Origin of the sequence: Sphingosinicella terrae, assembly GCF_003347635.1 — a bacterium.
Classification (GTDB): domain Bacteria; phylum Pseudomonadota; class Alphaproteobacteria; order Sphingomonadales; family Sphingomonadaceae; genus Allosphingosinicella; species Allosphingosinicella terrae.
In genome coordinates, this window is record NZ_QDFY01000003.1 from 1 (window position 1) to 113,455 (window position 113,455).

At 68.8% G+C, this 113,455-nt stretch carries 99 protein-coding genes and 1 tRNA gene (1 of these 100 cut by a window edge); 64 read left to right on the forward strand and 36 right to left on the reverse strand.

The features are described 5' to 3' along the window. Positions 1-210 precede the first annotated feature (210 nt). The 3 genes from DDE10_RS08355 to DDE10_RS08365 all read left to right on the forward strand — a co-directional run bounded on the left by DDE10_RS08355 (position 211) and on the right by DDE10_RS08365 (position 1,678). A complete protein-coding gene (locus DDE10_RS08355) occupies positions 211-531 on the forward strand; it encodes a type II toxin-antitoxin system RelB/DinJ family antitoxin (protein ID WP_284734523.1) in 321 nt (106 codons plus the stop codon). Beyond that, a complete protein-coding gene (locus tag DDE10_RS08360) occupies positions 528-818 on the forward strand; it encodes a type II toxin-antitoxin system RelE/ParE family toxin (RefSeq protein WP_114952322.1) in 291 nt (96 codons plus the stop codon). The genes DDE10_RS08355 and DDE10_RS08360 overlap by 4 nt, the downstream gene beginning before the upstream one ends. A 539-nt stretch (positions 819-1,357) precedes the next feature. Next, positions 1,358-1,678, forward strand: coding sequence for a DUF1905 domain-containing protein (locus tag DDE10_RS08365; protein ID WP_114952323.1), 321 nt, complete (start codon positions 1,358-1,360; stop codon positions 1,676-1,678). A 204-nt stretch (positions 1,679-1,882) separates the two neighbouring features. Here DDE10_RS08365 and DDE10_RS08370 read toward each other — a convergent pair whose 3' ends face one another. Both DDE10_RS08370 and DDE10_RS08375 read right to left on the reverse strand, forming a co-directional pair. Then, positions 1,883-3,916 carry a response regulator gene (locus DDE10_RS08370; RefSeq protein ID WP_349356534.1) on the reverse strand — a complete coding sequence of 678 codons (2,034 nt, stop codon included), beginning with the start codon at positions 3,914-3,916 and terminating at the stop codon, positions 1,883-1,885. Next, the gene (locus DDE10_RS08375; protein ID WP_114952324.1) at positions 3,913-5,400 is read right to left on the reverse strand and encodes a DUF7125 family protein; all 1,488 of its coding nucleotides are present in this window, start codon (positions 5,398-5,400) and stop codon (positions 3,913-3,915) included. Before DDE10_RS08375 ends, DDE10_RS08370 begins: the two co-directional genes overlap by 4 nt. A gap of 324 nt (positions 5,401-5,724) precedes the next feature. Between DDE10_RS08375 and DDE10_RS08380 the strand changes: the two genes are divergently transcribed. After that, positions 5,725-6,687 carry a serine hydrolase gene (locus DDE10_RS08380; RefSeq protein ID WP_284734524.1) on the forward strand — a complete coding sequence of 321 codons (963 nt, stop codon included), beginning with the start codon at positions 5,725-5,727 and terminating at the stop codon, positions 6,685-6,687. 77 nt (positions 6,688-6,764) lie between these two features. Here DDE10_RS08380 and DDE10_RS08385 read toward each other — a convergent pair whose 3' ends face one another. The 3 genes from DDE10_RS08385 to DDE10_RS08395 form a co-directional block, all read right to left on the reverse strand. Next, positions 6,765-7,067, reverse strand: coding sequence for an ASCH domain-containing protein (locus DDE10_RS08385; RefSeq protein ID WP_284734525.1), 303 nt, complete (start codon positions 7,065-7,067; stop codon positions 6,765-6,767). A gap of 51 nt (positions 7,068-7,118) precedes the next feature. After that, positions 7,119-7,457 (reverse strand): hypothetical protein, encoded by a 339-nt coding sequence (locus tag DDE10_RS08390; RefSeq protein WP_114952326.1) that lies wholly within the window; start codon positions 7,455-7,457, stop codon positions 7,119-7,121. A 374-nt stretch (positions 7,458-7,831) separates the two neighbouring features. After that, positions 7,832-8,485, reverse strand: coding sequence for a glutathione S-transferase family protein (locus tag DDE10_RS08395; protein WP_114952327.1), 654 nt, complete (start codon positions 8,483-8,485; stop codon positions 7,832-7,834). Positions 8,486-8,678: 193 nt separating this feature from the next. On the opposite strand from DDE10_RS08395, the gene DDE10_RS08400 reads away from it, so the two are divergent. Beyond that, entirely contained in the window at positions 8,679-9,164 is a 486-nt protein-coding gene (locus DDE10_RS08400) for a hypothetical protein (RefSeq protein ID WP_114952328.1), read from the forward strand. Positions 9,165-9,953: 789 nt separating this feature from the next. Here DDE10_RS08400 and DDE10_RS08405 read toward each other — a convergent pair. After that, positions 9,954-11,048: a GlxA family transcriptional regulator gene (locus DDE10_RS08405; protein WP_284734526.1), complete on the reverse strand. Its 1,095-nt coding sequence runs from the start codon at positions 11,046-11,048 to the stop codon at positions 9,954-9,956. A gap of 71 nt (positions 11,049-11,119) precedes the next feature. Here DDE10_RS08405 and DDE10_RS08410 point away from each other — a divergent pair, with 71 nt between their 5' ends. Further along, positions 11,120-12,211: a class I SAM-dependent methyltransferase gene (locus tag DDE10_RS08410; protein ID WP_284734527.1), complete on the forward strand. Its 1,092-nt coding sequence runs from the start codon at positions 11,120-11,122 to the stop codon at positions 12,209-12,211. A 380-nt stretch (positions 12,212-12,591) separates the two neighbouring features. On the opposite strand, the gene DDE10_RS08415 is transcribed toward DDE10_RS08410, so the two are convergent. Together DDE10_RS08415 and DDE10_RS08420 are read right to left on the reverse strand one after the other, a co-directional pair. After that, complete coding sequence (locus DDE10_RS08415; RefSeq protein WP_114952329.1) at positions 12,592-12,849, reverse strand: GlsB/YeaQ/YmgE family stress response membrane protein; 258 nt, start codon at positions 12,847-12,849, stop codon at positions 12,592-12,594. 76 nt (positions 12,850-12,925) lie between these two features. After that, positions 12,926-13,303, reverse strand: a complete 378-nt coding sequence (locus DDE10_RS08420) for a hypothetical protein (protein ID WP_114952330.1) — start codon at positions 13,301-13,303, stop codon at positions 12,926-12,928. 251 nt (positions 13,304-13,554) lie between these two features. Here DDE10_RS08420 and DDE10_RS08425 point away from each other — a divergent pair, with 251 nt between their 5' ends. Further along, the gene (locus DDE10_RS08425; protein WP_114952331.1) at positions 13,555-13,950 is read left to right on the forward strand and encodes a cupin domain-containing protein; all 396 of its coding nucleotides are present in this window, start codon (positions 13,555-13,557) and stop codon (positions 13,948-13,950) included. A 43-nt stretch (positions 13,951-13,993) separates the two neighbouring features. Here the strand turns inward: DDE10_RS08425 and DDE10_RS08430 are convergent, their stop codons facing one another. After that, on the reverse strand, positions 13,994-14,806 hold the full coding sequence (locus tag DDE10_RS08430; protein WP_162806489.1) for a hypothetical protein: 813 nt from the start codon (positions 14,804-14,806) through the stop codon (positions 13,994-13,996). A 311-nt stretch (positions 14,807-15,117) separates the two neighbouring features. Between DDE10_RS08430 and DDE10_RS08435 the strand changes: the two genes are divergently transcribed. Continuing rightward, complete coding sequence (locus DDE10_RS08435; RefSeq protein ID WP_162806491.1) at positions 15,118-16,227, forward strand: endonuclease/exonuclease/phosphatase family protein; 1,110 nt, start codon at positions 15,118-15,120, stop codon at positions 16,225-16,227. A gap of 23 nt (positions 16,228-16,250) precedes the next feature. Then, positions 16,251-17,729: a metal-dependent hydrolase family protein gene (locus DDE10_RS08440; RefSeq protein WP_114952334.1), complete on the forward strand. Its 1,479-nt coding sequence runs from the start codon at positions 16,251-16,253 to the stop codon at positions 17,727-17,729. A 10-nt stretch (positions 17,730-17,739) separates the two neighbouring features. Here the strand turns inward: DDE10_RS08440 and DDE10_RS08445 are convergent, their stop codons facing one another. After that, a complete protein-coding gene (locus DDE10_RS08445; protein ID WP_114952335.1) occupies positions 17,740-18,162 on the reverse strand; it encodes a VOC family protein in 423 nt (140 codons plus the stop codon). Between the two features lie 272 nt (positions 18,163-18,434). Between DDE10_RS08445 and DDE10_RS08450 the strand changes: the two genes are divergently transcribed. Further along, positions 18,435-18,938, forward strand: coding sequence for a DUF4440 domain-containing protein (locus DDE10_RS08450; RefSeq protein ID WP_114952336.1), 504 nt, complete (start codon positions 18,435-18,437; stop codon positions 18,936-18,938). Between the two features lie 73 nt (positions 18,939-19,011). Here DDE10_RS08450 and DDE10_RS08455 read toward each other — a convergent pair whose 3' ends face one another. After that, on the reverse strand, positions 19,012-20,934 hold the full coding sequence (locus DDE10_RS08455; protein WP_114952337.1) for a TonB-dependent receptor: 1,923 nt from the start codon (positions 20,932-20,934) through the stop codon (positions 19,012-19,014). A gap of 132 nt (positions 20,935-21,066) precedes the next feature. Between DDE10_RS08455 and DDE10_RS08460 the strand changes: the two genes are divergently transcribed. From DDE10_RS08460 to DDE10_RS08475, 5 genes are all read left to right on the forward strand, one after another. Next, positions 21,067-22,164 carry a sensor histidine kinase gene (locus DDE10_RS08460; RefSeq protein ID WP_114952338.1) on the forward strand — a complete coding sequence of 366 codons (1,098 nt, stop codon included), beginning with the start codon at positions 21,067-21,069 and terminating at the stop codon, positions 22,162-22,164. Then, on the forward strand, positions 22,161-22,892 hold the full coding sequence (locus tag DDE10_RS08465) for a LytR/AlgR family response regulator transcription factor (protein WP_114952339.1): 732 nt from the start codon (positions 22,161-22,163) through the stop codon (positions 22,890-22,892). Before DDE10_RS08460 ends, DDE10_RS08465 begins: the two co-directional genes overlap by 4 nt. Positions 22,893-22,906: 14 nt before the next feature. After that, entirely contained in the window at positions 22,907-23,464 is a 558-nt protein-coding gene (locus DDE10_RS08470; RefSeq protein WP_284734528.1) for a GNAT family N-acetyltransferase, read from the forward strand. Further along, positions 23,461-23,604, forward strand: coding sequence for a hypothetical protein (locus tag DDE10_RS23405; protein WP_162806493.1), 144 nt, complete (start codon positions 23,461-23,463; stop codon positions 23,602-23,604). Before DDE10_RS08470 ends, DDE10_RS23405 begins: the two co-directional genes overlap by 4 nt. Before the next feature lie 553 nt (positions 23,605-24,157). After that, on the forward strand, positions 24,158-25,207 hold the full coding sequence (locus DDE10_RS08475; RefSeq protein WP_114952341.1) for a type I restriction endonuclease: 1,050 nt from the start codon (positions 24,158-24,160) through the stop codon (positions 25,205-25,207). Positions 25,208-25,556: 349 nt separating this feature from the next. Here DDE10_RS08475 and ilvD read toward each other — a convergent pair whose 3' ends face one another. Further along, positions 25,557-27,236: a dihydroxy-acid dehydratase gene (gene ilvD, locus DDE10_RS08480; protein WP_114952342.1), complete on the reverse strand. Its 1,680-nt coding sequence runs from the start codon at positions 27,234-27,236 to the stop codon at positions 25,557-25,559. 319 nt (positions 27,237-27,555) lie between these two features. On the opposite strand from ilvD, the gene DDE10_RS23410 reads away from it, so the two are divergent. The 14 genes from DDE10_RS23410 to DDE10_RS23415 all read left to right on the forward strand — a co-directional run bounded on the left by DDE10_RS23410 (position 27,556) and on the right by DDE10_RS23415 (position 43,803). After that, the gene (locus DDE10_RS23410) at positions 27,556-27,726 is read left to right on the forward strand and encodes a hypothetical protein (RefSeq protein WP_162806494.1); all 171 of its coding nucleotides are present in this window, start codon (positions 27,556-27,558) and stop codon (positions 27,724-27,726) included. 91 nt (positions 27,727-27,817) lie between these two features. Then, entirely contained in the window at positions 27,818-28,828 is a 1,011-nt protein-coding gene (ilvC, locus tag DDE10_RS08485) for a ketol-acid reductoisomerase (RefSeq protein WP_114952343.1), read from the forward strand. Between the two features lie 145 nt (positions 28,829-28,973). Beyond that, complete coding sequence (gene ilvG, locus DDE10_RS08490; protein ID WP_114952344.1) at positions 28,974-30,680, forward strand: acetolactate synthase 2 catalytic subunit; 1,707 nt, start codon at positions 28,974-28,976, stop codon at positions 30,678-30,680. Then, the gene (locus DDE10_RS08495) at positions 30,677-30,940 is read left to right on the forward strand and encodes an ACT domain-containing protein (protein WP_114952345.1); all 264 of its coding nucleotides are present in this window, start codon (positions 30,677-30,679) and stop codon (positions 30,938-30,940) included. The genes ilvG and DDE10_RS08495 overlap by 4 nt, the downstream gene beginning before the upstream one ends. Next, positions 30,937-32,523 carry a 2-isopropylmalate synthase gene (locus DDE10_RS08500; protein ID WP_114952346.1) on the forward strand — a complete coding sequence of 529 codons (1,587 nt, stop codon included), beginning with the start codon at positions 30,937-30,939 and terminating at the stop codon, positions 32,521-32,523. Before DDE10_RS08495 ends, DDE10_RS08500 begins: the two co-directional genes overlap by 4 nt. Positions 32,524-32,616: 93 nt before the next feature. Continuing rightward, complete coding sequence (gene leuB, locus DDE10_RS08505; protein ID WP_114952347.1) at positions 32,617-33,714, forward strand: 3-isopropylmalate dehydrogenase; 1,098 nt, start codon at positions 32,617-32,619, stop codon at positions 33,712-33,714. Beyond that, positions 33,711-35,147: a 3-isopropylmalate dehydratase large subunit gene (gene leuC / locus DDE10_RS08510; RefSeq protein WP_432653720.1), complete on the forward strand. Its 1,437-nt coding sequence runs from the start codon at positions 33,711-33,713 to the stop codon at positions 35,145-35,147. The genes leuB and leuC overlap by 4 nt, the downstream gene beginning before the upstream one ends. Continuing rightward, on the forward strand, positions 35,144-35,761 hold the full coding sequence (gene leuD / locus DDE10_RS08515) for a 3-isopropylmalate dehydratase small subunit (RefSeq protein WP_114952349.1): 618 nt from the start codon (positions 35,144-35,146) through the stop codon (positions 35,759-35,761). Before leuC ends, leuD begins: the two co-directional genes overlap by 4 nt. 33 nt (positions 35,762-35,794) lie before the next feature. Next, positions 35,795-40,348: a glutamate synthase large subunit gene (gene gltB, locus DDE10_RS08520; RefSeq protein ID WP_114952350.1), complete on the forward strand. Its 4,554-nt coding sequence runs from the start codon at positions 35,795-35,797 to the stop codon at positions 40,346-40,348. A 16-nt stretch (positions 40,349-40,364) separates the two neighbouring features. Continuing rightward, positions 40,365-41,729 (forward strand): glutamate synthase subunit beta, encoded by a 1,365-nt coding sequence (locus DDE10_RS08525; RefSeq protein WP_114952351.1) that lies wholly within the window; start codon positions 40,365-40,367, stop codon positions 41,727-41,729. Between the two features lie 74 nt (positions 41,730-41,803). Further along, complete coding sequence (locus DDE10_RS08530; RefSeq protein WP_114952352.1) at positions 41,804-42,235, forward strand: Xre family toxin-antitoxin system antitoxin; 432 nt, start codon at positions 41,804-41,806, stop codon at positions 42,233-42,235. After that, the gene (locus tag DDE10_RS08535) at positions 42,219-42,719 is read left to right on the forward strand and encodes an RES family NAD+ phosphorylase (protein ID WP_114952353.1); all 501 of its coding nucleotides are present in this window, start codon (positions 42,219-42,221) and stop codon (positions 42,717-42,719) included. Before DDE10_RS08530 ends, DDE10_RS08535 begins: the two co-directional genes overlap by 17 nt. Positions 42,720-42,829: 110 nt before the next feature. Beyond that, positions 42,830-43,633, forward strand: coding sequence for a hypothetical protein (locus DDE10_RS08540; RefSeq protein WP_114952354.1), 804 nt, complete (start codon positions 42,830-42,832; stop codon positions 43,631-43,633). Continuing rightward, positions 43,630-43,803, forward strand: coding sequence for a hypothetical protein (locus DDE10_RS23415; RefSeq protein WP_162806496.1), 174 nt, complete (start codon positions 43,630-43,632; stop codon positions 43,801-43,803). Before DDE10_RS08540 ends, DDE10_RS23415 begins: the two co-directional genes overlap by 4 nt. Positions 43,804-43,878: 75 nt before the next feature. Here the strand turns inward: DDE10_RS23415 and DDE10_RS08545 are convergent, their stop codons facing one another. The 4 genes from DDE10_RS08545 to DDE10_RS08560 all read right to left on the reverse strand — a co-directional run bounded on the left by DDE10_RS08545 (position 43,879) and on the right by DDE10_RS08560 (position 47,892). After that, on the reverse strand, positions 43,879-45,087 hold the full coding sequence (locus tag DDE10_RS08545; protein ID WP_114952355.1) for a glycosyltransferase: 1,209 nt from the start codon (positions 45,085-45,087) through the stop codon (positions 43,879-43,881). Positions 45,088-45,263: 176 nt separating this feature from the next. Then, positions 45,264-45,869: a hypothetical protein gene (locus DDE10_RS08550; RefSeq protein ID WP_114952356.1), complete on the reverse strand. Its 606-nt coding sequence runs from the start codon at positions 45,867-45,869 to the stop codon at positions 45,264-45,266. Continuing rightward, the gene (locus tag DDE10_RS08555) at positions 45,866-47,212 is read right to left on the reverse strand and encodes a sensor histidine kinase (protein ID WP_114952357.1); all 1,347 of its coding nucleotides are present in this window, start codon (positions 47,210-47,212) and stop codon (positions 45,866-45,868) included. Before DDE10_RS08555 ends, DDE10_RS08550 begins: the two co-directional genes overlap by 4 nt. Then, positions 47,209-47,892: a response regulator transcription factor gene (locus DDE10_RS08560; RefSeq protein ID WP_114952358.1), complete on the reverse strand. Its 684-nt coding sequence runs from the start codon at positions 47,890-47,892 to the stop codon at positions 47,209-47,211. The genes DDE10_RS08555 and DDE10_RS08560 overlap by 4 nt, the downstream gene beginning before the upstream one ends. 174 nt (positions 47,893-48,066) lie before the next feature. Between DDE10_RS08560 and DDE10_RS08565 the strand changes: the two genes are divergently transcribed. The 5 genes from DDE10_RS08565 (at position 48,067) to katG (ending at position 56,792) form a co-directional block, all read left to right on the forward strand. Further along, positions 48,067-50,973, forward strand: a complete 2,907-nt coding sequence (locus DDE10_RS08565; protein ID WP_162806498.1) for a CHAT domain-containing protein — start codon at positions 48,067-48,069, stop codon at positions 50,971-50,973. A 207-nt stretch (positions 50,974-51,180) separates the two neighbouring features. Beyond that, a complete protein-coding gene (locus DDE10_RS08570; protein ID WP_162806500.1) occupies positions 51,181-52,713 on the forward strand; it encodes a tannase/feruloyl esterase family alpha/beta hydrolase in 1,533 nt (510 codons plus the stop codon). Between the two features lie 225 nt (positions 52,714-52,938). Continuing rightward, positions 52,939-53,838, forward strand: a complete 900-nt coding sequence (locus DDE10_RS08575) for an iron-containing redox enzyme family protein (RefSeq protein WP_114952361.1) — start codon at positions 52,939-52,941, stop codon at positions 53,836-53,838. Next, positions 53,795-54,436: an isochorismatase family protein gene (locus tag DDE10_RS08580; protein WP_284734529.1), complete on the forward strand. Its 642-nt coding sequence runs from the start codon at positions 53,795-53,797 to the stop codon at positions 54,434-54,436. The genes DDE10_RS08575 and DDE10_RS08580 overlap by 44 nt, the downstream gene beginning before the upstream one ends. A gap of 124 nt (positions 54,437-54,560) precedes the next feature. Further along, positions 54,561-56,792 (forward strand): catalase/peroxidase HPI, encoded by a 2,232-nt coding sequence (gene katG, locus DDE10_RS08585; RefSeq protein ID WP_114952362.1) that lies wholly within the window; start codon positions 54,561-54,563, stop codon positions 56,790-56,792. Positions 56,793-56,837: 45 nt separating this feature from the next. Here katG and DDE10_RS08590 read toward each other — a convergent pair whose 3' ends face one another. From DDE10_RS08590 to DDE10_RS08600, 3 genes are all read right to left on the reverse strand, one after another. After that, positions 56,838-57,773 (reverse strand): alpha/beta hydrolase family protein, encoded by a 936-nt coding sequence (locus tag DDE10_RS08590; RefSeq protein WP_114952363.1) that lies wholly within the window; start codon positions 57,771-57,773, stop codon positions 56,838-56,840. Continuing rightward, a complete protein-coding gene (locus DDE10_RS08595) occupies positions 57,773-58,186 on the reverse strand; it encodes an EF-hand domain-containing protein (RefSeq protein WP_114952364.1) in 414 nt (137 codons plus the stop codon). Before DDE10_RS08595 ends, DDE10_RS08590 begins: the two co-directional genes overlap by 1 nt. A gap of 85 nt (positions 58,187-58,271) precedes the next feature. Continuing rightward, a complete protein-coding gene (locus DDE10_RS08600; protein ID WP_162806502.1) occupies positions 58,272-58,676 on the reverse strand; it encodes a hypothetical protein in 405 nt (134 codons plus the stop codon). A gap of 159 nt (positions 58,677-58,835) precedes the next feature. Here DDE10_RS08600 and DDE10_RS08605 point away from each other — a divergent pair, with 159 nt between their 5' ends. Together DDE10_RS08605 and DDE10_RS08610 are read left to right on the forward strand one after the other, a co-directional pair. Then, positions 58,836-59,555, forward strand: a complete 720-nt coding sequence (locus DDE10_RS08605) for a response regulator (RefSeq protein ID WP_114952366.1) — start codon at positions 58,836-58,838, stop codon at positions 59,553-59,555. Next, positions 59,552-60,880, forward strand: coding sequence for an ATP-binding protein (locus tag DDE10_RS08610; protein ID WP_114952367.1), 1,329 nt, complete (start codon positions 59,552-59,554; stop codon positions 60,878-60,880). The genes DDE10_RS08605 and DDE10_RS08610 overlap by 4 nt, the downstream gene beginning before the upstream one ends. 3 nt (positions 60,881-60,883) lie before the next feature. Here the strand turns inward: DDE10_RS08610 and DDE10_RS08615 are convergent, their stop codons facing one another. Further along, positions 60,884-61,168, reverse strand: a complete 285-nt coding sequence (locus tag DDE10_RS08615) for a hypothetical protein (protein WP_114952368.1) — start codon at positions 61,166-61,168, stop codon at positions 60,884-60,886. Positions 61,169-61,312: 144 nt separating this feature from the next. Between DDE10_RS08615 and DDE10_RS23760 the strand changes: the two genes are divergently transcribed. The 4 genes from DDE10_RS23760 to DDE10_RS08635 all read left to right on the forward strand — a co-directional run bounded on the left by DDE10_RS23760 (position 61,313) and on the right by DDE10_RS08635 (position 65,408). Continuing rightward, a complete protein-coding gene (locus DDE10_RS23760; RefSeq protein ID WP_114952369.1) occupies positions 61,313-62,731 on the forward strand; it encodes a sugar transferase in 1,419 nt (472 codons plus the stop codon). An 82-nt stretch (positions 62,732-62,813) separates the two neighbouring features. Next, positions 62,814-64,034, forward strand: a complete 1,221-nt coding sequence (locus DDE10_RS08625) for an O-antigen ligase family protein (protein ID WP_162806504.1) — start codon at positions 62,814-62,816, stop codon at positions 64,032-64,034. An 88-nt stretch (positions 64,035-64,122) separates the two neighbouring features. Continuing rightward, a complete protein-coding gene (locus tag DDE10_RS08630; protein WP_162806506.1) occupies positions 64,123-64,758 on the forward strand; it encodes a class I SAM-dependent methyltransferase in 636 nt (211 codons plus the stop codon). Next, positions 64,755-65,408 carry an FkbM family methyltransferase gene (locus DDE10_RS08635; RefSeq protein WP_114952372.1) on the forward strand — a complete coding sequence of 218 codons (654 nt, stop codon included), beginning with the start codon at positions 64,755-64,757 and terminating at the stop codon, positions 65,406-65,408. Before DDE10_RS08630 ends, DDE10_RS08635 begins: the two co-directional genes overlap by 4 nt. Here the strand turns inward: DDE10_RS08635 and DDE10_RS08640 are convergent. From DDE10_RS08640 to DDE10_RS08655, 4 genes are all read right to left on the reverse strand, one after another. Then, on the reverse strand, positions 65,405-66,766 hold the full coding sequence (locus DDE10_RS08640; RefSeq protein WP_114952373.1) for a hypothetical protein: 1,362 nt from the start codon (positions 66,764-66,766) through the stop codon (positions 65,405-65,407). The two genes, DDE10_RS08635 and DDE10_RS08640, sit on opposite strands and share 4 nt — an antisense overlap. 6 nt (positions 66,767-66,772) lie before the next feature. Continuing rightward, positions 66,773-67,543, reverse strand: coding sequence for a WecB/TagA/CpsF family glycosyltransferase (locus DDE10_RS08645; protein ID WP_284734530.1), 771 nt, complete (start codon positions 67,541-67,543; stop codon positions 66,773-66,775). A 198-nt stretch (positions 67,544-67,741) separates the two neighbouring features. Next, positions 67,742-69,151 carry an alpha/beta fold hydrolase gene (locus DDE10_RS08650; protein ID WP_114952374.1) on the reverse strand — a complete coding sequence of 470 codons (1,410 nt, stop codon included), beginning with the start codon at positions 69,149-69,151 and terminating at the stop codon, positions 67,742-67,744. 64 nt (positions 69,152-69,215) lie between these two features. Further along, entirely contained in the window at positions 69,216-69,668 is a 453-nt protein-coding gene (locus tag DDE10_RS08655) for a MarR family winged helix-turn-helix transcriptional regulator (protein ID WP_114952375.1), read from the reverse strand. 69 nt (positions 69,669-69,737) lie between these two features. Between DDE10_RS08655 and DDE10_RS08660 the strand changes: the two genes are divergently transcribed. From DDE10_RS08660 to DDE10_RS08675, 4 genes are all read left to right on the forward strand, one after another. Continuing rightward, positions 69,738-70,148, forward strand: a complete 411-nt coding sequence (locus DDE10_RS08660) for a VOC family protein (RefSeq protein ID WP_114952376.1) — start codon at positions 69,738-69,740, stop codon at positions 70,146-70,148. Between the two features lie 37 nt (positions 70,149-70,185). Then, positions 70,186-70,866, forward strand: a complete 681-nt coding sequence (locus DDE10_RS08665; RefSeq protein WP_114952377.1) for a glutathione S-transferase family protein — start codon at positions 70,186-70,188, stop codon at positions 70,864-70,866. Between the two features lie 232 nt (positions 70,867-71,098). Then, a complete protein-coding gene (locus DDE10_RS08670; protein ID WP_432653721.1) occupies positions 71,099-71,617 on the forward strand; it encodes a thermonuclease family protein in 519 nt (172 codons plus the stop codon). A gap of 11 nt (positions 71,618-71,628) precedes the next feature. Continuing rightward, positions 71,629-72,717: a sensor histidine kinase gene (locus DDE10_RS08675; RefSeq protein ID WP_114952378.1), complete on the forward strand. Its 1,089-nt coding sequence runs from the start codon at positions 71,629-71,631 to the stop codon at positions 72,715-72,717. A gap of 32 nt (positions 72,718-72,749) precedes the next feature. Here the strand turns inward: DDE10_RS08675 and DDE10_RS08680 are convergent, their stop codons facing one another. After that, positions 72,750-73,712 (reverse strand): helix-turn-helix transcriptional regulator, encoded by a 963-nt coding sequence (locus DDE10_RS08680; RefSeq protein ID WP_114952379.1) that lies wholly within the window; start codon positions 73,710-73,712, stop codon positions 72,750-72,752. 88 nt (positions 73,713-73,800) lie between these two features. Between DDE10_RS08680 and DDE10_RS08685 the strand changes: the two genes are divergently transcribed. Both DDE10_RS08685 and DDE10_RS08690 read left to right on the forward strand, forming a co-directional pair. After that, positions 73,801-74,286 (forward strand): DUF1579 domain-containing protein, encoded by a 486-nt coding sequence (locus DDE10_RS08685; RefSeq protein WP_114952380.1) that lies wholly within the window; start codon positions 73,801-73,803, stop codon positions 74,284-74,286. Beyond that, positions 74,286-75,080, forward strand: coding sequence for an NIPSNAP family protein (locus tag DDE10_RS08690; RefSeq protein WP_284734531.1), 795 nt, complete (start codon positions 74,286-74,288; stop codon positions 75,078-75,080). The genes DDE10_RS08685 and DDE10_RS08690 overlap by 1 nt, the downstream gene beginning before the upstream one ends. 3 nt (positions 75,081-75,083) lie before the next feature. Here DDE10_RS08690 and DDE10_RS08695 read toward each other — a convergent pair whose 3' ends face one another. Next, positions 75,084-76,328, reverse strand: coding sequence for a flavin monoamine oxidase family protein (locus DDE10_RS08695; RefSeq protein ID WP_114952381.1), 1,245 nt, complete (start codon positions 76,326-76,328; stop codon positions 75,084-75,086). A 424-nt stretch (positions 76,329-76,752) separates the two neighbouring features. Here DDE10_RS08695 and DDE10_RS08700 point away from each other — a divergent pair, with 424 nt between their 5' ends. The 11 genes from DDE10_RS08700 to DDE10_RS08750 all read left to right on the forward strand — a co-directional run bounded on the left by DDE10_RS08700 (position 76,753) and on the right by DDE10_RS08750 (position 91,439). Then, on the forward strand, positions 76,753-79,065 hold the full coding sequence (locus DDE10_RS08700; protein WP_114952382.1) for a TonB-dependent receptor: 2,313 nt from the start codon (positions 76,753-76,755) through the stop codon (positions 79,063-79,065). Between the two features lie 51 nt (positions 79,066-79,116). Next, a complete protein-coding gene (locus DDE10_RS08705; RefSeq protein ID WP_349356535.1) occupies positions 79,117-80,751 on the forward strand; it encodes a carboxylesterase/lipase family protein in 1,635 nt (544 codons plus the stop codon). Continuing rightward, positions 80,748-82,334 carry an AMP-binding protein gene (locus tag DDE10_RS08710; protein ID WP_114952383.1) on the forward strand — a complete coding sequence of 529 codons (1,587 nt, stop codon included), beginning with the start codon at positions 80,748-80,750 and terminating at the stop codon, positions 82,332-82,334. The genes DDE10_RS08705 and DDE10_RS08710 overlap by 4 nt, the downstream gene beginning before the upstream one ends. Positions 82,335-82,390: 56 nt before the next feature. Next, positions 82,391-83,095 (forward strand): TetR/AcrR family transcriptional regulator, encoded by a 705-nt coding sequence (locus DDE10_RS08715; protein WP_114952384.1) that lies wholly within the window; start codon positions 82,391-82,393, stop codon positions 83,093-83,095. After that, positions 83,071-84,795 (forward strand): carboxylesterase/lipase family protein, encoded by a 1,725-nt coding sequence (locus DDE10_RS08720; RefSeq protein WP_284734532.1) that lies wholly within the window; start codon positions 83,071-83,073, stop codon positions 84,793-84,795. Before DDE10_RS08715 ends, DDE10_RS08720 begins: the two co-directional genes overlap by 25 nt. An 83-nt stretch (positions 84,796-84,878) precedes the next feature. Next, the gene (locus DDE10_RS08725) at positions 84,879-85,763 is read left to right on the forward strand and encodes a LysR family transcriptional regulator (RefSeq protein WP_114952386.1); all 885 of its coding nucleotides are present in this window, start codon (positions 84,879-84,881) and stop codon (positions 85,761-85,763) included. A 71-nt stretch (positions 85,764-85,834) separates the two neighbouring features. Continuing rightward, positions 85,835-86,866 (forward strand): N-acetyltransferase DgcN, encoded by a 1,032-nt coding sequence (gene dgcN, locus DDE10_RS08730; protein WP_114952387.1) that lies wholly within the window; start codon positions 85,835-85,837, stop codon positions 86,864-86,866. Then, complete coding sequence (gene dgcA / locus DDE10_RS08735) at positions 86,824-87,819, forward strand: N-acetyl-D-Glu racemase DgcA (protein WP_114952388.1); 996 nt, start codon at positions 86,824-86,826, stop codon at positions 87,817-87,819. The genes dgcN and dgcA overlap by 43 nt, the downstream gene beginning before the upstream one ends. Then, on the forward strand, positions 87,816-89,369 hold the full coding sequence (locus DDE10_RS08740; protein ID WP_349356536.1) for an N-acyl-D-amino-acid deacylase family protein: 1,554 nt from the start codon (positions 87,816-87,818) through the stop codon (positions 89,367-89,369). The genes dgcA and DDE10_RS08740 overlap by 4 nt, the downstream gene beginning before the upstream one ends. Then, positions 89,366-90,616, forward strand: coding sequence for a dicarboxylate/amino acid:cation symporter (locus DDE10_RS08745; RefSeq protein ID WP_114952389.1), 1,251 nt, complete (start codon positions 89,366-89,368; stop codon positions 90,614-90,616). The genes DDE10_RS08740 and DDE10_RS08745 overlap by 4 nt, the downstream gene beginning before the upstream one ends. Next, the gene (locus DDE10_RS08750; protein WP_114952390.1) at positions 90,609-91,439 is read left to right on the forward strand and encodes a phytanoyl-CoA dioxygenase family protein; all 831 of its coding nucleotides are present in this window, start codon (positions 90,609-90,611) and stop codon (positions 91,437-91,439) included. The genes DDE10_RS08745 and DDE10_RS08750 overlap by 8 nt, the downstream gene beginning before the upstream one ends. A 17-nt stretch (positions 91,440-91,456) precedes the next feature. On the opposite strand, the gene DDE10_RS08755 is transcribed toward DDE10_RS08750, so the two are convergent. Beyond that, positions 91,457-93,295: an amidohydrolase family protein gene (locus DDE10_RS08755; protein ID WP_114952391.1), complete on the reverse strand. Its 1,839-nt coding sequence runs from the start codon at positions 93,293-93,295 to the stop codon at positions 91,457-91,459. After that, entirely contained in the window at positions 93,292-95,343 is a 2,052-nt protein-coding gene (locus DDE10_RS08760; protein WP_114952392.1) for a S9 family peptidase, read from the reverse strand. Before DDE10_RS08760 ends, DDE10_RS08755 begins: the two co-directional genes overlap by 4 nt. 137 nt (positions 95,344-95,480) lie before the next feature. On the opposite strand from DDE10_RS08760, the gene dacB reads away from it, so the two are divergent. Further along, positions 95,481-96,950, forward strand: a complete 1,470-nt coding sequence (gene dacB / locus DDE10_RS08765; protein WP_114952393.1) for a D-alanyl-D-alanine carboxypeptidase/D-alanyl-D-alanine endopeptidase — start codon at positions 95,481-95,483, stop codon at positions 96,948-96,950. Here the strand turns inward: dacB and DDE10_RS08770 are convergent. Then, positions 96,947-97,984: a serine hydrolase domain-containing protein gene (locus tag DDE10_RS08770; protein ID WP_114952394.1), complete on the reverse strand. Its 1,038-nt coding sequence runs from the start codon at positions 97,982-97,984 to the stop codon at positions 96,947-96,949. The two genes, dacB and DDE10_RS08770, sit on opposite strands and share 4 nt — an antisense overlap. Further along, positions 97,981-99,510 (reverse strand): MFS transporter, encoded by a 1,530-nt coding sequence (locus tag DDE10_RS08775; protein WP_284734533.1) that lies wholly within the window; start codon positions 99,508-99,510, stop codon positions 97,981-97,983. Before DDE10_RS08775 ends, DDE10_RS08770 begins: the two co-directional genes overlap by 4 nt. Between DDE10_RS08775 and DDE10_RS08780 the strand changes: the two genes are divergently transcribed. Further along, positions 99,485-102,796, forward strand: coding sequence for a TonB-dependent receptor plug domain-containing protein (locus tag DDE10_RS08780; RefSeq protein ID WP_284734534.1), 3,312 nt, complete (start codon positions 99,485-99,487; stop codon positions 102,794-102,796). The genes DDE10_RS08775 and DDE10_RS08780 overlap by 26 nt on opposite strands. Positions 102,797-102,886: 90 nt before the next feature. Continuing rightward, complete coding sequence (gene lysA / locus DDE10_RS08785; protein WP_114952396.1) at positions 102,887-104,161, forward strand: diaminopimelate decarboxylase; 1,275 nt, start codon at positions 102,887-102,889, stop codon at positions 104,159-104,161. A 265-nt stretch (positions 104,162-104,426) separates the two neighbouring features. Here lysA and DDE10_RS08790 read toward each other — a convergent pair. After that, a tRNA-Arg gene (locus DDE10_RS08790) sits at positions 104,427-104,503 on the reverse strand. Positions 104,504-104,561: 58 nt separating this feature from the next. On the opposite strand from DDE10_RS08790, the gene DDE10_RS08795 reads away from it, so the two are divergent. Together DDE10_RS08795 and DDE10_RS08800 are read left to right on the forward strand one after the other, a co-directional pair. Further along, on the forward strand, positions 104,562-105,308 hold the full coding sequence (locus tag DDE10_RS08795; RefSeq protein ID WP_114952397.1) for a queuosine precursor transporter: 747 nt from the start codon (positions 104,562-104,564) through the stop codon (positions 105,306-105,308). After that, positions 105,305-105,616 (forward strand): hypothetical protein, encoded by a 312-nt coding sequence (locus DDE10_RS08800; protein ID WP_114952398.1) that lies wholly within the window; start codon positions 105,305-105,307, stop codon positions 105,614-105,616. The genes DDE10_RS08795 and DDE10_RS08800 overlap by 4 nt, the downstream gene beginning before the upstream one ends. Here DDE10_RS08800 and DDE10_RS08805 read toward each other — a convergent pair whose 3' ends face one another. From DDE10_RS08805 to DDE10_RS08825, 5 genes are all read right to left on the reverse strand, one after another. Next, positions 105,617-106,009 (reverse strand): YkvA family protein, encoded by a 393-nt coding sequence (locus DDE10_RS08805; RefSeq protein ID WP_114952399.1) that lies wholly within the window; start codon positions 106,007-106,009, stop codon positions 105,617-105,619. A gap of 32 nt (positions 106,010-106,041) precedes the next feature. Continuing rightward, positions 106,042-107,487 (reverse strand): MFS transporter, encoded by a 1,446-nt coding sequence (locus tag DDE10_RS08810; protein ID WP_284734535.1) that lies wholly within the window; start codon positions 107,485-107,487, stop codon positions 106,042-106,044. Positions 107,488-107,555: 68 nt separating this feature from the next. Beyond that, on the reverse strand, positions 107,556-108,737 hold the full coding sequence (locus tag DDE10_RS08815; RefSeq protein ID WP_114952400.1) for an acetyl-CoA C-acyltransferase: 1,182 nt from the start codon (positions 108,735-108,737) through the stop codon (positions 107,556-107,558). Between the two features lie 45 nt (positions 108,738-108,782). Further along, positions 108,783-109,238 (reverse strand): MaoC family dehydratase, encoded by a 456-nt coding sequence (locus tag DDE10_RS08820; RefSeq protein ID WP_114952401.1) that lies wholly within the window; start codon positions 109,236-109,238, stop codon positions 108,783-108,785. A gap of 173 nt (positions 109,239-109,411) precedes the next feature. Next, positions 109,412-109,867 carry an Lrp/AsnC ligand binding domain-containing protein gene (locus DDE10_RS08825; protein WP_284734536.1) on the reverse strand — a complete coding sequence of 152 codons (456 nt, stop codon included), beginning with the start codon at positions 109,865-109,867 and terminating at the stop codon, positions 109,412-109,414. 105 nt (positions 109,868-109,972) lie between these two features. Between DDE10_RS08825 and putA the strand changes: the two genes are divergently transcribed. Both putA and DDE10_RS08835 read left to right on the forward strand, forming a co-directional pair. Further along, positions 109,973-112,984, forward strand: a complete 3,012-nt coding sequence (gene putA / locus DDE10_RS08830; RefSeq protein ID WP_114952403.1) for a bifunctional proline dehydrogenase/L-glutamate gamma-semialdehyde dehydrogenase PutA — start codon at positions 109,973-109,975, stop codon at positions 112,982-112,984. A gap of 202 nt (positions 112,985-113,186) precedes the next feature. Next, positions 113,187-113,455, forward strand: partial view of a hypothetical protein gene (locus tag DDE10_RS08835; RefSeq protein WP_114952404.1) — the 5' portion only. It continues 211 nt past the right edge of the window; only the first 269 of its 480 coding nucleotides appear in the window; it begins with the start codon at positions 113,187-113,189; the stop codon falls past the right edge of the window.

The window sequence follows — 113,455 nt, forward strand, 5'->3', positions numbered from 1 at the left end:
GATCGGAACCCTCCTCGACCACTTCCAACCTGCCGAATGCGCGAACTACCTCGCAAACAGCGGATATGCTTCAGTCTAAGATGATCATGCTCTAGGGTGCGGTCGAAGCGCCTGGGCGAGGCATAAAGGTGACGAAGGTGACGGGTGCCATCGGCGCCGTTCGCGCCTCACCTCCTCTGGCTAATGTCATTCAAATGCAGTACAAGACAAGTGGAGGCGTTCATGGCTGAAAATTCGCTCGTCCAGACGAGGATCGACAAAAAGGTGAAGGAGCGTGCCAGCCAGGTTCTGGCGGAGGTGGGCATGACCGTTTCCGACGCGGTCCGGATATTGCTCACGCGCACGGCGCGGGAGGGGGTCCTGCCGATCGAGCTGATCGCGGATTCCGAGGCCTATGATGCGTGGTTCCGTCGGAAGGTGCAGGCAGCGCTGGACGATCTCCGGCCGGCAACGTCCGATGAAGATGTGGAAGCCCATTTCGCTCGGCGTCGCGCCGCTGCGAGAAGGGCAGGGTCCGGCGATCCCAGATGAGGATCGAATGGTCGCCGCTCGCTCTGCGGGACCGTGAGGCGATCTTCGATCATATCATGAAAGCGGACCCCATCGCAGCGGCGGGCGTCGACGAGCGCATCTCGCTCGCGGTGCGGCGCTTGTCCGACTTCCCCGAGAGCGGCCGACCAGGCCGCGTGGAGGGAACAGGCGAAATCCCGGTGAGCGGGGCGCCTTATGTGATGCCGTACCGAATCCTGGAGGATGTGGTTCGTATCTTGCGGGTGATCCATGCCGCGCGGCTGTGGCCGGACGATCTTGAGGCGTAAGCGCCAGGCGTCCTCGGCCTGCCTCTCCCTCGTCGCCCCTGCAAAAGCAGGCGCCCAAGCGGCGTTGATGAAGGGCGTGACGATGGTCCACCGTGCGATGATGAGCCTACGGGGGACACCACCGGTCGTCGTGACGAGGTCGAACTCTGCTTGGCCCCCTGCCTTCGCAGGGGCGACGGACGGGGGGGCGCTCCGGCCGGCCGTCGTGACGATGTCGGGCACCGCTTGGACCCCTGCGTTCGCGGGGGCGACGGACGGGGGGCGCTCGACCGCCTCATTTCCTCACCCTGCGGCTTCGCCGCTTTCCCTCTCCCGCAAGGGGAGAGGGAGGAGGCATGGCGCGTTGGCCGCGGCCGTGGATAGCGGCGCGGGGTGTTGCGGATCTTCACGATGCGAACGGGCGGTGGAGCTCCCGCGCGGGCGGGTGGGGTCCGCGGCATGCTTGGCACGAAGGGGCTTGAAAGTCAAGATCAAAAGGGGAACAAGCATTCGGCGATCGATGCTGGGGCCGCTTTGGCTCCGGCTCGCCGGGAGGTCGTATGGACGCCGTCACCGTGCATTTCACTGCGCCTCTGCTCGTCTGGCGGACCGAGCAATATGGCGACATCGGCTATGTCGGGATCGATGGGGAGGCGGCGGAGACGATCGCCGGGCACGAGCTCGAGCGGCGGCTCGAGCTGGGGCGGCGGCGGGGCTTCGGATCGGTGAAGGTGGAGGTCCGGGTCGGAGCGAGCCGGTGGTCGACCTCGGTCTTCCCGCAGAAAGCCGGCGGCTGGTTCCTGCCGGTCAAGAAGGCGATCTGCCGGGCCGAGGGGCTGGAGGAAGGGGATCCGGTCGAGGTCGAGCTGGGGCTGCTTTAGACTCTCGATGCCGGCCGGCGTCGGCCGGCATCGCACTCGGTGCCTTCCGCCCAGGTGCAAGGGAGGGAAGGACTTCGACAGGCTCAGCCCGAACGGGTGGGGCTGGGCGCCGCCGCATACAGGATGGGGAGGGCTTCGACAGGCTAAGCCCGAACGGATGGGGCGGCTCGGCCCGGACGATGCCGGTGGGTGAGGCCGGGGGTCTTATCCGCGCCGGCGCGGCATCGGCACGACATTGTCGCCGAGGACATTGCGCAGGGCGGCGGCAAGGTCGGCCTGGCGGAAGGGCTTGCCGAGCTGGGGAAAGGGCAGCTCGAGATCGCCGCCGGCATAGCCGGTCACCACCAGGACGGCGACGTGGCCGAAGCGCTCGCGCACCGTCTCGGCCAGCGCCGCGCCGTCCATCCGCGGCATCATATAGTCGGTGACCAGCACCTCGATGTCGGGATTGCGCTCGAGCAGGGCCAGCGCCTGGACGCCGCCGGTCGCCTCGTAGACGCGGTGGCCCATGTCGCGGAGCATCTCCGCGGTGCCCGCGCGGACCAGGTCCTCGTCGTCGACGAGGAGGATGGTGAGCGCCTCGCCGATCGCCTCGACCTCCTGAGGCGCGGGCCGCAGGCGGGCGACGCCGCTCCCGGCTTCGGCGGCTCGGAGGTAGAGGTCGCCGCGCGTGCCCCTGCCGAGGACGCTGGTCAGGCGGAAGGTGCCGCCGAGCTGGGCGGCGAGGCCGTGGACCATGGAGAGGCCGAGGCCGGTGCCCTTGCCGAGCTCCTTGGTCGAGAAGAAGGGCTCGACGGCGCGGGCGAGCGTCGCCTCGTCCATCCCGGTCCCGTTGTCGACCACCGAAAGCCGCAGATAAGCACCGGGCGCGAGCTCGAGCTCGCTGCCCGGACCGATCACCACCGGCTCTGCCGCGATGGTGAGGAGGCCGCCCTTCGGCATCGCGTCGCGTGCATTGACGCACAGATTGAGAATGGCGAGCTCGAGCTGGCTCGGATCCGCCATCGCCGGCGGCAGATCGTCGGGCGCGACGATCCTGAGCTCGATCCCCGAACCGACCGAGCTGGCGATGAGATCTCGCATGCCGTCGATCAGGTCGGCGAGATCGACCGGCCGGGTGGTGAGCAGCTGACGGCGGGCGAAGCCCAGCAGCCGCTGAACGAGGATCTTCGCGCGCTCGGCCGATTCGAGCGCGCCCGCGATCAGCCGCGCGGAGCGCGGGTCGTCCCGGTAGCGCTTGCCCAGCAGGTCGAGAATGCCGGTGATCGGCGTCAGCAGGTTGTTGAAGTCGTGGGCGACGCCGCCGGTGAGCTGGCCGATCGTCTCGAGTTTCTGCGCCTGGTGAAGCTGGGCGATCGCCGCCTCGCGCTCGGCCAAGGCCGCGTCGACCCGCCGCTCGAGCGTATCGTTCAGCTCGCGAAGCGCCCTTTCGGCGCGGCGGCGCTCGGTGATGTCCTGAAAGATGACGGCGACCTCGCGCCGACTCGCGGGCTCCACCCGGAAGGCGGCGAGCTCGAGATGCTTGGCGGTCGCCACCAGCTCGCGCTCGAACCGCATCGGCTCACCGGTGACGAGCACGTTGCGGTAGAGCTCGATCCAGCCGCCGGCCTCGTCCGGCACCAGCTCGCGCACCGACTTTCCGACCACGTTCCGCAGCCCGGCGTGGCGTTCATAGGCGGGATTGGCCTGGACATGGACATAATCGGAAAGCGGGCCTTCGGGCCCATCGACGAAGCGGATGACGCAGAAGCCCTCGTCCATCGTGTCGAACAGGGTGCGAAACCGCGTCTCGCTGTCGCGCAGCGCGATCAGGCGGGCGCGGGCGTCATATTGGCGCCGCCGCCCGCGCAAGGCGGAGCGGGCGAGGCTGACCAGGGTGGTCGGATGGAAGGGGCGCTCGAGGAAGGTGACGTTGCCGAGCAGGTCGAGGTGCCGGACCGCGGCGGGATTGCGCTCGAGCCCGCCGCCGCGGCTGGTGATCAGGATGATCGGCAGGTCCGACCATTCCTCCTGGCTGCCGATCCACTGGGCCAGCGGCCGGACGTCGGCCGTGGCGATCGCTTCCTCGGTGACCACGATGAAGGCCGCGCCCCTGTCGAGCTCGTCGATGAGCGAGGCCAGCGAGGGACAGGCATCCGCCTCGATCCCGCTCTCGCGCAGCATGGCGGCCGCGATCGCGGCGTCGCGTCCGCGCGGCGCGAGAACGAGCGCCCGCTCCGAAATGGTCGTCCGCTTCACGCGTTGCGACGGTCGAGCAGCGCGGTGTCGCCGACCAGGACGGGAACGCCCCTCAGCACGCCCTGGAAGGCGTCGAGCGGCTGACCGAGCGTGATGCCTCGTGCACCGATCTGATATTCGCGGATCGTGTCCTCGTGCGCGCCGCTTCGCTTCTTGACGACGGAGATGGCGCGGCGGACGCGGCCGGTCGCCTCGAAATAGCGAAGCAGCACCACCGTGTCGGCGAGATAGGTCACATCGACCGGAGATTTCATGTCGCCGACAAGTCCATGCTGCGCCACTGTCAAGAACGTGGTCGCGCCCTGCCGGTTCAAATATTGCAGCAGCTCGTGCAGATGGAGGACGAGGGCGCTCTCGCCGGGCATGGCCGCCTGGTAGCCATTGAGGCTGTCGACGACGACGGTCCTGGCGCCATGCTGCTCGACGCAGCGCCGCACCCGTTCGGACAATTCGCCTGGGCTGAGCTCGGCGGCGTCGACCTGCTCCAGCACGAGCAGCTCCTTGTCCACCATCTTCTGGAGATCGATTCCGAGACCGACCGCTCGATCCTTCAGGAGCCCCAGCTCTTCGTCGAAGACGAACATGGCCGCGCGCTCGCCGCGGTCGACCGCCGCCTGGACGAAGGTGAGCGCCAGCAGCGACTTGCCGGTGCCGGCGGGGCCGAGGATGAGGACGCTCGAGCCGCGCTCGACGCCGCCGCCGAGCAAGGCGTCGAGCTCCGGAGACCGGCTCGGCAGCAGATCCCGCGTGAAGCTCTTCTTGTGCTCGGCGGCGACGAGGCGGGGGAAGACGCGAACGCCGCCCTCCAGGATGGAGAAATCGTGAAAGCCGCCGCGGAACCGGCGGCCGCGATACTTGATCACCCGCAGCCGCCGCCGCTCGGAGCCATATTCGGGCGCCAGTTCCTCGAGGCGAACCACGCCGTGGGCGACGCTGTGGACGGTCTTGTCGAGCGTTTCGGTGGTGAGATCATCGAGCATCAGGACGGTGGTCGTCTGGCGCGAGAAATAGTGTTTCAGCGCGAGGATCTGGCGCCGGTAGCGAAGCGAACTCTGCGCCAGCAGCCTGATCTCGGACAGGCTGTCGAGCACGACCCGGTCCGGCTTCACCCGTTCGAAGGCCTCGAAGATCCGCTTTGTGGTCTCGCCCAGCTCGAGGTCGGAAGAATAAAGCAGGCTCTGCTGCTGGTCATCGTCGAGCAGGCTCTCCGGTGGGACCAGCTCGAACAGGTCGACACCGTCCAGCGACCAGCCATGAGAAGCCGCGCTGGCGCGCAGCTCGTCCTCGGTCTCCGATAGGGTGATGTAGAGCGTCCGCTCGCCCGCCGCGGCGCCGGCGATGAGGAACTGGGAGGCGACCGTCGTCTTGCCGGTGCCCGGATTGCCCTCGAGGAGGAAGACCCGGCCGCGCGCGAGCCCGCCGCCGAGAATGCGATCCAAACCTTCGATGCCGGTGCCTGCGTCGCCCGTATCCGTTTGAAACAAGAACGATCTCCTTCAGGTGCCGCAGCATCGGGCACGCTCGTTTCCGCCACTCCATTGCCCGGGCAGCACGACGTGCAGCCGGTCGAACCGGCACCTCTCCTTCGGGGACGAGGGAGCAGCCGGTCGTGCGGTTGCCGAAACGACGGGAACGGTAAAATGGGTCCATGCGACGCTGCACGCGGCGAACCGAGACGAAATCGGGGCGAATCCGTCTGAACATGAAGATGAATTCATGACGGACGTAAACCAATGCACCTATGATGCAGTGATGGCGGGGAATTCCGGAGACGGGACCGCCCAGGATCAATGGCGGGAGGGTTTCGGATGCGGTTCGTGGGATTGCTGGCCTGGCTTGTTGCTTTCTCGGCCCAGCCGGCACTGGCCCAATACGCCCCCCCGATCCAATCGCTCGAGCAGCGCCTTGCCGCGCTCGCGACCGAGAATCCGGGCGAATATGGCATTGCGGCGCTGGACCTCCAGACCGGGGCCATGGTCAGCTTCAACGGCAACGAGCCCTTCCCGATGGCGAGCACGATGAAGATCGCCGTCGCCGCCGCCTATCTGGAGGAAGTGGATGCCGGCCGCCGCAGCCTCGCCGACGAGATCGGAGGCGTCACCGTCCACAGCCTGATGGACTCGATGATCACGCGCAGCAACAATCGCGCGACCGACATCCTCATGAACGCGCTCGGCGGGCCGGCGGCGATCGACGGCTGGCTGCGCCGCCACCGCCTCACGGGCATTCGGGTCGACCGCACCATCGCCCAACTGCTCGCCGACCGCCGCGACCTTCGCGACATCCGGGATTCGAGCACCCCCGAGGCGATGCTCGGGCTGCTCCGGCTGATCGCCTCCGGCGACGCGCTGAGCACCAACAGCCGGGCGCTGCTGCTCGACATGATGCGGCGCTGCGCGACCGGATCGAACCGGATCCGCGGCCTGCTGCCGCCGGGCGCCCAGGTCGCGCACAAGACCGGTACCCTCAACGGCTATACCGGCGACGTCGGCTATTTCACGACACCGGAAGGCCGGCGCATCGCCGTGGTCTTCTTCGCCCGCTATGGGGAGAACCGGCCGGCGGTGATCTCGACCGCCGCGCGGGCGATCTACGACGCCTTCGATCCGCGCCGGCAGGCCGGAGGGCTCCAGGGGCTTCAGGGATTGCAAGGACTGGGCGGGCGCCTGACCCAGGCTTCGTCCGGCGGAGAGGCCGGCGCCGCAAGCCAGCCCAGCCAGCCGTCCGGCGCCTGCTCGCTCGGCGGGAGGCCCGTCGCCGCGCAATGCTGAGCCGAGGCTGACCTTCATCGCTCCCCGGCTTGCCCGGGACCTGCACGACACAACAGAGCCTCGGGAGCGAGCGCAGGTCAGCCTGACGCGGGAATGAACTCGAATTCGACGAGGTAGACGTTCCGGCCGCTGCCGTGCTTCGCCACCTTGAGCAGGTCGATGACGCCGTCGAAGCCCGAACGGCGGGCGAGATCGCCGTCTAGGTCCGACAAGGCGATCTGGCGGATCGACTCGACCAGGATGTGGCCGCCCTCCATCGGATAGAGGCCGCCGGCACGCACGCGCGGGCTTTGCCAGATCCGGACGCTGCAGGTGATACGGCCCTCGCGGACGCCCTGGCGCAGGCGCTTGGTGAACTGCATAAGGCGAGTGGCTATCATGAAAGCCGCCGCACGGGCACGCGGCGCCGCGCAGGATGCTTCAGCAGCTTGCTAGAAGGGCACCCTGATCGTCACGAGCGCGCGCTTGCTGATCTGCCCTGCGGGAAACTCGACGCTCTGGACCTGGACGACGGCGGTCGCGCCGCCGCCGAGGCCCATCCCGGCGCGGACCGGCGCTTCCGCATAGGGGTTCGCGGGCATCCGCACGCGGTAGCGTTCATCGTCGCGCCGCCGGCCGCAGACGAGGATTTCGTCTCCCTCCGTCTCGCCGCAGGTCTCCGGGCCGCCGCGGCCCTGATCGGAGGGGATCGTCCGCAGGTCGAAGGGCAGGGGCATGATCGGTGGCGGCGCGGAGGCCGCCTGAAGTGCCAGAGCGAACAGCGCCGCCATCGCCATCTCCACGAGGGACGGGGCAGAGTCGTCGTCGAATGCGGCGAAGTCATGACCGGCCTGCCCAGCCAGGCGCGCCGGCTCCGCAAATCCGCCATCGAGGCGAAAGCCGAGACACTCACTTCGCCCCTGCGCAGGCAGGGGCCCAATCTGTGCGCGATATCGTCACCAGGAGCGTCGAATGGTCCCCTCGGCAACCGATGTGGTTCGCCGGTGGAACAGCGGTATAGCCTCTCATCGACCCCGCTTGGGCCCCTGCCTTCGCAGGGGCGACGAGGGGGAGGCCCGGGCCGCCTGTCCCGGCCCGGGATGACGATCTCGGCGATCTGGTCGACCCAGGGTGGACCGGCGGGCGGCCTATCCTCGAACCCGGGTCAGCCCGCCGCCTGGGCCCGCGCGAACACCGCGAGCTGGTCGGCGAAGGCGCGCTGATAGGCGGGGCGGGCCTCGCCGCGAGCGATGTAGGCGGGGAGGCTCGGATGCGCCTCGAGCAGGCCCGAGCCATCGAGCCGGCGCAGCACCGTGACCATCATGATGTCGGCGGCGCTGAAGGCGCCGTCCAACCAGTCCGAATCGCCGAGCCGGTCGGAGAGCTGGCCCAGGCGGGCGCGGATGCGTTCGTCGAGCATCGGCAGGCGTGCCTCGTACCAGGGCTCGTCGCGCTCCAGGACGCCGGCCATCGATCGCTCGACGATCGGTGGCTCGACCGTGTTCACCGCGGCGAACATCCATCCGATCGCGCGCGAGCGGGCATCCGGATCCTCGGGAAGCAGGCCGGGATGGCGCTCGGCGATGTGCAGCACGATCGCGCCGGATTCGAACAGAGCGAGGCCGCCTTCCTCGTAGGTCGGGATCTGGCCGAACGGATGGACGGCGAGATGCGCGGGCTGCTTCATCTGCGCGAAGGAGACCAGGCGCACGTCGTAGCGCTGCCCCACTTCCTCGAAGGCCCAGCGCACCCGCATGTCGCGGGCGAGGCCGCGGCCGCGGTCGGGGGAGCTTTCGAAGGCGGTGATGGTGGGGGTCATGGTGAGCTCCGGGTTGTGCGCTGGGCCTCTTGAGCCCCTGTCGGCCTGCAAGCTTGCCCGATCCACCAACCATCCGAAAGTCTGTCAGCGTCGGCTTTCGGCCGTTGAACGGCCGGACCGGCAGAGAGGCGGATCGGCCTAGGCCGTGATGGAACCCGTTGCAGGCTGCTTCCGGCCGTGGGAAATCGGCTCCATGATCGCCGTGCTGGCTGCCTTTCTCGCCGCTCATCAGGCCGCCCCTTCGCAAGGGCCGGCGGATTCCGGCGGGACGGCCTGGATCGTCGCCACGCTGGGGCATTCGGAATGGTGTCCCGCCGGAAACGTGCGGCTGGATCTGGAGGCCGGGGAATATGCCTTCACGCCGCGCGCGGCCCGCCGCCTGTGCGAGCAAAGAGCCCTGGACCGGCCGGTGAGCAGGGGGAGGCTTGACGCCGAGCGTCTCGCCGCGGTTCGCCAGGCCTATAGCCGCGCCGTTGCCGAAGGGCTCGAGGTGCCGGGATGCCGCTTCGGCGGGCCGCGGGAAACGGTCATCATCAGCAATGGCGGAACGCCGGTCCTGATCGTCACGAACGGCGCCGGAACTGGCGCGGCTCCCGACGATCTCACCTGCTGGAGCGAAGCGGCTCATGCACTCCACGACGTGCTGGAAAGCGCCTTCGACGCTGACGATCGTCCCTAGCGGTGACGCGGGCCTAGCCTCCCACTTGAGCCGGCCTCGCTCTCGCTCCTTTGGGAGGCACCGGCCGAGGCGCTCTGTAGAATGAAGGGAGCGGGTTGTCGGACGACGAGAATCTCAGCCGCGCCCACAAGCGTCGTCTCGACCCGCTGTCCGCCAGAGTTCCTGCTCGACGCGGAAAGCTTCCCTTACGCTCTGATCTTCGGGGTTGATCTTGGTAACGCGAGGACTGGGCCTCCGTCGCCTGGACTAGATTGCCATCCCGATCGATCACATAGAAGCGGATGAGCGGCGACTGCGAATGTCCTGTGGTGCGGATTAGAGCCGCACGTGTCCAGTCCGGCCCCGCTATCGCGAAATAGTGCATGGCCCCGTCAGGCGTTGCGAATTCCAGCTGCTTCGTCTCCAGCGGTGGCGCCTCCAGATCTGCGGGCGGGCCTAGCCCTATGCGCCCGGCCAGATTTGCGCCTATCGTTGGCGTCGCCGGATTAGACAGAGCATGATGAGCGAGGCTTTCGGCGCAAGCGCGGCCAAAATCCGGTTCAACCGACACGCTGCAGGCGGACAATACCAGCGCGATAATGGCTGTGGTGGCCCAACTTGCACCCGCAACCGAACGCGACATTGCTACCCCCGTTCTATCGACTGTGGAATACGGCGCCATCGTCGGCCGAGCGGAATCAAATGTCGACTCGTCGCCAGCCAGGGTTGCGACAACCAGGCAGTCGGTGCGCCCCTCGACTTCGCTCGGGACGATCGAACCAATGTGACGCGATGGCCGAGGGCTTGGCCCTACGCGAGCTGCGCCATCACATTGTGCGGGACCTGGAATTTGCGGCGATAGTCGCCCGGGCCCATCCCCACCAGCCGGCGGAACAGCCGCCGGAACGAGGCGGGATCCTCGTAGCCGACCTGGCGGCCGATCTCCTCGACCGGATCGTTGCCGGTCTCCAGCATCTGCTTGGCTTCCTCGACGCGCAGGGACTGGACGTAGGCCAGAGGCGCGTAGCCGGTGGCGGCGCGGAAGCGGCGGTCGAAGGAGCGCTTGGGCAGGCCTGAGAGGCGCGACGCCTCGCGGATCGCGTCGGCGCGGGGATAATGGTCGGCGAGCCAGGACTGGCACTGGCGGATCGCCGGATCGTCATGGCCGACATTGGCGACCATCGAGGCATAAGGCTGTTGGCCATCGCGGTGCCACTGATAGAGGAAGAGGCGCGAGACGCGCAGCGCTTCGGCGATACCGCCGTGGCGGGCGATGAGGTAGAGGCAGAGATCCTGCCAGGAGGAGGAGCCGCCCGAGCATACCAGGCCGTGGCCGGCGCCGCTCTGGGTCAGGATGCGGTTGGGCTGGACGTCGACTTTGGGGAAATGGTCGCGCAGCAGCTTGACGTAGCTCCAGTGGGTGGTGGCGCAATGGCCGTCGAGCAGCCCCGCCTCGGCGAGGACGAGCGGGCCGCCGCAGGAGGCGCAGAACTGCGCGCCCTTGCCGTGCTGCTCGCGGATCCAGCCGATCAGCCGCCGGTCGAGCCGGCCCAGGCAGTCAGCGGTATAGACCATGACGTTGGGCACGAAGACGATGTCGGTGCGCTCGACCTCGTCGATGCCGTGATGAGGCACGACGGTGACGTCGGTGTAGAGCCGGAGGGGTTCGGCGGTGGCGGCGACGAGCCGCGGCCTGAACAGCGGCCGCGACGGCGCGCCCTGCATCGCGTTCCAGAAGGTGCCGGCGGCCCAGAGCGTGTCGTAGATGCCGTAGATGATGCAGGGGTCGCTTTCGGGGAAGACGAGGATGCTGACCTGGATCGGCGGGCGATCGGCGGCGCCGGATGCGGCGCCTTGCGGCCCCGGGCGGCCGCCCTGTGGCTGGATCGGCTCCATCGTGGCCATATTGCCACTGATCGGATGGCCGCGCCACGCCTATCCGGTCCGCCATTCCATACCCCCTGGAAGGATGAGAGATGCAGACGGAGATGATGACGAGTGCGCAGCCGCAGCCGGCGACCGCGATCGACGAAGGCAGGCTCCAGGCCCTGATGGGGCTGATGGTGAACGAGCTCGGCGCCGCCCAGAATGCGGCCCTGGTGATCATCGGCGACGAGCTCGGCCTTTACGACGCGCTGGCGAAAGGCGGAGCGATGACCTCGCGGCAACTGGCGGACGCGACCGGCACCCACGAGCGCTACGTGCGCGAATGGCTGTCGGCGCAGGCGGCTTCGGGCTATGTCAGCTACGACGCGGCCGCGGGTCGCTTCCACCTCAGCCCGGAGCAGGCGGCGGTGCTCGCCGACGCCGACAGCCCGGTCAACATGGCAGGCGGTTTCCTCGCCCTGGTCTCGACCTATGCCGACCGGCCCAAGCTCACGGAGGCGTTCCGGACCGGCTCCGGCGTGTGCTGGACCGAGCACTGCAACTGCCTGTTCTGCGGCACCGACCGCTTCTTCCGGCCCGGCTACAAGAGCCATCTCCTGCAGGAATGGCTGCCGGCACTGGACGGGGTGGTCGAGAAGCTCGAGCGGGGCGCGCGTGTGGCCGATATCGGCTGCGGCTTCGGCTCCTCGACCCTGATCATGGCCGAGGCTTTCCCCAACTCGCAATTCGTCGGCTACGACTTCCACGCGGGCTCGGTCGACGCGGCGCGCGAGAAGGCCGGCGGCCAGCCCAATGTCCGCTTCGAGGTGGCGCGGGCGCAGGACTATGCGGAGGCGGAGTTCGACCTCGTGACGCTGTTCGACGCGCTCCACGACATGGGCGATCCGGTCGGCGCGGCCCGGCACATCGCCGGCACGCTGGCACCGGGCGGCAAGGTGATGCTGGTCGAGCCGATGGCCGGCGACGCGCTCGAGGACAATCTCCACCCGGTGGGGCGGATCTTCTACGCCGCCTCGACGAACTTCTGCGTGCCGGCCTCACTGGGCCAGGAAGTCGGCGCTGCTTTGGGCGCGCAGGCGGGGCAGAAGAGGCTCGAGGCGGTGCTGCGCGAAGGCGGCCTCACCCAGGTCCGCCGGGCGGCGACGACGCCGTTCAACATGGTGCTGGAAGCGGGCGTGTGAGATCCGGCGGCGCCTTGCCACGGCGCTGACGGGAGGTAGTTTCCGGCGGCGGCGCGTGTTGCGGCGCGCGGAGATCGGGCACGCGAAGCCGCGAAGACGCGAAGCGGCCCCGGTGCCACTGCCTGGGGCGACGGGCGGCTGCTCGCGGAAATTCTCGGGAGACGCGGAGAGGTTTGCGAAGCTCGTACAAGCGATCCGGGGCAGGCGGCATCGCCGTCCACTCTGCCGAAGACCATGGAGATTCCAGCTTGCGCCGGAATGACGGGGAGTGGGGCGGGTGCGGGGCCTTCGCGTCTTCGCGGCTTCACGTGCCCAAGATGGACGACGAAATCGGGCGCCGACTTCGGGTAGGCGCCCGGTTTCGTCGGGGAGGGACCGGCCTAGAGGCGGCGGCTCCCCCGGGTGAAGAGCTTGTAGATGGCGAGCAGGATGATCGCGCCGATCAGCGAGTAGAGGATCGACATGACGTTGAGCGGGGCGTTGAGGATCGACGCGCCGCCGCCGAACAGGAAGCCCGCGATCAGGGCGCCGACGATACCGACGACGATGTCGAAGATGATGCCGCCGCCGGTGCGCATGATCATGCCGGCGAGCCAGCCGACGAGCGCTCCAATAACCAGGATGATGATCAGGCTCATGACAGTCTCCTCGAGGCGCCGGCGGCTAGCCGGTAGGGAGAAGACTCTTTCGAGGGCGAAACGTTCCGGGGGCGAGTCAATCGACGGTCGTCGTCGCCTGCACGATCGCGCTCTCCACGGCGCGGGCGCGGGATTCGATCTCCGTCCGTTCCGACGCGGACAGGCCGTCGCGGCCGTAGGTGTAGGAGCGTGCGGCGATGCGGTCGGTCTGGCGGTTCAGCCGCCGCGCCTCGCGCCGCGTGATCAGGCCGGCCTCGCGTGCCTGGTCGATGCGGTCGCGCAGATGGCCGACTTCCTGCCAAAGGGAGGGCCCGGGCAGGCGGCTGTCGGGAAGGAACGGGTTCGCCGCACCGACGGAGGGATAGGTGCGCGGGGCGGCGATCTGGGCGGCAGCGGGGGCGGCGAAGGCGGCAAGTCCGAACGAGAGGATGAGGAGGGGGTGGCTTCGGATCATCTCTGCCTCCTGTGGGTCGTGGCGCCCAACCAGGCTCGTCGATCCGCGCTGAACCGGAGCCGAACGGAGCGCGGAGATCGACGCGCGCACATCCGGGGGTCAAGCCGAAGGAGTCGCCCATCCGCTCGTCATCCAACTCTTCCTTGCGGGCGCCGTAGGAGCGAAGGCGTTTGGCACGATCGTACAAGCCAAGGCCAGAACGGCAGGATAGCGCCAGGCCCCGACGTAGATTCACCAAGGAGAAAGAGAACATGCCCCAGCTCGCGACCCATCCGATCCATCTCGGTCTCGGCGCCACGGCCGTGATCGAGCCGCCCATGGGCGGGATGGAATGGTACGACGCTTATGGCGAGCGGCATGCCGGCGACGGCGCCGAAGGCCGGCTGGTGTCCCAGTACAGCTTCTCGGAGAGCTGGAGCCATTGGGAGATGCACCCGAACGGCGCGGAGGTGGTGATCTGCATCGCGGGCCGCACCACGCTGGTCCAGCAGGCGGCGGACGGGGCGGAAAAGCGGGTGACGCTCGGCCCCGGCGACTATACGATCAATCCGCCTGGCGTGTGGCATCGTGCCGATGCCGAGCCGGGGGTCGAGGCGACCTGCATCTTCATCACCGCCGGGGAGGGCACCGAGCACCGGCCGCGGTGAGCGGCGGGAGGGCTGGGGATCGGCCACGGGCATTGGGCTCACGTCAGCCGAGATCGATCCGGCACGCCGCGTGCAGGGAGGATCTGATCTCGAAGCCCTTGATCAGCCAATAGGCGGCGAAGACGAAGACCCCGGCGACCTCGACCAGGATTATGCTGTGGCCGCTTCGGGTCGCCGGCCACAGCTGGAGCGCGGCGATCGACGCCGGCGTCGCCAGCATCGCGATGCCGATGACGAGATAGAGCCGCTCGAAGCGCCGGCGGCGCCCGGCATTGCCCATGATGCACAAGGTGTCGCGCCCGCGGAAGACGCAGACATAGGCGACCATGACGAAGAAGGCGGTCGCGGAGAGGGAATGGAGCTTCGTCGTGCGCGTCATCGCCGGAAGCGCGCCGGCCGGCCAATCCATCGGGAACAAGGCGACGAGGATGGCGGCGATGCCGGCGACATTGAGGGCGAAATCCTCCTGGAGGGAGTGGCCGCGGTAGAAGAAGAGGAAGGCGCCGATCGCGCACAGCATCCCGACGAAGGCATCGCGCAGCGTTCCCGCGCCATAGTCGCCCGGACGCGCCTCGGAGAAATGATAATAAGCGCTGAGCGAGGGCTGGACGTGATCGAGCCCGCCGCCGACGATCAGGACGATCGGAAGCGCGAGGCCGAGGGCGCCGATCCCGTTGCGCATGATCACATAGCTGGTCGAGACGCTCAGGGGGTCGCTGCGCCGCGCGAGGATCTGCCTCTCGGCGGACACGAGGAGCCGGGGGAGGGCGGAGACGGCTTGCGCCGTGACTTGCTGCGGGGCGGGCGCCGATGGTGGCTGATCGGGCCGGCCTGATCCCTGCAAGAAACTGGTCACGCGCTCCACCTGCGTTCCGAGCGACGATAAGTGTCCCGTGCGAGGATAGAGGCGGCGCAAGCGTGGGCAACCTAGGCGCAGGTGCAGGTCAGCGTCGCGCAAGGTCCGGGTTGCCCTCGCCGTGCTATCGAACTGTGCCCGGTGGGCGCCCGTGACACGAGCCATAGGTCAAGGTGGATCATTGAGCGGCACCGACCATCCCACGCCTAAAGAGAGCATTAGCACCGATGAGGGGGAGGGCGGGAGGTCAGTTTGCCGGCCTCGGGGTTTGTCCCGATGTCAGCGCCAGGGGGCAGGCGTATCGTCGATGGATGGCGAGACTTCTGTTCCTCGCAACCGTACTCGCCCTCGCGGCCGGCTGCACGGCGCTCCCACGAGAGAGCAACGTCGCCTGCCTCGACGCGAGCCGGCCCACGATACGATACTCGGCCGACGGAGCCACCGCGTTCACCGAGATCGATGTGCTGACCTACAATATCGAGGGGCTGCCCTTCCCTGCGCGGATGAATCGTGGACCCAAGCTCAGGGAGATCGGCCGCCGCCTCGCAGAATTCCGCGCCACGGAGGAAGGCCCCGACATCGTCCTGTTCCAGGAAGTCTTCAGCAAGGATGCGGCGAAAGCGGTGACCGACACCGGCTACCGGAGCGTGGTCACCGGTCCCGGGAGACGGGCTCAGCAGGCGCCCAATAGCGAGGGCCGCCTCCCCGGCCGGCGCAATCTCTTCCGCGGCGAGATCCGCCCCAATTTCACGTCCGGCGGCCTCGCCATCGCCACCGACTTCCCGATCATGGCCTCCGCCTTCATTCCCTACGCCCGGGGGAGCTGCGCCGGGTTCGACTGCCTGTCGAACAAGGGCGTGCTGTTCGCCGAGATCGCCATCCCCGGCGTGCCCGGCCTCGTCGACGTGTTCACCACGCACATGCAATCGCAGCGCGCCTCGCGCGTGCCCGAGGACCGCCACGCCGAAGCACACCGGCGCCAGATGAACGAGCTGGCGGCCTTCATCCGCACCAGCAGTCCGCTGACCGATCCGGTGCTCATCGGCGGCGACTTCAACATGCGCAATTCCGACGTCCGCCACAGCTCGTTCAACCGGGTGACGCCGGAAATCTACCCGGCAGCCGGCGAAGCCGCGCCGTTCGGCAACGTACACCGCTATTGCAGCGAGAATCGCGGCACCTGCGACGTCCGCCAGGATTGGGAACATGAGGACCAATGGCTGCGCGTGCAGAACCTGCACCTGTTCCAGTCGGGCAATGTAGTGCGCGTGCGCCCGATCCGCGTCGAAGGGATGTTCGACGGCGGCCCGAGCGGACCCGTTCTGTCCGACCACAATGGGCTCCGGGTGGTCTACGAGCTCAGTTGGCCCGCCGCGGGCGTCACGCCAGCCACCTGTCCCCTACGCCCGGGAGCGCATTGACGGGCCAACCCAAGGAGAGCGGCATGTCCCACCTCAAGGCATCCTCGTCCGCAAGCATCGTCCGCCCGGATGCGACCCGCGACGGAATCGCGCCTCGGGACCGACGCCTCGTCTGGCGGGACCTTATCGGAGCGAACCGGCTCGTGAAGATCGGCGGCACCTTGGCGCTGCTGACGCTCGCCTTGATTTCGCTGGCCATTGGGGGATCCGGCCTCGCACAGGATGCTCCGGCGCCGGCATCCGAAAGGACGCTCTTCCAGAATGTCCGCATCTTCGACGGCACGCGGCCCAGCCTCTCGGCGCCGTCGAGCGTGATCGTCCGGGGCAATCTGATCGAGCGCATCGCGGCCGGCCCGGTCGAGGTCGAGCCGGGGATGAATGTGATCGACGGCGGCGGACGGACGCTGATGCCCGGGCTGATCGACAATCACTGGCACGCGATGCTGATCCGCGGCACCCCCGCGCAGATGATGAGCGATCACGTCGGCTACAGCAATCTGGTGGCCGCCGACGAAGCGACCGACACGTTGATGCGCGGGTTCACCACCGTGCGCGACGTCGGCGGGCCGGTGTTCGCGCTCAAGCGGGCGATCGACGCGGGACTGGTCGCCGGGCCGCGCATCTATCCCTCGGGCGCGATGATCACGGTGACCAGCGGGCACGGCGACTTTCGCCAGATCTCCGATCTCCCCCGCGTGCCCGGCCGGCTGACGCGCATCGAGGAAATCGGTGGCGCGGCGATCGCGGACAGCCCCGACGAGATGCGCATGCGCGTGCGCGAGCAGCTGATGCAAGGTGCGTCGCAGATCAAGCTTACCGCAGGCGGCGGCGTGTCGTCGCCGTTCAGCCCGGTCGACGTCTCGACCTTCACCGAGGCCGAGCTGCGCGCCGCGACCGAGGCGGCCGAGAATTGGGGGACCTACGTCACCGCGCATGCGTTCACCGACGCGGCGATCCGCCGATCGATCGACGCCGGCGCCAAGGTCATCGAGCACGGCTTCCTGATGAGCGAGGACACGGCGCGCCTGATGGCCCAGAGAGGCGTCTGGCTGAGCCTGCAGCCGCTCCCCGAGGCGCTGCGCGAGGGGTTCCCGGTGGGCTCGGTCCAGCGCGAAGGCGCGGATGAGGTCTGGCCGGGGATCGAGCGCACCTACCAGCTGGCGAGGCGCTTCAACATCAGGACCGCCTGGGGCACCGACGTGCTGTTCTCGCAGGCGCTGGCGCAGCAGCAGGGGGCGATCCTCGCCTCGCTGACGCGCTGGTACACGCCGGCCGAAGCACTCGTCATGGCGACGGGGACCAACGGCGAGCTGCTGCGGCTGTCGGGCCGGCGCAATCCCTATCCGGGCCGGCTCGGGGTGGTCGAGGAAGGCGCCTATGCCGACCTGCTGCTGGTCGACGGCAACCCGCTCGAGAACATCGCCCTCGTGGCCGACCCCGAGCGCAACTTCCTGATCATCATGAAGGACGGAAGGATCTACAAGAATATACTGCAGCGTTGATGCGGCCCGGCTATTCCTCGCGAAATACAACTTCGACGTTGTTGCCGTCGGGATCGAGGAGGAAAGCAGCATAATAGCCGGGGGGATATCCACCCGATCTCAGTCCGGGAGCACCGTTATCGGTTCCGCCAGCAGCCAGGCCTGCTTGATGAAAAGCCGCGACTTGGTCGCGGCTCGTAGCCCGAAACGCGGTGTGTTGGGCGACGCTGTGCGGATGGAAGATGTCTATCCAGAAAACCGGATAATCGATGCCAAACGCAACGCCACCCAAGTCCGCGTCTCCGTCGTCGACAGGTTCGAAATGGGGTGAAATACGCATGATGATCGCAGCGCCCAACGGCTTCAGCGCGGCCTCGTAGAACGCTGCCGATCGCTTGATGTCCGAAACGCCGATACCGGTATGATCGAGGAGCCAATTGCGGACCGTGTTCATGCGAGACTCCCAACGGATGCATTTTCTCGATCCGGGTATTGATCGCAGGACCGCTGATCAAGAGTCGGATGCCCCTCGCCCGATCGGAGGCGCCAGCGACCCGCTTCTCAGCTGGGAACCGCCGGCGAAGGGACCGATCACCGGCCGCGGTGAGCGGCAGGGAGGGCCGAGAGCATCTGTCTAAGGCGATCGTCGGGCGCGTCGAGTTCCTGACGAGCGAGTTCTTTCTGGTCCTGATTGACTGTATTAGTGACATATGACACATCGGCGGCATGACGATCGCACTTCTTCTTGCCGCCGCCCAGGCCGCCTCCCTCCCGCCGATGCCGGAACTCGAACGCGCCATCGCGGCGGCGGATGCGAGGCTCTTCCGCGCCGCCTTCGAAGACTGCGCGCCGGCGGTACTGGCGGAGGTGCTGGCGCCGGAATTCGCCATGTATCACGACCGCGGCGGCAAGGTGACGGGCAGCCGGGACGCGTTCGTCGCCCGGGTCGCCGAGCAATGCGCGGCGCGGGCGCCGGGCGGCGCCAATGCGGGCTATCGCAACCGGCGCGCGCTGGTGCCGGGCAGCCGCACGATCCGGCCGATGGGCGACTGGGGCGCGCTCGAGGAAGCGAGCCACGTCTTCTACGAATGGGATTCCGGCGGCGAAGGGGAGAGCCCCCAATGGCAGCTGGTCGGCGGCGCCCGCTACATGCATTTGTGGCAGTGGACGGCAGCCGGCCCCCGGCTGCTCACCAGCTACAGCTACGACCATGCCGGGGTGGAGGAGTAGGGGGCGTCCGGGGTCCGGCCGAATTGAGTATTGTGTCCCCGAAATAAGTTCTCCGGAATCGGCGCGCTGGACCCTAGTCGCTTGCGCGAAATGCGACAGTGAGGATCGCGCGTACGGTGCGCGGCGCGACCGGGGACAACAGACCCGAGGACGCGGCGAAATAGCCCGCCTCGCCGAGCAGATTAGAGGCGAGCATGCGCAGCTCCGCCGGGCGGCCGGCGAGCGTGAAGCGCCCGCGCGCGCCGAGGCTCAGCGTCGTCACAGCGGGCGCGCGGAAGCTGTTCGCGGTATCGGCCCAGCGCGCGCCGAGATGGCTGAGCCCGGCATCGGCCGACCAGCCCTCCCACAGCCGCCGCTCGACATTGGCGTTGATCACAAGCTGCGAGATGCCCGCCGCGCGCGGACCGACGATGCCGGCATCGACGAGCGGCCCGCTCACCTCCGCGCGAAAGGCCACGAAGCCCGCGACGATCCGCGTCGCCGCGTCCAGCTGTCCTGCGATCGAGGTCTCGACACCGCGGTGGCGGACCTCGCCGACCAGCCCGAACGAGCCGTCGCTGCGAAAGCCCTGGGTCGGCTTCCCAACCTGGAAAACCGCGCCGATCGCGGTCAGCCCCGGCGCGATCGCGTGTCGGATGCCGAGCTCGAACTGCTCGGCCTCGACCGGCGGCAGCACTTCCTCGCGGTTGGTCGCGGAGGCCGGCGCCGAGCCGCTTTCCTCCAGCCCCGTCACCCAGCTGGCGAACAAGGCGGTGCGGCCAGTGACGTTGCCGACGAGCGAGACATTGAAGTTGGTCGTCTTGCTGACGCGCTCGCTGGTCAGGCCGGACGTCGCGCGCACCGTCTTGTCGTAGCGTGTCCGGTGCGCGGCCAGGCGCAGCTGGATGCGATCGCGCCAGGCGAGGCCGTAGCCCGCTGACGCGGTATGCTGGCGGACGACGTCTTCGCCGCGCGTGCCGGACCAGGGACGTTCGGGCACGTCGGACGGGTCGCCGGTGGCGAGATCGAAGCTGCCGAGCGGAATGGCAAGGCTGGTGGCGAGCTCCGTAACGGTGCGCCGGCCGCGCAGCGAAAGCGAGAGCTGGTGGTCGAGCGCGCCCGTCGCGAATCCCCGTCCCAGCCGGATTTCGCCGGTATTCGCGATCCGGTAATCGCGCGCCGGGGTGCGCAGCGTGACGGCGGTGGCGTTTCCTTGTGCGTCCGCCGAGATCAAGGTGTTGTCCGCATTGGCGAGCGAGAAGATCGAGCGGAAGGCTGAGGCGTCGACGGTGAAGCCGTGGAGTTCGCCGCGGTAGAGGAGGCCGAGGTTGGTGGTCGTGCCGACGGTGCGCGCCCAGTCCGGCGAATATTGGTGCAGCGGCCTCAGGTTCGGCGGGATCGCCCCGCCGATCGGGATCACCGCATAGTCGCCATCATATTCGCGGTCGTTGATCGATCCGAACGCGCGCAGACGGTGGCCGGGCGCGACGTTCCAGCCGATCACTGCACCGCCGTTGCGGGCCGCGCCGCGATAGCCTTGCGCCAGCCGCCACACCGGACGCCAGACGAGACCGCCGGCGAGATCGAAAGCTCCCGCCCGCAGCGAGAAATCGCCCTGCACCACGCGGGTGCCGAAGTCGCGCAGCCCCGCGCTCAGTCGCAGCTCGTTCGTCGGCCCGGCCTCCCGCAGGCGGTAGTTCACGACGCCCGAAGGCGCGGGATAGGGAAGGCGCGCGGCGTTGACGCCTACGCGGACGCTCACCCCCGCCAGGATCGTGTCGTCCAGCCCCTGGGCGCGGCTGAAATAGGCGTCGTCGATGCGATAGGCACCGCTGTCGTTGAGGTCGAAGCCGCGCACCTGGTTCTCGGTATAAAGACCCGATTGCTCGATCCCGGCGCGCTCCCCGAACGCGTCGGCGGCGTTGCGGACGGCATTGTCCTGCGCGGCCGCCGGCACGGCGGCGGCACAAGTCAGGACGACCCCGCCAAAGCGGGTCAAGGGCGCGATGCCGTTCATCCGGTTTCCTCTAGCCGTCGAGTGCCAAGCCTAGGGGCGGCGGCCGGAGCGACGAAGGCGGTTCGCTGCAGCCAGCCGGCGGTTCGCTGCATCGATGCGGCGTTTGGCGCGCATTGAGCTAGGATCGCGGGCATGAGCCACTCCGCCGCCCCGCGCGTGCCGATGATCAGCTGGCGATGGATCGCCCTCTTCTGGTTCGCCGCCGCCTTGTTCGAGGCGACCCAGTCGCTCTTCATGCAGCACGCGATGGGGCGCCGCGGCGGCGAGGCGCTGCTGTTCGCGATCGAGCTGACGGGCTGGCTGCCCTGGGCGCTGGCCACGCCCTTCGTCATCGAGCTGGCGCGGCGCCATCCACTTGTCCCCTCGCCGACGGCGCGGGGCATCGCTGCGCACCTCACGGCGCTCTTTGGAATCACGATGATCGCGGAGGGGTGGTCCGCGGCCCTCCACATGCTGTTCAATCCCTGGGCGCATCGTCAGGCGCCGACCTTCTTGGACACGCTCGGCGCGACGCTGATCTTCCACGGGCTGATCTGCCTGTTCGCCTACATGCTGATCCTCGCCATCACCTATCTCGTGGACTCGCGGGACAAGGTAGCGCGCAAGGTGGCCGAGACCGCTCGGCTGGGCGAGGAGCTCTCCAAGGCCCAGCTCGCCGCGCTGCTCCGTCAGATGGAGCCGCACTTCCTGTTCAACACGCTCAACTCGATCGTCGGACTGATCCGCGACGATCGCAAGGCGGCGGCGGTCGACATGATCGTGGGGCTCAGCGAAATCCTCCGCCGCGCCTCCCAAGATCACAAGCCGGTGGTGTTCCTCGCCGAGGAGCTCGAATATGTTCAGCGCTACGTCGACATCCAGAAGGTCCGCTTCGGCGAGCGCCTCACCTACCGCGTGGACGTAGCGGAGGCGCTGACGAACGCGCAGGTGCCGAGCCTGCTGCTCCAGCCGCTCGTCGAGAATGCCATCAAGCACGGCCTTGCCGAGCGCGTCGCCGGCGGCGAGATCCGCGTCGCCGCGGTTCAGAACGGCGCGGTGCTATCCCTCAGCGTCTATAATGACCGCCCGGCCCTGGCCGCCGATTGGGAGACCGACGGCGCGGGCGTCGGCCTCGCCAATCTGCGCACGCGGCTGGGGATCATGCACGGCGACGCGGCCGATCTCGCCGTCAGGAACCTGGACGGCGGCGTCGAGGTGGTCGTGACATTGCCGCTGGTGGTGGCCCCATGACGCTGCCCCCGCCCATCCGCGCGCTCGTCGTCGACGACGAGCCACTCGCCCGGCGCAATCTCGTCGTCCTGCTGAAGGGCGATCCCGAGATCGGCGTGATCGGGGAATGTGCCTCCGGCGCGGAGGCCGTCGCGGCGATCCGGCAGCGCAAGCCTGACCTGCTGTTCCTCGACGTGCAGATGCCCGAATGCGACGGTTTCGACGTGCTCGAGCTGCTCGGCAGCGATTGCCCGCAAACGACGATATTCGTCACCGCCCATGATGAATATGCGCTGCGCGCCTTCGAGGCGGGGGCGCTCGACTATCTGCTGAAGCCGTTCGACGACGCGCGCTTCGCGCGGGCGCTGGCCCGCGCCAAGGAACGGATCGCTCTCCATGCGACGCACCGCCACGCGCCCCGACGCCTGGCCGTGAAGACGCCTCGTCAATTGCTCTTCATCGATATGTCCGACGTGGATTGGGTGGAGGCCGCAAGCTACTATGCCTGCCTTCACGTCGGGCCGAACACGCACCTGATCCGCCGGACCATGGCGGAGCTCGAGCGCGATCTTGGCGACGCCTTCGTCCGCATTCACCGCTCGACGATCGTCAACCTCCGACGCGTCGCCGGGCTGGAGCTGCAAAGCTCCGGCGACTATGCGGTCGTCCTGCTGAGCGGCATCCGGCTGCGATTGAGCCGGGGCTGCCGGCAAGCGCTGGAGATGCGTTTGAGGCAGGAATCTCGGTAGAAAGGGCGCAGAAGATGCCGCGCGAAGCCACTTCGTCGAGAGGTTTGCCGATGAAGTTCGGCCTAAGGGCTGCCACGACAGGCGACGTGCCTCATCTGCCGGGCATCGAGCGCTCCGCCGCCAAAGCCTTTCTGAGCCTGCCTGATCTGGCCTGGATCGCCGACGATGCGGTGCAGAGCGAAGAGCGTCACAGGGCGCTCATCGAGAACCGCACCGCCTGGGTAGCGACCGACGAAGGAGGCTCGCCGATCGGCTTTCTGAACGGGGAAGTCTTCGAAGGCTGTTTTCACATCCTCGAAGTGGCCGTGCGGCTCGACGCTCAGGGCCAGGGAATTGGCCGCGCGCTGATCGACCTCGCCGGCCAGTTCGCCGCGGCGAACGAGTTGGCCGGATTGACGCTCACTACGTTTCGCGACGTTCCCTGGAACGAGCCTCTTTATCGCCGCCTGGGTTTTAGAATCGTCGAGAATAGCGACCTGACACCGAAGCTTGCGAGAATTCTCGAGGACGAGGCGGGGACCGGCCTTCCTGCAGAACGGCGCTGCGCGATGAAATTGACCGGAGCTCGATGAGTGGCCGCACGTCTCTTCCTGCTGCCATCGCTCTTGTCGGCGACGACGGGGAGAGCCCCCACTGGCAGCTGGTCGGCGGCGCCCGCTACATGCATCTGTGGCAGTGGACGGCGGCCGGCCCCCGGCTGCTCACCAGCTAGAGCTACGACCATGCCGAGGTGGAGGAGTAGAGGGGAGTTCGACACGGCTTGGGCGCGCCAATTAAGTATTATGTCCTGGAACTCACCGGAATTCGCGTGAGGCGGTTATCGAGGCACGCAGACTATCGACATGCGTGCAGGATCGTGGATCAGCGCTTGAGTGTTCGCTGGAGGCGCAACTTGGCGCCGAGCCCAGTCCCGGGCACTCTGACACTCGGAGCCACTACGGTAGTCGACTCTCGTGATGAAGCCCCCGTCGGAAACAATAAGTATGTGTGGCCCCTCGCCCAACTGGTCTTCCGGCCGGCTCGCAACCAGAGAACCATTCGCCCATGTTCGTTCCCAAGGAGAACATTCGAGGCGGCCAGCAGGACAGGGCGCGACAGGCTCATCCGAGGACGGAGGCACAGGATCACCAGGAGAATGTCGATCAGCCTGCCAAAGAATAAGCAGAGCGAGAATTCGTACTATCACGACAGCCTTCCCGCCCTTTCTAGAAGGTATAGCACTCTCGGCGTATTCGGGTAAGATTGGCACTGGGGAGGGTGCAATCATGGATCTGGCGACACGACTTACCGAGCTGGCGGCACGAACAGAGAAGCATCGGGAAATCCTGCTTACCGAGGAAGCGGCCAAGACGGCACTCGTTATGCCATTCTTGCAGGCGCTGGGATATGACGTTTTCAACCCTGCGGAGGTCGTGCCAGAATTCACCTGCGACGTCGGCACGAAGAAGGGCGAGAAGGTCGATTACGCCATATGCGAGGAAGGAAAGGTCAAGATCCTCGTGGAGTGCAAGCCTTCGACTGCGGAACTGAGCATCAATCATGCCTCGCAGCTCTTCCGCTATTTCATGGTCACCGATGCGCGCCTTGCGATCCTCACGAACGGAGCTGTGTACAGATTCTACTCGGACATCGACCAACCCAACAAGATGGACAGCGAGCCCTTCTTCACCTTCACGATGGATGCCATCAAGCGTCAGGATCTCCGGATCCTTGAGAAGTTTAGCAAGGCCAATTTCAATATCGACGCGATTGTCGAGGCGGCTGGTAACCTGAAGCTGGAATCTCTCATCCGAAAGGAAGTCGAAAAGGAGGTGGCTGAGCCGTCGGAGGAGTTCACCCGCCTCATTGCCGGCCGGATCCACGGGGGCCGAGTGACCTCTACCGTGAAAGAGAATTTCCAGCGCCTGATCGCGAACGCCTTCAACTCGATCGTGCGGGATGTGGTCAACGACCGTCTCACCAATGCTCTCAATGCAACCACGCTGCCGGAAGAGGATGAAGCCGAACCTGCGACTGATGACGTGATCATCACCACGCAGGAGGAGATCTCCGGTTACCACATAGTCCAAGCGATTGCCGCGAAGCACGTGGACCCCAAGCGGGTAGTGATGCGGGATGCGAAATCCTATTGCGCTATTCTGCTCGACGACAACAATCGGAAGTCACTCGCTCGGCTGCATTTCAACGGCATTGCAGTCAAGTATGTGGGAACGTTCTCAGGAAAGGGTGAGGAGCGTCACCAGATCCAAGATCTGACGGATATCTATAAGCTGTCCGACAGGATTGAAGCGAGGATCAAGGAGTTGGATGGCTGAGCATGTGCAGCCCTAACTGTGTACTGTCAGCGATATTCACTGGAGCGCCAGCCAGGACTAAATGACGGTCAGGGCTGGGCTTCGCCATAGGGGCTTCCGTAACAATAGCCCCCCGCCGGACCATGTTCGGACCAATCGCCATTCACGCTCTGACACGATTCGATCGCCCGTTGCTCTCGCAGCCACCAGCCGGCGCAGAACGCCAAAACAGCCACGACGACGGCTACAAAGGTGACTCGCCACACCCTCACATCCTTGCGACGACAACCGGGCGCCTGCAATGGCGGGAACCACGCAGGCGGATTAAGAGCAGATCCCCAGCGCCTCCCTCACTTGGTTACGGTCTCGTTCACTCCCCAGCCCCGCTCGTCACCGCGCCATGCGAGGCACTCCCCACCAGCCGCGCATATTTGGCATAGGCGCCGATCACGTCCGGCCGCCGCGGCAGCGCCACCGGTTCCCGCGCGTTCAAGTCGGCGTCGGTCTCGATCACCCGCGCGTCGACGTCGATGACGATGCGGTCGCCGGTCCTCAGGCGGCCGATCGGGCCGCCGCGGGCGGCCTCGGGGCTGACGTGGCCGACCATGAAGCCGTAGGTGGCGCCGGAGAAGCGGCCGTCGGTGACCAAGGCGACGTCGTTGCCGAGGCCGCGGCCCTGGATGGCGGCGGTGATGGCGAGCATCTCGCGCATGCCGGGGCCGCCGACCGGGCCCTCGCCGCGGATGACGACGATGTCGCCGGGCTCGATCTGGCCGTGGGTGAGGGCGTCGAAGCAGGCCTCCTCGCCGTCATAGACCTTGGCGGGGCCGTCGAAGCGCAGCTTGCCGTGCCCGGCCAGTTTCACGACGCAGCCTTCGGGGGCGATGTTGCCGTAGAGTATGCCGTAGCCGCCGCGCGCCTTGATCGGCTGCTCGGGGGTGACGATCACCTCCTGGCCGGGAGTCTCCTCGGCGCCTTCGAAGGCGGCGAAGAGCGAGCCGCCGGTGACGGTCGGCGCGTCGGTGATGAGTCCGGCCTCCATCAGCCGCCGGCCGAGCAAGGCGGAGCCGCCGGCGGCGGCCATGTCGGGGGCCATGAAGCGGCCGCCGGGCTTCAGGTCGGCGATGACCGGGGTGGCGCGCGAGATCTCGTCGAACAGGTCGATGTTGAAGTCGTGCTCGGCGATCCCGGCCTCGCGGGCGATGGCGAGGAGATGGAGGACGAGGTTGGTCGAGCCGGCGGTGGCGGTGCCGGCGACGACGGCGTTCCTGAGGCTCGCCGGGGTGATCAGGCTGCGGGCGTTGCGGCCGGCGCGGACGGCGTCGACCAGGATCCGGCCCGCTTCCTCGGCGGCCTTGGGCTTGCCCGGATGGGTGGCGGGGATGTCGTTGAGGCCGACCGGGGAGAGGCCGAGGAAAGTCATGGCGAGCGCCATCGTGTTGGCGGTGAACTGGCCGCCGCAGGCGCCGGCGCCGGGGCAGGCGGCCTTCTCGACCTCGAGCAGCTCGCCGTCGCCGATCGTGCCGGCGCTGTGGGCGCCGACCGCCTCGAACACGTCCTGGATGGTGAGGGCCTTGTCGCCCAGCCGGCCGGGCATGATCGAGCCGCCGTAGAGGACGACGCTCGGCAGATCGAGCCGCGCCGCCGCCATCGCCGCGGCGGGGATGGTCTTGTCGCAGCCGACCAGGAAGAGGACCGCATCGAGCATGTGGCCGCGCACCGCCAATTCGGCGGAATCGGCGATCACCTCGCGGCTCATCAGCGAGGCGCGCATGCCGGGCGTGCCCATCGAGATGCCGTCGGTGACGACGATGGTGTTGAAGTCGACCGCAGTGCCGCCGGCCTGCTCGATGCCGCGCCGGGCATGCTCGGCGAGGCCGCGCAGGTGCATGTTGCACGGGGTGACGGTCGACCAGGTGTTGACGATGGCGATCATCGGCTTCGCCATGGCCTCCTCGTCATAGCCGGCGGCGCGGAGCATGGCGCGGGCCGGGGCGCGGGCGGGGCCCTCGACGAGATCGTGGGAGGGGAGGGTGGGGGATTTGGTCATGACTTGGGGGACCTCGTCTTCTGGTTCCCCTCCCTGCACGCAGGGAGGGGCTAGGGGTGGGTGCGTTCGCCTCGGTCTCGTCGTTCGAGGGTCGGGTCGTCGGCGCCGGCGCTGGGCTTCGGGCCTACCCACCCCCGGCCCCTCCCTGCGTGCAGGGAGGGGAGATTAGAGGGCGATTACTCGCAAGTACTTGCAAATCATGGACTCTTTCCCATTGCCCTTCGGCTTCACCATTTTGTTAAGGTTCTTGTCCCACAAAGGGCAAGGTTTTTTGCAGTGCGGCAAATGAGGGGGTTGCGCTCCCGGCGCCGCCCTGTCTATGCTTTGGATCGATCGCGGCCTCGTGCCGCTGGCTTGGGAATTGGACGTGCTGCTGAACGCGAATATCAGCGCCGACATCCAGACGGTGACGCTCCGCGCCGCCGACGCCCTCCTTATTACCCTCGTACTTATTAGCGCCCCATCGGGAGCGGTGCCCGGCTCTGGCTGAAGGTCTAGATAGAAAAGACCCTTAAACAGAACCCCCCGCTCCCACCGGAGCGGGGGGTTTTTCTTTGTGACTTCGCGAAGGAGAACCTCAAGTGGAACGAATCTACACAGACCAGGATGCCGACCCGGCGGCGCTCGCCGGAACCATCGCCGTCATCGGCTATGGCAGCCAGGGGCGCGCCCATGCCCGCAACTTGCGTGACAGCGGCTTCGACGTCGTCGTCGGCGCTCGCGCCGGCGGCCCGGCCGAGAAGAAGGCGAAGGCCGACGGCTTCAAGGTGACGAGCCCCGCCGAGGCGGCGAAGGGCGCCGCCTTGGTGGCGATGCTCACCCCGGACATGACCCATCGTTCGGTCTATGCCGAGGCGATCGCGCCCAACCTGGCGCCTGAAGCGGCCCTGCTCGTCGCCCACGGCTTCTCGGTCCATTACGGCGAGGTCGATCCGCGCGCCGACATCGACGTCGTGCTGGTCGCGCCCAAGGGGCCGGGCGACCTCGTCCGCCGCGAATATGAGATCGGCCGCGGCGTGCCGTCGCTGTTCGCGGTCCAGCAGGATGCGAGCGGCGGCGCCCGCGCCAAGGCGCTGGCTTATTGCCAGGGGATCGGCGGCACCAAGGGCGGCGCGATCGAGACCAGCTTCGCCGAGGAGACCGAGACCGACCTGTTCGGCGAGCAGGCGGTGCTGTGCGGCGGCGCCAGCGAGCTGGTCGTCTCCGGTTTCACGACCCTGGTCGAGGCCGGATACAAGCCGGAAATCGCCTATTTCGAGTGCCTGCACGAGCTCAAGCTGATCGTCGACCTGCTCTACGAGGGCGGTCTCGCCAAGATGCACCAGTTCGTGTCCGAGACCGCCAAATATGGCGACCTCGTCTCCGGCCCCAGGGTGATCAACAGCGACACGCGCGAGCGGATGCGCGAGATCCTGCGCGACATCCGCACCGGCAAGTTCGCCCGCGAGTGGATCGAGGAGAATGCGGCGGGCAAGCCCAATTACAAGGCGATGCTCGAGGCCGACCTCGACCAGCCGATCGAGAAGGTCGGCGCGCGCCTGCGCAACCAGATGGCGTGGCTGCAGTCGCAGCCCGAGAGCGAGGCGGCGTGATGTCGGGCGCCCATTTCGTCGCCCCTGCGCAGGCAGGGGCCCAAGCGGCGTTCGCGCCGGGTGGTGAGTCCGCTTGGACCCCTGCTTTCGCAGGGGTGACGAGTGGGGCTCTCCGGCCCGCCGCTTACGGCCGGGGAGCCTGATCATGCGTGGGAACGCCTCCGCCGTTCAGCCCCTTCGTCCCCAGGCCGAGCCGGTCAGCGGCGCGCGCCTGGTCGTAGAGGCGCTGGAGCGCGAGGGCGTGACCCATGTCTTCGGCTATCCGGGCGGCGCGATCATGCCCGTCTATGACGCGCTGCCCGGTTCGGGCCTGACCCACATCCTGGTCCGGCACGAGCAGGCGGCGGCCCTGGCCGCCGACGCCTATGGCCGGGTGACCGGCAAGCCGGGCGTGTGCATCGCCACGTCCGGCCCTGGCGCCACCAACCTGGTCACCGGCATCGCCAACGCCTTCATGGACAGCGTGCCGATGGTCGCGATCACCGGCCAGGTCGCCTCGCCTTTGATGGGGACCGACGCGTTCCAGGAAGTCGACATCTTCGGGATCACCCTGCCGATCGTGAAGCACAGCTACCTGATCCGGCGGACCGAGGACATTCCGGTGGTGTTCGCCGAGGCCTTCGCCTTGGCGCAGTCGGGGCGGCCCGGGCCGGTGCTGATCGACCTGCCCAAGGATATGGGCCAGCAGAAGGTCCACCTCTCCGGCAATTTCGAGCCGCCGGCGGTGGCCGGAGTGCCGGCACCGGACGCGGCGGCGATCGCCTTGGCCAACCAGTGGATCGCCGAGGCGAAGACGCCGATCCTCTATTTCGGCGGCGGCATCGCCATCGCCCGCGCCGAGCGGGCGCTGCGCGAGTTCGCGGCACGAAGCGGCATCCCCTCAGTCGCGACCCTGAAGGGGCTGGGCGCACTGCCGACCGACGCGCCGGGCTTCCTCGGCATGCTCGGCATGCACGGCACCCGCGCCGCCAATACGGCGATCGACGGCGCCGACCTCCTGATCTGCGTCGGTGCCCGGTTCGACGACCGCGCCACCGGCAAGCTCGACACCTTCGCGCCGCGGGCGCGGGTGATCCATGTCGACGGCGACCCGGCCGAGATCGGCAAGCTGAGAGCGGCCGATATCGGCATCGCCGGCGACCTCAACGCCGTGCTCGACCGGCTGACCGCGCGGCCGGCCGATATCGGCGAATGGCAGCGGACCTGCGCCGACAATCGGGAGGCCTGGCAGTTCCGCTACGATGCCCCCGGCACCGGCATCTACGCGCCGGCCCTGCTCAAGCAATTGTCGGAAGCGGCCGGCGACAAGCTGATCATGACCTGCGACGTCGGCCAGCACCAGATGTGGGTGGCGCAGCATTGCCGCTTCACCCGGCCGCAGGCGCACCTGACCAGCGCCGGGCTGGGGACGATGGGCTACGGCATCCCGGCCGGAATCGGCGCCCTGCTGGCGGAGCCGGAGGCGACCGTGATCACCGTCAGCGGCGACGGATCGATCATGATGAACATCCACGAGCTGGCGACGATCCGGCGCTACCGGCTGCCGCTCAAGATCCTGCTGCTCGACAACAGCGCACTGGGCATGGTCCGGCAGTGGCAGGAACTGTTCTTCGAGGGCAATTTCTCCGAGGTCGACCTGTACGACAATCCCGACTTCGCCGAGGTCGCCCGCGCCTTCGGGATCGAGGCGTTCACGATCGACTATCGGTCCGAGGTTCCCGGCGCGATCGAGCGCCTGCTGCGCACCGAGGGACCGATCCTCTGCCACGCGCGGATCGATCCGCGCGAGAATGTGTGGCCGCTGGTGCCGCCCAACAGCTCGAACATGAACATGATGGAGAAGAGGCCATGAACGAACGGCTCGTCGTCGAATTCGCCCCGGCGGAAGGGGCGGTCCTTCGCATGCTCGGCCTCGTCGAGCGGCGCGGCTTCCGGGTCAGCGGCCTGGGCATGAGCGAGCAGCCCTGCGGCAGCCAGGCGAGCCTGTCGCTCGAGCTGGTCGCGCGCGATGCCGGCCGGCGGGTCGAGGTGCTGGGGCTGCAGCTGCAGCGCCTGCACGGCGTCTCCCGGGTCACCCATGCGAGCGCGGTCGCGCGGGAGCGGGCGGCATGAGCGAGGACCGAGTACGCATCTTCGACACCACCCTGCGCGACGGCGAGCAGGCGCCCGGCTTCTCGATGATGGAGGAGGGCAAGCTCCGCGTCGCCCGCGCGCTGGCGGCGCTGCGGGTGGACGTGATCGAGGCCGGCTTCGCCGCCGCCTCGCCCGGCGATTCACGCGCGGTGAGCGCGGTCGCCAGGGCGATCGAGGGGCCGGTGGTCTGCTCGCTGGCGCGGGCGATCAGGGGCGATATCGATGCCGCCGCTTCGGCGCTGGCGCCGGCGGCGCGCAAGCGCATCCACGTCTTCCTCGGGACCAGCCCGATCCACCGCGAAGCCAAGCTCCACATGAGCCGGGAGCAGGTGCTCGAGGCGATCCGCGCCCAGGTCGCCTATGCGCGCGAGCTGGTCGACGATGTCGAATTCTCGGCCGAGGACGCGATCCGCACCGAGCGCGACTATCTCGTCGAGTGCCTGAGCGCGGCCGCCGCGGCCGGGGCGACGACGCTGAACGTGCCCGACACGGTCGGCTACACCACCCCGGACGAGATATACGAGCTGTTCCGCCATCTCGCCGACCATGTCGACCGGACGCCGGACGTGATCTTCTCGGCCCATTGCCACGACGATCTCGGCATGGCGGTCGCCAATTCGCTGGCGGCGGTGCGGGCCGGGGCGCGGCAGGTGGAATGCGCGGTCAACGGCATCGGCGAGCGGGCGGGAAACTGCGCGCTCGAGGACGTCGTCATGGCGCTGAAGACCCGGGCCGACCATTTCGGCGTCGGCACCGGCGTCGACACGACCAAGATCATGGCGGCGAGCCGGGCGCTCGCCCAGGTGACCAGCGTGTCGCCGCCGCGCAACAAGTCGATCGTTGGCGCAAACGCGTTCGCGCACGAGGCCGGCATCCACCAGCATGGCGTGCTCCAGAACCGGCAGACCTACGAGATCATGAAGCCCGAGGATATCGGGCTCGACACGGACGGCATCGTGCTCGGCAAGCATAGCGGCCGCCACGCTTTGACGGCGCGGGCGCGCGAGCTCGGCTATTTCCTGGAAGGGGAGAAGCTCGACGAGGCGTTCGCCGCGTTCAAGGAGCTGGCGGACGAGATCGGCATCGTCGACACGGCCCGGCTGCTCGCTCTGCTGTCGAGCGTCGAGAGCGGACGCAACGCGCGGCCGTGGAGCCTGTCGCGGGTCGAGATCCGCGCGCCAATGGCCGGCAAGCAATGGCCGGTGGCTCGGGTCGAGATGGAGCATGGCGAGCGCGGCCGGGTGACCGACATCGGCACCGCGCCGGGCGCGCTCGACGCCGCCATCGCCGCGGTCAGCCAGATCATGGGCGTGCCGGGCCGGGTCGAGGGGCTGGAGATCCAATATGTCGCCGCCGATCCGGACGAGGCGACCAGCGACGGCCAGGGCGCGACCGTGCTGGTCGAGATGGGCATCTCGATCGACGGCGAGGTCTTCGCCGGCCGCGCCCGTGCCCGCGACGTCCTGCCGGGCTGCGTCGCCGCCTATATCGACGCGGCCGGCAATGCCGACGCCGTCCGCCAAGTCCGCGCCGCCCGCGCCGAAGCGGCGAAGGCGGCGTGAGGGTGGCGGTGAGCGAGACGGCGCAATGTTCTCTCCCCGCAAGGGGGAGGGAGAAGTTCCACCCGTGCGGGCGGGACGGCGAGGAGTGAGAGCGTGAAGAGGATCGTGCTGCTGCCCGGCGACGGGATCGGGCCCGAGGTGGTGAGAGAGGCGCGTGCGTGCCTGGAGCTGCTGTCGGACGGCTGCGAACTCGGCCTCGAATTCGAGGCGCGGGATTTCGGCGGCGTCGCGATCGACCGGCATGGGCTGCCGCTGCCCGCGGAGACGCTGGCGGCGTGCCAAGGCGCGGACGCGATCCTGCTCGGCGCGGTCGGCGGGCCGAAATGGGACGGTGCGCGCGAACGGCCGGAGGCGGGGCTGCTGCAGCTGCGCGGCGCGCTCGGCCTGTTCGCCAATCTCAGGCCGGCGCGGGTGATGCGCGGGCTCGTCCATCTTTCGCCGCTGCGGCCGGAGCTGGCGCAGGGCGCCGACATCCTCGTCGTGCGCGAGCTGACCGGCGGCGCCTATTTCGGCGAGAAGGTCCTCGAGGCCGACCATGCCTCCGATTTGTGCGCCTATAGCCGCGCCGAGATCGAGCGGATCGCCCATGTCGCCTTCGCCGCCGCCCGGCGCCGGCACAAAAGGGTGACGTCGGTCGACAAGGCCAATGTCCTCGCCACCTCGAAACTGTGGCGGCAGGTGGTCGGCGAGGTTGCGCTCGGCTATCCCGACGTGACGCTCGACCATCTCTATGTCGACGCGGCGGCGATGCTGCTCGTGACGTCGCCGCGGCGGTTCGACGTGATCCTGACGGAGAACCTGTTTGGTGATATTCTCTCGGATGAGCTGGCGGTGATCGGCGGGTCGATCGGCATATTGCCGTCGGCGAGCGTCGGCGCGGCGCCGCCGGCCCTGTTCGAGCCGATCCACGGATCGGCGCCCGACATAGCCGGGCTCGACATCGCCAATCCGGCGGGGACGATCGCGGCGGCGGCGATGCTGCTCGGCCATCTCGGCCGGCCGGACCTGGAGAGCCTGCTCGTCGACGCAGTCGAGAGCACGCTCGCCGACGGCTGCCGGACCGCTGATCTGGGCGGATCGGACAGCTGCTCCGAATTCGGTGCGGAGACGCGCGAGCGGCTGAAGGAGCGGATCTCGGCGCGCGACGCCCATCTCGCCCTCATCGCGATGAACCGGGGATGCTGCGGATGACCGAGGCGGCCCCGAAGACGCTCTACGAGAAGATCTGGGACGCGCATGTCGTCGAGCGGCGCGAGGACGGGACGTGCCTCCTCTATATCGACCGCCATCTCGTCCACGAGGTGACCTCGCCGCAGGCGTTCGACGGGCTGCGGGCGAAGGGGCGGCGGGTGCGGCGGCCGGACCTGACGCTGGCCGTGCCCGACCATAATGTGCCGACCACCCGCCGGGTCGGCGACAATGGCCGGCGCGAGCCCGTGCTCGATCGCCGCAGCGCCGAGCAGCTCGCCGCGCTCGAGGGCAATGTCCGCGAATTCGGCGTGCCCTACATCCCCGACATCGCCGCCGAGCAGGGCATCGTCCACGTCGTCGGACCGGAGCAGGGGTTCACCTTGCCGGGAACGACCCTGGTCTGCGGCGACAGCCACACGGCGGCGCACGGCGCTTTGGGGGCGCTCGCCTTCGGCATCGGCACCAGCGAGGTCGAGCATGTCCTCGCCACCCAGACCTTGTGGCTGAAGCCGTCGCGGACGATGGAGGTGCGGGTCGAGGGGGACTTGCCGTTCGGCGTCTCGCCCAAGGACCTCATCCTTACCCTGATCGGGCGGATCGGCACCGCCGGCGGCACCGGCCACGTCATCGAATATCGCGGCAGCACGTTCGATCGGATGAGCATCGAGGGCCGGCTCACCGTCGCCAACATGTCGATCGAGGCCGGCGCCCGCTCCGGCCTGTTCGCGCCGGACCAGCGGACGTTCGACTATCTGAAGGGCCGGCCGATGGCGCCGGCCGGCGACGACTGGCGGCGGATGGAGGCCTATTGGCGCACGCTGGCCACCGACGAAGGCGCCGCCTTCGACCGGCAGGTCTTCCTCGACGCCGCCGAGATCGCGCCGAGCGTGACCTGGGGGACCAGCCCCGAGGACGTCGTGCCGGTCACCGGCCGGGTCCCCGATCCGGACAGCTTCGAGGATCCGGCCAAGCGGGCCGCCGCCCGCAAGTCGCTCGACTATATGGGCCTGGAGCCGGGCATGGCGATGGCGGACGTCGCGGTCGACCATGTCTTCATCGGCAGCTGCACCAACAGCCGGATCGAGGATCTGCGCGCCGCCGCCGAGGTCGTCCGGACGCGGCGGATCGATCCGCGGATCAAGCAGGCCTTGGTCGTGCCCGGTTCCGGGCTGGTCAAGCGCCAGGCGGAGAAAGAGGGCCTCGACCGCATCTTCCTCGAGGCGGGGTTCGAATGGCGCGAGCCCGGCTGCTCGATGTGCCTGGCGATGAACCCGGACCGGGTGCCGGCGGGCGAGCGCTGCGCCTCCACCTCCAACCGCAACTTCGTCGGCCGGCAGGGCCCGGGCGCGCGCACCCATCTGGTCTCGCCGGCGATGGCGGCGGCGGCGGCGGTGACCGGACGGCTGGCGGACGTCAGGGAGCTGGTCGGATGAACGGCGTCACGCGCGTCGAGGGACGGGCGATCCCGCTCGGGCTCAGGAACGTCGACACCGACATCATCATCCCGGCCGACCACCTGAAGACGGTGACCCGCGAGGGGCTGGGCGCCCACGCCTTCGAGACGATCCGCGCCGAGCCCGGCAACGTCTTCGACGATCCGCGCTATTCGGGCGCGCCGATCCTGATCGCCGGCGACAATTTCGGCTGTGGATCGAGCCGCGAACATGCCGCCTGGGCGCTGCTCGACCTCGGGATCAAGGCGGTGATCGCGCCGAGCTTCTCCGACATCTTCGCCGGCAACGCCTTCAAGAACGGCATCGTCACCGTCGCGCTCGACCCGGCGGCGGTTGATCGCCTGCTCGAAATCGCGCAGGATCAGAGCCTCGCGATAGATGTCGAGGCCCTGAAGGTCACGGCGGCGGGTGAATCGTTCACCTTCACGCTGGACCCGTTTCGGCGCGAATGCCTGCTCAAGGGGCTGGACGAGATCGGCGTCACGCTGGAGGCCGAGCCGGCAATCGCCGACTACGAGGCGCGTGCGCCGATGCTCGGCTGGAAGCCGGCGAAGCCTTCGGCCGAGCGGCGGCTCGGTCTGAGGTTCGGCTGAAGGCGTGACACGATCTAGCTGTATGGAATGACGATGACCCGAGCGACGACGAACCCTCCCGCCCGCCAGGGGCTCTACGACCCGGCCAACGAGCGCGACGCCTGCGGCATGGGCTTCGTCGCCGACGTCAAGGGACGCCGATCGAACCAGATTGTCGCCCAAGGGCTGCAGATCCTGGTCAATCTCGACCATCGCGGCGGCGTCGGCGCCGACCCCGAGATGGGCGACGGCGCCGGCTGCCTGATCCAGATCCCCGATGCCCTGTTCCGCGACTGGGCCGACAAGGCGCGGCTGAACCTGCCGGCGCCGGGCGACTATGCGGTGGCGATGTGCTTCCTGCCGCGCGACGAGGCGAGCCGCGCCGCGGCGATGGAAAGGTTCGAGCGCTTCATCCGGATCGAGGGGCAGGTCCTGGTCGGCTGGCGCGAGGTGCCGGTCGACACGAGCGGGATCGGCGGATCGGTGATGGCGACCATGCCCGACATCCGCCAGGCGGTGGTCGCCCGCGGCCCCAACGTGAAGGACCAGGACGCGTTCGAGCGCAAATTGCTCGCCATCCGCAAGCAGACCCAGAACCCGCTCACGGACCTGGCGCGGAAGCGCGATCTTCCGGGCCTGGCGGAATTCTACGTCGCCTCCTTCTCGAGCCGGACCCTCGTCTACAAGGGCATGCTGCTCGCCCACCAGATCGGCACCTTCTACAAGGACCTCGCCGACCCGCTCACCACCTCGGCGCTGGCGATGGTCCACCAGCGATTCTCGACCAACACCTTCCCGTCCTGGCGGCTGGCCCATCCCTACCGGTTCATCGCCCATAATGGCGAGATCAACACGCTGCGCGGCAACGTGAACTGGATGAACGCGCGCCGGCGCACGCTCGAATCGCCGCTGATCGGCGCCGATCTCGACAAGATGTGGCCGATCATCCCGCACGGCCAGTCGGACACGGCCTGCCTCGACAATGCGCTCGAGCTGCTGCTCGCCGGCGGCTATTCGCTGCCCCATGCGGTGATGCTGCTCATCCCGGAGGCCTGGGCCGGCAATGCCCGGATGGAGCCGAACAGGCGCGCCTTCTACGAATATCATGCCGCCTTGATGGAGCCCTGGGACGGCCCCGCCGCCATCGCCTTCACCGACGGCCGCCAGATCGGCGCCACCCTCGACCGCAACGGCCTGCGTCCTGCCCGTTTCCTCGTCACCGACGACGATCTCGTCGTCATGGCCTCCGAATCCGGCGTGCTGCCGATCCCCGAGGAGAGGATCGTGCGCAAATGGCGCCTGCAGCCGGGCAAGATGCTGCTCATCGACCTCGACCAGGGCCGGATCGTCGAGGACGAGGAGGTCAAGGCGAGCCTCTCCGGCGCCGCGCCCTATCGCGAGTGGCTGCAGGAGACCCAGTTCAACCTCAAGGACCTGCCGCAGGGCGCCGAGGGCGCCAAGCACACCGATCCCGGCGACCTGGCGACGCTCCAGCGCATCTTCGGCTACACCCAGGAGGATCTCAGATTCTTCCTGGCGCCGATGGCGCGGGACGGCGACGATCCGATCGGATCGATGGGCACCGACACGCCGCCGGCGGTGCTGTCGGAGCGGCCGCGCCTGCTCTACGACTATCTCAAGCAGAATTTCGCCCAGGTCACCAACCCGCCGATCGACCCGATCCGCGAGAGCCTGGTCATGTCGCTGGTGACGATGATCGGGCCGCGCCCGAACCTGCTCGGCCACCAGGCCGGCACCCACAAGCGGCTGGAGGCGTCGCAGCCGATCCTCACCAACGAGGATCTCGAGAAGATCAGGTCGATCGAGGAGACTCTCGACGGCGCCTTCCGGACGACGACCCTGGACGCGACCTGGCCCAAGGGCGGCGACGCCCAGTCGCTCGAAGCGGCGCTGCAGCGGCTGTGCTGGGAAGCGACCGAGGCGGTGCTCGCCGACGTCAACGTGCTCGTCCTGTCCGACCGGGCGGCGGGCCCGGAGCGGATCCCGATCCCGGCGGCGCTCGCTACCGGCGCGGTCCATCACCACCTCATCCGCCAGGGCCTGCGCATGCAGACCGGGCTCGTCATCGAGACGGGCGAGGCGCGCGAGGTCCATCATTTCTGCGTGCTCGCCGGCTACGGCGCCGAGGCGGTCAATCCCTGGCTCGCCTTCGAGACGATCGCGGCCCTGTCCGACGCGCCCAATGCCCAGGCCAATTACATCAAGGCGATCGGCAAAGGCATTTTGAAGGTGATGTCCAAGATGGGCATCTCAACCTACCAGAGCTATTGCGGCGCCCAGATCTTCGACTCGATCGGCCTCGGCGAGGCGCTCGTCGATCGCTATTTCACCGGCACCCGCACCACCATCGGCGGCATCGACCTGCCCGAGCTCGCCGAGGAGACGGCGAAGCGGCACCGCGCCGCCGTCGCCGATGACGAGGCGCTCGATCTCGGCGGCCTCTACGGCCAGCGCATCGGCGGCGAAACCCATGCCTGGACCCATGACAGCGTCGCCAACCTTCAGCATGCGGTGCGCGGCAACCTGCCCGAGAAATATCGCGCCTTCGCCGCCGAGCTCAACGCGCAGAGCCGCCGGCTGCTCACCGTCCGCGGCCTGCTCGACTTCCGGCCCGCCGGCCCGGCCGTCGGGATCGACGAGGTCGAGCCGGCGGCCCAGATCGTCCGCCGCTTCACCACCGGCGCGATGAGCTTCGGGTCGATCAGCCGCGAGGCGCACACCACGCTCGCCGTCGCGATGAACCGGATCGGCGGCCGCTCGAACACCGGCGAGGGCGGCGAGGAATCCGACCGCTTCCGGCCGCTGCCGTCGGGCGACTCGATGCGCTCCGCGATCAAGCAGATCGCCTCCGGCCGCTTCGGCGTCACCGCGGAATATCTGGTCAATGCCGACGAGCTGCAGATCAAGATCGCCCAGGGCGCCAAGCCCGGCGAGGGCGGCCAGCTTCCGGGCCACAAGGTCGACCGGCACATTGCCAGCGTCCGCCATTCGACGCCCGGCGTCGGCCTGATCTCGCCGCCGCCGCACCACGACATCTATTCGATCGAGGATCTGGCTCAGCTGATCCACGATCTGAGGAGCGTCAATCCCGCCTCGCGCGTGTCGGTGAAGCTCGTCTCCGAGGTCGGCGTCGGCACCGTCGCCGCCGGCGTCGCCAAGTGCATGGCCGACCATGTCACCATCGCCGGCTACGAGGGCGGCACCGGCGCCTCGCCCTTGACCTCGCTGACCCATGCCGGCCTGCCCTGGGAGATCGGCCTCGCCGAGACCCAGCAGACCCTGGTGCTGAACGGCCTTCGCGAGCGGATCTGCGTCCAGGCCGACGGCGGGCTTCGCACCGGCCGCGACGTCGCCGTCGCCGCCATGCTCGGCGCCGACGAATATGGCTTCGCCACCGCGCCCTTGATCGCCGCCGGCTGCATCATGATGCGCAAATGCCATCTCAACACCTGCCCGGTCGGCATCGCCACCCAGGATCCGGTGCTCCGCGCCCGCTTCACCGGGACGGCCGAGCATGTGATCAACTATTTCTTCTTCGTCGCCGAGGAGCTGCGCGCGATCATGGCGGAGCTCGGCGTGCGCAGCGTCGACGAATTAGTGGGACGCACCGACCTGCTCGTGGCGCGCGATGCGGAGGAACATTGGAAGGCGCGCGGGGTGGACCTTCAACGGCTGCTGGTCCAGCCGGACACGGGCGGGCTGCGCCGGCACAGCGAGCCGGTGCGGCGCGAGGCCGGATCGCCGGTCGATCGCCAGCTCATCGACACGCTCGACGGGCCGATGCCGGTACGGATCGAGCGTGCGGTCAACAACGTCATGCGGTCGATCGGTGCTTCCCTGTCCGGGGAGATCGCCCGCCGCCACGGCCATGACGGGATGCCGGAAGGGAGCCTCCACGCGCGGCTGATCGGCACGGCCGGGCAGAGCTTCGGCGCCTTCCTTTCCCGCGGCGTCACCCTCGAGCTGGTCGGCGATGCCAACGATTATGCCGGCAAGGGTCTGTCCGGCGGCCGGTTGATCGTGCGCCAGCCCGACGACGTTCCGCGCGACGCGGCCGCCAATATCGTCGTCGGCAATACCTGCCTCTATGGCGCGACCGAGGGCGAGGCCTGGTTCGCCGGAGTCGCCGGCGAGCGTTTCGCCGTCCGAAACTCGGGCGCGCTCGCGGTCGTCGAGGGGACCGGCGACCATGGCTGCGAATATATGACCGGCGGCATGGTCGTCGTGCTCGGCGCCGTCGGCCGCAATTTCGCGGCCGGCATGTCCGGCGGCATCGCCTATGTCTACGATCCCGACAATCAGCTCGAGCCGCAATGCAACCTCGCCGGCGTCGACCTCGAGCCGGTCCGGCCCGGCTATTCGGGGGCGGGTTTCGACCCGTCGATGCCGATGGCCGAGCCGCTGCGCCACGATGCCGAACGGCTCCGCCTGCTGGTCGAGCGCCATTTCGAGCTGACCGCGAGCGCCCGCGCCCGTGCCCTGCTCGACGACTGGGGCGCCGCCGTCGGGCGGTTCGTCAAGGTCGTTCCCGTCGATTATCGCCGCGCGCTCAACGAGCTCGAGGCCGCGGCCGTGGCCGCCGAGTGAAGAAGGACTAGGCCCGATGGTCAATCCCACTGGTTTCCTGGAGATCGAGCGGCGCGACCGCCCCTATCGGCCGGTGCGCGAGCGCCTCAAACATTGGGGCGAGTTCGTCGAGCCGCTGCCGACCGGCGAGGTTCGCCGCCAGGGCGAGCGCTGCATGGATTGCGGCATTCCGTTCTGTCACAATGGCTGCCCGGTCAACAATCTGATCCCGGACTGGAACGACCTGGTCTCGCGCGACCAGTGGCGCGCCGCGCTCGAGCGGCTGCACCGGACCAACAACTTCCCGGAATTCACCGGGCGGGTCTGCCCGGCGCCCTGCGAAGCGGCCTGCACATTGAACCTCGACGACGATCCGGTGACGATCAAGACGATCGAGTGCGAGATCGTCGACCGGGGCTGGCGCGAGGGCTGGATCGTGCCGCAATGCGCCGACCGCGGCACCGGCAAGCGCATCGCCGTCGTCGGCTCGGGCCCGGCCGGCCTCGCCTGCGCCCAGGAGCTGGCGCGGATGGGTCACGCCCCCACGGTCTTCGAGAAGGCCGACCGGATCGGCGGCCTGCTCCGCTACGGCATTCCCGACTTCAAGATGGAGAAGGGGCTGATCGACCGGCGCGTCGCCCAGATGGAGGTGGAAGGGGTGATCTTCCGCACCGGCATGGAAGTCGGCGCGACCGTCTCGGTCGAGCGGCTGATGGACGATTATCAATGCCTCGTCCTTGCCGGCGGGGCCGAGCAGCCGCGAGACCTGCCCGTGCCGGGGCGCGAGCTCGGCGGCGTCCATTTCGCCATGGACTATCTCGTCCAGCAGAATCGCCGCGTCGCCGGCCTTTCCGAGCAAGGCGAGCCGATCACCGCTTTGGGCAAGCATGTCGTGGTCATCGGCGGCGGCGATACCGGCTCCGACTGCATCGGCACCGCCAATCGCCAGGGCGCGGCCTCGGTCACCCAGCTCGAGATACTGCCGCAGCCGCCGCTCAAGGAGGATAAGGGGGTGAGCTGGCCCTATTGGCCGATGAAACTGCGCACATCCTCCTCGCAGGAGGAAGGATGCGATCGCGAGTTCGCCGTGGTCACCCGCCGCTTCGTCGGCGACGGCGAGGTGCGCGCGCTGGAATGCGAGCGCAATGGCGAGACCTTCGAGATCAAGGCCGATCTCGTCCTCCTCGCCATGGGTTTCACCGGCCCGCCGCCGGGCGGCATCGTCGACAAGGCCGGGGTCCGGATCGACAGCGCCAGCCCCTACGCCACGCCGCGCGACGGCATCTTCGCCTGCGGCGACATGCGCCGGGGCCAATCGCTCGTCGTCTGGGCGATCCGCGAGGGCCGCGAATGCGCCGCGGCCGTGGACGAATGGCTGAAGGTGCGGGAGGCGACGCAATAGGGGCTTTACGCCTCCCTATGCTTGCGTGATGTTCAAATGAGCCTTATATCGGGCTCAGTTGAACAGGATGAGACATGCTCGCCGAAGCCCGTGACATTGCCGGATCGCTGGGACTGAAGCGGCTTCGCGGATCGCCGCTGGCCCTCGTCGAGTCGATCAAGTCGGGGCTTCCGCTGGCCTCGCTCGAGCGGCTCGCGGCCACGGTCGCGCCCGGTGATCCCCGCTTCGTCCATCGCTTCATCCCGCGCGCCACCCTGACGCGCCGGAAGAGCCAGGCCGAGCCGCGCCTTACCGTCGACGAAGGCAATCGCGTCGCCGCGCTCGCCAAGGTCTGGGACTTCGCGATGGAAATCTACAGGGACGAGGAGAAGGCCCGCGCCTTCCTGCATCGCCCCCACATGCTGCTCGACGGGCAGAAGCCGATCGACGTCGCGGTCGAGACCGGCGTCGGCGCCGACCTGGTGGTGAACCTGCTCGGCAGCGCGGCCTATGGCGGCGCGGCATAGACCGGGCCTCGTCGACCGGGTCCTCCACGGCTTCCGGATCGGCGACCCGGCCGGAAAGTACCCGATCTTCGACGACGAAGGGTCCCGGCTCTATCCGGGCCGCTGGAACACCGCCTCGACGCCGATGCTCTACGCGTCGGAACATTATTCGACGGCGCTGCTCGAGAAACTGGTGAGCTTCAGTGCCGTGCTGCCGGCCAACCAGCATCATATCCGGATCACGATCCCGCCCGGCGTCTCCTACGAGACGTTCGATCCGGGGCGGCATCCCGGCTGGGACGGCGCCGATCCGTCGATCACGAAAGGCTATGGCGCCAACTGGCAATCCGAGGGGCGATCGCTCCTCCTGATCGTGCCGTCCATCCCCGGCGGCCGGATCGACCGCAACTTCCTGATCAACCTCAGGCATCCGCAAGCCGCGCAGCTCAGCCACGACATGCCGGTCCCGGTCTGCTGGGACAGCCGCCTGTTCGCACGCGGCTAGAGTCAGTTCTGGCTCAAGGCATCGAACGGCGACCCTAACCGACTTTGTCATTTGATCCCCGGGCCGGCCGTGCATCATATCGTTGCTGCACATCGACTTGGGGGTTCGACATGCAGCGCATCACCACTCTTCCCGTCGCCGCCCTGCTGCTGACGCTCGCCGCGCCGGCGGCGGCCGCCGAGAGGGCGATCGAGATCACCCGCTGTCCGGCGCCGCTCGGCACCATGGCCGTGGCCGAAGGCGACATGCAGGGATGGACGCGGTACGGCCTCGGCAGTCCGCGCGAGCTGATCGGCGCGATCGTCGAAAGCTCGGGCTGCTTCACCCTGCACGATCCGAATTCGACGCGACCCGCGGATTACCTGCTCGTCGCCGTCGCCGGCGACCGCGCGGAGATCGACCGCACCGTCCACCTGGCCCGCGCCGGCATGACCGAGGCGGCGCTTCGAAGCGGGCTGCTCGGCCGCGTTCCGGTGGTCGGCGGCGCGCTCGGCCTGATGCGCGGCTTCGGCGGCCAGCGCCGTACCGTCACGGCGGGCCTGAGGGTGATGGATCCCGCCAACGGCCGCACCCTGGCGGCGGGGACGGGACAGTCGAGCCGGGCCTCGATCAGCTGGGGGCAGCAGGCGCAAGGCGAGGGGCGGCTCGGAACCTATACCAGCTCGCGCGACGGAAGGCTGGTCAGCGCCGCCTTCGCCGCCGCGTTCAACGAGATCGCCGCCCAGTCCGTCCAGATCCCGCCTCGGCAGGCGCCGGAGCCGACCGAGGCGATCGAACTGTCGGAGGCGGCGCCAGCAGCGGCGACGGATCTCGCCGGCGAGGCACCGGAAGCCGTCGCCGCATCGTCGACGCCCACGCCCGCCGAGCCGGCCGCCATGGCCGTTGCGGCGGCGCCGGGCGGGCCGAACCGATGATGGCGCCCCGCCGCCGCCCTGCCTCGAGCGCTTTCGATGCGGCCCGTCTCTGCCTGTTCCGGGCGGTGTCGCTGCTGACCGTCATCGCCGCCATCTCCCTGACTGCGGCGACCGCGGGTCTCGTCGCTGCCAATGCGCACAATCTTTTCATTCCCCTCATCGGCGGCTGAGGCAGGAGCCGCGCGACGAGGGGGGAGGGGACGGGCCGGCCCCGCGCGCCGGCCAACGCGCATCGCCGCCACCGGTCAGGGCGTGAGGAGCCTTCCGGCGGCGGCGAACGCGCCGTCCCTCTTCATCCCGGCGGCCACGGCCATCGCCTTGTGCCGCGTCTCGGCGGCCAGCGCGGTGCCGAGCGCCGCAGACAAGGTCTCGGCCGTCGCGATCGGCCCGTCATGGGCCGCGCCGATGCCCAAGGCGGCAACCCTGCCGGCCCAGTAAGGCTGGTCGGCGACCTGTGGCACTACCACCTGGGGCGTGCCCGCTATCGCCGCCGCCGTCGTCGTCCCGGCGCCGCCATGATGGACGATTGCGGCGACACGGCCGAACAGCGCCTGCTGGTTGACCTCGCCGACGGCGAAGACGTCGCCGCCGTCGTCGCTCCGCTCGAGCCCGGCCCAGCCCCGCGAGAGGACGGCCCGGCGCCCGTGAGCGCGTGCTGCCGCGATGGCGACTCCGGCGGGATCCGGAGAGCCGATCATCGCCATGCTGCCGAAGCCGACATAGATGGGCGGTTCGCCGGCCTCGAGAAAAGCCTCCAGATCGGAAGGCAAAGGCCGTTCGTCGGGCAGGATCCAGGCGCCGGTCTGTACCGCCTCGAGCTCTTCGCTCGGCGGCCAGGGGCCGAGCAGCGGATCGGTTGCCACCCAGGGATGCTCCGTGAACACGCCGTCCCGGACATTGTCGAACGTCGCGAGGCCGATCGACGCACGAAGGGAGTTGGTCGCCTCGCCGAACAGCGCGTTCATCGCCTCGGCATTGTGGTCCCACAGCGCCCGGTTGTCGGCCATCCCCGGCGGATGCGGCCAGCCCGGATAGGCGAGGGGCGGATGGTGCGGCGACGGCAGGATGATCGGACAGAATGTCACCATGACGAAGCGGATGCCGCGCTGCTCCGCGACCGCCTGGGCAGCGGCGACCGACGGGAAGAGGCCCGTCGCCACGATCGCATCGCAGCCGTCCGCCGCGGCGGCGGTCGCCTCGAATTGGGCCGGCAAAATCCTCGCCGCGAGAGCCGGCAAAGCGAGGCCGGATTGCCGCGCAGTCTCGATCCATCGGCGTACCGGCATGAAGGCCGGCGTCAGCGGCAGCCCGGCGCGGTCCAGCAATCCGGTGAATTCCGCATCGGCCGGCGCGCACAGCCGCGCCTCGGCGCCGAGGGCCTGCAGCGCCAGGCCCAGCCCGGCCAGCGGCTGGACGTCTCCGCGCGATCCGTAAGTCGATAACAGCACACGCATGTCGGCATCTCCCTCCGTGACGAATCAAGGGCGAGGTTCATGGGCCAGGACGGGGGGCTTGCCGCAAGCCCGGTGCCCCGCTAGACGATCAGAGTGGGAAGCAGACGGCTGCTACTCTCATCTCCAAATCGGCGGAATTCGGCGCGGGCTTCAGACCCGCGGCGCTGCCTGCGACCTCAGTTCACCACAAGGAAATAGTCGGCCGGCGCGCGGCCCTCATTCTTGATGACGATCGAGTGGCGGGTGGTGAAGACCGGCAGCCAGCTGCATTGTGCCGGCGGGTCCTCGGCGCGGCGGCGGCAGATGGTGCGGCCGTCGGAATCGCTGACCTCGAGGACAAGCGGCGAGGGTCGCGAGGGCATCAGCGCGATCTCGGCGCGCTGACCGGCGAGGAAGAGCTGTTCCAGCGTGGCCTCGCCGCCCGGTCCAATTCGGGCTCGGCGGTAGGCCGGGCCGAGCGGCCGGCCACGAACCGGCGGCGGGGCCTCGGCGCCGCGCGCAATCCCCTCGTTCCACCAGACGCGACCCAGATCGGGGAGCGACGGCTCGGCCGGCCTCGCGCCGGTGGCCTGGAGATAGCGGCCCGCCTCCAGCAATGCGGCCGCGCCCTCGGTCCCGCGGCCCTCGGCCTCCGCTCCGCCGGCGAGGGCCCGGGCGACCGCGCCGGCGAGGCGCAGCTCGCCGGTTCGCTCGGCTCCAGCGACGGGCGCCGGATCGCACGCGCGGGCGTCGCCGGCACCCGCGCTCGCCAGGACCAGGAGGAGACAGAGGCGGATCGTCATGGCTGGTCTTCCCTCTCGACGATGAAATGCGCGCCCGGCCCGGCATCGGCCACCCTGAGGGCGAGCCCGTGGCGCGCGGCAATGGCCCGGGCGAGAGCCAGGCCAAGTCCGTGGCCATGGCCGTTCTGCGCGGGCAGTCGCTGGAACCTCTCGAAGATCCGCTCCCGCATGTCCTCGGGAATTCCGGGGCCGTCGTCGGCGACCTCGAGGCGCGGGCCCGAGGACAGCGATAACCGGATCCTGCCGCCGTCGGCGCCGCCGAACTTGAAGGCGTTGTCGAGCAGGTTCGTGATCATGCGCGACAGGTGCATCGGATCGCCGCACAGCTGGATGTCCGGAGCAATGTCGGTGTCGAAGCGGATGCCGAGATCGGAGGCGGTGTCGGCGTAGAGCTCGGCCAGGTTGGTCACCAGGGCGGACAGATCCACCGGCTCGAGCCCGCTCGTGTCGCCCCGCCGCGCTTCGCTCGCGGATATGTCCAGCAGCGAATCGAGCATCCGGATGATATGCCGGATGTCGCCGCGGGCCGAGGCGAGCAGGGCGGACGTCTCCCCGCCCTCGGCCCTTTCCACCAGTCGCAGCAGCCGGTTGTCCAGGTGCATCAGCGGCGTTCTCAGCTCGTGCGCGACATGGTCCGAAATGTCGCGATGGGCCCGCACCACCGCCTCGATGCGCATCAGCATCCGGTTGGCATGGGCGGCGAGCTGGCCGAGTTCGTCGCTCCGGTCTGCACCCGGGGCACGGCGATCGAACTCGCCGCGTTCCACGGCCTGGTAGGCTGCGTTGATGCCGCTGACGCGCCGTTGCAGGCGGCTGGCCGCCAGATTGCCGAACGCGACGATGAGGGCGGCGATGACCGCTCCCGAAAGCAGGAGAACGTTGCGGACCCGCGCGGCGAGCGCGTCCCAGCTGCGATATTCGCGGCCGACGACCAGCCGCAGGTCGGGACCGAGCTGGGTGGCGCGCGCGAACATCCGCTCACCCGCGGCCGTAGCGACGAACCCGGCCTCGCTATTCTCGGCCGAGAGCGGCGGCCAGCGGTCGAGGTCGCCGCCGAGCGGGCGGCCGGAGGCGTCGGCGACCAGATAATGCGGTGCGTCGGCGCCGCCCTCGCTGAGGGCGAGCCGATCGCGGATGCGCGCGGCCAGCTCCTCCCGGCCCCCGGAGGCATAGATGTCGGCGAGCCCGGCAAGATCGGTGTCGACCATCCGGGCAAGGTTGCCGTCGCGCGCGTCGCGTATTGCCAGCTCCGCCGCCAGCGCCAGCGCCAGCGTGGCCGCGAGCGCCACCAGCGCGATCGCCGCGGTAAGCCGTCCGTAGAGCGAGCGCGCGACGGTCTTCAACGCGTCACCAGCCGGAACCCGGTACCCCAGACCGTCTCCAGCACGGGCCGATCGAAGCCCTCCTCCAGCTTGCGGCGCAGCCGGCCGACATTGACGTCTATGACGTTGGTCTGGGGATCGAAATTGAGATTCCAGACGTGACGCAGCAGCATGTCGCGAGTGACCACTTCGCCCGCATTCTCCATCAGATAGCGGAACAGCGTGAATTCCTTCGGGCTCAGCGCGAGATGCCGCCCCTGGCGATAGGCGGTGCGGGCCTTGAGGTGGCATTCGAGATCGCCGAACAGGAGGACCGCGCTGTGCGGCGCTCCGGCGGCCCGGCGGTGGAGCGCGCGGACGCGAGCGATCAGCTCGGCCGGCTCGTAGGGCTTGGCCAGATAGTCGTCGACACCGGCATCGAGCCCCTCCGTGCGGTCGCCGCTGCGGCCGAGCGCCGACAGCATCAGCACCGGCACCGCGACGCCGACGTCGCGCAGCCGGCCGACAAGCTCGATTCCGCTGAGATCGGGAAGCATCCGGTCGAGGATGATGAGGTCGTGATCGCCGGCGGCGGCGCGGCGAAGGCCATCCTCACCGGTGCCCGTCCACTCCACTTCGTCGCCCGCGCGCCGCAGCTGCTCGGCGACGGCTCGCGCGGCTTCGGGATCGTCCTCGACGTGGAGGATGGTCAATCCGCTCATCGCTGCCTGCCCCTCCCGGCTGCCCGGCAGCCATCCTAGCCGGGCATCGCGCGGGCGGCGGAATGACAAATGCTGTTAGGAATAATCCGCTTGCTTGGCCCACCCGATAAGCCTTTCATATCATTGCGGCGTGCGAACGGAAGGCATGTCGAGTCGCATCGGGGGGAGCGGCGGATGACCAGGCGTCGGGATGCGCTTGCAATGGCTTCGGCCCTGGCGCTCTTTCTCGCCGCGCCGTCATCGGCCCTGGCTGAAATTCCCCGGGCGCCGGTCGTTGCCGACCTGCCCGACATGGCGGCGATGCGCGCGCGCGACCGCTTCGCCACACCGGCAGTCGAGCTGGCGGCGTGGCGCGCCTTCGCCGAGCCCGTGCTTGCCGACCCCGAATCGCCCCCGGCCCTGCGTGTCGAGGTGCATAGCCGTCTCGCCATCGCCCATTTCTATGCCGGCAGCTACGGCGAGGGATGGAACCAGATCGAGGCGGCCGAGCGCCTGGTCGCGCAGCACGGGCTGGAGCGTGCGCCGTTCGTCCCGGAGCTGCTCGCCTACGGATCACTCCTGTCGACCGACCTCAGCGCACTGGATCGCGCGAGGGACTATGGCCGCAGATCGCTCGTGCTGGCTCGCGCGCTGTACGGCGACGACAGTGCCGAAGCGGGGCTCGCCTATAACAGCCTGTCCTATCAGGCCTATGCCGCGGGCAATATCGACGACACCCGCAGCCATATGTGCGCTGCCGCCGACCGGGCCCGCCGCCACCTTCCGCCGACCGATGCGATGGTCGCCAACAACCTGATCTCCTGCGCCGTCACCTATTACTATGTGGATCACCCTGAAGCGGCCGAGCAGATGCGGCGGGCGGCCGCCTTCGCCTTCCAGAATCTGCCGGCCGACCACCCGGTCCTGGCTCTGGCGATGAACAGCTCCAGCGCGGTCCTGCTCGCTCTCGGGCGCTTCGCCGAGGCGGAAGAGGTGCTCCGCCGCGAGCTCGACCTCAGCCGCCGCCAACTCGGTACCCATCCCGACAGCTATAGCCCGAGGGTCAACCTGGCACGGGCGCTGGCGATGCAGGACCGATTCGACGAGGCGGAGGCGATGTATCTCGAGGCGATCCGCTTTGCCGATCTCCATCAGGCGGGCAGCAACACGTCGATGCGCGGCGCTTCGCGCGTCCAGCTCGCCCAGCTCTACCACAGGATCGGCCGCCTCGATGATTCGCTCAGGCTCTATGGCGAGGCGATCGCCGCCCTTCGCCGGGACCTGCCGCCCGGAAGCGGCGAGACGGCCCTGGCCGAGATCGGCCTGGGTCGCCTCCTGATGCAGCGCGGGGACGGCGCCGAAGCGCTGCGGCTCGTCGAGAGCGGGCGCGCGATCCTCTCCGCATTGCTGCCGGAGGGGCATCGCGACCGGCTGCATGCCGATCTTTCCTATGCGGCCGTCCTCGCCCGGTCCGGCGGCGCCGAGCAGGCCTTCGCCATCGCCCGTCCGGCGGCGCAGCAGCTGGAGGACAAGCTGCTCGACCTCGCCCTTTCGCGAAGCGATCTGGTCTCGCTGTCGCCGGTGATGGTCTCCGGCTTCAACGAATATGCCTATGCGGCGCTGCTCGCAGGCGAGGAGAGGGCGGCCGTGCGGGCAGCGCAGCTCGGCCTTCTGTCGGAGCTCAATCTCGTCAATGCGGAGCTGGCGGCGCGGCAGGCAGCGCAGTCGACGGACGCCGGGCCGCTCGTCGAACGTCTCCGCCTGGAACGCGTGCAGACGGGTAGGCTGCGGCGCCAGTTGGCGCGGGCGGAAGCCGGCCAAGGCGGCGATCCCGGAGAGATCAGCCGGCGCATCGACGAAGCCGAGACGCTGGTGCAGCGGCTTGCTTCCGAAATCGAGAGCGAGTTCCCGGACTATCGCGCGCTCGCGCGGCCGCGGCCGGCCGAGCTCGATGACATGGTCGTCCGTCTTCGTCCCGACCAGGCTGTCGTCCTGCCCTTGTCGCTTGGCGATCGCACGGTCACGATCCTGGTCACCCGGGCCGGCGTTCGCCACGGCGAGTCGCCGGGGGCGCTCGGCGGCCTGGTCGAGCGGGTGCGCCGCTCCGTCGACAGCTTTCATCTCGCGACCGATCCGGACCGGGCGCCGTTCGACAGCGATGCGGCGCATCGCCTCTACCGCACCCTGTTCCCCGCCGGTCTCGCCGAGGCGCTGGCCGGACGGACGGAGCTGATCTTCCCGGCGGCGGGGCCGCTGGCCAGCCTGTCGCCGGCCCTGCTGCTGCGCGAGCCGTTGGCGGCCGGAGCGCCTTTGGCCGAAGCCGACTGGCTCGTGCGAGCCCATGCTGTCTCGATCGTCTCGGACTTCGCGGCGTCGAGCGGGAGAACGACGCCGGCGGCGAGGCTGGGCTTCGTCGGCATCGGCAGCCCCGCGCTCGCCGGGAGCGCGCCGCCGGGGCCATTCCGCCAGGCCGCCTTGTATCGGGGCGGGGAGGTCGACCTCGCCTCGCTGCGTGCCTTGCCGAGCCTGCCCGATGCCGAGGGCGAGTTGATGCGGATGCGGGCGGCCTTGTCCGGCGGCGCCTCGCAACTGCTGACCGGGGCGTTGGCGACGGAAGGCCGGGTCAAGCAGATCGACTTCGGCCCCTTCGCGATCGTCGCCTTCGCGACCCACGGCCTGATCGGTGGGGAGATGAGCGGGCTCCATGAGCCGGCCCTGGTCTTTACCCCGCCAAGCGAGGCAAGCGACGAGGATGACGGCCTGCTCACCGCCAGCGAGATCGCGTCGCTGACCATTCCGGCCGACTGGGTGATACTTTCCGCCTGCAATAGCGGCGGCGGGCGCAACGCCTCGGCACCGACCTATTCGGGCCTCGCCCGCGCCTTTCGCCTGGCCGGAGCGCGATCGCTCCTGCTTTCGCACTGGCGCGTGCGCGACGATGCCGCCGCGCGGCTGACGGTCGACACCGTGCGCGGCGCCGCCGCGGGTTTGGGACGGGCGGAAGCGCTTCGCCAGGCCCAACTCGCGCTCATCTCCGACCCCGCCGTCAGCGGCGGCGCCCATCCTGCCATCTGGGCGCCGTTCATCCTGATCGGCGACTGAGCCCCCCGTCGCGACCGCGCCTTGGTGCCATCGAGGCGGATCACGTGCGACGGGCTTGCCGTCGTCGACTGTCAGAGCGCCGCCGCGACCTGCGGGGGACGCCAAGACCCGCGCTCGGACAAAATGCGTGGCAGCAAGGGGTGCAAATTCCGCGGATCCGGTCATTCTGCACGAAATCGCCCGCTGCGCCGGGTCTGGGGGAGCGCCATGAAACTGACGAAACTGATCGTCCGGCTGGTCGGGCTCTGGCTGACGGCAGTGCCTGCGGCGCAGGCTTCGGCGGCGGATCGCGATTGCGCGGCCATGGCCGGGTTGGAAATCGAAAATGTCCGGATCATTGCGGCCGAATCGATTCCCGGCGGGACGCGCTGGGATTTTCCACCGTCACCCTTCAACGTCTTCATGGGTCCGAACGCCAACACCGAAGCGGCCTTTTGCCGCGTCGCCGGCGTGATCGAGCGGGAGATAGGCTTCGAGGTCTGGCTGCCGCCGGAGTGGAATCACCGAATGCTCGGCGTCGGCAATGCCGGTCTGAGCGGCGGCATCAACTATCCGGCGCTGGCCGCCGGGATTTCACGGGGCTTCGCGACCGCTTCCACCGATACCGGACACGTCACGCCCGACAATTTCTTCGACGACAGCTGGGTCGAAGGGCACCCGGACCGAGTCGAGAATTTCGGGCACCGCGCGCATCATCTGCTCGCGGTGAACGCCCGCAGGATCATCCGCGCTTATTATGGCCGAGCCCCCTTTCGCGCTTATTATGACGGCTGCTCTTCAGGAGGCTGGCAGGGACTGACCGAAGCCCAGCTCTATCCAGACGATTATGATGGGATCGTCGCCGGCGCGCCGGCCAACAATTTCGTACGGCTTCAGACCCGCGGCTTCTGGGTCGATGCGCTTCAGCGTCGCGATCCCGCCGGGGCACTCGGGGAAAGCCAAGTCGCCCTGCTCAACCGCGCAGCGTTGGACTATTGCGACCCGGCGGACGGCGTGCGCGACGGGATCATCGGCAATCCCGAGCGTTGCGCCTTCGATCCTGCGACCCTGATCTGCGAACCCGGCGACAACGGAGCTTGCCTGACACGGGCGCAGGCGGATCGCGCCCGCCGTCTCTACGGGCCAGCGCGGACCGAGGCGGGCACGCAGCTCTATCCCGGTAACGCCTGGGGCGTCGCCCCCTTCGTCGTCCTGCCGGGCGTGCAGGCGGATCCGATGATCATGAAGGTTGTCCCGGCCAGCGAGCGAGACTGGACCGCCGAGACCTTCGATCCGGATCGCCATATTGCCGCGCTCGAGGCGAGGATCGGCCGGATGCTCGGCGCATGGGATCCCGATCTGCGTCACTTCCGCGACCGCGGCGGCAAGCTCATCGTCTATCACGGCTGGGCCGACGCTTTGCTTTCCCCCTATAACAGCATCGCCTATTACGAGGCCGTCGCTCGGGAACTCGCCCCCGAGGATGAAGGGGATTTCTTCCGGCTGTTCATGGTGCCGGGTATGGACCATTGCCGCGGCGGATCGGGCACCGATCAGTTCGACGCGCTTGCAGCGATCGTCGCCTGGGTGGAACTGGACCGGGCTCCAGACGCGATCCTCGCCTCCGGCCGCACGCCGGGCGGCGGCACGCGCACGCGGCCGCTCTGCCCGCATCCCCAGGTGGCGACCTACGACGGCAGCGGCAGCGCCGACGAGGCCGCGAACTTCACCTGCGCCTTTCCGACGGACACGACGCGCTGAGGCCCGGATCCGGGGTCAGCACAAGTCACTTACGCGTCGGCGAGGGCTGGAAGCAGACCACACCTGCGGCCCGCACACTCGTCTTGCCTGGACTAACCCATGTAGATCTCGTTGAATTTTCTTACTCCTCGCCAGACACCCAGCTCTCCTGCCGGGCAGCGCCAAAGGAACCCGATCAGGTTCCATTGGTTCTGGAAACTCAACATTCTTCGAGGATTTTCGGACATGGCAACCCGCCTGCCCGTCGAGCATCAAGTCTCGGCGACGGCTCCCTATCTCAACGACAAGGTCCAGCAGGACCTGGCGAAATGGAACTTTCATCGTCTTACGCCTGCCTTCCCGTCCGCCGACTGGGAGCTGGGCCTCGCCCGCGATCACCGCATGCTGCAGCTCGAAGGCCGCTTCCTGGAGGCGCTGCGCGAGGAGGTGGAGGGCGAGGCCGCCGCGGCACCCACCGATCCGGACCGGTTCGTGCGCTGGTTCGAGGCGCTCGAACAGACGGGGCCCGGTCAGGCCGACCCGCTTTTTGCGTGGCTCGCCGAGGAGGCCGACATCGAGCAGATGCGCTGGTTCCTCGAGCAGGAGGCGGCAGGCGAGGCCGGCTTCGACGATCTTGTCGCGATGACGCAGGTCAAGATGCCCAAGGGCCCGAAGCTTGAGCTCGCCCGCAACTATTGGGACGAGATGGGCCGCGGCAATCCCAAGGGTATGCACGGCCCGATGCTCGATGCGCTCGTCGAGCGGCTCGAACTGCAGCCGCGGATCGAGGCCACCGTGTGGGAGAGCCTCGCTCTGGCCAATGCGATGACGGCGATGGCAAGCGCCCGCCGTTATGCCTGGCACTCGGTGGGGGCGCTCGGCGCGATCGAGCAGACGGCCCCGAGCCGCGCGGCCCTGGTTGCCAAGGCGCTTCGCCGCCTGGGATTCACCGGCCGCGAGCGCCATTATTTCGAGCTTCATGCGGTGCTCGACGTCAAGCATAGCGAGGACTGGAACCGGGAGGCGCTGCGCCCGGCGGTGGCGGAAGATCCGCGCCGCGCCCGCGCGATCGCGGAAGGCGCCCTCATCCGGCTCAAATGCGGTGAGCGCTGCTTCGAACGCTATCGCGCGCACCTCTGGTCCTGACAGAATCGGGACCGCCGAGGCTTGCGCCCGGCGGCACGCCGCGGCCTCGGAGATTCCCTCCGGCGCCGAATCGCTCTACGCCTCCGATCCGCCGCCGGCCCTTGCCGGCGTGCGATCGGAGAGAGCATGGACTTCGCGACCCGGGCTTACAATCACGGCTTCCCGTTCGACCCGATCATCCCGACGCGGCTCGCCTTGCGGTACCCAGACGCTGTGGCCGGGCCATTGCGTCCAGGGTACCGCCGGCGCCGATTTCCACCCGGTCTCGAGGGGCGGCGCACTCGACCATGCCCATCTCGTCATCCGCAAGGGCTATCATCCCGAGATCGATTCCTACTCGGCCTTCTACGAGAATGACCGCGTCACCAGCACCGGCCTTGCCGGGTATCTGCGCGAGAAAGGCGTAAGGCGCTGCGTGCTCGTCGGCCTCGCTTTCGATTTCTGCGTCGCCTATTCGGCGCTCGACGCGGTCCGCGAGGGCTTCGGCGCGGTCGTGATCAGGCCGCTGACCCGCGCCATCGCCTTACCGGAAGGGGACGTAACCACCGTCGACACAGCCGAGCGTCGTTTCGCCCAGGCCGGGATCGTGCTCGCCTGATCCGCAGCCGCGCCGCCGCAGCCACTGATCGATTTTTCAAGTCTCAATCTCCAAGATTGTTCGTTTCTGCCCATCACCGGCAGGGCGTATCCTGCGCTCACACATAGGAGAGGAGCGTAGAGACATGGACGCAAAGACGAGCGGCAGCCCCCTCAGCGATCCGGCCAAGGAGCCGGCGGCCCTGAGAGCGCTACTGGGCCGGACCAACCGCGATTGGTGGCCCAACCAGCTCTCGCTGGAGATCCTGCACCAGCATGGCCTGCACGGAAATCCGATGGGCGACGACTTCGATTATGCGAAGGAGTTCGAGTCGCTCGACTATGAGGCGGTGAAGCGCGACCTCACCGCACTGATGACCGACAGCCAGCCCTGGTGGCCGGCCGATTACGGCCATTACGGCCCCTTCTTCATCCGCATGGCCTGGCACAGCGCCGGCACCTATCGCACCGGAGACGGCCGCGGTGGCGCCTCGTCGGGCAACCAGCGCTTCGCGCCGCTCAACAGCTGGCCGGACAATGCCAATCTCGACAAGGCGCGGCGCCTGCTCTGGCCGGTCAAGAAGAAATATGGCCGCAAGCTCAGCTGGGCGGACCTGCTGATCATGGCCGGCAACGTGGCCATCGAATCGATGGGCGGGCCGGTCTTCGGCTTCGGCGGCGGCCGCGAGGATATCTTCGAGCCGGAACGCGACGTCTTCTGGGGAACCGAGGAGAATTGGGTCGGCAAGGGCGCCAAGACGCGCATCGTGGATGCCGAGGGCACGGCGTTCGAGGATCCCCTCGCGGCGGTCCAGATGGGCCTGATCTACGTCAATCCGGAAGGGCCGGACGGCAATCCCGACCCGCTCCAGTCGGCGCGCGATATCCGCATGACTTTCGCGCGCATGGCGATGAACGACGAGGAGACCGTCGCGCTGACCGCCGGTGGCCACACGTTCGGCAAATGCCACGGCGCCGGCGACGCCTCCAAGATCGGAGCCGAGCCCGAAGGCGCGGACATCGCGATGCAGGGCCTCGGCTGGCAGAGCGGCCACGAAAGCGGCATGGGCGATCACACGATCACCAGCGGCCTGGAAGGCGCCTGGACGCCGACGCCGATCCAGTGGTCGAACAACTATTTCCGGATGCTGCTCGAATATGACTATGAGCTGGTGAGGAGTCCCGCGGGCGCCCAGCAGTGGCAGCCGGTCGACCAGAGGCCCGAGGATATGGCGCCGGGAGCGCACAGCCCGGACCGGCGCCTGCCGACGATGATGACCACCGCCGACATGGCGTTCAAGATGGACCCCAAGTATCGGGAGATTTCGGAGCGCTTCTACCGCAACCCCGACCAGTTCGCCGATGCCTTCGCCCGTGCGTGGTTCAAGCTCACCCACCGCGACATGGGACCGAAGGTCCGCTACCTCGGTCCGGACGTCCCGGCCGAGGACCTGATCTGGCAGGACCCGATCCCGGCGGTCGACCACCCGCTCGTCGATCAGGCGGACATCGACTCGCTCAAGGCGACCATACTCGGCGCCGGCCTGGCGCCGTCCGATCTGGTCAAGGCGGCCTGGGCCTCGGCCTCGACCTTTCGCGGCTCGGACAAGCGAGGCGGCGCCAACGGCGCGCGCATCCGACTGGCCCCGCAGCGCGACTGGGAAGTCAACGAGCCCGACAATCTCGCCACGATCCTTCGCGTCTACGAGCGGATCAAGGCGGACTATGACGGCTCCGCCTCGGGCGGCAAGAAGGTCAGCCTCGCCGACCTCATCGTCCTCGGCGGAACGGCCGCGGTCGAGAAGGCGGCGCGGGACGCCGGCCACGACGTCACGGTGCCGTTCACGCCGGGCCGCGCCGACGCCAGCCAGGAGCAGACCGACGTCGACAGCTTCGAGCCGCTCGAGCCCAAGGCGGACGGCTTCCGCAACTATCTGTCGGTGCGCTTCAGCGTCCCGACCGAGGAGCTGCTGATAGACCGCTCGCAGCTGCTCGGGCTCAGCGCGCCCCAGATGACGGTGCTGGTCGGCGGGTTGCGGGTGCTCGGCGCCAACCATCGCGGCTCGCGCCACGGAGTGCTCACCGATCGGCCGGGTCTCCTCACCAACGACTTCTTCGTCAACCTGCTCGACATGGGCACGGCGTGGAAGCAGGTGGACGATCATGCGGACGACCTCTTCGTCGGCACCTGCCGCCGCACCGACGAGGAGAAATGGACGGCGACCCGCACCGACCTCGTCTTCGGATCGAACTCGCAGCTGCGGGCGATCTCCGAAGTCTATGCGGCGGACGATGGCGGACGGAAGTTCGTCGCCGACTTCATCACCGCCTGGACGCATGTGATGAACGCGGACCGCTTCGACTTGGAGCGGAACTGACAGCCTGACCTCTCCCCTCCCTGCCACCAGGGAGGGGAGCGCGTCCTACTTCCTCTCGAACCGGTCGCCCGGCGCCAATCGTTCGGGTAGCGCCTCGAGCCGCCGCCGAGCCACCTCGTCGCCGTTCAACGTCCAGCGCCAGAAATCGATCGTCGCTCCGGCGACGATCCTTACGTGTCTCGGATCGGGCGGCGGCTGGCCGCGACGCCGTTCGCCGCCCGCATTGAAGGTCATGTGGGTGGCTCCGTCGAGGACGAGCAGATACTTCCCACCCGGCGGCATCGCCCGGAATGGCCGCTCGCGGTCGGCCGGGCCGATCTGCGGGAGGAAGGGCACCTCGTCGCGCGTGCCGGTGATCGAGAAGAAGGGAATGGCGACGTCGTCGAAGGCCGGCTCGGCCGGGCCGCGCATCGGCGGCGAAGGACTGAACGCGATCGCCGCCCGCACGCGCGGATCGGCGAGATCCGCGAGCGCGCCGGCCGGATAATCCTGCCCCGCCACGGCCTGCGTGGTATGCGCGCCATAGCTGTGGCCGGACAGGCCGACGCGGCGGGAATCGATCCGCTCCAAGCTGCAATCGCCCTCCGCCCCGCCGGCGGCCAGACGGTCGATGACGAAGCGGACGTCGCGCGCCCGCTCCGCCAGCTGGCGCGGTGCCATCGCGCGCATGATCGACACCCGGCCGCCGGTCAGGATCGAGCGGTCGCTCCCCGGATGCTGGAGATTGATCACGGCGAAGCCGGCGTCCGACCAGGCATCGGACCAGGCGCTGCCGCTGTCCAGCGAGCCTCCCAGGCCGTGACTGAACAGGATCGCCGGCACCGGCCGATCGCCTGGCGGCATCCGGATACGCACGGGCAGGTCCCGGGCCCGCGAGGGATCGCGCCAGACGGCCTCGCAGACGGTGACGGCCGCGGCGGCCGGCGCGGCGCAGCCGGCCGCGAGGAGCAGGAAGGCGATCGTCAGCGCCCGCGCGAGCATCACCGCCTCCGGATCGGTGCCGCGGCCCGCAACGCGCTTCGCTCGGCCGCGTCGATGCGGCCGTCGCCGTCGCTATCGGCGAGGTCGAAGATCCGCATCGGTGCCGCCTGAAGCTCCGCGCGGGTGAGGCGGCCATCGCGATTGGAATCGCCCTGCGCGATGAGGGCGTCGATCCGCTCCATCGCCTCCGGCCGGAAGCGCGCCAGCCGGCGGAAGTCACCGCGGGCGATCGCACCGTCGCGATCGCGGTCGGCGCGGTCGAACTGGGACAGGCGGTGGGCGGCGAACTCCGCGCGGCTGATCGCGCCGTCACCATTGGCGTCGGCCTGATCCAACATCGCCGCACGATCGCGCTGCGCGGCCAAAGCGGGCGCGGCAAGCGCGAAGGCGACTAGGCAGAGGGTGAACGTCATGGCTGGGCTTCCATTCATGGAGGAAAGAATCGCGAAGGCGAAGCGGCCGCGCCGGCGGGGGCAGGGGCGCCGGCGCGGCCGTCCCTCACCGCCGCGGCCGATAGGTGCCGCTGCGCGAGCGCTGGCCGCCATTCGGGCCGGAGCGGCTGAAGGCATAGCCGTAGGAGCCGTCGTCATGGGCGGTGATGGTCCGGCTGCGGCCGAAGCTGCGGCCGTCGTTGAGCCGGTGGCTGGCGCTGCCGCTGAACCGGCCGTCGCCCCAGCCTGCGCTGCGGCTGCTGGAATGGCCGCGTCCGTCGGCGGTCTGGAGGCTGCGGCTCACCGCGACGCTGCCGGGCTGGCGAGACACGCTGCGCGACCTGGAAAAGCCGTGGCCGTGCGGGCCATAGGCGCTCACCGATCGGCCATGATCGCGCGCCTGGGCCGGCGCGGCGAGCGCGCAGGAGGCGGCGAGGGCGGCGATCGTTCCGAGACCGAGGAACCTGTTCATCTTCATCTCCTTCAGGACAGGCGGACGGGGGCTGTCCGCGGATCCGGGGATACCGACCGGACGTATCGGGCGTTTGGCCGCCCGGTGAGGGAATGTGACGAAATGTAACCGGCGGCATTGCCGCTTTTCCGCGCCGCCCGGGCTTGTCAGGATGGCGCCATGGCCGAGGAGACCTTCATCGCTATCGTCGAGGACGATGCCGAGATCGGCGCGCTCGTCGCCGGCCTGCTGAGGCGCGAGGGGTTCGCCGCCGAGTGGATGGCGGGCGGCGCCGAGCTCGACCGCCTGCGTGCCCGCCGCCGCATCGACCTGGTCGTGCTCGACCTGATGCTGCCCGGCGAGGACGGCCTCTCCATCTGCCGCCGGCTTCGGGCCGAAGGCGAGATCCCCGTGCTGATGGTCACCGCCCGGGGCGACGATGTCGACCGTATCGTCGGTCTCGAGGTCGGAGCCGACGATTATCTCGCCAAGCCGTTCAACCCCCGCGAGCTTGTCGCTCGGGCGCGCGCCATCCTGCGGCGCACCCGCGCTGCCCACAGCGCCGGCCGAGTGCTTCCGACGGAGCGCTATCGCTTTGCCAGCTTCGTCCTCGATGCCGGTGCGCGCGCGCTGGCCGCCCCCGACGGCGCGGCGATCGAGCTCACTGGGGGCGAGTTCGACCTGCTCCTCACCCTCGTCCGCCATCCGCAGCGCGTGCTCGGCCGCGACCAGCTGCTCGACTGGACCCGCGGGCGATCGAGCGCGCCGTTCGATCGCAGCATCGACGTGCAGATCGCCCGTATCCGCCGCAAGCTCGCCGGCCGCCCCGGCTCGGAGGGGCTGATCAAGACGGTGCGCGGCGGCGGCTATGTGCTCACCGCTCGGGTGGAGCGGCCATGACCCTGACCGGCAACCTGTCGCTGCGCATCGCGCTGATCCTGCTCGGCGGCTTCGTCCTGCTCCAGCTCTCTTTGGCGGGAGTCATGACCGTGCCGGGCATGGGCCGCGATCGCTGGCCGCTGAACCTTCCGCGACCCGAGCAGGCGCGCCTTCTCGTCGAGGCGCTCGAACGCGCGCCTCCGTCGCGGCGGCCGGCGCTCGCCGGAGCGATGGGCGCGGGCCTTTACACGCTGAGCGTCGCCGCCGCGCCACCGGCACTGGAGGGACCCGAGCCGGCAGGTTTGCGAGAGGGCTACGAACGTTCGCTGCCTGGACGGCGGCTCGAGATGAGTCACGGCGGCGGCCGGCTCGCACGGGTGGCGCCGCGCTGGATAGGCCCCAGCCGGTTCACCTCCCCAAGCCGGCTGGCCATCACGCTTCGCGGTGGCGGGGTCCTGGTGATCGAGGGCGCGCCGTCGCCGCCGATGCGCCTCTACCTGCGCCAGCGGGCGCTCGCCGGCGCCCTCGGCGGCATGCTCCTGCTGCTGGCGATCTGGGTGGCGGTGCGCCGCTCGACGCGTCCGCTGGTCCGTCTCACCCGCGATGTCCGCCGGCTGGACGTGGCCGGACCGGACCTGGCGGTCGAGGGGCCGCGAGAGACCCGCGATCTCGCCGCCGCCTTCAACGAGATGAAGGGCCGGATTGCCGGCCTGCTCGTCGAGCGCAGCCGGATCCTGGCCGCGGTGGCGCACGACATGCGCACCTATCTCACCCGTTTGCGCCTGCGTGCGGACTACATCGAGGATGCCGACCAGCGGCAACGCGCGGTGACGGACCTAGCGGAGATGTCGGCTTTGCTCGACGACAGCCTGCTGCTCGCCGCCGGCGATTCCGGGCCGCCGGACCGGCACGCGCCGATCGACCTCGCCGCGGAGATCGAGGCGCTCGTCGGCGTCCGGCGAGAGATGGACGAGCCGGTAACCCTGAAGGTGACCGGGCAGGGGCATCGCATCGCCGGATCGGCGCTGGCCGTCCGGCGCATCTTCAACAATCTCGTCGAGAACGGGCTGCGCTACGGCGGGGCGGTGGAGGTCGGCCTCGCCGCCGACGAGCGCGACATCGTGCTGACCTTCGCCGATACCGGGCCGGGCGTGGCCCCCGACATCCTCGCCCGGCTGGGCGAGCCGTTCGTGCGCGCCGAGCCGTCGCGCGGCCGCGCCACCGGGGGCGCGGGTCTGGGGCTGGCGATCGTCAAGGCGCTGACGGCCGGGCTCGGCGGCTGCGTCGAGATCCGCAATCGCCCGGAAGGCGGGCTGCTGGCGACCGTGCGCTTTCCGCGAGCGTGATCGTCAGGCCAGCCCGAGCATCCAGCGGGCCAGATCAACCGGGACGACAGGAGCGGCGGGCGCGTTGCGGTTGAGCTCGAGCCGGTGGGCCATGATCCAGCGCAGGCATTCGGCGCGCGTGTCGAAGACGGGAAAGTCGGAACGAGCGGGGCGGCAATTGTGCCGGTCGATGAGGAAGCGGGCGCCGCGGCGACAGCCCGGCACCCCCTCCCAATCGCGCACCGGCGCGACGACGGCCGGCACCCAGTGCGGCCGCGTCGGATCCAGTCCGAGTGCGTTGCGGTCCATCCTCTCTCCATCGCTGTTCCGCGATGTTGATCACAACCTAGACCTCGGCCGGGGTCGGCGCAAGCGCGCGAGCCCCTCTAACCCCGCCTTAACCAATTTCCGGCTTAGTGAAGGAGGGACAGCCCGGACGAGGTGAGGGCACGCGTGAATCAGATCAGTGGACGGTTCATTGCGGAAGCCCCGACGATCGGGCCGATCGGTGCAGCGGCGCAAGCCGTTCCGGCCTGGACGGGCGACTTCCATCGCCTGCGGCTGCGCCTCTACCTGTTCATGATCGCCGCCGACGGCCTGCTCATGGCAGCATCCTTCCTCCTGGCGAACGTCGCCTATTTCCACCGGCCTTTCGCTTCCTATGGCGTGAACACCCTCGCCCTGCTCTTCCCGCTCTACCTTGCCATCGGGCTGAATGGCGGGACCTGGTCGCTCCAGGCGCTCGAGAGCAGCCGGCGGAGCGTCGGCCTGGCGACGCAGTCGCTGCTCTTCGCCATAGCGGTCGCGACCTTCGTCCTCTTCACTTTCAAGATCGGCCAGGATTTCTCCCGCGTCGTCTTCGGGCTCGGTTCGATCCTCTCCTTGCTCATGATCGCCGCCGCACGGGCGCGATTCGGCGAGGCGATCGGCCGGCGTTGCGGCTGGACCTTCCGGCGCGAGGTGCTCATCGTCGACGGAGTTGCCGCCACGGCGCCGGGCGCGGAGCTGGTGGTCGACGCCCGGCGGGAGGAACTTCGGCCGTCGATCGACGATCCGTCGATGCTCGATCGGCTCGGCCGGCTTCTCGCCGGCAGCGAACGCGTCATCCTGGCTTGCCCGGCGGAACGCCGCGCCGCCTGGTCGCGCATGCTCGCCGGTGCCAATGTGGACGTCGAGCTGCTCAGCCCCGATCTCGACCGGCTCGGCGCCATCGGCCTTCGCCGTCACGCCGGCCGCGCCACGATCCTCGTCGGCTGTGGCCCGCTTGGGCTGCGTCAGCGGGCGCTGAAGCGCGCTTTCGATCTTGTCGTCTCGGTGCCCGTCCTGCTCCTGTTGCTGCCGCTGCTGACGCTGGTCGCCGCGGCCATCCGCCTCGATTCCCCGGGCCCCGTCCTCTTTCGCCAGCCGCGGATGGGGAGGGGCAACCGCCTGTTCGGCATGCTCAAGTTTCGAACGATGCGTGCGGAGGCGACGGATACGGCCGGCGACCGCTCGACCGCGCGCGACGACGACCGGATCACCCGGGTGGGACGGCTGCTCCGCCGCACCAGCCTCGACGAGCTGCCCCAACTCCTCAACGTGCTGAGCGGTGAGATGAGCCTGGTCGGGCCGCGCCCGCACGCGCTTGGGTCGACCGCGGAGGACGCGCCTTTCTGGCTGATCGAGGAGCGCTACTGGGATCGCCACGCCATCAAGCCCGGCATGACGGGCCTTGCCCAGATACGGGGATATCGGGGCGCCACAGCCTGCCGGTCCGACGTGACCAATCGGCTCCAGGCCGATCTCGAATATCTCGACGGCTGGAGCCTGGGCCGCGACATCTCCATCCTCGTCCGAACCCTGAACGTGCTGGTCCATCGCAATGCCTATTGAAGTGCCTGCCGGAATGCCGGTGGATGGCCTGACGCCCCCGCCGGCGCGCGTTGCACCGGCCCGCGGGGACGTAGCCCATGCGGTGTGGCTGCTGGTCGCGCTTGCGCCCTTCCTCTTCGCCTTAGCGAGCTGGAACCCGTCCGGAGAGCGGCGCATCGGCCAGGCCCTCGCTCTCGGACTTTCCCTGCCCATCACGCTGATCGAACTGCTGGTCATCGTCCTGGCCCTGGCGTCCGGCTTCGAGATCCGCCGCACGCTCGGCGCGATGCCCGCCTGGGCGAAACTGCTCCTCGCGACCTTGCTCGCGGTGGCGATCGGCACGGCTTTGACCGCCGTCATCCCGGCGCGCGCCTGGATCCGCACCGCTCAGCTCGCCATCCACCTGCTGTTCGGGCTGAGCGCCTGGCATCTGTTCCGGACCCGCTGGGCGGGGCTGGCCTCGTCGGCCTGGTGGTGGATCACCATCGGCACCTGCCTCTACGTCGCCATGGTGGCGGCCTGGGTCTTTGCAGTCCATGACGAGCCCCGGTTCGACTGGAAGAGCTTCGGTCTCGCCGTCGGCCATATCCGGCAGACCGGCTTCTACTCGGCCGCCGGTGCTGGCGCGGCGCTGGGCCTCGCCGCCATCGCTCGCAGCCGAAGCGGCTATGCGCTCGCCGTGGCGGCTGCCACCCTGCTCGTCGCCTTGTCATGCTGGTCCGGGACGCGCGGCTCGCTCTTCGCCGTGTTCGCAGCGTTCGCCGCGGGCCTCGTCTTCCTGCCCTCGATGCGCAATCGGCGCGCCGTCGTCGCCTTGGTGATCGCCCATATCGGCGGCGCCCTGGTCTCGCTCCTCCACCAGGCGCCGCATGCCTTTTACGGGCTGTGGCGCATCTCGGAGACGGCGGCGGCGACGGGCGCCGACGAGCTCGCCACCGGGCGCCTGCGCATGTGGGCGGCCTCGTTCGATGCCATCCTCGAGCGGCCGCTGTTCGGCTGGGGCGAGAGCCAGTTCCTCGTCGCCGTCCCGAGCTGGGGCCAGTTCAACCATCCTCACAACATTCTCGTCCAGGTGCTGGTGCAATGGGGAATGGTCGGCTTCATGTGCTGGCTGGTGCTGGCGGGCTGGCTCGGCTGGCGCTTCCTCGCCGCCGCGCGCGCCGGCGGTCCGGCGCTCGTGCCGCCTTTTCTCGTCGCCGCTTCGCTGGCGACGATGGCGATGTACGAAGGTGCGCTCTATCATCCCTATCCCTTCATGATGGTGGTACTCGCGCTTGCATTCGTGCTGGCTTCGCCGCCTCCGATCCAGCTCAGGGGCCACTGACATGGCGACCATATTCCAGTCTGACCCAGCCGCACCCACGCGCCCTCTGCGCCCCCACGATCTCGGCAACCGCTTTCGGCAGGCGCGGATGCGCGCGTTCCTGATGCTGATCGAGCCGCTGAGACTTCGGCGGCTCGGGCGGCCACTGAAGATTCTCGATCTGGGGGGCACGGCCGCTTATTGGCGGGCTTTGCCGGGACTCTACGGCGCCGACGATGTCGAGATCACGATCCTGAACCTCGATGGAGAGACGGGCAGGGACGCCAACCTGCTGGTCAGGCAGGGCGACGCACGCGCCGTCGACTTTCCCGACAGCTCCTTCGACGTCGTCCATTCGAACAGCGTGATCGAGCATGTCGGTCCGTGGAACGACATCGCGCGAATGGGCGCGGAGGTCCGGCGCCTGGCGCCCGCCTTCTTCATCCAGACGCCCAACGTCTGGTTCCCGATAGAGCCGCATTACAAGCTTCCGTTCGTCCACTGGCTTCCCGAACAATCGCGGATCGGCGCGCTGAAGGCGCTGGGCCGCCTGCCGAGGAGTCTCTCCGCGGGAGAAGCCACCATGGCGGTCCAGCGTATCTGCCTCCTCAGCGCAGCGCAGCTGGCTGACCTCTTCCCGGAAGCCCGGATCTGGCGGGAAAAGGTCGCCGGCTTCACGAAGTCGCTGGTGGCGATCCGCGGCGAGGTTGGTTCAGCCGCCGAAGCAGGGAAGTCGGCGAAATGACCGCCTGGCAGGACATGTATCGCAAGGTCCGCGGGACGATCCCGACCCCGGCGCGCAACCTTGGCGAGCTCTTCCTCTGGCGGGAGAGCTTCCTGCGTTCGACCGGATGGACCCGCAGCCGACGCGAGGGCGCGGCCGTCGATGTCGATGGCGATCCGATACCCTGGTACACCTATCCAGCCATCCGATTTCTCGAGGATCGCATTCCTCCCACCACTCGCTTGTTCGAATTCGGGATGGGCAATTCCACGCTCTGGTGGAGTCGCAAGGCAAAGCAGATCATTACCTGCGAAGGGGATCAGGGCTGGTTCGACCGCATTGCCTCGCAGATGCCGGACAATGTCGAGGCGCTCCTGATCCCCGATAGCGATTCCTACGTCCGCGCGGCGGTCGATCGGGGAGGCCCCTTCGATATTGTCGTGGTCGATGGGCGCCGCCGGGTGCGCTGCTGCCGAAACAGCCTGCCGGTGATCTCGCAAGCGGGGGTCGTCATCTGGGACGACTTCCACCGGCCTTATTATCACGAGGGGCGGGCATTCCTCGCCGAAGCCGGTTACCGCGAGCTGCCCTTCTGGGGCATGACGCCGATCACCGCCCGCGAATCCTGCACGTCGATCTTCTACAGGACCGGAAACCTGCTCGGAATCTAGCGGGGCGCCGCACCGCCCCACGAGCCGAGGCGAGCCGCGAGGCGCAGCGCGATCGGCGCGAAGCCGATGACGAGCATGGCCGCCGCCTGCGCCCACAGGAGGCCGGCGAGGCCGAGGTCCTGCATCGCGACCAGGCCCGCTCCGAGGCCGCCCAGGCCGGCGACGAGAAGATGCTGGCTCGGCCGCCGTCCGTCGCCCAGGGCGAGGAGCATGAGATAGTAGAGCTGTGCGCCCATGTGGAAGGCGGCCATGGCCCCGAACGCGGCAAAGAGGAGGGCGTCATCCGCTGGTGCGAGCCCGAGCCAATGCTTCATGACGGCGCCGCCGCCGACGGCGATGGCGATTCCGATCAGTGAGAGACCGCCAAGGATGAACACGGCGGTTCGCCGTCCCGCCTCGAACAGCCAAGCCCGGTCTCCCGAAGCGGCGGCATGGCTGAGCGTCGGCAGGACTGGATTGAGCAGCGCCAGCAGGAAACCGTGGAGGATCTGGAACAGGCGGACCATGCCCCCAACCAGTGCGCCGGCGCTGAGCCCGAAAGCCTGGGCGGCGAGATAGATGGAGCCCTGCAGATGAAGGGCGACGCCACCCTGGGCGACACTCCAGCCGAGCGCCCGGCGCATCGTCCCGGCAGCGGTTTGCCGATCGAGCGGCCGACGGTCCGGGCCGGACCAGCGCTCGCGCGGCAGGAAGGCCAGGTTGACGCCCTGGACCAGCGGATAGAGCACGTAAGTGGCGACGAAGAAGGCGGGGATATTGGGCGAGAACGCCCAGGCCAGTCCGATGCCGGCAAGCGCCGCCGCCGAGCCGATCAGGCTGAACAGGTTGTTGAGATGATTCTCCTCATAGCCGGTGCGGACACCCTCGACCCAAGCCAGGAAGTAGGTGGCGAAGATGAGCAGCAGGATCGCCGCGATGCCGCCCCTTGCTTCGTCCAGCAGATCGGGCGAAGCGCGGCCGAACAGGACCGAAGGATCGAGCACGAACGCCGCGCCGGCAACGGCAAGCATGGCGGCAATGCCCAAAGCGATCGAGAGCAGACAAGCGCTCCACGCCTCCGCTCTCGCTGCCGCGAGGTCCCCCCGGCCTCGGGCGCGGGCGATTCCGATCGAGGCTGCCGGCACGATGGCGCGTGCCGGCAGGCAAGCCACTGCGCCGACAGCGCCGAGCACGAGCAGCGCGCCGAAGCGCTCCGCACCGAGGGTGAAGGCGACGATCGGAAGGGCGGACAACTGCACGATCGCGGCCGCACTCTTGGATATCCCGGCCGTCGCGTAGGAGAGCCAGATGCGTCGCCGCCGCACGCGTCCATGCGCCGCTGCGGCCGGCCGGCCGACCGCTTCACCGATCATCGCCATCGCCGCCTAGGATTCCGCCGGCAGCCGGATGGCCGCCCGGCCCAACAGGCGGGCGAACGCTGCCCGTGCCAGGATCACCGCAAAGGCGACATTGGTCGAAGTGTAGCGCCAGAACATCTTGCGCGGCTCCTGGAGGAGACGGTGGAGCCATTCCAGCCCGTGGCGCTGCATCCAGACCGGCGCGCGAGGGACCGACCCGGCGAGCACGTCGACCGACCCACCGACGCCCATGACGAACGGAATGTCGAGCCGATCCCGGTTCTTGAGGAGAAATCGCTCCTTGCGGGGCGTCGGCATGGCGACGAAGAGGCAGTCGGCCTCACAGCCGCGGATGAGCTCGACGACGTCCGACTCCTCCTCGACGGAGAAATAGCCGTCCCTGAGACCGGCGAATTCGAGGCCGGGCCAGCGCCGGCGCGCCGCCTGCGCCGCCTGCTCGAGCACCTCGCGGCGCGCACCGAGAATGAAGGGCCGCAGCCCGAGCTCCGCGCATCTGTCCAGCAGCATGAACATGAGGTCGACCCCGGCGACCCGCTCCGCATCCTTCCGGCCGAACAGGCGGAGCGCGAGCACCAGTCCCATGCCGTCCACGCCGATGATGTCGGCGGCGATGACGTCGCGCCGCAGCTCCGCATCCCGGCGCATCCTGACGAATTTGGCGACGTTCATCGCGACATGGGTCAATGGCTGGCGGGAACGCATCGCTTCCACCGCCCGGTCCACCGTGTCCCGCGCCGAGAGAAGGTCCATCGACGTGCCGAGGAACTCGATCCTCAAGGGCCTTGCTCTCCCGTCCCATCGCGCAGTGGGCCGTCCGTCAGACGGCGTCCGGTTCGGGACTAATCCAGAACGGTAAACAACGGCTTAGGATTTGCACCGGTGCAACGTGGCCGACAGGGCGCAGCCGGTGAAGAACCGACCGCGCCGCCGCCCGCCGGAGGGGAAGTTCCAGCGCGGCCGTCCGTCCGGCAAATTTCAGCCGGAGCTCGCGCTGCTACGATCGGGCGCGGCCTGGGGGACGGGCGCGGCCGCCATCGCCTCGCCGATCCAGTCGATCACCGCCTGCGCCACTTCGGGGTTGAACGCCGGCTGGAACGGGGACCCCGTCCGGGCCCGGGCACGGACCTCCTCGCGGGTGCCGATCAGCTCGAAGCCGTGGCCGGTGCCGGGAATGCCGAAATAGCGCGCCGTCCCCGGCCGGTAATGATTGACGATGTCGGCGATCAGCCGGTGGTCCTCGTCGTCGAGGGCGACCATGTCGGACTCGCCGTAGAGCGATAATACGCGGGTGCGCGCGTCTCGCCAGGCGGAGACCAGCGGCTGGTGGGCGAGATCCTGGTCATATTTGAAATGGCGCCCGAAGACGTTGTCGCCGCCGTCCCAGTTGAAGCTCTCGCGCAGCCCGGTGGCATAAGCGGGGTCGAGGGCGGCGATCTGCGCCGGCGTTCGCCGCTCCCGATAGAAGAGCCGGAAGACGTCGCGATAGGTCTCGGCCTGGCGCACTACCTCGACAGGATCGGCGCCGGTGGTGAGGAAATTCTGGATGACGCTGATGTCCCAGTGATAGTCGGCCCAGTTGCGCACCACCGTGCCGTAGACGGCGACTCCGCGCGGGGGCTGCTCGGCCGCCAGCATCGGCGCCTGCAGGCCGCCGAGCGAATGTCCGAAGAGGAAGATCCGCTCCGCCGGCACGCCGCGGGCCTCTGTCAAATGGCGATAGGCCGCGCGGAAGGCATCGAGCTCGGTCTCATAGTCGATCGCCGAGCAATGCGGGGTGTCTCGGCTGTCGCCGATCCCCGGTTTCTCCACCCGGTAATAGCCGATGCCGGCGCGCAGCAGCGCCTCGCCCATGCGGCGATAGGGATGGTCGGGGCTCGGGGATTCGGCGCTGGCGCAGGTGAAGCCCTGGATCAGGAACACGACCGGCGGCGACGGCCTGCCCTCGGGCAATGCGAGCAGGTCGCGCAGCCTGCCGCCGCGCCACGGCACGACACCGTAATCGACCGTGGCGCCGTCATAGCTTTCGCGCGGACGCGGCGCCGCCGGGCCGCTCAACCGCATCTCGCGTCCGCCGCGCCGGACGGTAAGGGTTACCGGCACGCCCTCGTCGAGGCGGGAGGCGTAGGTGACGAGATCGTCCGAGGAGGCGATCGGCTGGTCACCGGCGCGGACGACGACATCGCCCTCGCTGACACCGATCGTCGCGGCCGTGCCGCCGGGGATCACCTGGGTGACGGTGGCGCCGCCCGGGCTCTGGCGCTCGGCCGCCATGGCGATGCCGAGGAAGGATCGGCGGGGGAGATCGTCCGGAGCCGACCAGGCGGGCGTGGCGGCGAGGCAGAGGAAGGCGGCGGCGGCGCCGAGCAGGGTGCGGATGGGGGTCATCCGCTCGGCATAGCAGTCGCAAGGCTCGACCGGTTGATCGATCTTGCGAAATTCGGGCCGTCGATCAGTTGGAAAGCGCCCCGGCGGCGGCGTCGAGCCCTTCGCGCAGGCCGTCGGCCAAATCGGGGCCCAGTGCAGCCTCGATCCTGGAATGCGCCTGCCGCCAGAAGGGCAAAGCCGCTTCGAGGCGTGCCTCACCGGCCGGAGTCACCCACGCCACGCGCGCCCGGCGGTCATCCTCGCGCTGGCGGATGCCGATCAGACCTTCCCGCTCCAACGGGCGCAGGTTCCGAGACAAAGTGGTGGCATCCATGGCGAGGATGGACGTGAGCCGCGGCATGGGCTGGCCGTCTGCGCCCCCCATGGCGACGGCGTTGAGGAGCGTCAGCTGGGTTGCCTGCAGCCCGGTCGGCCGAAGCGCCTCGTCATAAGCGCGGGTGATCAGCCGGGACAGCCGGCGGGTGCGGAAACACAGGCATCCCGCCGTCATGACCTGTGCAGGATCGAAACGCGTCATCAGGTACTTGTATATGCAAGTTCATCGTTGCACCAGTGATGTCCGGCGAATCGTCGAAGGAGAGGGATCATGGAAGAAGGAAAGGTCGGCCCCGACGGCGGCGTGGTGCCGCACATCAGCCTCGATGGAGCCGCTCGGGCATCCGATTTCTACCAACGGGCCTTCGGCGCCCGCGAGCTCGCCCGGATGCCGGCCGAGGACGGCAAGCGGCTGATCCACTGCCATTTGGAGATCAATGGCGGGTCGCTCATGATCAACGACCATTTTCCGGAATATGGGTACGGCCCCCAGCCGTCGAACAACTTCACCATGCATCTCCAGGTCGACGACGTCGATTCCTGGTGGAACCGCGCGCTCGCCGCCGGTGCCGAGGTCACGATGAAGCTCGAGAAGCAGTTCTGGGGCGATCGCTACGGGCAGCTCCGCGACCCCTTCGGCGTCCATTGGTCGCTCGGCCAGTCGGAACCCGCCCAGGGCTGAACGCCGCCTGGCAGAGACTTCGGGAGAGGATCGAGACATGATCAGGATCACTGCTTTTCAGTGGGTGCCGCCTTTCGCGGCCGGACTCGTCCGCGACCTGCGTGTCCGCTGGGCGCTCGAGGAAGCGGGATTGCCCTACCAGGCTCGCCTGCTTGGCCAGGGTGAGCAGGACAGCCCCCATCACCGTGCCGTTCAGCCGTTCGGGCAGGTACCGGTCTATGAGGAGGGCGATCTCACCTTGTTCGAATCGGGTGCCATCCTTCTCCATATCGGACAGCAGTCAGAGTCCTTGCTTCCCGCCGATCCCGAGGCTCGGGCTCGCGCCGTTCAATGGGTGTTCGCGGCGCTCAACAGCGTCGAGCCGGCGATCCAGGAACTCGCCGGGATCGACCTGTTCCACGCCGCGGAGGAATGGGCGGCGATACGCCGCCCCGGCGCGGTGGCGATGGTCGAGCGCAAGCTCGATGCGCTCGAAGCGCGTCTCGACGGCCGCGACTGGCTCGAAGATGGCCGCTTCACCGCCGGCGACCTGATGATGACGACGGTGCTGCGAATCCTGCGCCACACCGATCTCGTCGCGGCGCGGCCTGCCCTTGCGGCCCATCAGGCCCGCGGCGAGGCGCGGCCGGCATTCCAGAAGGCGCTCGCGAGCCAGCTCGCCCCGTTCGAGCGCTACGGGCCGCGCGAGGAGGTACCCGTGCTCCAGCCAGCCCGCTAGGGATCCGCGCCGGGCGCTCGATTGCGCCGCGCCCGTTCCCGGTCCTGCGCGCAAGTCATTGCCGCAGCGCGATTCCGCTGGAAAGGGAGGTCTCGGCCTCGCAACCGTCGTTGCCTTCTTTGCCGCACTGCGTCATTCTTCGTCGTACGGTGCGGGTGCTTCGTCGTACGGCGCGGGCCAGCCGCCGCGCGGGCCGGATAGGGCGCCGCAATCCTGAACTGAGGGGCGCACGGTGGAAAAGATGGGTGGGCGGCTGGGACGGATCGGCCTTGGCGGGATCGCCATCGGCCTGATCATCCTCGCGGCCATGCTCTTCATCCTGGTGAGCGCCCTGGGCGATACCGGGACCGCGGCCGTCGACACGTCGGCCGGCCGGCAATTTCCGTGCTCGGTGCAATCCGTCTATGACGGCGACGGACCCATCAATTGTACCGAGGTGGACCTCGAGGGGAAGCAGGTCCGGGTGCGGCTGCGCGGCATCGAGGCGAGGGAGGTCGACAATGCGTGCCGCTATCCCGACCTCTGCCCCGAGGCCAGCGGCGAGGCGGCCAAGGCGGAGCTCACCCGCCTGGCGGTCGGCCGGCTGGAATGCACGTCCTACGGGCCTTCCTACAGCAATGTGAACGCGAGCTGCCGGACGGCGACGGGCACCGATCTCAGCTGCGAGATGCTGCGCACCGGGACAGCCGTGCGCTGGCCCGAATATGATCCCGAGGGCCGCCTCGTCTCCTGCATCCCGCCCAACCGATAAGCCGCGCGCCGATGCTCGACCGGATTCGATCCAGCTTCACCCGGAGCGCCATGGGCGTCGCTCTGGTCATCTGGACGTTCGGCTTCGCGCTCGTCGACATCATCTCCTTCGTCCTCGGCCGAACGTCGCTCTGGTCGATCTTCATCCTGTCGCTGCCGGCTCTGCTTCTCGGCATCGTCCAGACCCAGGCGCTCGACTCGCTGCGCCGCTCGCTGCTGGACCGCCCCGTCATCGCCCGGGTGGTCGCGATGATCGTCGCGATCGCGGCGGCGACAGGGCTCCAGACCCTGTTCGACGTCTATTGGACGCGCTGGGTGTCGCTGACCTTCATGCCGCAATGGCAGGAATGGGCACTTCCGATCACGCCGCAGCGCCTGTTCAGCGTCGGATCCATCTATCTGTGGACCTTTGGCCTCGCCTTGGCCTTGATGTGGGCGGCCCGCCTGGCAGGCGCGGTCGAGAAGAATGCGGCGCGTGCGGCGACCGCCGAGGCCGCCGCGGCGAAGGCGGTGGCGGCTGCGCTCAGGCTCCAGCTCAACCCCCATTTTCTGTTCAACACGCTGAACTCGATCTCCTGCCTCGTCACGCTGGACCGCAAGCAGGAGGCCGAGCACATGATCGACCGCCTGTCCGATTTCCTGCGCGCCTCCCTCAATTCGGATCCGATGGAGGACGTGCCGCTCGAGCAGGAGATCGAGATGATCGAAGCCTATCTCGACATCGAGTGTGCGCGTTTCGGAGAGCGGCTGACGATCGACATCGTCCTGGGCCCCGACCTTCGGGCGGCGCACGTGCCCAATTTCATCCTGCAGCCACTCGTCGAGAATGCGATCAAGCATGGGGTTTCCGCGCTCAAGGGCGAGGCCAGCGTCACCATCGCGGCGAAGCGCGAAGGCGATGAACTCGTCCTTACCGTCGAGAACAGCTCGCCCGACGCGGCCGATCCGGTCGCTGAGAGCTCGCGGCCGCGCACCAGCACCGGAATCGGTCTCGCCAACAGCCGGCAACGGCTCGAGAATCGCTACGGTCCGCGCGGCAGTTTGGAGACGGCGTCCCTTCCCGGCGGGTACCGGGCGGTGATCCGGGTTCCCTTCCAGTAGCGTTCGGACCGCGGAACGGCCGGCAACAGCGCTCATTCCCGGCGATACACTTGCACCACGCGCGTCGCCCGTTCGGCGATCGCTTCGCGCAGCGCCGCCGGCGTCACCACCTCGACGGCGTCGGCGAAGCCGAGCAGGAGGCCGGCGGCATTGTCGATGCTTTCGATCCACACCTCCGCCTCCCGCCATCCGTCCGCGTCGGCAGCTGCTTCGGCGAGGGGCGCCGCCATGTCGGCGGGAAGTCGGTCGAGCCGCGACAACGCCCGCTCCGAGAGCCTGATCCGAGCCCGTTCGCGCCGAAGACTCGCCTCGAACCGTGCCACCTCGTCCGCCCAGAATTTCGCCAGGTCGAACTCGGCCGGCCGCTCGACGTCTTCAGGGAGAAGCTCGGCGTCGCGGACATTGGACAGCCGATAGATTCGCACCTTCCTGCCGGCGCGGGCGGCGAGATACCAGCTGCCGGCCTTGAGGACGAGGCCGAGCGGCTCGACGCGCTGCTCGCTCTCGCCCCTCCAGCTTTCATAGACGATGCGCAGCCGCTTCGCCTGCCACACAGAAGCCGCCGCAGTGGCGAGGTGGGGCGCGGCCACCGTTCGACGATACCAGTCGACTGGATCGAGATGGAAGCGGTCCGCCACCCGCCGGGCCTCCTCGCGGGCGCCCTGAGGCAGCGCCGCCAGCAGCTTGAGCCGCGCCGCTCCGGCCGCCCGGGCCAGGCCGAGGTCCGCGGCGGCCATCGGCAGTCCCGCGAGCAGCACGGCGTCGCTTTCCTCGCTGGTGAGACCGGTCAGGTCGGTCCGGTAGCCTTCGAGCAGGCGGAAGCCGCCCTCGGGGCCGCGATCGGCATAGACCGGGACGCCGGAGGCGCTCAGTTCGTCCATGTCGCGGTAGATGGTCCGCTTCGACACTTCGAGCTGCTCGGCCAGGGCCGACGCGGTGACGCGCCCACGCACCTGGAGGGCATTGAGGATGGTGAGGAGCCGACTGGCGCGCATCGCCGAACCATAGACCGATAATGTTGACGTCAGTTGTCATCTTTGGCGGCGTAAGACGCTGCCGACAACCTCGACAGGAGCCGCCATCATGCTTTCTCCACCCGCCGTATCGGGCCGCCACGACTTCGCCTTCCAGAACGGGGAGTGGCGGGTCCGGCACCGCAAGCTCAGGGAGCGGCTCGCCGGCAGCGACGACTGGTTGGAATTCGGCGGCACCTGCCGCGCCTGGGAGGTCATGGGCGGACTGGGCCATATCGAGGACAATATGCTGGACGACCCGTCCGGCGCCTACCGCGCGGCGGCGTTCCGCCTGGCGGACTCGAACACGGGTCAGTGGTCGATCTGGTGGGCAGACGAGCGCTATCCCGGCATCGACGTCCCGGTCCGCGGCCGCTTCGAAGATGGTGTCGGCACCTTCTTTGCCGACGACACTTTCGAAGGGCGACCGGTCAGGCTGCGCTTCATCTGGTCGGAGATCGAAGAAGATAAGGCGCGATGGGAGCAGGCGCTCTCCGACGATGACGGGCGAAGCTGGGAGGTGAACTGGATCATGCGCTTCGAGAGGGTCCGGTGATGCTCGGGCGGCGTGGGTTCCTGCTCGGCGCGGCCGCCGCCTCGCTGGGGCCGGCGATGAATAGGGTGGCGGCGCAGGCGCCGGCACTCTCCCCGGACCGGCGGGCGATCGGCGTGATCGAGCTGCGCCAATATACGCTCTTCGGAGGGCGGCGCGACGCGCTCGTCGCGCTGTTCGAAAGCGCCTTTATCGAGCCCCAGGAAGCCGTCGGGGCCGCCATCCTCGGCATCTTCCACGACCTGGACGATCCGGACCGGCTGGTCTGGCTGCGCGGCTTTGCCGACATGGCGGCGCGCCGTCGGGCGCTCGATACCTTCTATTCCGGCCCGGTCTGGCGCGAGCACCGGCAGGCCGCCAACGCGACCATGGTGGATTCGGACAATGTCCTTCTTCTGCGCCCGTCCCGGCCCGCAGCCTTCGCCTCGGCCGGAAGGGAAAGAGAGGGGATGTACGCCCTGCGCCTCTACGACCTCGGCCATTCTTCCGGCGAGGAATTCGCCGCCTGGTTCGCGGCATCGCGGCGGCCGCAGCTGGAGGCGCTCGGCGCCGACATCGTCGCGACCTTCGTCAGCGAATCCGCGCCGAACGATTTTCCCGCCTTGCCGGTCCGCTCCGACCGGGTCTTCGCCTGGCTCGGCCGGTGGTCCGATGCCGAAGCCGAAGCCGCTTTCGAAGCCCGCATGACGTCAATCTCCGGCTGGCGGGACCGGTTGCCCGCAACGCTTCTGCCGGCGCTCGCCCGAAAGCCGGAACGGATCCGCCTGCAGCCGACCAGCCGGTCGGCCTTGCGATAGCGGTTATTGGCCGGGAACCGCTGCCAGCGCCGCCTCGGCAGCGGCGATGCCGGTCACCCGTGCGCCGTGCGCCGTCGAATAGTCCGCGCGCGAGCAGGCTTCGCCGGCAAAGAAGATCCGTCCTTCGACCGGTGCGGCCAGGCGCTCGCGCGCCTCCGCCCGGCCCGGCAAGGCATGGCTGTATGATCCGCGGGAGAAGGCCGCGCTCCCCCAGGCCGTGGCGGCGAGCGGGCGCAGCCGCCGTGCGAAGGCATTGCCGAACAGCCCGGCCAGCTCCTCGGCAGCGAAGGCCGCCGCGGCGGCTTCGCCCTCGGTCTCGAGCGTGCGGGCCTGCTCGCCACCGAAAAAGGCTTCGATCAGCGGCCGCCCGAACGGCCGCAGATAATAGCTGCCTGTGGCCTGGCTGCGGGGATTGCCGATCACTTGCGAGTCCGGCGCGAGATCCTCGGCATCGTCGAGCGCGAGGAACAGCTTGTCCGCCAGCCCGAGCGGCAACGACTCGGCCGCTTCGAGCTTGTCGTGGAGCGGCGGATCGAAGCGCAGACCACCATCGCAGAGCAGTGGGGTCGGCACGGTCACGATGATCGCTTGTGCCGACAAGGCGCCCTTGGGCGTCTCCAGGCGCAGGCGCGCGCCGTGCCGGTCGATCCGTTCGACCGGCGCGCCGAAAGCGACGGGCAATCCGCAACCCGTGGCCGCGATCAGCGCGCCGTAGCCGCCCGGCAGCCGCCAGTTGGCGCCGCTGTCGGCATCATCGTAAGCGAGCATGTCTTGGATCGAGATGCGGTCGAGCTCCGCCCCGCTCACATAGGTGCTGCGCGCATTCAGATAGGCGTTCCAGGCGCCATGCGGTTCGAGCGCATCGCTGGCGCGGTCGCTCGGCGGAGGACTCTCGCGCAACCGGCGATCGAAGGCCTCCCAGGCCTCGGCCGCCGCCCGCTGCTCCTCTCGCGAAAAGCCGAGGTCCCGATACTGCCGCCCCCACGCCGGAGGCGATCGATCCACCGTCAGCCCGGCGGCCTCGGCCGTCCTGGTCCAGGGATTGCGATCGGCGGAATGGAGCCAGCCGCAGCCCAGGTCCAGCGGCATCCCTGCGACCTCGACGGTGTGGGCCCGGCCGCCGATCCGGTCGCTCGCCTCGACGATCAGGAAGCTGCGGCCACGGCCGGCCAGCCGCCGCCCTGCGGCGATCCCGGCCGCGCCGGCGCCGATGACCACGATCTCAGGATTTGAGTGCCAATGCGCCAACAATCCGCTCCTTCAGCTTGCGAGAGACTGAGCGAACGAGGTCGCGACTGCGTTTCATCCCTTCCATTCCGGGGCGCACGACCGGGAGGGGAGCGCCTGGCGGCGTCTCAGAATAGGGCTGGGCGGGACAGCGTGGCGATGATCAGCAGCGTGGTCACGAACGCCGCCGCCGCCCATGTGGCCACCGACCTGTCGCGCCTCGTTTTCATCGCTGATGCCCCTTTCCCGGACGCTGAGCCGCCTCCTCGGGCGGGCCGCTATCGCGCAATGAGGGCGGGTTTGTGGCGGAAACGCGGGGAATAGCCGAACCGCCGTCGATTTCACTCACACGCACGATAGTGAGTGTTGACAAGGCACCTCGCTCGGCTAAGACTGCAGAAAAAGAAGGGCGCCAACGATGCGCTCGCAAAGGGAGGATCGTCGCATGAAGGCCAAGCTTCTTGCATCCGTCTCGGCCGTTGCCGCCGTCTGTTTGCCGGCCGCAGCCTCGGCTCAAGCCAGCTCGAGCGAGGCCGAGACCGTTCAGTCCGGGGAGGCGGCCGAGGAGACCTCCCGCTCCGCGGCGCGGGCCGGCGCCGGCGACGACCAGGCCATCATCGTCACGGCCACCCGCCGCGCGGAACGCCTCCAGGACGTGCCGCTCAGCGTCACCGCCTTCAGCCAGGAGGAACTCACCGAGCTCGGCATCGTCGGCTATGAGGGCATCGCCCAGAATACGCCGGGCGTGGTGATCAACCGGCCGACCCAGAACTTCAACAATTTCACGGCCCGCGGCATCAATACCAACGGCTATAGCGCCGGCCTCCAGAGCGCGGTGGCGATCTATGTCGACGAGCTGCCGATTTCCGCCAACGGCAACTCGACCATCCTCGACCCGAACCTGTACGATGTCGAGCGTGTCGAGTTCCTGCGCGGCCCGCAGGGGACCCTGTTCGGTTCGAGCTCGCTCGCCGGCGCCATGCGCATCATCACCCGCAGCCCCGACCTCAACGAGTTCCAGGCGTCCGCCCTTGTCGATATCGGCCTGACCGGCTCGGATGCCCTGCGCCAGCGCTACAATGCGATGGTCAACATTCCGGTGGTCGACGACAACATCGCCTTTCGCGCGACCGGCTACTACCGGAACGAGGACGGCTGGGTCGACAATATCGGCACCGGCATCGACGATTCGAACAGCCTGGAGGCCTATGGCGGCCGCGCCATGCTGCTGATGCGGGCCAGCGACCGGCTCTCGGTCCGGCTTCTCGCCTCCTACGAAAAGAGCGAGCCGGCGGATTCGGCGCTCACCAATCCCAATCTCGGCACCTTCGTGCGGCGGTCGGACCGGCCGGACCTGTTCCAGGGCGAGCTCGCCAACTACAATGTGACGGTCAACTGGGACCTCGACTTCGCCGAGCTCATCAGCTCCACGACCCTCTCCACCTTCGATCAGACCTTCATCGTCGACTTGGCCGGGACGTTTGCGCAGCTCATCCCCTTCGCTCTCGACGCGCTGGCCTATGACGATCTCTTTGTCGAGGAGGCGCGCCTCGTCTCCCAGCCCGGCGGACGCTTCGACTGGACGGTCGGCTTCTTCTATTTCGACAAGCGGCGATCGGTCGACTTCAACTACCGCTCGTCGCCCGAATTCCTCGCCGCGCGGGGCCTGACCGGATTGCCGGACGAATATTATCAGCGGTTCAACAGCTATACCGACATCAGCGAGATGGCCGGCTTCGGCGAGGCTACCTTCCGCTTCACCGACGATCTGTGGGTGACGGGCGGCCTGCGCTACGGCAACACTACGGTCCAGTCCTTCACGCGGGCCGGGGGCTATAACAGCAATTATCTGGGCGTCGCGCTCGGCGGCTTCTCGAACATCCCGCTGACGGTCACGCCGGTCCCGGCGGCGACGGGCCTGCGCGTCGAGGACGACCGCATCTCCTGGAAGGCGAGCCTGTCCTGGCGCCCCGTGCCCAGCGTCACCACCTATGCGACCGTGGCGACCGGCTTTCGCCCGCCGGTGGTCAACGCCCGCGCCGGCCTGGTCAGCACCCTCGATCCGACCGACATCGTCATTCCGGACGGCGCCGATTCCGACCAGCTGACCAATTACGAAGTGGGCGTGAAAGGGCGCTGGCTCGGCGGCGCGCTCACCGCCAACGTCGCCGCCTATTTCATCACCTGGCGCGACATCCAGGTGCAGGCGAACCGCCTGTCGGATCAGATCCAGTTCGCCACCAATATCGGCGGCGCGGAAAGCTACGGCGTCGAGTTCGAGGTGGCGGCGCGGCCGTTCGCCGGCCTCAGCGTCTCGCTCAATGGATCCTGGAACGAGGCGATGGTCACCGATCTCACCGCGTCGGAGGCGGCGATCTCGGGGGCAGTCATCGGGACGCGGCTCGCCTCGCCGCATTTCCAGGGTTCGGGGACCGTGCGTTACGACTTCGCGGTCGCTTCGGGCACCAACGCCTATGGCGCCGTGAACGTCTCCCACGCCGGTTCCTTCCCGAACCAGTTCCCGAACGTGCCGGGACGGCCCGGGGTGGTCAGTCCGACCTACGACTTCACCGACGCCTGGACGAACGTGAACCTCTATGCCGGGGTCAATCTCGGCCGGTTGAACCTCACGGCCTATGTCGAGAACCTGTTCGACGACAAGTCGGTCACCTACGTCCACCCCGAAGCCTTCCTCGATGCCCGCTACGCCCGGCTGCGTCCGCGCACCGTGGGCATCCGCGCGGGCTATGAATTCTAGCCGGCATCCGCTTCGGGCGGTCGACGGCGTTGGCAGCGGAGTATCGGTCCGATGATGTCGTTCGTCCGTGGGTTGGCGCTGGTGCTGGCGGCATGCGTCGCCGTTCCGGCCGGCGCGACCGAGCCGCCCGTCGTCGAAGCGCCGGCCGGTGCGGTACGCGGCACGATGGAAGACGGGCTGCGGGTCTTCCTGGGCCTGCCCTTCGCCCAACCTCCTGTGGGCGACAGGCGGTGGCAGCCCCCGGCCGAGCTGCCACGGTGGGAAGGGGTACGCGACGGCACCCGCTTCGGCGCTTCCTGCATCCAGCCCGTTCGGCGCGCGCCCAGTATCTATGCGGACGATGTCGGTCCGACGAGCGAGGACTGCCTGACCCTCAATGTCTGGGCTCCGGAGCGCGCCGAAGGGGCGCCGGTCTTCGTCTGGATCTATGGCGGCGCCCTCACGTCGGGGGCGAGCCGTCTTTCCATGTATGACGGCGCCGCTCTCGCTCGCCAGGGCCTGGTGGTCGTCTCGATCAATTATCGGGTCGGCGTGCTCGGTTATCTCGCCCATCCGGAGCTGAGCGCCGAGTCCGACGAACGGATCTCCGGCAATTACGGACTGCTCGACCAGATCGCCGCCTTGCGCTGGATCAATCGCAATATCGCGGCGTTCGGCGGCGACCCCGCGCAAGTGACGATCGCCGGGGAATCCGCCGGCGCGCTCAGCGTCATGTACCTGATGGCCTCACCGGACGCCCGCGGCCTTTTCCAGCGCGCGATCGCGCAGAGCGCCTACATGCTGTCCACGCCGGAGCTGCGCGAGGCGCGGTTCGGCGCACCTTCCGCCGAGGCGGTCGGAACTTGGCTCCAGGGGCAGCTCGAGGCGGGCAGCCTCGCCGACCTGCGCGCGACGGATGCGCAGACGCTGACCGAGGCCGCCGTCCGTGCCGGCTACATCCCCTGGGGGACGATCGACGGCCGGGTCCTGCCGCGTCAGCTCGTGGACATTTTCGACCGCGGCGAGCAGGCGCCGGTCCCCATCCTCGCCGGCTTCAACGAAGGCGAGATCCGCTCGCTTCGGGTCCTGCTTCCGCCGCCGCCTGCGGATGCCGAAGCCTATGAGTCGGCGATCCGCGCCGGCTATGGCGACCTCGCCGACCGGTTCCTCGGTCTCTACCCGTCCGACCGGATCGAGGAGAGCATGCTCGCGACGACCCGCGACGCCATGTACGGCTGGACCGCCGAGCGGCTCGCGGCGCGGCAGACCGCGATCGGACAGCCCGGCTTTCTCTATCTGTTCGACCATGGCTACCCGGCTGCCGACGAGGCCGGGCTCCATGCCTTTCACGCCAGCGAGCTGCCCTATGTCTTCGGCACGATCCGACGGACGGCGCCCGACTGGCCTCAGATTCCGCCGACGGAGACGGAAGAGCGCCTTTCCCGCGCCATGACCGGATATTGGGCGTCGTTCGCGCGGACCGGCCGGCCGAGCGCGGCGGGCCAGCCGGATTGGCGGCCTTATGACGACGGCCAGGCCTATCTCCATATCGCGGAAACCCCGGAGGCGCGGACCGACCCGCTGCCCGGCCACTACGAGCTGCACGAAGAGGTCGTCTGCCGCCGTCGCGCCGGAAATGTCGGCTGGACCTGGAATGTCGGCGTGATTGCGCCGCCCTTGCCGCCGCGGGCGCCGGGGTGCCGATGACGCTCGGCAGCATGCAGCATTTCGCACTTACGGTAGACAAGTTCCTCCTTCACGCCGCCAAATGGCATCCGCGCGGCGAGGTCGTCACCGGTAGGGGAGACGACGGTGCCGATCGGGTCACCTATCCGGACCTGCTGGCGCGCGCGCGCCGCGTCTCCGCCGCCCTCGCCCGCCTGAGCGTGGTCCAGGGCGACCGGGTGGCGACCCTCGCCTGGAACACGCAGGCGCATCTCGAGGCCTGGTACGCGATCATGGGAATGGGCGCGGTGTGTCACACTCTCAATCCGCGCCTCCTCGCCGCGCAGAGCGCCGAGATGCTGGCGCGGTCGCAGGCCCGAATCCTGTTCGTCAGCCAAGACCTCATGCCACTGGCGCGCGAAATCCTCGCGCAGGCGCCGTCCGTCGCCCATGTCGTCGTCATCGATGGATCGGCGGAAGCGATGGCGCCGATCGCGGAGCGAGTTGCCGTCATCACGATGGAAGACGCCGTCGCCGCCGATCTCGAGGAGATCGAATGGGGCGGCTTCGAGGAAAAGGCGCCTTGCGGCCTGTGCTTCACCTCCGGCACGACCGGTGCGCCCAAGGGCGTCACCTACACGCATCGGGGCAATTATCTGCACACGCTGCGGCAATTGCAGGCGGACGTCGCCGGTATCACCGCGCGGGATTCCGTCCTTACAGTCGTCCCCATGTTCCATGCCAATGCCTGGGGCCTCCCCTTCGCGGTGCCGGCCGCGGGCGGCAAGCTCGTCCTGCCCGGCCGCCAGGCCGATGGCGCCAGCCTCGCCGGGCTGATTGCGAGCGAGGGGGTGACGATCGGGGTCGGCGTTCCCACCGTCTGGCTGGGCCTTATGGATCATGTCGAGCGTACCGGCCTGGAGCTGCCGTCGCTGCGCCGGATCATGGTCGGCGGCTCGCCGATGCCGCCGACCCTCATGCAGCGGCTGGAGGATCGCGGCATCGCCGTGCAGACCACCTGGGGCATGACCGAGCTTTCGCCCCTGGGCACCGCCTCGCCGCCGGGCGCGCCCGATCGCAAGGCGTCGCAGTCCGGGCGCCCCGCCATCGGCGTCGATCTGATGCTCGCGGACGGCCAGGGGAGGCCGCTGCCCGAGCAGCGCGAGGTCGAGGGCCGGCTGCACGTGCGCGGGCCGACGGTGGTCGAGCGCTATTTCGGCGAGCGCGAGCCGGCGACGCGCGACGGCTGGTTCGACACGGGCGATCTCGCCCGGATCGACGCCGACGGCAATCTCACCATCACCGGCCGCGCCAAGGACCTGATCAAGTCGGGCGGCGAATGGATCAATCCGAGCGAGATCGAGGCGATCGTCGGCGCGCTGCCGCAAGTCTCGCTGGCCGCGGTGGTCGGCCGGGCGGATCCGAAATGGGGAGAAAGGCCGATCCTGCTCGTCGAGCTACGCAACGGGGCCGATATCAGCGACGAAATGCTGCTCGACCCGTTGCGGGGCCGGGTCGCGCCCTGGTGGATCCCGGAAGCGGTGATCCGGCTTCCCGATATGCCGTTGGCATCGACCGGCAAGATCGACAAGATGCGGCTGAGGTCGGAGTTTGGCGGAGGCTGAGCGAAGCGGCCGCGTCGCCGGTCCGACCCCCCCATCGGGAATCGCAGGGTTTGAGAGTGCCAACAGCCAGCACCAGCCGCCGGGTCCGCGCGACCAAGGCGGAGCGCCGGGCCGAGACGACCGAGCAGATTCTCGACGCCGCCGAATATCTTTTCTCCAAGCACGGCCTGCACGGGGTTACCCTGAAGGACGTCGCCAAGCGGGTGGGCGTCCACCACACGCTCCTCAATTACTATTTCGAGGACAAGCAGAAGCTGTTCGATTCGGTCTTCGGCCGGCGCGCCGGCGTGACCATCGAGCGGCGGATGCGGGCGCTCGACGACTATGACGCGGCCACGGGCGGGAAGCCGGACGTCGAGGGCGCGCTGCACGCCTTCCTCGACACCGATCTCGACCTCTACATCGAGGGCGGCGAGGGCTGGAAGAATTACGGCGCCTTCGGCGCCCTCGCCTCCAACGGCCCCGAGGGCGCCGTGCTCATGGACAAATATTTCGATCCGGTCGTGCTCCGGCTGATCGGGCTGCTCAGGAAGGCGCTTCCGGAGGCGTCGGAGGAGGACATCTTCTGGGGCTATCATTTCGTCACCGGCGCCCTGATGCTGACCCTCGCCCGCACCGGCCGCATCGACAGGCTGTCGGGGGGATTGTGCAAGTCGGACGATTACGCCGCCGTCAAGAAGCGCATGGCCCGGTTCATGGCCGCCGGCTTCCGGACCATCTGCCAGCCGCTGAGGTCGTGCCGAGCCTCGCCACGAGCCTGATGCGATCGTCGCCGCGACCGACGCCGCCGGAGCGGAGCCGGAGATCCGGGCGCCACGCGATCCGTCTCGGGATGCTCGCAGGCTGGCTGCTTCTCGCCGCGAACGGCGCGCCAGCTTGCGCCGCCGAGCGACCGATCGTCGCGGTGGCGCAGGGGCGACTGGCCGGCACGATCGAGCATGACCTGCACGTCTTCAGGGGCATTCCCTATGCCTTGCCTCCCGTCGGCGATCGCCGGTGGCAGCCGCCGGCCCCGCCGGCCGACTGGCGAGGACTGCGCGACGCCGCCGCCTTCGGTCCGAGTTGCGTCCAGCCGCCGGTGCCGGCCGACAGCCTCTATTTCGATCCGCCGGCCGCGATGAGCGAGGACTGCCTGACGCTCAACGTGTGGACGACGGAGCAGGCGGTATCGGCGCCGGTCATCGTCTGGATCCACGGCGGCTCGCTTCGCATCGGCGGCAGTGCCGAGCCCCTGTTCGACGGCGCCAATTTCGCTCGGCGCGGGATCGTCTTCGTCTCGATCAACTATCGCCTCGGTGTGCTCGGCTGGCTCGCTCATCGGGATCTGAGCGCCGAATCATCGGCCGGCGTCTCGGGCAATTACGGGCTGCTCGACCAGATCGCGGCGCTGCGCTGGGTGCGCGACAATATCGCGGCCTTCGGCGGCGATCCGGGCCGCGTGACGATCATGGGCGAATCCGCCGGCGCGCTCAGCGTCGCCTATCTCCTGGCCAGCCCGCTGGCGCGCGGGCTCTTCCAACGGGCGATCGCGCAAAGCCCCAATATCCGGTCCTTTCCGCAGCTGAAGACGCGGGCGTTCGGCCTCCCGCCGGCCGAAGCGAGCGGGGAGGCGCTGGCGGCTGCCGTGGGCTCCTCCGGCATCGAGGCGCTGCGGACCATGGATGCACGCGTCTTGACCGAAGCCGCGGGCGCGGCGCGCTTCGTCGCGCAGGGGACGATCGACGGGTGGGCGCTGACCGAGCAGATCGTCGAGACGTTGGACGCCCGTCGGCAGGCGCTCGTGCCGCTGCTCGCCGGGTTCAACAGCGGTGAGCTTCGCTCCCAACGCGGCTTTCTGCCCCCGGCGCCGGCGGACCCGGCCACCTACGAAGCGAAGATCGTCCGCCGCTACGGCCCTCTCGCGCCGGACTTTCTCCGGCTCTACCCGGCGAGCGATATCGGCGAGAGCATGCTCGCGACCCTCCGCGACTCCATCTATGGCTGGGCGGCGGAGCGCCTCGTCGCGGGGCAGGCGGCGGCCGGGCAGGGCGCCTATCTCTATCTCTTCGATTATTGCGATCCCGCTGCCCGCGCGCGAGGCCTGTGCGCCTTCCATGCCGCGGAGCTGCCTTTCGTCTTCGGGCATGTCGGCCGCGAAGTCGCGCTTCCGCCCAACTGGCCGCGGCCGGCCGGCGCGGCGGAAGAATCTCTTTCGGAGACCATGCTGGAATACTGGATCGCATTCGCGACGGGCGGCACGCCGAACGGCGCCGGCCGGCCGCATTGGCCGCCTTATTCGGGCCGCGGCGCCTACATGCGTTTCGCCGAGCGGCCGACGGCCGAAGCGGACCTCCTTCCCGGAATGTTCGAGCTTCAGGAGGCCTGGGTCGCGGCCAGGCGCCGAGCCGGCGAGCCGTGGTTCGCCAATGTCGGCGTGGCCGCGCCGCTACCGCGCAATTCGTCGGAACCGACGTCCCGCTAGCCGATCGGCCGCCGGCGGGGCATAGTCGCGCCCGGCGCGCGCAGCCGCGTCGTGTTCAGCTCGCTTGAGGACGTATCTCCGGAATGAATCTTCGCCACATCGAGATCTTCCACGCCGTCTATGTCAACGGCTCGGTGAGCGGCGCCGCCCGCGCACTCAACGTGTCGCAGCCGTCGGTATCGAAGATGCTTCGCCATGCGGAGAGCCTGCTCGGATTCCAGCTGTTCAGGCGCACCAATGGAGGGCTGGTGCCGACCGAGGATGCGCACACCCTGTTCGCCGAAGTCCGAGAGATCCAGGATCGGGTGCATGCGCTTCGCGAGGCGGGGCGCAATCTCCGCCGCGGCAGCGGCGGCACGCTGCGCATTTCGGCGCTGCCGTCATTGGCGCTCGATGCCATCCCCACCGCCGTCGCGAATTTCCTGCGCACGCATGAGAATGTTAAGTTCGACCTCCAGACCGTCCATCACGACGATCTGCTTCGCAAGCTGCACGAGCGCGAGACCGACATCGCCATCGCCTACGAGGTGCCCCCGGCGGCGCCGATCGTGCAGCGCTGGATAGGCGAGGGCGAGCTCGTGGTCCTCTATCGGGAGCAGGACATGCCGGACGCGCCGCCCTGCATCGAACTGCACCGGCTGCAGGGGCAGCGCTTCATCAGCCTCGCCGCGAGCGGCCCGACCGGCCGTCTCTTCACCGAGGAGCTGCAGCGCCTCGACCTCGAACTGGACGAGGTGGTTTCCGCCCGCACCTTCTATATTGCCGGCGCGCTCGTCCGGCAGGGCGTCGGCATGACCGTTGTCGACAGCTTCACCGCCCAGGCCTGCCTTGCGCCGGGGCTCGCCATGCGGCCGCTCAAGCCGCGGGTCACCTTCGATATCCACGCCATGTTCCTGATCAACCGTCCGCTCGGTGCGCTGGCCACCGAGTTCCTGAAGACGCTGAAGCAGGTGCTCGACGCTCCATAGCGTCGGGCTATAGCGCGCCGCCGCATGGATATGTGCGCGGCGAGCGGGCCGCGGTCTAGCTTGATCCCAAGATGATCCCGGCGCCATTCCTCCTTTATCTTGGCCACAGTGCCGATCCGCTCGCCATCAAGACCTCGCGGGGCATGGCGATGTTTCGCCGCGAGGATTGCGTCGGCGAATTTCGGCACGACGATTGCCCGCTGACTCTCGGCCTGCCGCGGCTGAACATGAAGGAAGCGGCGGCGGCCGGGGCCCGGACGCTGATCCTCGGCATAGCCGGCGCCGGCGGCAAGCTCGGCCCGGACCTGATCGAGGACTCGGCGACCGCGCTGGAAGCCGGCCTCCATGTCGCCTCCGGGCTTCACCAGCGACTCCGTGACGATCCGCGCCTCGCCGCACTCGCGCAGCAGCGCGGCCTCGAGCTGTTCGATGTCCGCGATCCTCCGGCCGACCTGGCGGTGGGGAAAGGCGAGCGACGGCCGGGCAACCGCTTGCTCACGGTCGGGACCGATTGCTCGGTCGGCAAGATGGTGACGACGATCGCCCTCACCGAGGGGTTGCGCCAGCGCGGCATCCGCGCCGACTTCCGGGCGACCGGGCAGACGGGCATTCTGATCGCCGGCGAGGGCGTGGCGGTGGACGCGGTCGTCGCGGACTTCATTTCAGGCGCCATCGAGCAGCTCGCGCCGGCGCGTTCGGATGACGGCTGGGATCTCATCGAAGGCCAGGGTTCCCTCTTCCATCCCTCCTTCGCGGGGGTGTCCCTCGGCCTTCTGCATGGTGCGCAGCCCGACGCGCTGGTCCTTTGCGACGAGCCTGGGCGTCCGCACATGCGGGGCATTCCGGGCCGCGCGCTCCCCGATCTCGCCGAATGTCTCGAGGCCAATTTGGCGGCGGCCCGGCTCACTAGTCCGGACGTGGAGGCGGTCGGCATCTGCGTCAACGCCTCGCGCCTGGACGCCTTGGCCGCTCGCCGGCTGTGCGATTCGATCGAGGATCGGCTCGGGCTTCCCTGCACCGATCCCGTCGCCCTCGGCGTCGACGCGATACTCGACAAGCTATGCCCCGAATCCTCCACGCGCAGCACGATCGCTTTCCGCTGATCCGTCCGTTCCGCATCGCCCGCGGCACCAAGACCGCGGCCGATGTGGTCACCGTGACCATCGGCGAGGGCGATCTGGTCGGGCGAGGGGAGGGCGTCCCTTATCCCCGCTACGGCGAGACGATCGAGGGCGCGCTGGCCGCCATCGAGGAGGTTCGGCCGCTGATCGAGAGCGGCGCCGGTCGGCCCGCGCTCATCGAGGCGCTGCCGCCGGGGGCCGCCCGCAACGCCCTCGATTGCGCCTTGTGGGACCTCGAGGCGCGGCTCGACGGCTGCGACGTCGCCTGGATGACCGGCGGGGCGCCATTGCGAACGCTGGCAAGCGCCATGACGGTCGTGATCGATACGCCGGACGCCATGGCTCGCGATGCGGCCGCTTTGATCGGCGCGCCGGTGCTGAAGATCAAGGTCGATGCCGAAGATCCGGCCGCCCGCATCCGCGCGGTGCGGTCGGCCGCGCCTCGTGCGGATCTGATCGTCGATCCCAATGAGAGCTGGGATCGTGCTCTGGTCGAGGCAATGCAGGCGGTGCTGGTCGAGGCGCGGGTCTCCTTGCTCGAGCAGCCGGTGCCCGCAGGCGAGGATTCTTGGCTTGAAGGTTTCAGCTCGGCCATCCCGATCTGCGCCGACGAGTCCGTTCATGTCGCCGCCGACCTCCCGGTCGTGGCGCGTCGCTACCAGGCGGTCAACGTCAAGCTCGACAAGACCGGCGGCCTCACCGAGGCGCTGGAGCTCGCCCAACAGGCCCGGGCCTGCGGCCTCGGCCTGATGACCGGCTGCATGGTGAGCTCCTCTTTGTCGATCGCTCCGGCGCTGCACGTCGCGATGCTGTCGGACTTCGTCGACCTTGACGGGCCGATATGGCTTCGGGATGATCGTCCGGGCGGGGTCAAGACGGAGGGCGGCTTCATTCACCCGCCCGCTGCCAGCTTCTGGGGAACGGCGCAGACATGAAGCAGATGGCGCTGCTCCTGGCCACGGCGATGCTCGGCGCGGCCGCGCCGCCGGAACAGGCCGACCTGATCATCCGCGGCGGCACCGTCTATACCGGTTCCGATGCGCCGTTCGTCGGCGACGTCGCCGTCTCCGGCGATCGCATCCTGGCCGTGGGCCCGCGGCTCGACCTGCCGGCCGGGCGGGAGATCGATGCCGGCGGGATGATCGTGGCGCCCGGCTTCATCGATCCCCATGCCCATATCGGCGACCAGCTCGGCGCCGAGGACGAGCGGACCCGGCTGATCCCGGCCTTCCTGATGCAGGGGGTGACGACCGCCTTCATCGGCAATGACGGCGGCGGCGATCCGGAAGTCGGCGCGGTGCTCGGCAGCGCCGCGACCCGGCCGGTCGGGATCAACTATGCCGCCTTCATCGGGTTCGGCGAGGTCCGCCGCGCGGTGGTCGGCGACGCCGACCGTGCGCCCACGCCGGAAGAGATGGCGCGGATGCGGCAGATGGTCGCGTCGGCGATGTGCCAGGGCGCGCTCGGCCTCTCCACCGGGCTCTTCTATGCGCCGCAGAGCTTCGCCGAGACGGACGAGGTGGTCGCGCTGGCGAGGGAAGCCGGCGCGCGGGGCGGCGTCTACGACAGCCACATCCGCGACGAATCCTCCTACTCGATCGGCCTTGCTGCGGCGGTCGACGAGGCGATCTCGGTCGGCCGCGAGGCGGGGCTGCCGGTCAACATCTCCCACATCAAGGCGCTCGGCGTGGACGTGCACGGCCAGGCGCCGGCGATCATCGAGCGGATCGAGGCGGCGCGCAGGGCCGGGCAGCAAGTCACGGCCGATCAATATCCCTGGTCGGCATCCGGCACCAGCCTGGCGGCGGCGCTGGTGCCGCGCTGGGCGCATGACGGCGGACGGGAAGCCCTGCTGAGGCGGTTCGGCGATCCCGCCCTCGCCGAGCGCCTACGCGCTGACATGGCGGAGAATCTGCGGCGGCGCGGCGGCGCGGAATCGCTGTTGATCACCGAAGGCGAGCATCGCGGCCACCGGCTCTCCGAGGTCGCCCGGGCACTCGGCGCGGATCCCGTCGCCGCGGCGGTCGCCGTGATCCGGGTCCACGATCCTTCCGTCGCGTCGTTCAACCAGACGGAGGAGGATATCGGGGCTTTCATGCGTCGGCCTTGGGTGATGACCAGCTCCGACGCTTCCGGCGGGCATCCGCGCGCTTATGGCAGCTTCGCCCGCAAATATGGCGAATATGTCCGCCGGCAAAGCGTGCTGGGCTTGCGCGACTTCATCGAGCGCAGCACCGCCCTTGCCGCCGATACCTTCGGCGTGACCGATCGCGGACGGTTGCGGCCGGGCGCCTATGCCGATCTCGTGGTCTTCGACCCGGAAGCCTATTCCGCCCGCTCCACCTATGAGGAGCCGACCCTGCTTGCGTCGGGCGTGCGCACAGTGCTCGTCAACGGCGTGACCGCGGTCGACGCCGGCGCGCTGACCGGGGCGGCCGCGGGTCGCGGCCTGCCGCACGCGACGCCGGCCGGAAGCTGCCCATGACGCTGCTTCGCGGCTGGTTCGCCATCCCGCTGTGGAAGCGGGTGCTGGCGGCACTGGCGCTCGGCCTGCTGCTCGGGACGTTGTGGCCACAGGCGGCGCCCGCCGTCCAGTTCCTCGGCGACCTGTTCGTCCGCGCCATCCGGATGCTCGTCGTTCCGATCGTTCTGGTGACGATCGCCGCCGGAATCACGACGCTCGGCGATACCCGCCGGATCGGCGGGATCGGAGGACGAACGATCGCCCTCTTCGCCTTCACCACCGCGGTGGCGGTGTCGGTGGGCATGGCGGTGGCGAGCCTGATCCGACCCGGCGAAGGCGCACCGCTCGGCACCGCCGCGCCCCACGCTTTGGGCACGCCGCCGACGCCCTACGAGCAACTGATCGGGATCGTGCCGGTCAACATCTTCGAGGCGCTCGCCCGCGGCGACATGCTGGCGATCATCTTCGTCGCCCTGCTGCTCGGGATCGGCACCCTCGTTGCGGGCGAGGCGGGTAAGCCCTTCGCCGCCTTGCTCCAGTCGGCGACGGCGGTCCTGCTCAAGATCGTCGGAATCGTCATGGAGGCGACGCCGTTCGGCGTGTTCGCGCTCATCGCCAATGCGGTCGCCGCGAACGGTGCGGCGGTGTTCGTCAATGTCGGCTGGCTCGCTCTGGCGGTGGTGCTCGGGTCGGCGATCCAGATCCTGCTGGTCCACAGCCTGATGCTGCGGCTGCTCGCGCGCGTCCCCATCCGGCATTTCTTCCGAGGAATCATCGACGCGTTGGCGGTCGCCTTTTCCACCGCCTCCAGCTCCGCGACTTTGCCGGTGGCGATGCGGGTGGCGGAGAAGAATCTGGGGATAGGCCGCGCGATCTACTCGACCGTGCTGCCGATCGGGGCGAGCATCGGCAAGGACGGCACCGCCATGTATGTCGGGCTGCTCAGCCTGTTCAGCCTGCAGGCGCTTGGCGTCCCGCTGACGCCCACCGCCTACGGCCTCGTGCTGCTGACCGGCTCGCTCGCCGCCTTCGGAACGGCGCCGGTCCCGTCCGCTTCGCTCTTCATGCTGGCGGCGGTGCTTTCCTCGGTGGGCGTGCCGCCGGAACAGACCGCCCTGGTGGTCGGTTTCGTGCTGCCGTTCGATCGCCTGCTCGACATGACCCGCACCGTTCCGAGCGCGAGCGCGAACCTCACCGTTACGACGACGGTCGCGCGTTGGGAGGGTGAGATTGACGACGACGTGCTGCGTTCCGCGGACGATGACTGACCGGGTCGATCAGGAGGCCTGGGATCGGGACGGCTATGCGATCGTCCGCGGCTTCTTCTCGCCTGAGGAAGTCGCCGACATCGGCGTCGAGATCGACGGGCTTCAAGCCGAAGGCGTGGCCCACGGCCGCAGCTTCCGCCACGGCAATCTCTTCTACAAGATCGCCCAAGGTGCCGGCGGCCCGGTCGTTCAGATGGTTCAGTGGCCGTCCTACCACCGGCCGTTGCTCGACCGCGTACGGCTCGATCCGCGCTTTGCTCAGCTGCTCGCGCCGCTGATCGGCGGCGACGTCAAGCAGATCATCAACCAGGTCCATTGGAAAGCGCCCGGGGCGGCCGGCGACTTCGCCTGGCACCAGGACTCACGCTTCCGCCGGCCAGCCGAGTGCTACCGCAACCTCGCCACCTCCTATGTGCAGACAGGCCTCGCCATCGACCCGCACGGCTCGGCCTCCGGCGGCATGCGCTTCGTGCCGCGCAGCCATGTCCTTGGCGATCTCGATCTCGACACCGACACCGAAGTGCTCGGCACGGCGATGCGGGATGCCGCGCTCGATCGAGTCGGCCTGTCCGGCGCCGACATCGTCCAGCTCGAGCTCGAGCCCGGCGACCTCGCTTTGTGGAACCCGTTTCTCGTCCATGGCTCCGGCCCCAATCGCTCGGATCATCAGCGCCGCTTCTATATCAACGGCTATGTGCGCGCCGAGGATTGCGACCGGGGCGAATGGGCCTTTCGCGACGGGAATCCGGTGCCGCTGGGCGACGAGCCCGCCCTCGTCCATTACGAGGCGCTGCGGGAACGGCCGGAGCCGCATCATCCCTGACGCGCCAGTCTCTGGCTTCAGGGTGCCCGGTAGAAACGGACATTGGCCAGCTCGAGCGTCGCCTGTCCGCCCGGCTCTCCTTCCAGGCGGAAGACGAGCGAGCGCAGCCGCGCCAGGTCGAGGGTTTTCTCCGGATCGGGGCTGCGAAGCGCGCTGAACGGGATGATTATCTCGCGCCTGGCTTCGCCGACGTCGAAGCCGGTCCGGAACGATTGCCGCGCCCCGACGCCGTAGCTCTCGACCAGGAGGGCGTAGCGGCCGGTGCCGCGGGCGTCGAAGGCGATGCCGGTGAATCCGCGCGCATCGGCAACATGGATCGCCCCCGGCGTGAGCGGGAGGACGAGATTGGCATAAGGCTGCGGCGCCGCCCCCATCCGGGCGTAGAGGAACAGTCGTCCCCCGGGATCGCGGACGTGATGGAGATGGCTGTGATCGATGCCGGATTCGTTCGTCTCGACCGGCAGCGTCCCGAGGTCCGTGCGGCCGTCCGATCTCGCGCCGGTATCGATCGGTCCCGCCATTCGATGGCTCGGCAGCGGCGAGAGCCCGTCCGTCTCGAGAAGCGCCTGCAGTCGCGGCAGATCGGCCTCGCGACCGCCGACGAAGACCCGGCGGACGTCGTACAGATCCTCGATCCGCTCGTCCGGACGACCGCCGACGAGGACGAGATCGGCGCGATGTCCAGGCGCGATCCGTCCATGCGACTCGCCCTTCCGGAGGATGGCGGCGCTGACGCTGGTCGCCGCCGCCAGCGCCGCGGCAGCGCTGAAGCCATGCTCGGTCAGCAGGCGGATCTCGCGGATCGCCGAGGAGCCCTGATAGACGCCGCCGATGCCGGCATCGGTGCCGATGCCGACGCGGACGCCGCCCGCCTTCAGCCGACGCAGATTCTCGCGCAAGATTTCCCAGCGGCGCGCTTCATAGGCGGGGATCGCCTCCCGCGCCGCCGCCATCCGCGCTTCCTCCCGCGCCCGCTCGCCGGATCGCAGGCGGCGCCATTCCGCCGGTGCGAAGTCGCGGTCCTGCTGCGGCTCGTAGACGACCATCGTCGGCACGTAGGCGGTGCCGTTCGTCCTCATCAGGGCGATCAGCGCGTCGTCGACGATCGCGTCGCCGATGCCGTGGCCGAGCGCGTCCACGCCCGCGGCGGCCGCGACCCGGGCCCCTTCCAGCGTGACCGTGTGGGTGATGACCGGGATTCCGGCCTCGTGCGCCCGCTCGACGATGGCTCTCAGCGTCGGCAGGTTCATGCTGTCGAGATCGGGCGAGCGGCCGTAGCGCCAGCCGTCGGTGAACACCTTGATGACGTCGGGCCGGTAGGCGAGGGCGCGATCCATGGCGATCTGCGCCGCGCGCGGTGTCGTCGCCTGCAGGGTGAAGGCGTCGCCCCAGCCATATTCGGTGCCATGGCCCTGCGGCACGCCCAGGCGGATGGCGAGCATCAGGTTCGGCGCCGCGACCGCGCCGGAAGCGGTCATCTCCCGGACCGGCGCGAGCATCTCGCCGGAAACCGAGAAGTCGTTGGCACGGGTGACGCCATGGACGAGGTGCCCTGCATAGGCCTTGCCGAGATCTTCCGGCGTGTCGAAGCCCGGTGCCCGAAGGTGCGTATGCAGGTCGTGCAGGCCCGGGATCAGCGTCATGCCGCGCCCGTTCACGACCCGCGCGCCGCGAGGCGCGCGAAGCCCTGGGCCCACCGCGACGATGCGCTCGCCACGGATCAGCACGTCGGCCGGCGCGGCCGGCGCACCGGTGCCGTCGAAGATGCGGGCGCCGCGGATCAGCACGCCCCCGTCCGGCGCCGCGCCGATGCAGGCCAAAGCGAGCAGCGCGCAGGCGAGCTTCAGCCAGGTCATTGCAGGGGCTCCCGGCGCATCAGTGTCTGATCGAGAAAGGCCTCGGTCGCCCGCAGGCTGCGAAGCCAGCTTTCGTGCCGGAAGAAGCTGTGCCGCTCGTTCGGGAGTACGAGCTCTCGATACGGGATGGCGCGGGCGGTGAGCTCGCGTGCCAGAAGCAGCGACTGCGAGAAATCGACGTTGCGATCGTCGTCGCCGTGAATCAGCAGCACTGGCGAGCGCCAGCGATCGATCGCCCCGAGCGGGGACGATTCCCACTGGAGCTGCCGCGCCCGCTGCTGCGCCTCGGGCGAGAGCGAGTTCGGCACGGCGCGCAGCAGGCTGTGGACGCCGTGCAGGTCGATTCCGGCCGCGAACAGATCGCTGTCCCGGGCCAAGGCCAGCGCCGTCAGATATCCGCCCCAGCTTCCGCCCCACGCGCCGATCCGGTCGGGATCGACATCGGCTCGCGCCGCCAGCCATTGGCCGGCGGCGAGGACGTCGCGATATTCCGAAGCTCCGTCGCGCCCGGTCCCGGCGGCCTCTCGAAAGGCATGTCCGTAGCCGGTGCCGCCGCGATAGTTCACCGCCAGCACGTGATAGCCGAGCGCGGCCAGATGCTGGTTCATGACATAGGTTCGGGAATAATAACCGGACGGATGGAAGCCGAGCAGCATCTGCCGGCGCGGGCCGCCATGAATGAAGACCAAAGCGGGGCGGCGTCCGCCGCCGCGCGCGCGGAAGAGCTGGCCATGGACTTCGACCCCGTCGGCGGCGCGGAAACGGACGGCCTCCGGCGCGGCGAAGCCTGTAGCGGCGGGCACCGGGCCGAGCGGGACGACGCCGTCGGCTCGCAGCAGCACGGGGTGCGCCGGGCTGGAGGTACCGGTTTCGATCGCTGCCGTCTCGCCGGCGGCGAGGGTGGGAAGGAAGTGCATGTCGTCGCCGTCGCCCAGCCGGGCCGGCGCGCCGCCTCGCAGCGGCCGGCTCCAGACGGCGCGGCGATCGATATGGTCGGCATTGGCGGAATAGAGGAGAAGGCTCCGTCCCTGGTCGAGCAGGAAGGTCTCCACTTCGAACGCGCCGCGGGTGAGCGGACGCGGTTCGCCGCCTTGCTCCGCATCGATGGCGTAGACGTGGAGCCAGCCCGTCCGCTCCCAGGGAAACAGGATCAGACCGTCGCGGCTCCAGAACAGGTTGCGGCTGCGCGTTCCCGAATAGCGCGCGCCGGCGCCCGCCGGCGCCGACCAGAGGATGCGGCCGGCGCCGGTCGCGAGATCGACGACGCGCAGCGACCAGTAGGGTCCGCTGTCCGGCGCCGCGGCGGGTGGCGGCGCCACCGAGCGGATGAAGGCGACCCGGGTTCCGTCGGGCGACAGGACGGGCTCGATCGAGCGCCCCAGGCCGGGGTCGAGATAGCGCAGGCTTCCTCCATCGGCATCGAGCAGAGCGACGAAGCCATGCTCGCCACGATCTTCGGCGAAGAGGAGCCGGCTGCCGTCGGGGGTCCAGGCCAGGCGTTCGACGTTGCCGCGAACCCGGGCGATGCGCCTCGCCTCGCTTCCCGGCGACCACAGCCAGATCTCGCCCCGGCGGGTGAAGGCGAGACGCCGGCCGTCCGGGGAGAAGATGGGGCTATGGCCCTTGCCGACGACCTCGGCCGGGCCGCCCTCGACGGGGATCACGAATAGCTGCTGCTCCGGCGCGATCGTGGCGGCGGCGGTGTTGGCTGGACTTTCCGCGTCCGGGAATTCCTCGTCGCCGCCACGGACGAAGGCGAGCAGGGTGCCGTCATGACTGAAGGCAAGGTCGTAGAGCGCCTCGCCGTCATCCTCCTCGAACGCGGTGAGCCGCCGTGCCGCCTGGCCGCGCGACGCCGTCCAGATGTTGCGCACCCCGGCCCTATTCTCGACCCAGGCGAAAAGCGGCGCGTCTCGCGCTCCGGCGAGATTGCTCGCGATCGGGAGGGCGAGCGCCTCGGCGAGCCGGTCGCCGGCGGCGAAAGCGGGCTGGGCGAGAGCAAGGCCAAAGACGACGAGCCAGAGTCGAAGCGTGGTGCGAAATGCCATGGCTATGGGTTGAAGCGGCCGGCCCGAGGCGGCGCAAGCACCGGCAGGCGCGAAATGCCTCGCCGTTATAGCGGCGCCAACGCTCTGAATGAGCCCTGCCGGGTTGCTCCGGCCGCGTCGTGCCCTAGGCTTGGGTCATGCAGGCACCCCGCTTTTCGCCCCTTGCCGCTCTGTCGGCCTTTGCTCTTTTCGTGGCCGCGCCAGCCGAGGCGGTCCAGCCCGCGCTTCAGCAGCGGGTCGAGGCGAGCCTCGACGAAGCCGTACCCGGCACGCGTTTCGGGCTGATGGTGACGACCGAGGACGGGCGTGAGCTCGTCGCGGTCAACGCCGACGACCGATTCATCCCGGCATCGAATACGAAGATGCTGACCACCGCGGCCGTCTTCGCGACCATGGCCGGCCTGGATCAGCCCGATGCGCGCGGCGGCGCTTCGGTCCGGCTCGAGCAGCACGGCCCGCGCGTGGCCGACGTGATCCTCACCGGTCGGGGCGATGCCCGGCTGTCGAGCGCGCCCGATTGCGTGACCAATTGCCTCGCGGCGCTGGCCGACGCGGTTGCGGCGAGAACCCGGCGGGTCCGCCATGTCGTCGGCGACGACACGCTCTTTCCCGACCAGCGCTGGAGCCCGGGAATGAGCTGGAACAATATCCAGAGCCGGTATGGGACCGCCATCTCCGCCCTCACCATCGACGACAACGAGCTGGTGATGCGCGTGACGCCGGGCCGGCCGGGCGAACGCCCGGCGGTCGAGCTCCCTTATTACGAGCTGGTCAATGCCGCCACCACCGCGGCCGAGGGCGAGACCGAATTGCGCTTTCACCGCATGCCGAACAGCCGCACGGTTCGCCTCACCGGAACGATCGTTGCCGGCGCCGAGCCGGAGACGCTCCGGCTCGGCATCGACGATCCCGCCCATTTCGCCGCCTGGCGGCTGCGCACCCTGCTCGAGGCGCGGGGCGTGCGGATCACCGGCGAGGTGCAGGCGCGCCATCGGCCGTTCGCCCCCGAAGCCGACGATCCCGCCAAGCGCACCGGGGGGCCCGCGCCGCGCCCGGGGGAGCCGGAGGCCCTGGCGCGCCTGACCCCGCCGCCGCTGGCCGGCGACCTCACCCATGTGAACAAGGTCAGCCAGAATCTCCATTCCGAGCTTCTGATCCGCCGCCTCGGGCTGAACGCCGGCTCCGGCTCGATCGAGGACGGGGTCGCCGCCATCGCCGGCATGATGGCGCAGGCCGGCGTGCCGCGGACCGCCTGGGACCTCTCCGACGGCTCGGGCATGTCGACCTACAACCGGCTCTCGCCGCGGTCGATCGCCTCGCTCCTCCGCTGGGCGGCGGCGCAGCCCTGGGGCGCGGCCTGGCGCGAGACCTTCCCCGTGGCCGGGGTGGACGGAACGCTCGCTCGCCGCTTCCGCGGAACGCCGCTGGAGGGACGCCTTTTCGCCAAGACGGGAACGCTCAACGCGACCAACGCGCTGTCCGGCTATCTGACCGCGCGCAGCGGCCGCACCCTCATATTCTCCTTTTATGCCAACGACGTTCCCGGCGATGCCGGTGCGACCGAACATATGGATCGCACGCTCGCTCTGATCGCGGCGGAGAATTAGGCGCCGGGCCGATCCGGGCCGACCTCGTCCCAGGCCGTGATCACCGCATCGCCGGTTGCGCGGCGCAGCTCCATGATCTCCGTCTCGCGATGGCGGGTGGGGTGGACGCGGTTGGTAAGCAGGGTCCAGGCGATCCCGCGGCCGAAATCCAGCCACAGGCCTGTGCCGGTGAAGCCGGTGTGGCCGATCGTCTCGCCGGAGCAGGAATCCCCGCCCGGCCAGCCGTCGAACCGCCTTTCCCAGCCCGAGGTGCGGTGCTCGTGCACGGGGGTGCGGATCGCCTCGAGCATGAAGGGCGACGCGCCGCTGTCGTCGAGCAGGCCGGCGGCGAAATCGAGGACGCCGGTGACTGTGCCGAACAGTCCGGCATGGCCGGGTGCGCCGCCCAGCGCCCAGGCATTTTCGTCATGGACCTCGCCCTTCATCACCCGCCCGCGCCAGGGACAGGCCTCGGTGGCGACCGCCGGACCGGGCGGCGGACCGAAGCCGAGGCCAGGACCTATCGGCCATGCCGACAGCGGCGAGCCGGTGATCCGCTCGATCGCGATGCCGAGCAGGATGAAGTTGATGTCGGAATAGACGGGCGGCCCGTGGCGCCATTCGCGCTGGAGGACGAAGGCGCGCAACCGGTCCGGATCGTCGCCATAAGTGTAGATCGGCTCGACCGCCGGCAGGAAGGTGCGGTGGGCGAGGCAGTCGCGGAACGTCAGCCGGCGCTCCGGGGCGCCGGCGACGTCGTATTGGCGAAGGTCGGGAATGGCGTCGGTCAGCGGCCGGTCGAGGTCGATTCGGCCCTCCTCCGCCAGCTTCAGGATCATGGTGGTGGTGGCGATCACCTTCGACACGGAGGCCAGGTCGAACCAGTGCTGCTCGGTCAGGGGCTCCGGCTCGGGTAGCAGGGCGGCCATCCCGGTCACCCGGACCGCGCGCCGGCCGTCGGCGGTCGCGATCCCGAGCGTGGCGCCGGGAATGCGGCCTTCGGCGACCGCGGCCGCCGCGGGCGCGAACGCCCGGCCGATCGCCTCGTCGATCATGCCGGCGAGTCCGAAGGCCGCGGTCGTGCCCGGGCAATGAGCGGCAGGAAGAGCAGGGCTGCCAGGCTCAGCACGCCCGACAGGAGGAAGAAGAGATCGAACCCCGGAAAGCCGGCGCGGTCGAAGGCTTCGACGATGCCGCCGCCCGCGCCCGACAGCAGCCTCGGCAGCAGGAAGGCGAAGCCCGACAGGAAGGCATATTGCGCGCCGGGAAAAGCGGGGTTCACCAGCATCGAAAGATAGACGACGAAGACCGCCCCGGCCATGCCGTTGCCGAACTGGTCGGCGGCGGTGGCGACGTAGAGCGCCGCACCGTCGACCGGCTGATGGGCGAGCCAGACGAAGCCGAAATTGCCCAGCGCGGCGAAGAAGGCGCCGACGGCGAGCGTCCAGGGCAGCCGCCAGCGGGCCGCCATCCAGCCGCCGAGGCCGACGCCGACGATGCTCGCGACCAGTGCGACATAGCTGTCGGCGAGACCGATCGCGGTAAGCGAATAACCCAGCTCGCGGATCATCGGCTTCGACAGGTTGAGCGCCAGCACGTCGCCCATCCGGTAGATCGAGACGAATGCCATCAGGGCCAGCGCCATGAAGCCGTAGCGCCAGAAGAAGTCGACATAGGGTCCGATCGCGACCGAGCGGCGCGCCGGCGCCGTCGGCGGGAGCTTGCGGATCTTCGGCAGCGCCGCGGCCATGATCAGGAACGGCACCATGCAGATGACAAGCACGACCGGGGTGACGTTGGTCTCGCTTGTGATCCCGGCGGCCGAGGCGGCCCCGAGCAGGAGCCAGCCGATCGCCGCGACCGCGACGACGGCGGCGCCGAGTATCGCGACGGTGGCGACGAGGCCGGTGGCCAACGCCTGCCAGCGGCTGCCGCCATGGCCCGGATCCGGCCGCATCGCGGCCAGCAGGGGGAAGGGCAGGAAGGCGGCGGTGGCGATGACGAGATAGGCCCCGGTCCAGCCCCAGCCGGGCAGATCGGCGACGAGCAGCGCGCCGCTGCCGGCCGCGACCATGGCGGTGCGATAGCCCCACAGATTGGCGGCAGCGATCGGCCCCTGCTCCTCCTGGGTTGGCGCCAGCTCGATGCGCCAGGCGTCGGCGGCGACTTCCAGCGTCGTCGTCCAGAAGGCGAGCAGGACGGCGAACAGGGCAGTGATGCCGAGATGGGTGTCCGACGAGGTGAGGCCCATCGCCGCCATCGAGACGAAGATGCCGAGCTGGGCGAGCATGATCCATCCGCGCCTGCGGCCCCAGAAGCGGCCGAAGCCGGGGACCTCGTATCGGTCGAGCAGGGGCGCCCACAGGAACTTGAAGGTCGGCAGCAACTGCACCCAGGCGAAGAAGCCGATGACGACGAGGCCGACCTCATGCGCCTGGAGCCTGAGCGAGAGGATTGTCGAGAACATGTAGAAGGGAAGGCCGGCGGAAAAGCCGAGCAGCACATAGAGCGCCTGACGGCCCAGGCCCCGGGGGACGACCGGTTCCGGCATCGCCATGCTGATCCCTGCTTGCGACGCCATTCTGTCCCTTCCTGCTCCGCGCGGCGATGCTGGCACAGGGCGCGCTCGCTGCTCCAGCCACAATGGCGACAGGTTATGGGTCGGCCAACAGAAACTATGCCCGATTGTCTCATTCTTGTTACTTAATGCCACCTCGGTACCGTCTAGGGGGACTAATCGGATGCGTGTTTCCATCTCGCTGAAATCAGGGCTTTTTTCTGGGGCGGCCTTCGCCGCGCTGGCAATGGCCGGTCCCGCGCAGGCTCAGACCGCGGCGCCCGCCGCTCCATCCGCAGGCCCGGATGCGGCGGTTGGAGCGGTCGATCCAGCTCCCGTTCAGGTCCTGCCGATCGCCGCCGCGACCGCCGCTGCGGCGGCCCAGGCGGACGCCGCCCCGACGACTTCGAGCGATCCCGCGATCGTCGTTACCGGCACGCGCATCGTTCGCGACGGCTTCCAGGCGCCCACGCCACTGACGGTCATTTCCGAAGCGGAGATCGAGAACGGCGCACCGTCGAACAACATCGCCGATTTCGTCAACACCCTGCCGTCGCTCGCCGGCTCGACGCGTCCTTCCAATTCCCGCCTCAACATCTCGAGCGGGCAGGCGGGCATCAACGTGCTCAACCTGCGCAACCTGGACAACAACACGAACGGGACTCGCACGCTCGTCCTGGTCAACGGCCGGCGCTCGGTGGGTTCGACGATCACCGGGCTGGTCGACGTCAACACCATCCCGCAGGCGCTGATCTCGCGCATTGAGGTGGTGACCGGCGGTGCTTCCGCGGCCTACGGATCGGACGCTGTCGCCGGCGTCGTCAACTTCATCCTCAACACTCGCTATGAGGGGCTGAAGATCGAGGGCGATACCGGCGTCACCCAATATGGCGACGGCTTCAATTATTCGTTCAACGTCACGGGCGGCATGTCGTTCGCGGGCGGGCGCGGCCATATCCTGGTGAGCGGCGAGGTCGCCCATCGCGACGGCATCTTCACAGTGGACCGGGACTGGAACCAGATCGGTTTCCTGAGATTCGAGAACCCGGACTATCTCGCGAACCCCACTTCCGGCGCCCCGCAATATATCTTCGTCCGTGGAGCGGGTCCGACCAATTCGACCCCTGGCGGCATCATCACCAACTCCTCGGGCGGCACCGCCAACTCGCTGCGCGGCATCTATTTCGGTGGCAGTGGCTCGATCAATCAGTTCGTCTGGGGCGATCTCACTTTCCCGTCGCCCACCGGCAGCGCGGTGCCGCTGCGGACCCGGGGCGGCGACTGGCGGGTCAACGATTCCGGGCGGCGCATCAACCTGGATCCGGAGGATGACCGGCAGGGCATTTTCGCCCGCCTCAGCTATGAGGTCACGGACGGCATCGAGCTGTTCGCCGAAGCCGCGTACAACCGGCAGGAGATACGCTTCAACGCGGGGCCGAACCTGCAGACCGGCATCGTGCTCAATGCGACCGGCTGCACCGAGACGCCGGTGCCAATCACCTGCAATGCCTTCCTGCTGAACACGCTGGGCGCGGAGCGGCTGCAGGGCATTACGAGCGTGACCGTCGCCACGACATCGGCCGACCTGCCGTCCCGGGGCATTGACAACCAACGCGAGGTGCAGCGTTACCTGATCGGCGCGGAGGGCGAGTTCGAGGCGTTCGGCAGCATCGCGCGCTGGGACGTCTATGGCCAATATGGCCGCGCCGAGGTGCGCGAGCAGCTGCGCGACATTCAGAATATCGCGCGGATCAACGCGGCGCGGGACGCGGCCTTCGCGCCGGACGGCTCGATTCAGTGCCTGATCAACGTCGACGCCGATCCGGCCAACAATGATCCCGCCTGCGTGCCGTTGAACCGTCTAGGCTTCGGTGTCGCCAATCCTGCGGCGATCGAATATGTGCTGGGCGATCCTTATCGCGACCAGGTGCTCGAACAAACGATGGCCGGCTTCAACGTCTCGGCCTCGCCTTTCTCGACCTGGGCGGGTGAGGTCAGCATCGCCATCGGTGCCGAATACCGCAAGGAAGAGGTCCGCGGCTTCGTCCCCGAAGAGTTCCAGCCGGTGCCGATCGTCGATGCCGACGGCAACGTCACCGGCGCCCGCAACCGCTGGTCGGTGGGTAATTACCTGCCTAGCGTCGGCTCGTACGACGTCAAGGAAGCCTATCTCGAAGCCCTGATCCCGCTTGGATTCGGGCTGGAGTTCAACGGCGCGGTGCGGGCGACCGATTATTCGATCGCAGGCTACGTCACAACCTGGAAGGTAGGCGCGACCTGGCAGCCTATCGACGATTTCCGCGTGCGCGTGAGCCGTTCGCGGGACATCCGCGCGCCCAACCTCAACGATCTGTTCCAGGCCGGCACCGCGAACAGCGATTCGGTCAGCAATCCCGGTGCCGTGACCGGAACCAGTCCGCCCTTCGTCCCAGCGGGTTCCCCGGTGCAGGCGGGCTACAGCTATTCGGGCTTCTCGACCGGCAACCCGAACCTGGAGCCGGAAAAATCCGACCAGTGGAATATCGGCGCGGTCTTCTCGCCGACCTTCCTGCCGGGCCTAAACGTCGCGGTGGATTATTTCGACATCGACTTGAACAGCGGGATCAGCACTTTCAGCGCGCAGCAGATCGTCAATCTGTGCTTCCTGGGGGAAGCGGCCTTTTGCGATGCTATCAGCATCGATGAGACGCGCACGCAGAACCCGGCGCAGCCCTATCTGATCATCCAGACGCAGCCGTTCAACGCGGCGAGCCAGCAGGTTCGCGGCATCGACTTCGATGCCTCTTACCGCCTGCCTCTCAATCGTCTGTTCGACGGCGCGGACGGCACGTTCACCGTCCGCGCCCTCGCCACCCGCTACTTGGAGAACCTTTTCGACAGTGGCGTACCTGGCACGGTGGTGCTCGATACGGTGGGCGTGAACGGTGGCCAAACCAGCACGCCGAAGTGGATCTTCCGCTTCAGCGCGGCCTACGAAACGGAGGATTTCGGCATCACCGCAATCGGCCGCGGCGTCAGTTCCGGCAAATATGCCTCCGACGGCGTCGAATGCCAATCGAGCTGCCCCCCTTCGGTCGTCAACGCGCGGACTTATGAGCGCAACCGCGTTTCGGGTGCGTTCTACGTCGACCTCAACCTGACTCAGCGCTTCGAGGGTTTCGGCCGCGGCGGCGAGTTCTTCCTCAACGTCAGCAACCTGTTCAATTCGAACCCGATCCTCCTGCCGGAAACCGGGCTCGCGGCGAACAGCACGTATAGCGATCTGCTCGGGCGGCAATTCCGCGTTGGCGTCCGGCTGCAGTTGCGCTGACCGCGTGTCTCCCCTGAAGCCGCGGTCCTTCGGGCCGCGGCTTCTGTTTGCGCGCCCGTCGCGGGGGCGCCCCAGTTTCGAGGTCCGGCGATGAGTCATTTCCATCTTCGCGACGGGGTGACCCATTGCGAGGACGTGCCCCTCCCGGAGATCGCGCGAGCGGTCGGCACGCCGGTCTTCGTCTACTCGGCCAATGCGATGCGCGCTCAGGCGCGGGCGCTGCGCCAGGCGCTTTCCTCGCTCGACGATCCGCTCATCGCCTATGCGGTGAAGGCCAATCCCAACATCGCGGTCCTCACCACGCTCGCCGCGGAGGGGCTGGGCGCCGACGTCGTCTCGGGCGGCGAATATAAGCGCGCCCGCGCCGCCGGCATCCCCACCGACAGGATCGTCTTCTCCGGGGTCGGCAAGACCGCCGGTGAGATGCGTCAGGCGCTCGCCGGCGGGCTTTGCCAGTTCAACCTCGAATCCTTCGTCGAAGCCGAAATGCTCTCGCAGGTCGCGAGCGCCATGGGCCGGACCGCGCCGGTCGCGATCCGCGTAAACCCCGATGTGGACGCCGGGACCCACGCGAAGATCTCCACGGGTGCGGCCCACAACAAGTTCGGGATCCCGATCGGCGACACCCCCGCCGTCTGCGCCGCGCTGCGGAGCCTGCCCGGCGTGGAACTCAGGGGCCTGGCGGTGCATATCGGCAGCCAGCTCACCAGTCTCGCTCCGCTCGAGAAGGCGATCGCAAGGCTGGGCTCGATGATCGCCCAGCTGCGCTCCGAGGGCCACCGGATCCGGGTCGCGGATCTCGGCGGCGGACTTGGCGTCCAATATGATCCCGCGCTCCCGCCCCCGCCCAGCCCGGGAGATTATGGCGCGATGGTGACTCGGCTGACGCGCGGCTGGGACGTGCGGCTGATCTTCGAACCGGGCCGGCTGATCGTCGGCAATGCCGGCTTGCTCCTCACCGAGGTCATCCGCATCAAGCCCGGTCCCAAATATCCGTTCGTCATCGTCGATGCCGCCATGAACGACCTGATGCGTCCGACGCTGTACGACGCGTGGCACGAGATTCAGGCGGTCGCGCCGCGGGGCGAGGAGATGACGGCGGACGTGGTCGGGCCGGTCTGCGAGAGCGGCGACATGTTCGCGGTATCGCGGACGATGGATCGGGTGGAGGCGGGCGATCTCGTCGCCATCCGTACGGCGGGCGCCTATGCCGCGACCATGTCGAACACCTACAATTCGCGCGCGCTCGCGCCCGAGGTGCTCGTCGACGGCAGCGACTGGGCTCTCGTCCGGCCGCGCCGGGACGACGAGGCCTTCCTCGCCGATGAACGTGTCCCGGACTGGCTCGGCCGCGCCCCGCGCTGAGGCGCGACGACGAGCCGCTTCCGTGCACGATCGAACGCTTCAGCTTCGCTTCAGCCGCTCGACGGCGGCGGTGGCGAATGACGGCTGAGGCTGTTGAGGGGGGCGGCGCCGCCTCCAGCGGCGGAACCTCGGACGGAGAGGTCAGGCGCATGCCGTTGGAGAAAACCCGTAGCGCCAACCCTCGACAGTCCGTTCGGGCCGAGCTTGTCACCCATGTCTCAGGTACGTTGTGTCACCTCTGTGTCCGGACCGGACAGTCGAGGATTGGCGCGCCCGGCAGGACTCGAACCTGCGACCCCAAGCTTAGAAGGCTCGTGCTCTATCCGGCTGAGCTACGGGCGCCCGGCCGCTCCTCTAACCCGCTTTGGCCGCGAGCGGAACTGCGCTACTGCGAGACACCATGAGCGGGGGAAGGGTGAAAGCGATCGAGGCCTCGGCCCTGGCGGGCGAGCGGCTGCGCTATTTCGACTTCGTCATGGCGGCGTTCGTGACGGTGCTGCTGCTGTCGAACGTGCTCGGCGCCGGCAAGGTCGCGGTGATCGACTTGCCCGGTATCGGGGAATGGCCGTTCGGCGCCGGCATCCTCTTCTTCCCGGTCTCCTACGTCATCGGAGACGTGCTGACCGAGGTCTATGGTTATGCGCGCGCGCGCCGCTGCATCTGGGCGGGCTTCGGCGCGCTCATGTTCATGGCCTTCATGTCCTACGCCGTCGTCGCGCTGCCGCCCGCGGACGACTGGACCGGCCAGGCCGCCTATGAGCAGGTGTTCGGCCAGGTGCCGCGCATCGTCTTTGCCTCGATGATCGCCTTCTGGGCGGGCGAGTTCGTCAATTCCTACGTCCTCGCCCGCATGAAGGTGTGGACGAAGGGCCGGCATCTGTGGACGCGCACCGTCGGATCGACGGTGGCGGGGCAGGGTGTGGACAGCCTGATCTTCTACCCGCTCGCTTTCTACGGCCAGTGGGACAATTCGACCTTGGTGATCGTGCTGCTCACCCAATGGGCGCTCAAGGTTTCGTGGGAGGCACTATTGACCCCGTTCACCTATGCCGTGGTCGGCTTCCTCAAGCGCCGCGAGGGCGTCGACGTCTATGACGAGCGGACGGACTTCTCGCCCTTCCGCGCGTCGCTGGGAACCTCGCGATGAGCGACTATCAGGCGGCCAAGGTCTGGCTGGCCGGCACCGTCGGCCTGTCGAAGGACGCGATGCACATGAGCATCGGCCTGCTCGTCTTCCTTCTCGCCATCGCCATCTTCCGGGCGCGTCCGCGGGACGCCAAGCCGCTCCTGGCGGTCATCGTCGTCGCCATGCTTGGCGAAGCCTGGGACCTCTACGACAGCTGGAGTGCGGGTCAGCGATTGCACTGGGATCTCGCCTGGCACGATCTGTGGGTGACGTGCCTGTGGCCGGCGCTCCTCTTCGCGGTGGCGCGGTGGACGAAGCTGCTGCGCTGATCAGTCATAGCTCCAGCTGAGCAGCGACCAGACCAGCCAGGCGGCGAGAACCCACAAGATGAGGACGAGCAGGATGCCGGTCCGGCTGCGCGGGCGCTCCGCCGCCGCCTCGGCCACGGCGCGATGCTCTTCGTACAATCCCTCCGGAAGCAGCTTCAGGAACAGCCAGATCCCGGCGGGAACGAGGATGAGGTCGTCGACCAGCCCCAGGATCGGTATGAAGTCGGGGATGAGATCGATCGGCGACAGCGCATAGGCCGCCACCAGCAGGCCGACCAGCCGTGCCGGCCACGGCGCGCGCGGATCGCGCGCCGTCAGCCAGACGGCATGGGCCTCGATGCCGATGCGCTTCGCCAGCGAGGGCCGGCTGCGCGGCTTCCTTCTCGGCAGCATGTCGCTCTGTGTCCTCCTCCGCCGTCATGACCCTAGCGGTTCGGCGCCGCAATCCGTTCCGGCGCCTGCCCGCCGAGGGTCGCCAGCGCGCAAAGGCCGGCCGCCGCGGCCAGTGCCGCACCGACGATGGCGGCGTCATGATAGCCTTGGACGAGTGCGCCGTCCTGCCGCGCCAGCACCGTGCCGATAAGGGCGGTCGCGATCAGGCCTCCGGTGCGCGAGACGGCGCTGTTGAGACCCGAAGCGGTTCCGGCATGGCCCCCGTCCACCGCGCCGAGCACCGCGGCGGTGAGCGGCGCTGCCGATGCCGCCATGCCCGCTGCGATCAGGGCGAGCGACGGCAGCACCGAAGTCCAGTAGCTCGCCTGCGCTTCGATCCGAAGGCCGAGCAGGAAGCCGGCGGCGACGATCATCGGCCCGAAGGTGAGCGGCAGCCGCGGTCCGATCCGGGCGGCGAGCCGTCCCATGAAGGGCGAGCCGGCGGCGATCAGGATCGGCAGAGGGAGCAGGGCGGTCCCGGCCGCGACCGCCGAATAGCCCAGCCCCTCGATCAGCGTGAAAGGCAGCAGCACGAGCAGCCCGCTCAGCGCGCCGTAGAGGAGGAAGGTCATCAGGGTCAGGCCGACGAAGGGGCGCGATCCGAACAGCCCGAGCGGCACCATCGCCTCGCTTCCTCGGCGCCGCTCGAGCGCCAGGAAGAGCAGGCTCGCGGCGATGCCGACGATCAAGGCGGGCAGGACGGCGGCGCCGGTCGAGGCGCTCGCCGTCCAGGCGGTCAATCCCCAGGTCAGGGCGCCCAGCGCGATCGTCGCGACGACGGCGCCGGGCCAATCCGGCGGCGTTCGCCGCGTGAGCCGGCTCTCCGGGACGTAGCGCAGGGCGAGCCAGACGGCGCCCAGCCCGAAGGGGAGGTTGATGAGGAAGATGGCGGGCCAGCCGACGGTGTCGACCAGCCAGCCCCCCAGCAGCGGCGCCGCCGCGGCCGAGATCGCTCCCGCCGCCGCCCAGGTGCCGACCGCGGCGCCGCGCCGTGCGCCGGAGAAGGCAGCGCTCAGCACGGCCAGGCTGTTGGGGAGCAGCATCGCGGCGCCGAGGCCTTGCAGCGCGCGACCGGCGAGCAGGATTTCCAGGCCCGGCGCCGCCGCGCACAGCAGCGAGGCGGCGCAGAAGAGCAGGATCCCGCCGACCAACAGCCGGCGCCGGCCGTAATGGTCGCCGGCTGCCCCGCCGATCAGGAGGAGCGCCGACAAGGGAAGCAGGAAGCCGTTGATCACCCACTGCAGCTCGGCCGTTGCCGCCTGGTAGCTGCGGCCGATCGCAGGCAAGGCGACGTTCAGCACCGATCCGTCGATGAAGGCGAGGCTGGAGGCGAGGATGCAGGTGGCCAGCACCATCCGAGGATGCGCGGGCGCGCCATCGTCGCCGCGCCGCACGTCCGCCATGCCACGATCGCAGGTGAAGGCGAGCTGGGAAGTCAACGTCCCTCCATCTGCGCCTCGGCGCCCCCTCCCGTTTCCGGGAACGGGAGCGCCGGATCATGGCGCCGCTACAGCACCTCGAACAAGCCGGCGGCGCCCATGCCGCCGCCGACGCACATCGTCACCACGACATAGCGGGCGCCGCGGCGCCGGCCCTCGATCAGGACGTGCCCGGTCAGTCGCGCGCCGGACATGCCGTAGGGATGGCCGATCGCGATCGCGCCGCCATTGACGTTGAGCTTGTCGTCCGGGATGCCGAGCCGATCCTGGCAATAGAGGACCTGGACGGCGAAGGCCTCGTTGAGCTCCCACAAGTCGATATCGTCGACGGTGAGGCCGAAGCGCTTGAGCAGCTTGGGAACGGCGAATACCGGTCCGATGCCCATCTCGTCGGGCTCGGTGCCGGCGACCGCCATGCCGAGATAGCGGCCAAGCGGCTGCAGCCCCCGCTCGGCGGCGAGCCCCGCTTCCATCAGCACGCAGGCGGAGGCGCCGTCGGAAAGCTGGCTGGCATTGCCGGCGGTGATCATCGCCTCCGGCCCCATCACCGGCTGGAGCGCTCGAAGCCCCTCGATCGTCGTCTCGGGACGGTTGCCCTCGTCCTTGGCGAGGGTGACTTCCCGCATCGAGGTCTCCCCGGTCTCCTTGTTCTTGATCGCCATATTGGCGGTGACCGGCACGATCTCGTCGTCGAACTTGCCGGCGGCCTGGGCGGCGGCGGTGCGCTGCTGCGATCGAAGCGCATATTCGTCCTGCCGCTCGCGGCTCACCGTGTAGCGCTTGCCCACCACCTCGGCGGTGTTGATCATCGGCATGTAGATGCCGTTGTGCATCGACAGCAGTTCGGGATCGGGCCCGATCCGCATCTCCGCCGTCTGGACGAGGCTGATCGATTCGACGCCGCCGGCGACCATGACGTCCATCCGATCGACGATGATCTGCTTGGCCGCGGTCGCGATCGCCATCAGCCCGGACGCGCATTGCCGGTCGATCGACATGCCGGCAACGGTGACCGGAAGGCCGGAACGAAGCGCCGCGGTTCGGCCGATGGTCGTCTGCACGCCCTGCTGGAGAGCGGCGCCCATGATGACGTCGTCAATCTCCGCGGGATCCACCTTCGCCCGCTCGACCGCCGCCTTGATCGCGTGGCTGGCCAGGGTCGGCGAGGGGGTGGCGTTGAACGCGCCGCGATAGGCCTTGCCGATCGGCGTGCGGGCGGTGGAGACGATGACGGCTTCACGATTGGCCATGACGGTCCTTTCTGAGCTCTTCTCCCCTTCGGGGGAGAGGGAAAATCACACGAATACCATGCCGATCCAGTCGGCGATCAAGGCGGGCTTGTCCTCGCCTTCTATCTCGACCGTGACATTGTGCACGACCTGCCACTGCCCCGGCCTCTTCTCGTCGAAGGCGGCGAGGCGGAAGCGGCCGCGGACCCGTCGCCCGGAATGGACCGGCGCCAGGAACCGGACTTTGTCGAACCCGTAATTGACGGCCATGCGCATGTCCCGCGGCGTCAGCATCGCGTCGGCCGCCATCCGGCTCAGCAGCGACAAGGTCAGGAAGCCGTGGGCGATCGTCCCGCCGAACGGCGTCGCCGCGGCCGCCTCCGGATCCACATGGATGAACTGATGATCCTGCGTCACGTCGGCGAAGGCAAGGATCGCCGCCTGGTCGATCGCGATCCAGTCGGAGACGCCGACCTCGCTGCCGACTTTCGCGCCTATCTCGTCGATGCTGGCGACCGGCATTGAGCGTCCCTCCGCTGGCGCTGTCCGAGCACCGCATAGGACCCCGTCGCGGCGACACTCAAGCCCCCGTCGTGCCGCATTTCGCCTGACGCTACGGCATCGGGCGATGCGGCGATGGGTCCGGGGCGCTGGCGAGGGCAGCGCATCCGATTTCCGGCGAATCGGCGCCGAATTCAGATGGGCAGGGCCGTCGTGCTCTTCACCTCGTCCATGACGGCGTAGGTTCGGGTCTCGCGCACGCCGGGTATCTCGGCGAGCACGTCGACCAGGAACTTGCGGTAGGCGGCCATATCCTTGAGCCTCAGCTTCAGCAGATAGTCGAAGCCGCCCGCCACCATGTGGCATTCGAGGATTTCGGGACGCTCGGCGACCGCGGCGCTGAATCGCCGGAACACGTCGCCGGTCGTGCGGTCGAGCACGACCTCGACGAAGACCAGGAAGCTCTGGTCGAGCTTCTCCGGATCGAGCAGGGCCGCATAGCCGCTGATATAGCCGCGTTCCTTGAGCCGCCGCATCCGGTCGAGGCATGCGGACGGGGAGATGGCGCAGCGCGAGGCCAGCTCCTGGTTGGTGATGCGCCCCTCGGCCTGCAGAACCCGGAGCAGCTTGCGGTCCATTTCGTCGATCACGATATTCTCCAGAAGCGGCCAGGACCCGCATTTCATGCGGCAGAGCGCTGGAATCAACCGTATCTTGCGGCACTCATTCGGCGCCTCCCGTGCTAATCCGTCCACATGACCCTGTCTGATCCCGCCGCCGTCCGCCCCGCTTTGTCCCGTCTCCATCGCGCGCCCGAGCCCGAGGTCCTGGCGCCGCTCCTGCGCGACGCCTCGCTCGACGGCGAATCGCGACGGCGCGTCGATGACCGCGCCCGGGCGATGCTCGCGGACCTTCGCGACGCCCAGTCGCGCGGCTGGGTCAACCAGTTCCTCCAGGAATATCGGCTCAATACCCAGGAAGGTGTGGCCTTGCTCTCGCTCGCCGAGGCCTTCCTGCGCGTGCCCGATCCGGAGACCGCCGACAGTCTGATCGCCGACAAGCTCGGCGGGGGCGACTGGCGGTCGCACAAGGGGCGCTCCCATTCCGGCCTGGTCAACAGCGCCACCTGGGGCCTCGTCATCGGACGCGCCCTGGTCAGCGAGAGCGAGCAGGCGAGCGCGCTGAAGCGGCTGATCGGGCGCGTCGGCGAACCCTTCGTCCGTCAGGCGGTCGGCGCCGCGATGCGGATGATGGGCGAGATATTCGTCATGGGCCGCACGATCGGCGAGGCGATCGAGCGGATGCGCAAGCGCGAGAATAAGGGCTTCACCGCGAGCTTCGACATGCTCGGCGAGGCCGCCCGCACCTTCCCGGACGCGGACCGCTATTTCGAATCCTACGAGGACGCGATCCGGGCGGTCGGCAAGGTCGCCCGGGAGGGCCATTCCATCTCGGTCAAGCTTTCCGCTCTCCATCCGCGCTACGAGGTTTCGCAATATGAACGGTGCGTGCCGGAGCTGATCGGCAAGGTCGAAGCGCTGGCGACGCTCGCCGCCGGCCTCGGCATCGGCTTCACCATCGACGCGGAGGAAAGCGAGCGGCTCGAGATGAGCCTCGACATCATCGAGGCGGTCGCCGGGCTGCCCGCGCTCGAAGGCTGGGACGGGCTAGGCATGGCGGTCCAGGCCTATGGCAAGCGCTGCCGCCCCGTCATCGCCTGGGCCGACGCGCTCGGCGCCCGCACCGGCCGGCGGATGGCGGTGCGGCTGGTCAAGGGCGCTTATTGGGACACCGAGATCAAGCGGACCCAGGAGCAGGGTCTCCCGGATTATCCGCTATTCACTCGCAAGGCCGCGACCGACGTCTCCTATCTCGCCTGCGCGCGCGACATGCTGAAGGCGAAGCACATCTATCCCGCCTTCGCGACCCACAACGCGCTCACCGTCGCCACTCTGCTCGAATGGGCCGGCGAGAGCCGCGACTTCGAGTTCCAGCGGCTGCACGGCATGGGCGAAGGCCTGTACGAGACGCTGGTCCGCGAGCAGGGCTATCACACCCGCATCTACGCCCCCGTCGGCGGCCATCGCGATCTGCTCGCCTATCTGGTCCGGCGGCTGCTCGAGAATGGCGCCAATTCGAGTTTCGTCCATCAGCTCGCCGATGCCAGCCTGACCGACGAGCAGATCCTCGCCGATCCGGTCGCCAAGATCGCCGCGATAGGCGGCAGCCGCCACCCGTCCATCCCGCTGCCCACGGACCTGTTCCAGCCCAGTCGGGGCAATAGCGAGGGGCTGGACCTCAACGACCGTCCGGAGCTCCGCCGGATCGCCGCGGCCGTGGCCGGCCCGCTCGACTGGCAGCCTGCCGTCAACTCGGCGGGCGAGCATGCCGACGCCTGCCGTACCGCCGCGCGGGCGGCGGTCGGCCAGGCGCTCGGCGGCTTCGCCGCCTGGTCCGCCCGCAGCGTCGATGATCGCGCCGCCTGTCTCGACCGGCTCGCCGACCTGCTCGAGCGCGAGCGCGACGCGCTGATGCGGATCGCCGTCCAGGAGGCGAAGAAGACCATTCCCGACGCGCTTGCCGAGGTGCGCGAAGCGGTCGACTTCTGCCGCTATTATGCGAACCAGGCCCGGTCCGGGCTGCGGCCGATCGAGCTGCCCGGCCCGACCGGCGAGCGCAACGTGCTGCGGATGGAGGGAAGGGGCGTCTTCGTCTGCATCGCGCCGTGGAACTTTCCGCTCGCCATCTTCCTCGGCCAGGTCACCGCCGCCCTGGCCGCCGGCAACAGCGTCGTCGCCAAGCCGGCCCCGCAGACGCCGGAGATCGCCGCTTATGCGGTCGGGCTCGCCCACGGCGCCGGCATCCCCGAGGATGCTCTGGTTCTCGCCGCCGGCGGGCCGGACATGGGCGCCGCTTTGGTCGAGGATGCGCGCATCGCCGGCATCGCCTTCACCGGCTCGACCGCGACCGCCAAGCGCATCGCCCGGGCGACGCTGGCCGACGACGACCGGCCGATCATCCCGCTCATCGCCGAGACCGGCGGCATCAATGCGATGATCGTCGATTCGACCGCTTTGCCGGAGCAGGTGGTGCAGGACGTCGTCACCTCGGCCTTCCGCTCGGCCGGCCAGCGCTGCTCGGCGCTGCGTCTGCTCGTCCTCCAGGAGGACGTGGCCGATCGGACGCTCGAGATGCTGGCAGGCGCGATGGACACGCTCGTCGTCGGCGACCCGTCCGACCCGGCGACCGACGTCGGCCCCGTGATCGATCGAGGCGCCTTCGACCGGCTGATGGGCTACCGGGCCGAGCAGGAGGCCCGCTGGCTGAAGACGATCCCGGCGCCTTCCGAGGGGCTCTTCGTCCCGCCGACGATGATTCGCCTCGACCGGATCGAGGATCTGAGGCGGGAATGGTTCGGGCCCCTGCTCCACGTCACCACCTGGAAGGCCGGCGCGCTCGAGGAGACGGTGCGGCGGATCAATGCCACCGGCTTCGGGCTCACCATGGGCCTGCACAGCCGTATCGCCCGCGCTGCGGAAGCGGTCGAGGAGGCGGCGACCGTCGGCAACCTCTACGTCAACCGTTCGATGATCGGCGCCATCGTCGGCTCGCAGCCATTCGGCGGCGAGGGGCTCTCCGGCACCGGCCCGAAAGCGGGCGGCCCGCATTATCTGCCGCGCTTCTGCGCCGAGCGGGTGACCAGCACGGACACCACCAGTGCCGGCGGAAACGCCACCCTGCTCAGCCTCGAGGATGTCGGCCTCTAATTCCCTCTCTCTTCGGGAGAGGAAGGGCGCCGCCCGCGCAGCGCGTGGGATACTGGGACACTCTTCGTCGCCTGATCCACCACTTTCGCCGCAGCGGGCGCATCCTCGTCGCGCCTCGCTCCGGCCCCGTCACATAGCCGTCGCCGCACGGTGCGGCCTCCGTCATCGGCGTCCCATCACCTTCATGCCAGGGATTTTTCCGATGCTTTTCCATCTCTCCATCGACGCCGATGATCCGCGCCACGTCGCCCACGTCTTCGCCGAAATATGGGGCGGGCGCGCCTTTCCCTTCCCGTCCGTCATCGACGGCAGCTGGGTCGCTCTCGCCGGCGACGACCGCGGCACGATGATCGAGGTCTATCCGCGCGGCACCGAGCTTCGCGAGAATGGCCGCGACGGCGCCTTCGGCTTCGCCGGCCCCGCCCATCGCTTCAATCCGGTGCACATGGCGATGGCGACCAACCTCGATGC

Excerpts from the sequence above, each read along its gene's own strand:
- DDE10_RS08360 (WP_114952322.1), top strand. The coding sequence starts at position 528 with ATGAGGATCGAATGGTCGCCGCTCGCTCTGCGGGACCGTGAGGCGATC.
- DDE10_RS08365 (WP_114952323.1), top strand. The coding sequence starts at position 1,358 with ATGGACGCCGTCACCGTGCATTTCACTGCGCCTCTGCTCGTCTGGCGG.
- DDE10_RS08380 (WP_284734524.1), top strand. The coding sequence starts at position 5,725 with ATGCGGTTCGTGGGATTGCTGGCCTGGCTTGTTGCTTTCTCGGCCCAG.
- DDE10_RS08385 (WP_284734525.1), bottom strand. The coding sequence starts at position 7,067 with ATGATAGCCACTCGCCTTATGCAGTTCACCAAGCGCCTGCGCCAGGGC.
- DDE10_RS08390 (WP_114952326.1), bottom strand. The coding sequence starts at position 7,457 with ATGGCGGCGCTGTTCGCTCTGGCACTTCAGGCGGCCTCCGCGCCGCCA.
- DDE10_RS08395 (WP_114952327.1), bottom strand. The coding sequence starts at position 8,485 with ATGACCCCCACCATCACCGCCTTCGAAAGCTCCCCCGACCGCGGCCGC.
- DDE10_RS08400 (WP_114952328.1), top strand. The coding sequence starts at position 8,679 with ATGATCGCCGTGCTGGCTGCCTTTCTCGCCGCTCATCAGGCCGCCCCT.
- DDE10_RS08405 (WP_284734526.1), bottom strand. The coding sequence starts at position 11,048 with ATGGCCACGATGGAGCCGATCCAGCCACAGGGCGGCCGCCCGGGGCCG.
- DDE10_RS08410 (WP_284734527.1), top strand. The coding sequence starts at position 11,120 with ATGCAGACGGAGATGATGACGAGTGCGCAGCCGCAGCCGGCGACCGCG.
- DDE10_RS08415 (WP_114952329.1), bottom strand. The coding sequence starts at position 12,849 with ATGAGCCTGATCATCATCCTGGTTATTGGAGCGCTCGTCGGCTGGCTC.
- DDE10_RS08420 (WP_114952330.1), bottom strand. The coding sequence starts at position 13,303 with ATGATCCGAAGCCACCCCCTCCTCATCCTCTCGTTCGGACTTGCCGCC.
- DDE10_RS08425 (WP_114952331.1), top strand. The coding sequence starts at position 13,555 with ATGCCCCAGCTCGCGACCCATCCGATCCATCTCGGTCTCGGCGCCACG.
- DDE10_RS08435 (WP_162806491.1), top strand. The coding sequence starts at position 15,118 with ATGGCGAGACTTCTGTTCCTCGCAACCGTACTCGCCCTCGCGGCCGGC.
- DDE10_RS08440 (WP_114952334.1), top strand. The coding sequence starts at position 16,251 with ATGTCCCACCTCAAGGCATCCTCGTCCGCAAGCATCGTCCGCCCGGAT.
- DDE10_RS08445 (WP_114952335.1), bottom strand. The coding sequence starts at position 18,162 with ATGAACACGGTCCGCAATTGGCTCCTCGATCATACCGGTATCGGCGTT.
- DDE10_RS08450 (WP_114952336.1), top strand. The coding sequence starts at position 18,435 with ATGACGATCGCACTTCTTCTTGCCGCCGCCCAGGCCGCCTCCCTCCCG.
- DDE10_RS08455 (WP_114952337.1), bottom strand. The coding sequence starts at position 20,934 with ATGAACGGCATCGCGCCCTTGACCCGCTTTGGCGGGGTCGTCCTGACT.
- DDE10_RS08460 (WP_114952338.1), top strand. The coding sequence starts at position 21,067 with ATGAGCCACTCCGCCGCCCCGCGCGTGCCGATGATCAGCTGGCGATGG.
- DDE10_RS08465 (WP_114952339.1), top strand. The coding sequence starts at position 22,161 with ATGACGCTGCCCCCGCCCATCCGCGCGCTCGTCGTCGACGACGAGCCA.
- DDE10_RS08470 (WP_284734528.1), top strand. The coding sequence starts at position 22,907 with ATGCCGCGCGAAGCCACTTCGTCGAGAGGTTTGCCGATGAAGTTCGGC.
- DDE10_RS23405 (WP_162806493.1), top strand. The coding sequence starts at position 23,461 with ATGAGTGGCCGCACGTCTCTTCCTGCTGCCATCGCTCTTGTCGGCGAC.
- DDE10_RS08475 (WP_114952341.1), top strand. The coding sequence starts at position 24,158 with ATGGATCTGGCGACACGACTTACCGAGCTGGCGGCACGAACAGAGAAG.
- ilvD (WP_114952342.1), bottom strand. The coding sequence starts at position 27,236 with ATGACCAAATCCCCCACCCTCCCCTCCCACGATCTCGTCGAGGGCCCC.
- DDE10_RS23410 (WP_162806494.1), top strand. The coding sequence starts at position 27,556 with ATGCTTTGGATCGATCGCGGCCTCGTGCCGCTGGCTTGGGAATTGGAC.
- ilvG (WP_114952344.1), top strand. The coding sequence starts at position 28,974 with ATGCGTGGGAACGCCTCCGCCGTTCAGCCCCTTCGTCCCCAGGCCGAG.
- DDE10_RS08495 (WP_114952345.1), top strand. The coding sequence starts at position 30,677 with ATGAACGAACGGCTCGTCGTCGAATTCGCCCCGGCGGAAGGGGCGGTC.
- DDE10_RS08500 (WP_114952346.1), top strand. The coding sequence starts at position 30,937 with ATGAGCGAGGACCGAGTACGCATCTTCGACACCACCCTGCGCGACGGC.
- leuC (WP_432653720.1), top strand. The coding sequence starts at position 33,711 with ATGACCGAGGCGGCCCCGAAGACGCTCTACGAGAAGATCTGGGACGCG.
- leuD (WP_114952349.1), top strand. The coding sequence starts at position 35,144 with ATGAACGGCGTCACGCGCGTCGAGGGACGGGCGATCCCGCTCGGGCTC.
- gltB (WP_114952350.1), top strand. The coding sequence starts at position 35,795 with ATGACCCGAGCGACGACGAACCCTCCCGCCCGCCAGGGGCTCTACGAC.
- DDE10_RS08525 (WP_114952351.1), top strand. The coding sequence starts at position 40,365 with ATGGTCAATCCCACTGGTTTCCTGGAGATCGAGCGGCGCGACCGCCCC.
- DDE10_RS08530 (WP_114952352.1), top strand. The coding sequence starts at position 41,804 with ATGCTCGCCGAAGCCCGTGACATTGCCGGATCGCTGGGACTGAAGCGG.
- DDE10_RS08535 (WP_114952353.1), top strand. The coding sequence starts at position 42,219 with ATGGCGGCGCGGCATAGACCGGGCCTCGTCGACCGGGTCCTCCACGGC.
- DDE10_RS08540 (WP_114952354.1), top strand. The coding sequence starts at position 42,830 with ATGCAGCGCATCACCACTCTTCCCGTCGCCGCCCTGCTGCTGACGCTC.
- DDE10_RS23415 (WP_162806496.1), top strand. The coding sequence starts at position 43,630 with ATGATGGCGCCCCGCCGCCGCCCTGCCTCGAGCGCTTTCGATGCGGCC.
- DDE10_RS08545 (WP_114952355.1), bottom strand. The coding sequence starts at position 45,087 with ATGCGTGTGCTGTTATCGACTTACGGATCGCGCGGAGACGTCCAGCCG.
- DDE10_RS08550 (WP_114952356.1), bottom strand. The coding sequence starts at position 45,869 with ATGACGATCCGCCTCTGTCTCCTCCTGGTCCTGGCGAGCGCGGGTGCC.
- DDE10_RS08560 (WP_114952358.1), bottom strand. The coding sequence starts at position 47,892 with ATGAGCGGATTGACCATCCTCCACGTCGAGGACGATCCCGAAGCCGCG.
- DDE10_RS08565 (WP_162806498.1), top strand. The coding sequence starts at position 48,067 with ATGACCAGGCGTCGGGATGCGCTTGCAATGGCTTCGGCCCTGGCGCTC.
- DDE10_RS08570 (WP_162806500.1), top strand. The coding sequence starts at position 51,181 with ATGAAACTGACGAAACTGATCGTCCGGCTGGTCGGGCTCTGGCTGACG.
- DDE10_RS08575 (WP_114952361.1), top strand. The coding sequence starts at position 52,939 with ATGGCAACCCGCCTGCCCGTCGAGCATCAAGTCTCGGCGACGGCTCCC.
- katG (WP_114952362.1), top strand. The coding sequence starts at position 54,561 with ATGGACGCAAAGACGAGCGGCAGCCCCCTCAGCGATCCGGCCAAGGAG.
- DDE10_RS08590 (WP_114952363.1), bottom strand. The coding sequence starts at position 57,773 with ATGCTCGCGCGGGCGCTGACGATCGCCTTCCTGCTCCTCGCGGCCGGC.
- DDE10_RS08595 (WP_114952364.1), bottom strand. The coding sequence starts at position 58,186 with ATGACGTTCACCCTCTGCCTAGTCGCCTTCGCGCTTGCCGCGCCCGCT.
- DDE10_RS08600 (WP_162806502.1), bottom strand. The coding sequence starts at position 58,676 with ATGAACAGGTTCCTCGGTCTCGGAACGATCGCCGCCCTCGCCGCCTCC.
- DDE10_RS08605 (WP_114952366.1), top strand. The coding sequence starts at position 58,836 with ATGGCCGAGGAGACCTTCATCGCTATCGTCGAGGACGATGCCGAGATC.
- DDE10_RS08610 (WP_114952367.1), top strand. The coding sequence starts at position 59,552 with ATGACCCTGACCGGCAACCTGTCGCTGCGCATCGCGCTGATCCTGCTC.
- DDE10_RS08615 (WP_114952368.1), bottom strand. The coding sequence starts at position 61,168 with ATGGACCGCAACGCACTCGGACTGGATCCGACGCGGCCGCACTGGGTG.
- DDE10_RS08630 (WP_162806506.1), top strand. The coding sequence starts at position 64,123 with ATGCGCGCGTTCCTGATGCTGATCGAGCCGCTGAGACTTCGGCGGCTC.
- DDE10_RS08635 (WP_114952372.1), top strand. The coding sequence starts at position 64,755 with ATGACCGCCTGGCAGGACATGTATCGCAAGGTCCGCGGGACGATCCCG.
- DDE10_RS08640 (WP_114952373.1), bottom strand. The coding sequence starts at position 66,766 with ATGGCGATGATCGGTGAAGCGGTCGGCCGGCCGGCCGCAGCGGCGCAT.
- DDE10_RS08650 (WP_114952374.1), bottom strand. The coding sequence starts at position 69,151 with ATGACCCCCATCCGCACCCTGCTCGGCGCCGCCGCCGCCTTCCTCTGC.
- DDE10_RS08655 (WP_114952375.1), bottom strand. The coding sequence starts at position 69,668 with ATGACGCGTTTCGATCCTGCACAGGTCATGACGGCGGGATGCCTGTGT.
- DDE10_RS08660 (WP_114952376.1), top strand. The coding sequence starts at position 69,738 with ATGGAAGAAGGAAAGGTCGGCCCCGACGGCGGCGTGGTGCCGCACATC.
- DDE10_RS08665 (WP_114952377.1), top strand. The coding sequence starts at position 70,186 with ATGATCAGGATCACTGCTTTTCAGTGGGTGCCGCCTTTCGCGGCCGGA.
- DDE10_RS08675 (WP_114952378.1), top strand. The coding sequence starts at position 71,629 with ATGCTCGACCGGATTCGATCCAGCTTCACCCGGAGCGCCATGGGCGTC.
- DDE10_RS08680 (WP_114952379.1), bottom strand. The coding sequence starts at position 73,712 with ATGCGCGCCAGTCGGCTCCTCACCATCCTCAATGCCCTCCAGGTGCGT.
- DDE10_RS08685 (WP_114952380.1), top strand. The coding sequence starts at position 73,801 with ATGCTTTCTCCACCCGCCGTATCGGGCCGCCACGACTTCGCCTTCCAG.
- DDE10_RS08690 (WP_284734531.1), top strand. The coding sequence starts at position 74,286 with ATGCTCGGGCGGCGTGGGTTCCTGCTCGGCGCGGCCGCCGCCTCGCTG.
- DDE10_RS08700 (WP_114952382.1), top strand. The coding sequence starts at position 76,753 with ATGAAGGCCAAGCTTCTTGCATCCGTCTCGGCCGTTGCCGCCGTCTGT.
- DDE10_RS08705 (WP_349356535.1), top strand. The coding sequence starts at position 79,117 with ATGATGTCGTTCGTCCGTGGGTTGGCGCTGGTGCTGGCGGCATGCGTC.
- DDE10_RS08710 (WP_114952383.1), top strand. The coding sequence starts at position 80,748 with ATGACGCTCGGCAGCATGCAGCATTTCGCACTTACGGTAGACAAGTTC.
- DDE10_RS08725 (WP_114952386.1), top strand. The coding sequence starts at position 84,879 with ATGAATCTTCGCCACATCGAGATCTTCCACGCCGTCTATGTCAACGGC.
- dgcN (WP_114952387.1), top strand. The coding sequence starts at position 85,835 with ATGATCCCGGCGCCATTCCTCCTTTATCTTGGCCACAGTGCCGATCCG.
- dgcA (WP_114952388.1), top strand. The coding sequence starts at position 86,824 with ATGCCCCGAATCCTCCACGCGCAGCACGATCGCTTTCCGCTGATCCGT.
- DDE10_RS08740 (WP_349356536.1), top strand. The coding sequence starts at position 87,816 with ATGAAGCAGATGGCGCTGCTCCTGGCCACGGCGATGCTCGGCGCGGCC.
- DDE10_RS08745 (WP_114952389.1), top strand. The coding sequence starts at position 89,366 with ATGACGCTGCTTCGCGGCTGGTTCGCCATCCCGCTGTGGAAGCGGGTG.
- DDE10_RS08750 (WP_114952390.1), top strand. The coding sequence starts at position 90,609 with ATGACTGACCGGGTCGATCAGGAGGCCTGGGATCGGGACGGCTATGCG.
- DDE10_RS08755 (WP_114952391.1), bottom strand. The coding sequence starts at position 93,295 with ATGACCTGGCTGAAGCTCGCCTGCGCGCTGCTCGCTTTGGCCTGCATC.
- DDE10_RS08760 (WP_114952392.1), bottom strand. The coding sequence starts at position 95,343 with ATGGCATTTCGCACCACGCTTCGACTCTGGCTCGTCGTCTTTGGCCTT.
- dacB (WP_114952393.1), top strand. The coding sequence starts at position 95,481 with ATGCAGGCACCCCGCTTTTCGCCCCTTGCCGCTCTGTCGGCCTTTGCT.
- DDE10_RS08770 (WP_114952394.1), bottom strand. The coding sequence starts at position 97,984 with ATGATCGACGAGGCGATCGGCCGGGCGTTCGCGCCCGCGGCGGCCGCG.
- DDE10_RS08780 (WP_284734534.1), top strand. The coding sequence starts at position 99,485 with ATGCTGATCCCTGCTTGCGACGCCATTCTGTCCCTTCCTGCTCCGCGC.
- DDE10_RS08775 (WP_284734533.1), bottom strand. The coding sequence starts at position 99,510 with ATGGCGTCGCAAGCAGGGATCAGCATGGCGATGCCGGAACCGGTCGTC.
- lysA (WP_114952396.1), top strand. The coding sequence starts at position 102,887 with ATGAGTCATTTCCATCTTCGCGACGGGGTGACCCATTGCGAGGACGTG.
- DDE10_RS08795 (WP_114952397.1), top strand. The coding sequence starts at position 104,562 with ATGAGCGGGGGAAGGGTGAAAGCGATCGAGGCCTCGGCCCTGGCGGGC.
- DDE10_RS08800 (WP_114952398.1), top strand. The coding sequence starts at position 105,305 with ATGAGCGACTATCAGGCGGCCAAGGTCTGGCTGGCCGGCACCGTCGGC.
- DDE10_RS08805 (WP_114952399.1), bottom strand. The coding sequence starts at position 106,009 with ATGCTGCCGAGAAGGAAGCCGCGCAGCCGGCCCTCGCTGGCGAAGCGC.
- DDE10_RS08815 (WP_114952400.1), bottom strand. The coding sequence starts at position 108,737 with ATGGCCAATCGTGAAGCCGTCATCGTCTCCACCGCCCGCACGCCGATC.
- DDE10_RS08820 (WP_114952401.1), bottom strand. The coding sequence starts at position 109,238 with ATGCCGGTCGCCAGCATCGACGAGATAGGCGCGAAAGTCGGCAGCGAG.
- putA (WP_114952403.1), top strand. The coding sequence starts at position 109,973 with ATGACCCTGTCTGATCCCGCCGCCGTCCGCCCCGCTTTGTCCCGTCTC.